A 114372-nucleotide genomic window follows, 5' to 3' on the forward strand; every position below is an offset into this window, starting at 1 on the left:
CTCCAGGCGATCAGACCGTTCCAGCCAAATCTGCCAACCATCAACTAAAGAGTGGCATGTTCAAAGGCGTATTCCGGCAGACTGGATACGAACACCAGTCAAGTTACAAGAATCCTCGAGCGATCGCCTCGACTTTGTACAGCATCGTTCGCATTACCCAAAAGGCAACATGGACCTGTGATAAAGGGTGATTGCAAATGTCAGTCATTCAACGCCTGTGCTTAGTTCCTCTCGCCGCAGTTTTAATACTTAACGCCTGCGACCGCAACCCGAAAGAATGGAAGACGCCAAACATGACCCCTCCCACGCCTCGCCTGCAAGCCACGTTCGAGAAAACCAAGACCGTATGCTTTGGCCGCTTCATGGTCGATGTGCCTGCATCAGCGACCGTGGCTTGGGGAGAGGTTGCAGTGCCTCTGGGTGTGAACGTCTACCCTAACGGTACAGCTGAAGTAAAAACGTTGGCACAAAAATTCATTGATGAACTAATGAGCGACAAAGCTATCAACCAAAACGATGTCCCCTTGCTAATTTCGGTCCACGATGTGGACCAACCTGAAGGAAAAATAGTCGTCGGTTACGAAGATTTTGAAGCTATTAATGGGCTAAAAATCAATGGGTACTTTAGATTGAACAATGACGGTGTTGTCATCGACTCACGCCCTTTAAGGCCCCGAAAAGATCAGGTAATCGCAGACATAACCAGCATCGCCCGGCGTTTGCAGCAACGCGCTGAAAACGAAATCCCCGCCGAGCCTGGCAACTGTATCGAATATGCTTTCCTCCCTGACAACCCTGCTCCAGGCGAGGAACCGCCCGTAGAACTCATTCGTATCGGCTTTCGGTTAAAGGAGTTCCCTGACACGCACCTCTCGGTTTTTGTCGGACCGTCGAATCCCCATTACGAAGAGAGCCACTCGCTGGAGTGGCGGCTCACTCAGCTCGAGAAGAACCAGAAAGCCCAGGATCCCAACAATCCGCTGATAAAAACCAAAGACTTGCGCAGAGGGGAGCGGCAGATCCACGGGTGGCTAAACGGCTTTGAGGCCCTGTCGCGTACCCCAGAACAGGCGGAAATACACTCGATCCATGATTTCGCCATGGATTTTAGAGGCGAGCCGTCGGACCCGCTGAAACCTTATGTAGAAATACAGATGCAGACTGGCGTTGCCGACAACGTCGCCGGCGCAACTAAAGCTAGCCTGACTGACGAAGAAGCCATCGCGGTTTGGGACAAGATCACCAGCACTATCCGCGTGCGTCCAACCGGCGCCGCGGCGGTTAAGACGGCCGAAACGGACTCTGGCCCCAAGCGTCCACTCGGCGAGCTTGCGGCAACTGGCCGCGCGTGCCCGCAAACGGGCTGGTGGGTGCCTGATGAGCCGAAAAATACTCAGGGTGACCGGCGACAGCACATCAAGGCGGGCGAGCGCATGCCGCATGTGATATCGCTCGGCGAACCGTCCATATGGCAAAAGCTGAAGGGAGAAAGGCCTACTTACCGCACGGCGACGATGTGGAAACTAGTCAGCTATGACGACGCACCAGTTCACGTCAACACAATCGAGGAGACGCAAACAATCGCACAAGGTTCTCCTGATAACGTTGCTGCCAAAAACGCTAGTGACAACACAACCGAAAGAAGTCGAAACGACCAAACCTCGCCGCAAACAAAAGGTTAATTCGTGCGAAATGTGATTCGTCTTGGCGACCCCACATCTCACGGCGGCAAGGTCGAGAGTGCCGGCGCAGATCATTTTACGGTTGATGGCATTCCAGTCGCTCGCGTTGGGGATATATGCAGTTGCCCCATCAAAGGACATGACAAATGCACCATTGCCGAAGGAGACCCAGACCACGTCATTGACGGGGTTGCCGTCGCCTACGATGGGCACAAGACCACTTGTGGCGCAACCTTGATCGCCACCGTAGGGAACTTTGGTGGGCAATAGTTCAAGCATATAATTCCGACTGATCTGCTCTGGCAGAACCTGCCGCGCCGAGACGACCGCCAAGGGTCGTAGCTTCCTTTAGTGCGTTCTTTAGTTCGCTCGCTGATTCGCTTGACTTCGTGCTCGGCGAACGCTGCCATGATGCGAATGGTCCGGCCATTTGCTTTTAGTATGTCGCAAGCGACGAACTTGACCGCGTTTCTACCTTTGCTCTTCGCGGCCTCCATCAAACCTGTAATGATTGAACGTCTGGCACAAATGCTGGCGCTGGCTACCGCATGCCCGAGAAATCCAGCCCTGCTGTCTACATACAACAAAGCCCAACCAAATCGGCTGGGCCAAGTCGTTGATTTTATTGGTAGGCCTCCCCGGAGTCGAACCGGGCACCAACGGATTATGAGTCCGCTGCTCTAACCAAGCATGAGCTAGAGGCCCAGAAATCGGGACAGTGGCTGAAAGAAGATTTCGCCACCCGCTCCAGCGGCGCGGAACCGTGGAGCAGAGTGGCGAGAGGATATTGCTTTTACACTAGAGCCGTCAAGCTTTAAAGGAGCCGGCAGCCAGAATCAGCTGCTCCCCTCCAGGAAGCTCTTCAGCTTGTCCGAGCGCGACGGATGCCGCAGCTTGCGCAGCGCCTTCGCTTCGATTTGGCGAATCCGCTCACGCGTCACGTCGAATTGCTTGCCGACCTCTTCCAGCGTGTGGTCGGTCGACATCTCGATACCGAAGCGCATGCGCAGCACCTTGGCTTCGCGCGGAGTCAGCGAGTCCAGCACGTCCTTCACCACACCGCGCATCGAGGCGTGCAAGGCCGCATCCGACGGCGCCAGCGTGTTGTTGTCCTCGATGAAGTCGCCCAGATGCGAATCGTCGTCGTCGCCGATCGGCGTTTCCATCGAAATCGGCTCTTTCGCGATCTTCATGATCTTCCGGATTTTGTCTTCCGGCATTTCCATCTTGATCGCGAGCGTTGCCGGGTCCGGCTCGGCGCCGGTTTCCTGCAGGATTTGGCGCGAGATGCGGTTCATCTTGTTGATGGTCTCGATCATGTGCACCGGAATACGAATGGTGCGTGCCTGGTCGGCGATCGAGCGGGTGATGGCCTGGCGGATCCACCACGTCGCATACGTCGAGAATTTATAGCCGCGGCGGTACTCGAACTTGTCCACCGCCTTCATCAGGCCGATGTTGCCTTCCTGGATCAGGTCGAGGAACTGCAGGCCGCGGTTCGTGTACTTCTTGGCGATCGAAATCACCAGGCGCAAGTTTGCCTCGGTCATTTCGCGCTTGGCCTTGCGGGCCTTCATTTCACCGGCCGCCATTTGGCGGTTGATGTTGCGCAGGTCCGGCAGCGGCAGCACGACGCGCGCTTGCAGGTCGATCAAGCGTTGCTGCAGTTCCTTGATCGTCGGGATGTTGCGGCCGAGGATGGCGCTGTAGGCGTGGCCGGCGTTCACTTCGCCGTCAACCCATTCCAGGTTCGTCTCGTTGCCAGGGAACACTTTAATAAAGTGGGCGCGCGGCATGCCGCAGCGGTTCACAGCGACGTCCAGGATCTGTTTCTCGATGTGGCGCACTTCGTCGACCTGGCCGCGCAGGGTGTCGCACAGCTTTTCGACGACTTTCGCCGTGAAGCGGATGCCCAGCAGTTCGTTCGAGATGGCTTCCTGCGCCTTGACGTAGGCTTTGGAGTTATAGCCATCCTTCTCAAAGGCCTTGCGCATCTTGTCGAACTGTTGCTCGATGGTGCCGAATTTCTCCAGGGCCGAGGCCTTCAGGGCTTCGAGCTGCTCGGCGGAATAGCCGGCCGCGCCGGTGCTGGCGGCAGCCTCTTCTTCCTCTTCCTCTTCTTCTTCCTCGGCCTCGTCCTCGTCGTCCTCGTCGCTGTCGCTCGCGGTCGGCGCCACGGCGGTCGGCGAGGTTTCTTCCGGGTCTTCCGGGTCGACCATGCCGTCGACGATTTCGTCGATCTTGATTTCGTCGGCTTCGATGCGGTTGGCGGCGGAGATGATTTCGGCGATCGTCACCGGGCAGGCGGAAATGGCCTGGATCATGTCGCGCAGGCCGTCTTCGATGCGCTTGGCGATTTCGATTTCGCCTTCGCGCGTCAGCAGCTCGACCGAACCCATTTCGCGCATGTACATGCGGACCGGGTCGGTGGTGCGGCCGAAGTCGGAGTCGACCGTCGACAGCGCCGCCTCGGCGGCAGCCTCGGCTTCGTCGTCGCTGGTGACGGTGGCGACGTTATCGGACAGCAGCAGCGTTTCGGCATCGGGCGCGTGTTCGTACACGGCAATGCCCATGTCGTTGAACGTGCCGATGATGCCTTCGATCGCTTCCGGGTCGACGATGTTGTCGGGCAGGTGGTCGTTGATTTCCGAGTAGGTCAGGAAGCCGCGTTCCTTGCCGGACTTGATCAGCGCCTTGAGCTTCTGGCGGCGGATCTCGAGCTCTTCTTCGCTCGCTTCGGTGTCGGAGGAGAACGCGTCTTTCAGCAAGGCTTTTTCTTTCGCCTTGCGGTCTTTGGCCTTGGCCTTGTCGACGGCTTTCAGCTCGGCACGTTCGACGGCGTTCAGCGCGGCGACCTCATCGTTCTCGGGCGTGAATTCCTTCGGCTTGCGTCCGCGCCGCCCGGGGACCTTGACGGTCGGCAGCACGTAGCCCGACGTGTCGATGGCGGCCAGGGTGGCGGCATCGGTGGTCTGGCTGACGACAGGCGCGGCACTCGTGCGAACTTCCGCCTTGTCTTGCGCGTTGTCCGCCTTGGCGGACGCTCTGGTGGTTTTGGCAGCCACTTGGGGTTCGGGTTTCTTGGTTGGCACAGGCGCTTTCGATGTCACAACGACGAACTTTACGATGGTTAAAGATAAAGTTTTATTACCTTACAACACCCTGCAAACAGCGTACAACACTGCTTCGCTAACGGAAACTCCACGCGCCTTTTGACACGAAAATCGTTTCAAAGGTTGCAATAGTTAGCGTTTTATTATAGCACGCACCCCTTATTTTTCCAGATACAAACCGTGCCATCAAGGCAACAGTCCAACGCAGGCCCGACGGGGTCAGCGCGACGACATCGCTGCTTCCGCCTCCTTGGCCAAGAGGTGCTGCTGGGCTGTGATTTCGCGATAGCGAGCACTTACCTGATCTGGGGTCAAGCCGGAAGAAAACAACTGGTTCAACTCCTGTTTCAGGGCATCCATCTTGATTTGCCTCACAGCACTTACCAGCCAGACACGGTCCGCTTCGCTGTCTGTTTCGGGTTCCGACGCGATTTCCGCGATGATACGGTCGTACTCGCTCGTCAATTCTTTCAGCTGCTGGGACAAGGCGGCAAAGGTGCCGTACTCGCCCAGCGCCTGGGCCATGCCTACCAGGTGGCGCAGGGCGTCGGCGCTTTCCGGGCCGAAATAGTCGAAGGCCTGCAAGGCGCTTTCGTCGAGGTGCAGCGACAGCGACGGGTGCGCGACCAGGATGCGCAGCATCTGCAATTCCAGGCCCACCGGCTCCGGACGCCCCTGGCGCGGCGGCGCCTTGCGCACCACCGACACCGGCTTTGACAATTCGAACAGCGCTTCGATCTCGGCCGGCGTCGATTCCGTGAGGCTGGCCAGCATGCGCACGATCTGCAGGCGCAGGCTCGAGGGCGTCATGGCCTGCAGCATCGGCTTCGCGTCGAACTGGGTCTTGGCGCGGCCTTCCGGCGTGCTCAGGTCGTGCTCGCCCGTCACTTCGCGGATCAGGAACTGCGACAGCGGCATCGCTTCGTTGATTTCCTGGGCAAAGGCGTCGGCGCCGAATTCGCGCACATAGCTGTCCGGGTCGTGTTCTTGCGGCAGGAACAGGAACTGGATGGTCTTGTTGTCGCTTACTTGCGGCAGGCAGGCTTCCAGCGCACGCCGGGCGGCGCGGCGGCCGGCCTTGTCGCCGTCGAAACTGAAGATGACGTTGTCGGTCTGGCGCAGCAGCTTTTGTACGTGGGTACTGGTGCAGGCCGTGCCGAGCGTGGCCACGGCTTGCGGGAAGCCAAGCTGGGCCAGGGCGACCACGTCCATATAGCCTTCCGTCACCAGCACGTAGCCAGCGTCGCGGATCGCTTGGCGAGCCTCGAACAGGCCGTACAGCTCCAGGCCTTTCTGGAACAGCGGGGTTTCCGGCGAGTTCAGGTATTTCGGTTCGCCGCCGTCGAGCACGCGGCCGCCGAAGCCGATCACCTGCCCCTTGGTGTTTCGGATCGGGAACATGATGCGCTCGCGGAAGCGGTCGTAGCGTTTCTTGTTACTGCCGTCTTCGTCGACTTTATCGATGACCAGTCCCGACTCGACCAGGGCCAGCGCGTCGTAATCCTGGAATACGCTGCGAAGGCTATCCCAGCCGGACGGGGCGTAGCCCATGCCGAAGCGGGCGGCAACCTCGCCGGTCAGGCCGCGGTTCTTCAGGTAATTGATGGCGTTCGGCGCGTTGCGCAACTGCGCGCGGTAATAATCGCAGGCCTGGCTCAGGGCGTCGGTCATCGCCAGCGATTGCGCCTGCTGGGCGGCGCGTTGCATCGGCGGGATCTTGTCGTCGGCTTCGGGCACAATCATGCCCACGTTCTGGGCCAGGTCTTTCACGGCATCGACGAAGCCCATGCCCGAGTATTCGATCAGGAAGCCGATGGCGGTGCCGTGGGCGCCGCAGCCGAAGCAGTGATAGAACTGCTTGGTCGGGCTGACGGTGAAGCTGGGGGATTTTTCGCTATGAAAAGGACACAGCCCCATGAAATTGGCGCCGCCCTTTTTCAGCTGGACATAGCGCCCAACCACATCGACGATGTCGACACGGTTGAGCAGATCGGTAATGAATGATTGCGGGATCACTTGGTGGTCACAGTGTTTGTCTCAGGTCAGACTATACCGCAGCGCTCGCTACAAATTGATTTGCAACAAGCAGGGGCCGCACAAGGCCCCTTTGTGGTACATCAGGCGCCGGACAGCGCTTTTTTGACGAGGTTCGATACAACAGTCATGTCGGCGCGGCCAGCCAGCTTCGGCTTGACGATGCCCATGACCTTGCCCATGTCCTGCGGACCGGCGGCGCCCGAGGCGGCCACGGCAGCGGCGACTTCGGCGGCGATTTCGTCGTCGGACAGGCCGGCAGGCATGTAGGCAACCAGCACTTCGAGCTCGGCCTTTTCGATGTCGGCCAGGTCGGGGCGGTTACCGGCTTCGAACTGGGTGATCGAATCCTTGCGCTGCTTGATCATCTTTTCGACGATGGCGACGGTTTGCTGCTCGTTCACTTCGATCTGCTCGTCGACTTCCTTGCGCTTGATTTCGGCCAGGATCAGGCGGATGGTCGCCAGCTTGCCGGCTTCCTTGGCGCGCATCGCGGCTTTCATGTCGTTCGTGATTTGTTCTTTCAGGCTCATGGCATCTCCGAGATAATGATTACAAACAACAAAACCCGCCGCGGTCACAACCAGGGCGGGTTCAAGAGACTTCTCGCGGCTACCGGGACGGGCATTGCCCACGTCGCCGGATCATGGCCAGCTGGAGAGTCTTAGTACAGCTTCTTAGGCAGTTGCTGGCTGCGGATGCGCTTGTAGTGACGCTTCACGGCAGCTGCCAGCTTGCGCTTGCGCTCTGCAGTTGGCTTTTCGTAGAACTCGCGTGCGCGCAGTTCCGTCAGCAGACCGGTTTTTTCGATAGTGCGCTTGAAGCGACGCATAGCGACTTCGAACGGCTCGTTTTCTTTAAGGCGGATAGTGGTCATGTAAAAATCAAACCGTTGGATTTAGGGAAGAACGAAAGTCTAGCAGGTTTTGACAAGTTGGGGAAGAGTTTACCTTCTTGTGCTGAATTTGCTACATCGGCATGGGTGGCATGCTGTATTGGGGCTGTTGCCTGTTCTGTTATTGGTTTGTTTGATCCGCGTGGGCACGGAGTGCCCACCCTACGGGAGGCGTTCCGAGCCGTTGTCGAATGAACCCGGAGACGTTCCGGTCCGGTGCCGCATGAGGCTGCGGACCTCTAAGCGAAACCCCAACTATTCAAACGCTCTGGCCGGTGACGAAGCCGGAGGCCCAGGCCCATTGGAAGTTGTAGCCGCCGAGCCAGCCGGTGACGTCGACGGATTCGCCGATGAAGTACAGGCCGGGCACTTTGTTCGCCATCATGGTTTGCTGGGACAATTCTCGGGTGTCGACGCCGCCCAGGGTGACTTCGGCCTTGCGGTAGCCTTCCGAGCCGGTCGGGACGATGGCCCAGCGGTTGATGGCGTCGCCGAGTTTACGCAGCTTGGCGTCGGCCATGTCGGCCAGGCGGGCATCGGGGGCGAAGCCGTTGGCCAGCAGCAGGCCTTCGGCCAGGCGCGCGGGCAGCCATTGCGACAAAACGTTGCCGAGCTGTTTTTTCACCGTGGTTTTCGAGCCGATCAGTTCTTCGGCGACGTCCATTTCCGGCAGCAGGTTCAGCACGATCGGCGTGCCGGGTTGCCAGTAGCTGGAAATCTGCAGGATTGCCGGGCCGGACAGGCCACGGTGGGTGAACAGCAGGTCTTCGCGGAAGTGGCCCTTCTTGGCCCCCTTCCCTTTGCCGGAACCGGTCGACACTTCCACTTCCAGCGCGATGCCGGCCAGCGGTGCGAATGGCGCCCAGCTCGGGCCGTCGAAGGTCAGCGGCACCAGGCCGGGACGCGGCTCGATTACCTTCAGGTCGAATTGGGTGGCGATGCGGTAGCCGAAATCGGTGGCGCCGATTTTCGGAATCGACAGGCCGCCGGTGGCAATCACCACGCTGGCCGCTTCGATATCGCCGTGGTCGGTGGCGATGAAGAAACCGTCTTCGAATTTCTCGATCGATTCGATCTTGCATGGCATGCGCCAGGCGACTTCGCCTTTCAGGCATTCCGATTTCAGCATGTCGATGATTTGCTCGGCCGATTCGGTGCAGAACAGCTGGCCGCGGTGCTTTTCGTGGTGGGCGATGCGGTATTTTTTGATCAGCGCGATGAAATCCTGGGCCGTATAACGCGACAGTGCGCTCTTGCAGAAGTGTGGATTCTCGGACAGGTAGTTCTGGTGCGAGGCATTCACGTTCGTGAAATTGCAGCGCCCGCCACCGGAAATACGGATCTTTTCCGCGAGTTTATCGGCGTGGTCGATCAGCACCACGCGCTTGCCACGCTGCCCCGCCACGGCCGCAGCCATCATCCCGGCCGCACCCGCGCCGATTACCGCTACATCGAATTGTTTTGCCATGCTGCTGCCGTGCCCTTCGAACCGAATCGCCAAACCGGCCATTTTACCGCTTCGCGCAAGCAATTCCGAGGGCAGGCCTCAAAAACGCCGCAGCGATGCGACGTTCTTGTCAAGGCATCATGACCAACTTAGCTTCGCAAAGCGCGGGCAGCACGCACGCATTCCGCCACCTGGTTCAGGATCGAACGCGGCACCGGCACCTCGCCGCGCAGGGCGGCCGCGATCCAGCTTGCGGTGGCGGCCGCATCGCGCGCTTCCGGCACTTGCGACAAATCGTCGGTCGGCGCATCGCGCTCGACCAGCACCGTGCGCGTGCCGGCATGGAACCAGTCGATCTGCTGGGCGCGGTGCGGGTTGGCGACGGTTTCGCCTTCGGTACCGCGCATCAGGAAGGCGTCGCCGCGTTCGTGTGGAGCGGCCGTGGTGAAGTATTCGCCCAGTGTTTCCAGGTATTCGGGATGGGTGTAGGAGACCAGGCGCAGCGCCGGGCCTTCGAAAGGCTGCAGGATCTTGACGATGGTGTGGGTCGAGTTGCGCACGCCCAGGATGCGGCGCAGCGACAATTGGTGGGCCAGCGCCGGCGCCAGGGTCTCGATCGGCATGAAGGCCGGGCGGCGGGCGGCAAAGGCGTCCTGCACGTCGGCGCTGGAGCCGGCTTCGGCCAGGCCCATCTCGCCGAGGATTTCGGCGGTGGTCACGCGGCCCGGGTCGGTGCGCACGCCGTGCACCAGCGTCGGCATGCCTTCGCGCGCCAGCAGCAATGCCAGCAGCGGCGTCAGGTTGGCCAGCTTGCGCGCGCCGTTGTAGCTGGGGATGAGCACCGGCGCGTATTCTCCGGCGGGGCTGGGCAGCGGCGCGAAGGAACGCTCGGCGGCATCCATGAAGCCGGCCAGCTCCTCGACGGATTCGCCCTTGATGCGCATGGCGAGCAAAATGCCGCCGAGTTCGAGGTCGGATACGCGGCCATCGAGCATGGCGCCATACAGAGAAGCTGCGTCTTCGCGCGACATGCTGCGCGCGCCTTTGACGCCGCGGCCGATCTCCTTGATGAAGCGGGCGGCAGGGAATTGGTCGTTGTGAGTTTGCATCGCGTTACTTTACACCGATGTGTGGACGGCCGGCTTTTGCGCTGTTTGGTGCACCAATGCATTTTTGGCGCTACACTGGCCGATCCGACTTTTGCCCCACGGACGCATCATGCAGATCACACCAGATATCGAAAATACCAACGTTACCTCGTTCGGGCGCATGCCTACCCCGACCGAGCTGCACGCCAAACTGCCGCTGACCGAGCGCGCTTTCTCCACCGTCATGGAAGGTCGCGCCGCCTTGCGCGACATTCTCGACCGCAAGGACAAGCGTCTGTTCGTGGTCGTCGGCCCCTGCTCGATCCACGATCCGGAAGCGGGCCTGGATTATGCGCGCCGCCTGAAAGCCCTACAGGAAGAAGTGGCCGATACGATGCTGCTGGTGATGCGGGTGTATTTCGAAAAACCGCGCACGACCACCGGCTGGAAAGGCTACATCAACGATCCCTTCATGGACGATTCTTTCCAGGTCGACGTCGGCATGGAGCGTGCGCGCCAATTCCTGCTGGACGTGTGCGAACTCGGTTTGCCGACCGCTACCGAGGCGCTCGATCCGATTTCTCCGCAATACCTGGGCGATTTGATCGCCTGGACCGCGATTGGCGCACGCACCACCGAATCGCAGACGCACCGCGAAATGTCGTCGGGTCTGTCGACGCCGGTCGGCTTCAAGAATGGCACCGATGGCGACGTGAGTATTGCGATCAATGCGGTGCTGTCGTCGGCCAATCCGCATGCGTTTTTGGGTATCAACGACAAGGGCACGGTATCGATCGTGCGCACCCGCGGCAACGCCTATGGGCACGTGGTGCTGCGCGGGGGCGGCGACCGGCCGAACTACGATTCGGTGTCGGTGACGATCGCCGAGCAGGCGCTGACCAAGGCCAAGCTGCCGGCCAACCTGGTGGTCGATTGCTCGCATGCGAACAGCTATAAAAAGCCGGAACTGCAGCCGCTGGTGATGTCGGATGTGATCCAGCAAATCAAGCACGGCAACCGCTCGCTGGTGGGCGTGATGATCGAGTCGAATATCGTGGCGGGGAACCAGCCGATTCCGTCGGATTTGTCGCAACTGAAGTATGGGTGTTCGGTGACGGATGGCTGCATCGGCTGGGACGATACGGTGGCGATGCTGCGTAGCGCGCATAAAGAACTCCTCCAGCGTCCTTGATCGGTAACGTGCCGGATTGCGGCGCTGGATAATGGCGCCGCATTGGTAGGGTGGACACCTGTGTCCACGCGGTTTCACCGTTCGCATATACGTGCCAGGGCCGCAGGGCCGAATGCCGTGAGACAGCGTGGACACAGGTGTCCACCCTACGCCAACGCGTCGGTCGCTGGCCATAACATCGGCGTCGTCAGGTATTTGCCCAACATCCCCCGCAGCGCCGGCAGTCCGGGTGCTTTACAATACCGGATTCCGCTTTCCCCTCCCCTCTGTTCCCATGATTGTTCTCGGCGTCGAATCCTCCTGCGATGAAACCGGCCTGGCTCTGTACGATACCGAGCGCGGCCTGCTGTCCCATGCCCTGCATTCGCAGGTGGCCATGCATGAAGAATACGGTGGCGTGGTGCCGGAACTGGCGTCGCGCGACCATATCCGCCGCGCCCTGCCCCTGCTCGAACAGACGTTGAATAAAGCCGGCATCGCCAAGAACGACATCGACGCCATTGCCTATACCCAGGGCCCGGGCCTGGCCGGCGCGCTGCTGGTCGGCTCCTCGGTGGCCTGCAGCCTGGGCCTGGCGCTGGACAAGCCTGTGCTCGGCGTGCACCACCTCGAAGGCCACCTGCTGTCGCCGCTGCTCGCCAGCGAGCGTCCCGACTTTCCCTTCATCGCCCTGCTGGTATCGGGCGGCCACACCCAGCTGATGCGCGTCGACGGCGTCGGCCGCTACACGCTGCTGGGCGAAACCCTGGACGATGCCGCCGGCGAAGCCTTTGACAAGTCCGCCAAGCTGCTCGGCCTCGGTTACCCGGGCGGGCCGGCGATTTCGCGCCTGGCCGAATTCGGCGATCCGGCTGCCTACACCCTGCCGCGCCCGATGCTGCACTCGAAGGATTTCAATTTCAGCTTCTCGGGCCTGAAGACGGCGGTGCTCACCGTGGTGAAGAACCACGAGGAAAAGGTGATCGCGAATATCTGTGAACAGGACAAGGCGAACATCGCGCGCGGTTTCGTGGATGCGATTGTCGACGTGCTGGTGGCCAAGTGCGTGAATGCGCTGCGCCATACCGGCCTGAAACGCCTGGTGATCGCCGGCGGCGTGGGCGCCAACAAGCAGTTGCGCGAAGCCTTGAACGCGGCCGCGGCCAAGCGCAAGTTCCGCGTGTTTTATCCGGAGCTGGAATTCTGCACCGACAATGGCGCAATGATCGCCTTTGCCGGCGCCATGCGCCTGGAAAAGAACCCGGCGCTGGCCATGCGCGACTACGCTTTCAACGTCCGTCCGCGCTGGCCGCTGGACGAGCTGGAAGCGGCCTGAGGCGAGGCTCTCAAGGCGCCCTGCCGGTAATGAACTTGCAACGCTGACACCGATCCTACCGTGTGACCGCCGTGCGCCAAAGAATGGCACACTCTGACGGTTCAGTTTTCGGAGGTCCTACATGCGCGTTGTGAGTTGGAACATCCATTGGGGCTGTGGAAGGGACGGGCGCATCCGTATCCACGCGATCATCGATGTGCTGCGCAAGCTTAATCCAGACGTCATCTGCCTGCAGGAAGTAGCCGCCAATCATCCTGAGCTCGAAGGAAGCGCGACCGCGAACCAGTTCAAGCAACTGGCCGGCGCGTTTGGCGGCTACCATGCCATCGATTATGCCCCGAGCGAAATCTACCGCAACAATGTTCCCCGCCTGTTCGGCAACCTGATTCTTTCCAAGTACCGCATCACCCAGGCCCACCGGCACTCGCTGCCGTGGCCGTTCGATCCTGTATCGCCGGGCATGCCGCGTGGGGCGATCGAAGTCGTGCTCGATACGCCGCGCGGCAAGCTGCGGGTGGTGACCACGCACCTTGAATATTATTCGCAGCTGCAGCGCCGGGCCCAGGTAGGGCGGCTGCGCGAACTGCATGCGCAGGCCTGTGCGCGGGCGCGCGCTTTCCAGCCGAATCCGGAGATGGATGCGCCGTTCCAGCTGGGCGAATTGCCGGCATCGGCGATTTATTGTGGGGATTTTAATTTGCAGCCGGGATCGGAGGAATACGAGGCGCTGCTGGCGCCGCCCTTGTCGGGCGAACTGGCGTTGGTGGATGCGTGGCGGGCGAGGCATCCGGACCATGCGCGGGCGCCGACGGCGGGGCTGCATGGGTTTGCGTGGCCGGAGAAGCCGGATTGCTACGATTATTTCTTTGTGACCGAGGATTTACGGCCGAGGATTGGGGAGGTGGAGGTGCAGTCGGAGACGGCGGTGTCGGATCATCAGCCGATCGTGCTCGATCTGGTGTGAGGCGGTTGTGGGTGATCTTCTGGATGCGGTGGCAAGATGCTGACGGTTCGATCACATCGGAGGCCAACACGATGCGGGCTTCCGCGTGGGCACGGGGTGCCCACCCTACGTGTGCAAACTGTGTTGGCTGGGACCATCGTAGGGTGGGCACCCCGTGCCCACGCGGAACGCGCCGCCGTGTTGGCCCTGTTTGAATCCCGCTGCCAATCGCCCCGCGGCGCATCCTGAAGATCAGCCGAGCGCCTCCTGCCCCTGCGCCGCAATCTCCCGCAAGGCCCGTTCGAACACCTCTGGTGGCTGCCCACCCGAAATCAAATGCCGCTGGTTGATGATAATCGCCGGCACCGAACGAATCCCCGCCTTCTGGAAGAAGTGTTCCGTCTCGCGCACCTCGTCGGCATACTCGCCCGACTCCAGCACGCGCTGCGCCTCGGCCGTGTCCAGCCCGACCTGCCCCGCCACGCGCACCAGCAATTCGCGCGAGCTCGGGTCTTCGCAGTGGGTGAAATAGGCTTCGAACAGCGCGAGCTTGAGCGCGTGCTGGCGGCCCTGCTCTTCGGCCCAGTGCAGCAGGCGGTGCGCGTCGAAGGTGTTATAGATGCGGCCGCGGCGCGCCATGTCGAACTGGAAGCCGACCGCTTCGCCGCGCTGGCGGATCTGTTCGCGCGACTGGATCTGCTGCTCCAGCGGGGCGCCATACTTCTCGGTGATGTGCTCGACGATGTCCTGGCCCTCGGGCCCCATGTCCGGGTTCAGCTCGAAGGGCTGGAAATGCAGGTCGACGGTGACATCCGGCGCCACGCGTTCGATGGCCTGCTCCAGCGACTTGAGGCCGATCGCGCACCACGGGCACGACACGTCCGATACGAAATCAATCCTCAATTGCTTGCTCACGCGACACCGCCTTCCTGAAATGAATACCGGCGCAGGATGCGCCGGCTGTCCACCCATATGGGCATGCTTGCGAGAGAATCAAGCTTTACTTCTTCTTGGCCCCCGCCGCCTTGCTACCGATGCGCGACTCCTTGCCGGCGATCAGGTTGCCGATGTTGGTGCTGTGGCGGTACAGCAGCAGCGAGCTCATGGCGACCACGGCGAACAGGATCGCATCGACGCCGAACAGCAAGCCGTAGTAGAACGGCGCAAACACCGAGGCGATCAGCGCCGCCAGCGAGGAATAGCGGAAGGCATAGGCCACCACCAGCCAGGTGACCAGGGTCGCCAGGCCCAGCCAGACGTTCAGGCCGAGCAGCACGCCGAGGGCAGTCGCCACGCCCTTGCCGCCGACGAAGCGGAAGAACACCGGCCACAGGTGACCGAGGAAGACCGCGATCGATACCAGCGCGATGCCGGTATCGTCGATGCCGAAGTCGGGGCCGAAATGCACCGCCAGGAACACGGCCAGCCAGCCCTTGGCGCCGTCGCCGATCAGGGTGGCAATTGCCGCTTTTTTACTGCCGCTGCGCAGCACATTCGTGGCGCCCGGGTTTTTCGAACCATAGGTGCGCGGGTCGGACAGGCCGAACACGCGGCTCATCACCACGGCAAAGGAAATCGAGCCGATCAGGTAGGCTGCAACGACGGCGATCAGTGTATTCATGTTGTCTCTCTGTTATTTCCTACAAGTAAAGCGAGCGTGAATATACACTAGCCGGCCGGGCGGCGATAGTCAGTCGGCCAGCGCACATTGCACCGGCTTCGCGCCGAGCACGTCGACCAGTACCTGCGGCGCGATGCCGACCAGATAGCCGCGCCGGCCGCCGTTGATGTAGATTTTTCCCAGCGCCAGGATGCTCTCTTCCACGTAGACCGGCATCGCCTTTTTCGTGCCGAAGGGCGAGGTGCCGCCCACCAGGAAGCCCGAGTGGCGCTGGGCTACTTCCGGCTTGCAGGGTTCGACCGCCTTGCAGCCGATCGCGCGCGCCAAATTTTTCGTCGACACCTTGCGGTCGCCGTGCATCAGCACGATCAGCGGACGCGCCGCCTCGTCCTGCATCACCAGGGTCTTGACCACGTCGTGTTCGGGCACGCCCAGCTCGCGCGACGATACCGCCGTGCCGCCGTGTTCCTCATAGGCGTAGGGATGCTCGGAAAACACCACGGCGTGCTTGCGCAGCCAGGCGGTGGCGGGCGTTTCTGAGACGTGCTCTTTCTTGGCCATGCGTGATACGCTAATCACTGGAATAAAGGGGTTTCTATTATGCAGCAACTGATACAGCAAGAGCTACGTTTTGCGACGTTCAACGTCTGCAACCTGGCGCCGCCGGGCGTGAAGCTCTACGACAATCTGCTGCCCACCACCGAGGAAGAATACGAAGCCAAGCTGGACTGGACGGCGCACCAGATCGACCTGCTCGATGCCGACGTCATCGGCTTCCAGGAAATCTTCTCGCAGGCCACCTTGCGCGAAGTGCTGGCGCGCACGCGGCGCTACCGCGAAGCCTTCCATGCCGGCTTCGACCCCGACCCGGCCGCCATGCGCCTGACCCCGAGCGTGGCCCTGGTCTCGCGCCTGCCGCTGGTGGTGCCGGCCCAGCCCCTGCGCGACTTCCCGCGCGGGATCGAACTGCCCCATGGCAGCCGCGACGCCGCCCGCTTTACCCGCGCGCCGCTGCACGCCATCGTGCAGGTCTCGCAGGATGTGTCGGTGGACGTGGTGGTGGTGCACCTGAAGTCGCGCCGCCCCGACTACCGCACCGGCGACACCGGCGAAGACCCGGCCCTGTACGCCCTCGCCTGCCTGCGCTCGCTCATCCGGCGCGGCACCGAGGCGGCGGCCCTGCGCGTGCTGCTCACGGAAATGGGCCGCGCCAACCGCCGCCCGCGCGTGGTGCTGGGTGACTTCAACGACGTCGCCGATTCGGTCACCACCGGCATCGTGCTCGGCGCCGGCGCGCCGATGGCCGACCGCCTGTACGATGCCAACGAGGTGCAGCGCCGCGTCGACCATGCGCGCCACATGGGCTTCTCGTGCGTGCACGAGGGCCATTACTCGACCATCGACCACATCCTGGTGTCGGAAGAATTCAATGCCGCCCTGCCGGATGCCATCGGCGAAGTGGTGGAGGTGCTCTACCTGAACGACCACCTCGACCTGGCCCTGCCCGAAGCCTCGGACCACGGCCAGGTGCTGGCGCGCATTCGCTTGTTCGACGAAAGCCACGGGCTGCGTGACGCCGGGATGTAAATGTTTCATCCGTGGTGAGCATTCATGCGGCGCTTCCCGTACGGTGGGCACTCCGTGCCCACGCGGAACGCATCGCAGTGTCAGCGCCGTTCCAGCCCCGAGATACGCATCCAGGCAACGTATCTGAGAGCACATCGTTACAGCGCCGTAGGGTGGGCACCCCGTGCCCACGCGGAACGCGCTGCAGTGTCAGCAGCGTTCCAGCCCCGAGAGACGCATTCAGACAACATATCTGAGAGCACATCGCTAAAGCCACGCTCGGGCAGGCTTTGAGCTGCCGATATGCTCCGGGATATCGCTCATCGGAGCGGACGGCGACAATGGAAACCAGCTAACACTGCCGCGCCTTCCGCGTGGGCACGGAGTGCCCACCCTACGGAAGCGCACGGGCCATGGTTCCAACTGGTGCCAGCCACACGCGTTCCGTCCCGCTTTTCTGCATTTCATCGTCCGTATTCGGCTGCTTGTCGCATTCCGATGGCGGTCAATGTTGCCAATTTCTATAGTCTCGACCATGCGCAAGTAGCTCCGTCTTCCAAGGGAAAGGTGGAGCACGGGCGCTACCGCTCATCCGCTTTCCAACAACACCAACAACGGCCGCCATGAAAATCGAGACCTTGCCGCTTACGCCCGCGATCCCCCTTTCCACCAAGCGCCGCTGGCGCAAACCGGCGATTGCGCTGGCTGTGGCGGTCGCGCTCGCCGGCGGCTGGTTCGCTTTCAAGGGCACATCCGCGCCGCCCGCCCCTGCGCCCAAAGCCGAGGCCAAGCCCACGGTCTTCGAGCTCTCGCACAGCGACGTGGTCACGGTCGAGGCGCGCGAACTGGCGCGCCGCCTGCCGCTGTCCGGTTCGCTGGCGCCGCTGTCCCAGGCCACGGTGAAATCGAAGGTCTCGGGCGTGGTGCTGGAAACCGGCCTGCGCGAAGGCATGAACGTCAGCGCCGGCCAGGTCATCGCGCGCCTGGACGACGCCGACGCGCGCGCCCGCGTGGCCCAGTACGCGGCGGCGCTGAAGGAGGCCAATGCGCGCCTGGCGCTGGCAACCAAGAACGAAGCCAACAGCCAGGCCCTCCTGAAGCAGAACTACATCTCGCAAAATTCCTTCGACACCACGCGCAACAGCGTCGAACTGGCCCAGGCATCGGTGGACGCCGCGCGCGCCCAGCTCGACCTGGCGCGCATCGCCCTGAACGACACCGTGATCCGCGCGCCGCTGTCGGGCGTGGTCAGCAAGCGCTTCGTGCAGGCCGGCGAAAAGCTGTCGCCCGACAGCCCGGTGATGGCCATCGTCGACTTGCAGCACCTGACGCTCGACGCCCAGGTGCCGGCCTCCGACATCCCGCGCATCCAGGTCGGCCAGGACGTGCACTTCCGCGTCGACGGTTTCGACGCGCGCGACTTCACCGGCAAGGTGGCGCGCATCAATCCGGCCACCGAGGCCGGTTCGCGCGCGATGCTGGTGTATATCAGCGTAGCCAACACCGACGGATTGCTGCGCGCCGGCATGTTCGCGAAAGGCCAGATCACCACCGATAAATCCGAAACGCGTCCGATCGTGCCGCTGGCCGCCCTGCGCAAGGACGGCGAGCGCGACGTGGTCTACCGCGTCGCCGACGGCAAGGTCGTGGCGCAGCCGGTGCAGCTCGGCATGCGCAACCAGGACGAAGGCATGGCCGAAGTCACCCACGGCATCGATGCCGGCGCCGTGCTGCTGAACGTGCCGCTCGATGGGGTAAAGCCGGGTGCCCAGGTGAAGCTGGCAGGCGCCGCGACGGCGAAACCGGATGCGAAGTCCGCCGACAAGCCTGTCGTCGTCGCGAAAAAGGACTGAGCCATGTGGATCACCAAAGTCAGTATTCGCCACCCGGTTTTCGCCACCATGGTCATGGTCGGCCTGATGGTGCTCGGCCTGTTCTCCTACCGCACCCTGGGCGTGGAGAGCATGCCGAACGTCGATCTGCCGTTCGCCTGGGTCGAGACCCAGTACCCGGGCGCCTCGCCGGAACAGGTGGAAAACGACGTCACGCGGCCGATCGAGGAAGTCATCAACACCGTCAGCGGCGTGAAGACCATCCGCAGTAATTCCTGGGAAGGCCGCAGCGGCGTCTCGGTCGAATTCCACATCGCCACCAACACCGACAAGGCGATGCAGGACTTGCGCGACAAGGTGGCGCGCGTGCGCCCGGGCTTCCCGAAAGAGGTGAAGGAACCCTTCATCATCCGCGCCGACGGCGAGAACCAGCAGCCGGTGGTGCGCCTGTCGGTGAGCTCGAACGAGCGCGACATGCGCGCCCTGTCGCTGCTGGCGGAACAGGTGATCGTCAAGCGCCTGCAAAGCGTGGCCGGCGTCGGCGAAGTGCGTACCGGCGGCGTGGCGACGCGCCAGATCCTGGTGCACGTGAAGCCGGAACAGCTGCGCAGCCAGAACATCGGCATTGACGAAGTACTGCGCGCGATCCAGGCCACGAATGCGAATCTCCCGGCCGGCAATCTGCAGTACGGAGCCGCCGAGCGCCTGGTGCGCGTGGAAGGCAAGATGCGCGAAGCGCGCGAGTTCAACAACATCATCGTGGCGCGCCGCGCCAGCGGGCCGGTCTACCTGTCGCAGGTGGCCGAGGTGATCGACGGCGAGCGTGAAGAAACCTCGATCTCGCGCGTGAACGGCCAGCGCGCCATTTCGGTCGACATCACCAAGGTGCAGGATGCGAACACCGTGCAGGTGGGCACCGGCATCATCAAGATGGTCGAGGAGATGCGCAAGACCCTGCCCGCCGACGTCCACTTCCGCGTCATGGACGACCAGTCGACCACGGTCCAGCAGCAGCTCGACAACGTGAAGCGCACCATCATCGAAGGCGCGATCCTGACGATGGTGATCGTGTTCCTGTTCCTGCACTCCTGGCGCAGTACGGTGATCACCGGCCTGACGCTGCCGATCTCGGTGCTGGCCTCGTTCATCGCGATGCGCTACTTCGGCTTCACGCTGAACTTCCTGACGCTGATGGCGCTGTCGCTGTGCATTGGCCTCTTGATCGACGATGCGATCGTCGTGCGCGAGAACATCGTGCGCCACCTGGGCATGGGCAAGTCGCACATGCGCGCCGCCGAAGACGGCACCAACGAGATCGGTCTCGCCGTGATGGCGACCACCTTTGCGATCGTTGCCGTGTTCGTGCCGATCGCCTTCATGGATGGCATCATCGGCCGCTTCTTCCTGCAGTTCGGCGTGACGGTGGCGGTGGCCGTGATGGTGTCGCTGTTCGTGAGCTTCACGCTCGACCCGATGCTGTCGTCGGTGTGGCCGGACCCGGTGAAGGACCGCTTCAAGTACCTGCCTTGGCTGGGCCGCATCATGGCGCGCATCGAGCACGGCATCGAGCACGTGCACACCTGGTACGGCAAGGTGCTGGCGCTGGCCCTGCGCTGGCGCAAGGCCACCCTGGCGCTGGCGCTGGCGGTGTTCGTCGGCAGCCTGGCCCTGGTGCCGATGATCGGCGGCGAGTTCGCACCAAAAACCGACAACGGCTTCATCGAAATGCGCTTCAAGACCCCGGTCGGCTCCAGCCTGGCCTATACGGATGCGAAGGTGAAGCAGATCGAGGACATCCTGCGCGAGTACAAGGAAATCGACGCCATCAGCAGCGCCATCGGCGTCTACGAAGGCCACAACAGCGCCCAGGTCGTGCTGAAGCTGACCGACGTGAAGAAGACCGGGCGCCGCTCGCAGGAAACCATGGAGTCGGTGATCCGCGAACGCCTGTCCTCGATTGCCGGCATCACCATGTCGGTCGGTAACAAGCCGATCTTCATTGCGATCCTGGGCCGCGACGAAGCCAAGCTCGATGCCGTAGCGCACAAGCTGATGGACAAGATGCGCACGATCAAGGGCGTGGCCGACATCGAATACAGCCAGGAAGGCGCGAACCCGGCCACCGTCATCCGCATCAACAACGAGCTGGCCAGCGACCTCGGCTTGTCGGTGCAGCAGGTCGGCGCGGCGCTGCGCCCGTTCGTGGCCGGCGACGAGATCAGCCAGTGGCTGGCGCCGGACGGCCAGAACTACCAGGTGAACGTGCAGCTGCCGCGCAACGGGCGCCAGAAGGTGGCGGATTTGGCGGACCTGTCGCTGGCTTCCTCGCGTCTCGATGCTACAGGCAATCCGATCATGGTGCCGCTGCGCCAGGTGGTCGAGTTCGTGCCCTCGTTCAGCCCGCAGGTGCTCAAGCGCCAGGCGCTGGAGCGGCGCGTGGCGATCTACGCCGGTGTCGAAGGCCGCCCATCGGGCGACGTGAACGGCGACATCGACAAGGCGATGAAGGAAATCGAACTGCCGGAAGGCGTGCGCTTCGACGTCGGCGGCGATGCCCAGCAAATGGCTGAAACGATGGGCAACTTCCTGTCGGCGATCGTGATTGCGATTATCTTCATCTATCTGGTGCTGGCGTCGCAGTTCGGCAGCTTCCTGCAGCCGATCGCCATCATGATGTCGCTGCCGATGTCGCTGATCGGGGTGCTGGTGGCCCTCTTGGTAACGGGCAGTACGCTGAATGTGTTCTCGGTGATCGGCGTGGTGATGCTGATGGGGCTGGTGACCAAGAATGCGATCCTGCTGGTGGACTTTGCGAATCACAGCCAGCGTGCGGGGCAGGCGCAGTTCGCGGCGATCCTGGAAGCGGGCCAGGTGCGTTTGCGTCCGATCCTGATGACGACGCTGGCGATGATCTTCGGCATGCTGCCAATGGCGATCGGCGCGGGGGATGGCGGCGAAACCCAGGCGCCGATGGGGCGCGCGGTGATCGGAGGTGTGATTACCTCGACCCTGCTGACGCTGGTGGTGGTGCCGGTGGCGTACAGCTACCTCGACAATATCGGCAAGCGTGCGAAGCGGTGGTTTGCCAAAGGGCATGAGGAAGTGGCGACCGATGACATGCCGGTGATCGCTAAAGAATCGGCGTAACAACCGAAGTCTGCGGCGCGAACCGTAGGGTGGGCACCCCGTGCCCACGCGGAACGCGCCGCAGTGTTATCGGCATTTGTGACGATAAATAAGCCTGACGTTAGCGGCTTCGGGGCGAGCCACTAACTTAATCGAAGCCACGGATGTGCTTTTGGATGCCGCCCATTTGATCGGGCGGCAACGAAATAATTCGGTCAACAATGGAGCGCGTTCCGCGTGGGCACGGGGTGCCCACCCTACGGGCGCCGCTACGATTGCTCGTGCGTCGCTGCTGCCTCCACTTCTACTGCTTCCCCCGCCTCTGCCGCCTCCCCTTCCGCCTTCGGACTGTTCTTCGCCTCCAGCTTGCGCTTGGCTTTTTCCTCCGCCTTGCGCTTCTTTTCCAGTTCCCGTTGCCGCTTTTCGTATTGGAAGTTGGTCCTTGCCATGATTTCCTCGTATGCAAGCTGACATGAAAGAATGGTGCCGAACCCGAACCATTATGCGCCAGTTAAGCGGCACGAACTTGACCAGTTTTGAACTAGCCCCGTGGGTGATGACGTGCATGCAGGTGCTTCAGACGCTCGCGCGCAACATGGGTATAAATCTGTGTGGTAGAAATATCCGAATGTCCCAGCAGGAGTTGCACCACGCGCAAGTCGGCGCCGTGGTTCAGCAGGTGTGTCGCAAAGGCGTGGCGCAGCGTGTGCGGCGACAGGGGCGCGCGGATGCCCGCCTTCAGCGCATGCTTCTTGATCAGTATCCAGAACATCTGCCGCGTCATCGGCCCGCCGCGCCCGGTCACGAACAGGGCGTCGTCCACCTGCCCATTCAGGATGATCCCGCGCGCATCCTTCAGGTAGCGCTCGACCCAGGCGCGGGCTTCCTCACCGAACGGCACCAGGCGCGTCTTGCTGCCCTTGCCGGTGATGCGCAGCACCCCATCGTTCAGGCTCAGTTCGACCAGTTTCAGCGCCACCAGTTCCGACACCCGCAGCCCGCTCGCATACATCAGCTCCAGCATGGTGCGTTCGCGCAGGCCCAGCGGCGTGCCCACGTCGGGCGCGTTCAGCAGCGCCTCGACCTGCTCTTCGGTGAGGGTGTGCACGAAGCGCAGCGGCTGGCGCGCCGTGGCCATCTTCAGGCAGGGGTCTTCCGCCACCTGGTTGCGCCGCAGCGCCAGCTGGTAGAAGCGTTTCAGGACCGATAGCCGCCGGTTAGCCGTGCTCGGCTTGGTGTCGGCATGGCGCTCGGCAAAATAGGCAGCGAGATGTTCAGCCCGCACGCCCAGTAGCCCGCACGCGGGATACCGGGCATGCAGCCACCCCGCAAACAGGCACAGGTCGCGCCGGTAGGCGTCGAGCGAGTTCTTCGCCAGGCCGTGTTCCAGCCACAGCGTGTCGCAGAACTCGTCGATCAGTCCCAGATCGACTGCTGCTGCCATGGCGATGCGGTGGCGCCTTCGTGGCGCAGGAGCCAGCGCTTGACGGACAAATGGAAGCCGTTCTCTTCGTCGTGGCTGGCAAAGCCGCCCAGGCCGCGCGCGGCCGTCACGCGGTGGCAGGGAATGACCAGCGGGAACCAGTTGGCGCCGCAGGCCTGGCCCACCGCGCGCGGCGCCGAGCCGAGTTCCTTGGCCAGGATGCCGTAGGTGCGCACGCTGCCGCGCGGAATGGCGCTGATCGCACCCCACACGCGGCGCTGGAAATCGCTGCCCGCTTCCATCAGCGGCAAATCGAAAACGAAATCGGGGTCGCGCAGGTACTGTTCGACCTGGCGCGCGGCTAGCTCGGCCGTGGCGTCCTGCGCCGCCTTGTCGCCGAAACGCGGCTCGAGGTAGACCAGTTCGCGCACGCGCTCGCCTTCGGTACGGATGCCGATGGCGCCGAACGGCGCCGGCACGATGGCGGAAAACAGCTCGCTGCCTAGTGGAGTATTCATGACGCGTAGTTTACTCCTCGCGTCCCCGGTCCACCAACTTTTTCGATCGAGCAATTTCTCGTATCTGGCGTCGGTTTATTGCAAAAACGACTATGCTAAAAACAAATACTGACACCGGACGAATATGCCGCGCGTACTCCGCTTACTGGTTTTCGTTTCACTGCTTGGCTGCCTGGGCCAGGCCGGCGCCCAGGTGTCTGCGCCGCTGCGGGTCGGCGTGTCGAATAATGCACCGAACCTGTTCATCAACCAGCAGGGCCAGGCCGACGGCATCCAGATCGACCTGCTGCGCGAGATGGCCAGCGCCGAACGCTGGACACTGGAATTCGTGCCCTGCGAATGGACCGCCTGCGTCGACCTGCTGGCCGAAGGGCGCATCGACCTGCTGCCCGACGTCGCCTGGTCCGAAGAGCGCGCGCGCGTGTTTGCCTTCCACCGCGTGCCCGCCGTGCACAGCTGGTCGCAGGTGTACGCCCGCTCCGGCAGCGGCATCCGCGCCCTGCCCGACCTGAAGGGCAGGCGCATCGCCGTGCTGTCCAGTTCGATCCAGGCCCAGACCCTGCCCGGCATCCTGGCCGGCTACGGCGCGCAGGCCGTGCTGCTGCCTTCGGCGTCGCTGGAACGCGCTTTTGACCTGGTGGCCGAAGGCGAAGCCGACGCCGTCGCCGCCAACCATTTCTTCGGCGACCACGAGGCCGCGCGCCAGAACCTGGTGGCGACCGGCGTCGTGTTCAACCCCAGCCGCGTGTACTACGCCGCCCTGCCCGGCCGCCAGCAGGCGGTGCTCGACGCCATCGACCGCAACCTGACGGCCTGGCGCGCCGATCCGAACTCGGTGTACTTCGCCACGCTGCGCCAGTGGCAGACCGATGGCGCCGTGCGCACCGTGCCCACCAACCTGTGGTGGGCGCTGGCGGCGGCGGTCGGGCTGCTGCTGTCGAGCCTGGCGGTGGCCAGCTGGCTGCGCACCGAAGTGGCGGTGCGCACCCGCGAGCTGCGCGAGAACGAGGAAAAGCTCACCACCATCCTCGACAGCGTGGAAAGCCTCATCTACATCAAGGATACGCAGTCGCGCTACCAGTACGTGAACGGCGCCATGTGCCGCATGCTGGAGCGTCCGGCGGCGGCCATCGTCGGCCAGGACGACGAAGCCCTGTTCGGCGTAGTGCAGGCGCGCATCGCGCGTGCCGGCGACCATGCCGTGCTCACCGAGCACCGGCGCTACGAAGCCGAGGAGCGCCTGTTCGGGAACATCTACCTGACCACTAAGATGCCGCTGGCGCGCGACGGCGAAGTGTATGGGCTGTGCGGGGTCACCACCGACATCACGCCCAACAAGCAGGCCGAGGAATCGCTGCGCATCGCCGCCATCGTGTTCCAGTCGGGCGAAGGCATGTGCGTGCTGAACCCCAACGCCGTGATGATCGAGGCCAACGAGGCCTGGGGCATCCTGGTCGGCACGCCCGCCGCCGAGCTGCCCGGCACGCCCTTCCCGCCGTTCTCGCTGGAGCACGACGGCGACGACTACCGCGAGCGCATGTGGAACACGGTGCGGCGCGAACAGACCTGGCAGGGCGAAGTCTGGACCCGGCGCCGCAACGGCCAGCCGTATCCGGCCTGGCTGACGGTGAGCGCGGTGCGCGACGAGGCCGGCGTGCTGACCAATTTCGTCTGCACCCAGTCCGACATCAGCGACCGCAAGCAGGCCGACGAGAAGATCGTCCAGCTGGCCTTCTACGATCCGCTCACCGGCCTGCCGAACCGGCGCCTGCTCTACGAGCGCCTCGACCATTGCGTGGGCCGGCACGGACGCAACCGCCGCGTCGGCGCCCTGCTGTTCCTCGACATGGACAATTTCAAGGACCTGAACGACAGCCGCGGCCATGTGGTGGGCGACCACCTGCTGCAGCAGGTGGCGGCGCGCCTGCTGCAGTGCGCGCGCGACAGCGACACCGTGGCGCGCCTGGGCGGCGACGAATTCGTGATCCTGCTGGAAGCGGTCGGCGCCAGCGAGGACGAAGCCATGCGGCATGCCGAGACGGTCGGCCACAAAATTTTGAGCGCGCTGCGCGACCCGTTCGAGGTCGGCGGCGCCGTGCACCACGCCAGCTGCAGCATCGGCGTCACCCTGTGCGGCGGCCACGAGCAGCAGCTCGACGACCTGATGCGGCGCGGCGACCTCGCCATGTACGAAGCCAAGCGCCAGGGCCGCAACACGCTGCGCTTCTTCCACACCTCGATGGAGCAGGAAGTCACCTACCGCACCGCCATCGAGACCGAGCTGCGCGAAGCGCTGCGCGAGCAGCAGTTCGTGCTGCACTACCAGGGCCAGGTCGACGGCGACGGCCTGCTGACCGGGGCCGAGGCCCTGGTGCGCTGGCAGCATCCGCACCGCGGCCTGATCGGGCCGGGCGGCTTCATCGCGATTGCCGAAACCTCGGGCCTGATCGTGCCGCTCGGGCGCTGGGTGCTGCGCAGCGCCTGCGAGCAGTTGGCCGCCTGGGCCGGCATGCCCGGCACCGCCCACCTGACGCTGGCGGTGAACGTCAGCGTGCGCCAGTTCCTGCAGGACGATTTCGTCGAGGAGACCCTGGCCATCCTGCTCGACACCGGGGCCGACCCGACGCGCCTGAAGCTGGAGCTGACCGAGACCCTGATGATCGAAGGGGTCGAGGAAACCATCGAGAAGATGCGCGCCCTGCGCGAGCACGGCATCTGCTTCTCGCTCGACGACTTCGGCACCGGGTATTCGTCGCTGAGCTACCTGAAGCGCCTGCCGCTGGACCAGCTGAAGATCGACCAGAGTTTCGTGCGCGACGTGCTCGACGACCCGAACGACGCCTCGATCGCGCGCAGCGTGGTGGCGCTGGGTAAATCGCTGGGGCTGGGGATCATTGCGGAAGGGGTCGAGACCGAGGCGCAGCGCTCGTTCCTGGCGGAGATCGGGTGCGAGAACTGGCAGGGCTTTTTGTTCAGCAGGCCGGTGGATGCGCGGACGCTGGAGGAGCTGGCAGCCTAGGTTCGTGGCCGTTTGCGGGTGGTTCGAGCGATCGTTCGCCGCCGCAGGCCAAAGGATGGGCACGTAACCGCGTGGGCACTTCGTCATTGATGCCCCCGGCATCAATGACCCCACCGTACGGTCGATATATCGTCCGAGGCATGTAATTCGACACGCACCGTTTCCCGTACGGTGGGCACCCCGTGCCCACGCGGTACGGACGCCTCCTTGCGGACACGTGCGGCGGCCAATCGCTCGCACCGCCCGCCAACGGCCACGAAAAAAACCAAAAAAAAAGCGCACCAGCGGTGCGCTCTGAATCATGGTCACGTCCCGGCCACTAGGCGTACCCGCAGCTTCTGTCGAACGTGTGTCTCCTCACATGATCTCCGGTATGGACTACCGGGTTTTTCTTCACTCCCCAAGACTTGTGTCCGGTGCATTCAGCACCACATTGGTGCCGGCAGCGCTCCATGATAACGCAACTGTGTCGGCAAAAGAATATTTTTTTATAACGATATGCACCGATCAGCCGTAGACGAGGTTGGGCAGCCACAGTGAAATCGCCGGCACGTAGGTCACCAGCAACAGGAAGCCCAGCATGGTCAGCAGCCAGGGCAGTACGGCCACCGTCAATTCCGAAATCCCCATCTTGGTAATCCCCGAGGCCACGTACAGGTTCAGCCCCACCGGCGGATGGCACATGCCCACTTCCATGTTCACCACGATCAGGATGCCGAAGTGGATCGGGTCGATCCCCAGCGCCACCGCCACCGGGAACAGGATCGGCGCCATGATCAGCACGATCGACGACGGTTCCATGACGTTCCCGGCCAGCAACAGCAAGATGTTCACCACCAGCAGGAAGCTGACCACGCCCAGGCCCTGTCCGGTAAGCCAGGCCGCCATCTGCTGCGGGATGTTTTCGCTGGTCATCAGGAACGAGAACAGCACCGCATTGGTGATGATGTACAGCAGCATGGCCGACAGCGAAGCCGAGTCCAGCAGCACCCGCCCTACCTGGTCCAGGCGCAGGTCCTTGTACACGAACACGGCGATGATGAAGGCGTACACGGCGGCGATCGCCGCGGCCTCGGTCGGCGTGAAGATGCCGCTATAGATCCCGCCCATCACGATCACGATCAGGAACAGGCCCCAGGCGCTCTTGCGGAAGGCCTGCCAGCGCTCGCCCCAGCTGGCTTTCGCCATGCGCGGGTAGCCGTGCTTTTTGGCCAGCACCCAGGTCGTCAGGCCCAGCAAAAACGCCAGCATCAGCCCCGGCACCACGCCGGCCATGAACAGCTTGCCGACCGAGGTGTTGGTGGTCACCGAATACATCACCATCACGATCGACGGCGGAATCAGGATGCCGAGCGCGCCCGAGGTCGTGATCACGCCGGCGCCGAAGCGCTTCGGATAGCCCTGCTTGACCATCGCCGGCAGGATGATCGAGCCGATCGCCACCACGGTGGCCGGGCTGGAACCCGACACCGCCGCGAACAGCGCGCAGGCCACCACCCCGGCCAGCGCCAGGCCGCCGTGCCAGTGGCCGACCATCGAGGTGGCGAAGCGGATCATGCGCCGCGCCACCCCGCCGTGGGTCAGGAAATTCCCGGCCAGGATGAAGAAGGGAATCGCCATGATCTCGAACTTTTCGATGCCGGTGAAGAGCTTCAGCGCCACCGATTCGATCGGCACCGTGGTCATGGTGAACAGGAAAGTGAGGACCGTCAGGCCGAGCGAGATCGAGATCGGCATCCCGGTCAGCATCAGGAGCAGCAGCAGGATGAAGATGATGGCTGCGTTCATGCGGCACCTTTCGAGATCGGCAGGTCTTCGTCGTCCAGGCCTTCGACCTGGGCCGGGTCATGGTGCGGTACTTCGCCGGTGCGGATGAAGGTCACCATCACCTGCAGGAAGCGGAAGCACATCAGGTAGGAACCGAGCGGCACGGCGAGATACACGATCCACATCGGCCATTCGAGGTCGGCCGAGGTCTGGTCGGTTTCCGACATGTGCCAGACGAAGTTGGCGCCGAGGGTGCCGACAATCCCGGTGAAGACGGCCCCGGCCAGCAGGCCGAAGACGATGAATTTCGAACGCCAGCGCGGGTTCAGGCGGTTGACGATCACGTCGACGCCGACGTGGATGCCGGTGCGCACGCCGTAGGCCGCGCCGAACTTGGCCATCCACACGAACATGTAGATGCACAGTTCCTGGGCCCAGCTGGTGTTGATCTGGATGAGGTAGTCCTGCAGCGCCGGAATCGGCAGCCCGGACAGGTAGCGATGCACCACCGCGATGAAGATGACGATGGTGGCCGCCGCCATCAGGGTCGCGATGATCCATTCTTCGAGTCGATCGAGGAATTTCATGGGTGTCTTTCAGGAGAACAGGCGTGCGCAGGCACGGCGCATGCCGTCCCTGCAAGCTTCACTACGCTCGATGCTGCCTTACTTCTTCGCGGTTTCGCGGGTGATCGACTGAATGAGGTCCTTGCCGATCCGGCTTTCCATCTGGCGCTGCACCGGCTGCAGGGCCGTGCGCCAGGCCGCCTGTTCCTGCGGCGTCAGGTTGTAGATGGTGGTCTTGCCGGCCTTGCGGATGGCTTCCAGCGCCAGGTCGTTGTCGCGCTGGGCGATGGCTTTTTCGAAGGTGGTGGCGTCGCGCATGGCCTGCTCGAGCTGGGCCCGGATGTCGGCCGGCAGCCCGTCCCAGAACTTCTTGTTGACGATGACGGCATAGCCCAGGTAGCCGTGGTTCGACACCGTCAGGTGCTTCTGCACCTCGTGCATCTTTTGCGTGTACATGTTCGACGGCGGGTTCTCGGTGCCGTCCACCACGCCGGTCTGCAAGGCTTGGTACACTTCCGAGAAGGCCAGCACCTGCGGGTTGGCGCCGAGCGCACGCATCTGCGCGTCCAGCACCTTCGAGGACTGGATGCGCATCTTCAGGCCGCGGAAATCGGCCGGGGCATGCAGCGGCTTGTTGGCCGACATGATCTTGAAGCCGTTGTCCCAGTAGGCGAGGCCCGTGATGCCTTTCGGTTCGAGTTTCTTCAGCAGGCCCCTGCCGATCGGGCCTTCGGTGACGGCGTACAGCGCCGCCTTCGAGGGGAAGATGTACGGCAGGTCGAAGGCTTCGAATTCCTTCACGCCGAGCGGGCCGAACTTGGCCAGCGAGGGCGCCAGCATCTGCACCGCGCCCAGCTGCAGGGCTTCGAGTTCTTCCTTGTCCTTGTACAGCTGGCTGTTCGGATACACTTCGACCTTGACCCGGCCTTTCGTCAGCTTTTCGGCCTGTTCCTTGAAGCGCTCGGCGGCCTGGCCCTTCGGCGTATCGGTCGCGACCACGTGGCTGAACTTGATGACGATGGGCGCCTGGGCCCAGGCGGAATTCATGGACAGGACGACGGCAAAGGCCGCGGCCAGGGCTTTGATCTGCATGGTGTCTCCTCGGTGTCTCGATTATTTTTGAACGACGCACAAACCATTCTGCTCTGCTGCATTTTGCATTGCATTTGTGGAATTCCACAATAACATCACTCGACGCAAACTTGTACGGTCCCGCATGAAAAATCCCATCCGCCTGCCGCGCCGCGCCAGCCTGTCCCGTCCCTGGCGCTGGCTGGTGCCGCTGCTGCTGGTGCTGCTGTTCCTGGCGGTGCTGATCTGGTTGCCCTGGCAGGCGCGCCAGATGGAGGCCAACGAGCGCCAGGAGCAGCTGATCGCCGACACGCTCTGGGTCGAGCAGACCCTGCGTTTCGAGCTGGCGCGCAGCGAGGAAGCCTTGTCCGTGCTCGGCGCAGACCTGCTGGTCAAGCCGCCCGCGCCCGAGCAGTTGCAGGCGCGCCTGGACCAGATGTTCAAGAACGGCCACGAACTGCGCCGCGTGCTCTGGCTCGGCCCCGATGGCGCGACCCTGGCCCATCACGGCCTGGAACTGCCGCCGGGCGGCCTGGCATCGGTCGGCGCCGAAGCCATGGAAATGGCACGCCTGACCCGCGCCGGCCGCTACACCGAGCCCTACGGCGCCAGCGCCCACGCGCCCGGCATGATCGACTACTACCTGCCGCTGTTCCGGCGCGGCCAGTACGCCGGCGCTTTGGTGGCCACCTACAGCCTGAAGGTCCTGCTCGACGAAACGGTGCCCTGGTGGTTCGCCCAGGACAACGCCCTGGCCCTGCTCGACCGCGACGACGACCCCGTGGCCGCGCGTGCCGACGGCGGACCGGGACGCGGCGTCTACACCCACCGCCGCGCGCTCGACCTGCCGGGCAGCTCGATCGTGCTGGCCACCGACAGCGTGAAGGGCTCGCCGCGCCTGCTGCCGAATTTGCTGGTCGGTTCGGTGATCGTGCTGGCGCTCGGTCTCCTGATCAGCCTGATGAGCCTGTGGCGCCACATCTCGCGTACCCTGGCCGCCGAAAGCGCGCTGCGCCAGCAGATGGCCTTCCGCACCGCGATGGAAAACTCGCTGCTCACCGGCCTGCGCGCGCGCGACCTGGAGGGGCGCGTCACCTACGTCAACAAGGCCTTTTGCCAGATCGTCGGCTTGCCGGCGGAAGAACTGCTCGGCAAGAAGCCGCCCATGCCCTACTGGGCGCCGGAAGCGACAACCGACTACGAAGAGCGCTTCGCCAAAATCCTGGCCGGCACCGCCACGCCGCAATTCGAAACCGTATTCCAGCGCACCGATGGCGTGCGCGTGCCGGTGCTGGTGTTCGAGGCGCCGCTGGTCGACAGCCGCGGCAAGCAGACCGGCTGGATGAGTTCCATCCTCGACATCACCGACCGCAAGAAGGCCGAGGAACTGAACCGTCAGCAGCAGGAAAAGCTCGAAGCGAGCGCGCGCCTGGCGACCATGGGCGAAATCTCGTCGATGCTGGCGCACGAGCTGAACCAGCCGCTGGCGGCGATTTCCAGTTACACAGCCGGCGCCCTGAACGTGCTGGAACGGGCCGACAAGGGCGTGCCGGTCGAGCCCAGCCTGCTGCGGCGCGCGCTGGAGCAGGCGCGCCAGCAGGCCCAGCGCGCCGGCCAGATCATCAAGAGCGTGCACGAGTTCGTGAAGAAGAGCGAGCCGCAGCGCGAGGAAGTGGCGATCAAGAGCGTGGTCGACGGCGTGCGCGCCCTGGTCGAGCTGCAGGCGCGCAAGGCTTACGTGGCGCTGCAGTTCGAGCTGCCGGCCCAGCTGCCCACGGTGCTGGCCGACCGCCTGATGCTGGAACAGGTGCTGCTGAACCTCACCCGCAACGGCATCGAGGCCATGGCCGAGGTGCCGCCCGAGCGGCGCGTGCTGCGCATTGCGGCCGATGCCGACGCGGCCCAGGTGTCGGTGTCGGTGATCGACAATGGCCACGGCATCCCGCCCGACGTGGCCGAGCGCCTGTTCTCGCCCTTCTTCTCGACCAAGGCCGAAGGCATGGGCATGGGCCTGTCGATCTGCCGCACGGCGATCGAATTCCACGGCGGTACGCTCACCCATGCGCCGAATCCGGGCGGCGGCACGGTGTTTACCTTCAGCCTGCCGCGCCGCGATGTGGCGGCGGCGGCATCTGCAACGGGTGCGCCTGAGCTAAAATAGTGCATTGAGGAGGTATCGCATGCTGCACATCGTCGACGACGAAGAAGTCATCCGTGACGCACTCGCCTGGCTGGCACAGTCGCGCGGGCTGGCGGCGCGCGGCTATGCCGGCGGCCAAGCCTTCCTCGACAGCGTGGGCGAGCCCGACCTCGACGGCGACTGCGTGCTGCTCGACGTGCGCATGCCCGACATGAACGGGGTGGCCGTGTTCGACCAGCTGATCGGCCGCGGGCTGCTGCCGCGCCTGCCGGTGATTTTCCTGACCGGGCACGGCGACGTGCCGATGGCGGTCGATTCGCTCAAGCGCGGGGCCTTCGATTTCTTCGAGAAGCCGTTCAACGACAACCAGCTGATGGACCGGGTCGACCAGGCCCTGGCCGCCTCGCGCGCGGCGGCCGCATCGGACCAGGTGCGCATGCGGCTGGCGACCCTGTCGGCGCGCGAACGCGAGGTGCTGGACCTGATTTTGGCGGGGAAGATGAACAAGGTCGTCGCGGACGAATTGGGCATCAGCATGCGCACGGTGGAGGTGCACCGGGCGCATATCTTCGACAAGATGCAGGTGAAGACGGCGGTCGAGTTGGCGGGGTTGTTGAAGTAAGCGGAGCCGTTTTCCACGTTCGTGGCGCTGTTGCGTGAGCCGTTAATGGTGTGTTGAATCCGCGTGGGCACGGGGTGCCCACCTTACGGGACACGCTGCGTATCCGGGGTTCGTATGATCTCGCCGATAACGGTGACCGTAGGGTGGGCACTCGTGCCCACGCGGATCAAACCTACCGATAACGCATCACGCAACAGCGCCACGTTCGCCAAAAAACCCACCCAAACCCAGCCACAACTCCCGGTCACACCCCGCGCGCACCGGACACCCACCCATCCTCGCCATTCCCCAATCGCTTGTAAAATCAATTTGAACGCGTCGCCCCTTCCCGCCACGCGACGCCAACTTCTTTTAGGAAAAGCAGATGAACGAAAAGACAGTTGCAGACAGGATGTTTTTGCGAAACGCGAAATCGATGCAGGTCATCAACGGCAACACCCACCCATCGGTCGTGGCGCAGTTTCCGCAAGAAATCATGCAAGAAGGCGACGGGCCCTTCGACGTGATCATGGCCTTTTGCCTGAACCGCAAGGAGCTGGAAGCGGCCGTGCCGCTGGCCAAGGAACGCCTGGGCGACAAGGGCTCGCTGTGGATCGCCTACCTGAAGCAGACCGCCTCGAAAGCCACCGACATCAACCGCGACACGATCAGCGCCTACCTCAAGGAACAGGGCATCACTTCGGTAGCCATGATCTCCATTGATGGCGACTGGTCGGCCCTGCGCGCGAAACGCATCGAGGCATGACGCCCTTCAGGCTCCATGCTGCCCCAGCGCCCAGCGCACGTGCTCGCGCACCAGCGCGGACGGGTGCTCGGCACGCGTACGCAAGGCCGCCACGATAGCCGGATCGCCGGCACGGCTTGATGCCGCATTGCCCAGCCCCACCGCCAGGTTGCGCAGCCAGCGCTCGTGGCCGATGCGCCGGATCGGACTGCCCTCGGTGCGGCGGTTGAATTCCTCTTCTTCCCAGGCAAACAGTTCCACCAGCGAAGCATCGCCCAGGCCATTGCGCTCGTCGAAATCCGGCAACACCGCGCGCTGGGCAAACTTGTTCCACGGGCAAGCCAGCTGGCAATCGTCGCAACCGTAGATGCGGTTGCCGATCAGCGGGCGCAGCTCCAGCGGAATGCTGCCTTTCAGCTCGATGGTGAGATACGAAATGCAGCGCCGCGCATCCAGCCGCCCCGGGCCGAGGATGGCCTGCGTGGGGCAGAGATCAATGCAGTTGCTGCACTGCCCGCAGTGGCCGCTGGTCGCCTCATCGATCGGCAGCGGCAGATCGACCAGGATCTCGCCGATGAAGAAGGTCGAACCGGCTTCGCGCGACAGCAGCAGCGTGTGCTTGCCGCGCCAGCCCAGGCCGGCCTTGGCGGCGAGCGGCAGTTCCATCACCGGCGCCGAATCCGTGAACGCACGGTAGCCGTACTCGCCGATCTCGCGCTTCACCCGTTCGGCCAGCTGGGCCAGGCGGTTGCGCAGCACCTTGTGGTAGTCGCGGCCGCGCGCATACACCGACACCACGGCCGCACCGGGGTCGGCTTGTCGCGCCGCCTCGCGGGCGCGCCAAGCCGACCCCGGCTCATTATTCTTCGGCAGATAATCCATGCGCGCGACGATGGCGCGCACCGTGCCCGGCACCAGTTCGGCCGGCCGGGCGCGCTTCATGCCGTGGCTTGCCATATAATCCATCTCGCCATGGTGCCCGGCTGCCAGCCAGGCCTGCAAGCCTTCCTCGGCATGCGCGAGGTCGACGTCGGCAATGCGCACGTCGGCAAAGCCGAGTTCCCTCCCCCACGCCTTGATGGCGCGCGCGAGTTCGTGCAGGTCGGGGGAAGTTGGAATCATGGCAAGAAGAATCACACTGGCGGCGCCGGCGCGCCGCGAAACCTACCATTTTAATTGATGCAGCACTTCACAGCCTACCTGCCGGACGAAGCGGCCACCGCCGCCCTGGGCGCCGCCCTGGCGCGCGCCATCTTGCCCGGCCTGGTCATCTACCTGCACGGCGACCTCGGCGCCGGCAAGACCGCGCTCACGCGTTCCCTGATCCAGGCGGCCGGCCACAAGGGCACCGTCAAGAGCCCGACCTATACCCTGTCGGAACCCTACCGCGTGCAGCTGGGCGGCCAGCCGGCGAACATCATCCACTACGATTTGTACCGCATGTCGAGCCCGGAAGAATTCCTCGATGCGGGCTTCCGCGAAGACTTCGACGGCAAGAATATCTGCATCGTCGAATGGCCGGAAAAGGGCGAACCGGTGTTGCCATTGCCCGACGTTAAAGTCTTGCTTAATGTTAGCGGCCTCGGGCGTACTGTAGAATTGCAGGCGTTGTCCGAATTAGGCCTGCTATGCCTCGACCGTCTCTCCTTCCCTCCCCCGTGACGTCCGGCGCTCGCCGTACCCTGCTGAAAGCCGGCGGCACCCTGCTGCTGTCTGTCGTCGCGCCCCTGCCGGCAAGCGCCGCCCAGATCCTGGCCGTGCGCGTCTGGCCGGCCGACGACTACACCCGCGTGACGCTGGAAAACGACAGCGACCTGAAGACCGAGCACTTCCTGGTGCCCGATCCGCCGCGCCTGGTGGTCGACATCGACGGCCTTGACCTGAACAACACGCTGAAAAGCCTGGTGGCCAAGGTCGAGCCGAACGACCCCTACATCAAGCAGGTGCGCGTCGGCCAGAACCGCCCCAGGGTGGTGCGCCTGGTGTTCGACCTGAAGGAAGAAATCAAGCCGCAGGTGTTCACGCTGGCCCCGGTCGGCACCTATAAGCACCGCCTGATCTTCGACTTGTATCCGGTGCGCGAGGCGGACCCGATTGCCGCCCTGATCGAAAAAGGCGAATGGTCGCCCGGCGACGGTACCCCGACCGCAGTGCCGGCCCAACCAGCGCCAGCCCAGCCGCCTGTGCCCGATCCGGTGGGCCGCATCGAGGCCGAGATCGCCGCCCTGGGCGGCACGCCTCAAGTGGCCCCGCCGCCGGCGCCGGGAAAATCCCTGATCAAGCCCAAGCCCCCGGTCAGCAACGTGGTGCGCATGGTGACGATTGCCCTCGACCCCGGCCATGGCGGCGAAGACCCGGGTGCGATCGGCGCCACCGGCACCCGCGAAAAGGACATCGTGCTGGCCGTGGCGAAGCGCCTGAAGACCAAGCTGGAAGCGCTGCCGAACACGCGCGTGATGCTGACCCGCGACGGCGACTATTTCGTCCCGCTCGGTACCCGCGTGGAAAAGGCGCGCAAGGTGCAGGCCGATTTGTTCGTGTCGATCCACGCCGACGCCTTTACGGTGCCGACCGCGCGCGGTTCCTCGGTGTTCGTGCTGTCGGAAAAAGGCGCGACCTCGACCGCCGCACGCTGGCTGGCGAACGACCAGAACAAGGCCGACATGATCGGCGGCGTGAACCTCGCCCGCCACGACAGGCAGCTCGCCAGCGTGCTGTTCGACCTCTCGACCACGGCCCAGATCAACGACAGCCTGAAACTCGGCAAGGCCGTGCTGGGCGAGATCGGCGGCATCAACCGCCTGCACAAGGCGGCCGTCGAGCAGGCCGGGTTTGCGGTGCTGAAGGCCCCGGACATTCCATCCATCCTGGTCGAGACCGCCTTCATCTCGAACCCGGAAGAAGAGGCCAAGCTGAAGGACGACGGCTACCAGGACCAGCTGGCGAATGCGATTGCGAAGGGCATCAAGCGCTACTTCTCGGCGAATCCGCCGATGGCGAAGAGCCGCACGACCTAAGCCTGGCAATGGGCGCTGGTCGGCTAGCGCTCATCCATCCATTCCATGAACTCGCCCACGGTTTCGGGTGAAGCCAGTTCCAGCAGCGCCTGCGCGAGCTGGTGCTGGCCTTTGGCTGCCGCTGTTGCCGACAGCGCACACGCGCTGAAGGCCGCATCCCACTCTTTTCCGGCCACCTCGGCCACCAGCGCGGGCAAGCGCGCCAGCGCCTGGAAATAGGCCGTTTCCAGGTCGGCTGGAACCGCGACCGTATTCCTGTGCCGGCAAATTTCAATCCATGCCGGAAAGTGAAAATAGACGGCACTGGCCGTCTTGGGCGATGCCGCCAGGGCCTCGACCACATGCGGTACCGCCGCGAACGAAGCCGGGTACACGTCGCCCTGGTGCGCCAGCGCACTCCACAGGTTGTACCATGGCTCGGCATCGCCATCGTCGTCCGGCTGCCGGGCCAATTGCGCCAGCAGTGCGGGAACCGCGCTTGCATTGCCATATGCATCGTTCAGTTCATTCCAGCGAGGATCGCTTAAGGCGAGCATGGGCATCCTTTGAAAGCATGGTTCTTGTGTCGACGCATCGGACCGATGGACATGGCATACTACCCGCCCAAGTAATGAAACGACAACCATCGAAATGGAAGCCGCGATCCAGACCACCTACGGCCAGCTGCCGGCCCTGCTCCTCACCGCGCCAGACGGCGCGCAAGCCTGCGTCACCCTGTACGGCGCCCACCTGATTTCCTGGCGCGGCGCCGACGGGCGCGAGCGCCTGTTCTGCAGCGCCCAGTCGGCGCTCGACGGCAGCCGCGCGATCCGTGGCGGCGTGCCGGTGATCTTTCCGCAGTTCGCGGAGCGCGGCGAGGGCATGCGCCACGGCTTTGCGCGCGTGAGCAATTGGCGTGTCGAGGACAGCGGCGTCGAGCATGGCTGGGCCTTTGCGGTGCTCGCGCTGGAGCCGAAGGACCTGGCGCCGGAACACGCGACGGCCTGGCCGCATGGCTTTGCGCTGGCGCTGCGGGTGGCCATCCACGCCAACGAACTGAGGATGCGCTTTGAAGTACGCAATGCCGGGCAGGATGCGTTTCCTTTCGCGGCAGCCCTGCACACCTATCACCTGGTGGGCGATATCGGCACCGTGCGCATCAACGGCGTCGAGCGCGAAGAGCTGGCCATCACGGGCAAGTTCGACCATGTGTATGAAGGCGTCACGCCGCCGCTGGCGCTGATCGATGGCGGCGTGATGCTGACCGTGCGCCAGGAAGGGTTCACCGATGCGGTGGTGTGGAATCCGGGCGCGGAAGATGCGGCGGCGCTGTCGGACATGGCGGACGAGGAGTACCGGCGCTTCGTGTGCGTCGAGCCGGCCTTGTTGAACGGGCCGGTGCTGCAGCCGGGCGAGCACTGGGTGGGTGAATATCACGTTTCGTAGGGCAATCGCACCTGCCAAACAAAAAAGCCGGCTCGCGCCGGCTTTCGTTTTAATTCGATTCCTTCACCATCCGCCCTTCGCTTTCCTGCACCGGACGGGCATTCAGTGGATACAGGCGCGAGAACAGGGCCATCTGTGCCGGCGACGCCGTCATCGGCTGCTTCATCACCAGCCAGAGCACGTTCTCGGTGCACGGCGGCGTGGTCTGCGAGCCCATGTAGGTGTAGTACTCGCGGCGTTCCGGCAGCAGTTCCAGCGGGTCGAGCGGCTCGCTGGACGCCACCTGCTGGTTCTTCTCCAGCGGGATGTTGTTCCACACGGTCTGGATGGCGTCGTTCGCCTTGCCGCGCTCGAGCAGCACGGCGACGATGGCCAGCTTGCCGCCCGGGCCGCGGTGCTCGAGGTGGATCACCATCTCGGTGCCCTTGCCGTTGATCTTTTCTTCCGACGGACGGTGGAAGTGGAACTGCACCAGTTCGTAGCTCTGGTTCCCGATCGTCATGAAGTTGCCGCGCGCGAGATTCACCTGCACGGTCTTGCCGTTGTCGACCTCGGTGTAGTCCGAATAACGGTAATTGAAATCGATCTCGTCCAGGCTGACCTTCATGCCGTCGCGGATGTCGATCGGCGACTGGCGCTTGCCGGCGCCGCACTGCGACCAGGCCGGGTTGATCTTGCCCCAGTTCTCGGGACCGAACTCGCCTTCGTAGTCCCAGTGGTTGCTGATCTTCGGCGCGGCGGCAGCCACGGCCACGGCGGCGGCTGCGGCGGCTTCCTTCTTGCGCTTGGCTTCGGCAGCCTTTTTCGCCTTGGCGGCGGCGGCCATGCGCGCGGCCTGCTTGGCGCGCATCTCGGCCAGGCGCTCGGCGATACGCACCGACAGATCGACTTCGGCATCTTCCTCGCTGGTGGCGGAAATGGCCGAGGCCGCCTTGTCGGCGGTGCTCGCGCTGGTCTTGCCCGGCTTGTCGACGGCCTTCTCGCCCTTTGGCTCTTTCTCGGCAGCGGCCTTGTCGGCCACCGACTTGTCGGCCGCCCGGGCAATCGCCAGGGCCGCGGCTTTGTCGGCGGCAGCCTTGTCGGCGGCAGGCGCGGCCTTATCGGCCTTGTCGGCCGCAGGCTTGGCGCTGGCAGGCTTGGCGATGTCGGCCGCGAGCTTCCTGGCCGCGTCCGCTTCCGGCTTGGCGGCGTGGGCAGGCGGTTCGTTGGCGCTTGCGTGGAGCATGACGAGGCTGCAAGCGAACAGGGCGATGAAGTGGCGCATGGGGTGGGTGGAAGTTATCTACCCTCCTTTAACGACGCTTCCGTACGGAAACTTGAGCGTTTTTGCCGATTTAAACGCGGTGCGCAACGAAAAAGCGTCGGAACAATCCGGCGCTTCAGGTTTGCGAACAAGGGTGTTGCCAGCCAGGCTTATCGGCTCAACATCCTGCGGCCGAACTTCCACAAGCCGCCCAGCATCAGCGGCACGATGGCCGCGCTCACGCCCACCAGCACGATCTCGGTCAGGTGGTCGCGGATGATAGGAATGTTGCCGAAGAAGTAGCCGGCAGTCACCAGACTGGCTACCCACAGCACGGCGCCGGTGATGTTGTACAGCTGGAAACGGGTATGGGTCATGTCCGACACGCCGGCCACGAACGGGGCGAAGGTGCGCACCACCGGCACGAAGCGCGCCAGGATGATGGTCTTGCCGCCGTGCTTTTCGAAGAAGTCGTGGGTACGGTGCAGCGCGTCCTTGTTGATCCAGCGGTAATCATGGGTGAACATGCGCTGGCCGACGGCTTCGCCGATGTAGTAATTCAGGGTGTTGCCTGTGACGGCGGCTATGATCAACAGCGCCATCAGCAGCGGGTAACTCATTTCGCCGGTAGCGCAGAAGGCGCCGGCGATGAAGAGCAAGGTGTCGCCCGGGAAGAAAAACAGGACCACGAGACCGGTCTCGCAGAACACGATGGCAAACAGGACGATGTAGACATACACGCCGTACTGGGCCAGCAGGACGCCCAACGTCTTATCGACATGAAGAATCATGTCGAAAAATTGCATCAGATCCATAATTTTCCTAAACGGTAACGCCGCATCATACCATTAGTGAGCCCGCCAAAACCTCTGGCCGGACAAGCAGACTTCCCGCCGCTTGCGATATTTAAGGGTGTGTTAAGTTTCCGAAACACGCAAATTCAGGTCTACAATTACCTTACATAAACAACAAAGGTGGTGGAGATGAATGCTGGAACGATGACCATCGGCGTGCTGGTGTTGGCAAGTGCGTTGGCAAGTACATTCGCGAGTGCGCCGGCCCGGGCGGCCGAGCCGAAACCCTTGCCGCCGAAGGCGAGCGTGGGCGAGATCGTCAAGGAATCAAAGGCAGCCGACTGGCGCCCGCTGGATCTCGAGAACACGCTCTACATGGACTTGCCGGGCGGCCGCGTGGTCATCGAACTGGCCCCACCCTTCGCGCTGAACCATGCCGCCAACATCAAGGCCCTGGCGCGCGAGCATTATTTCGACGGCCTGGTCGTCCTGCGTTCGCAAGACAACTTCGTGGTCCAGTGGGGCGACCCGGACGAAAAGAATCCGCGTCCCGTGAAAGACGCGAAGATGAAGCTGAAGGCCGAGTTCACCGCCCCCATCAAGAACGACCGCCACTTCACGCGCCTGAAGGACGTGGACGGCTACGCGCCGCAAGTCGGCCATTCGAACGGTTTCCCGGTCGGGCGCGACCCGAAGAAGGGCGAAACCTGGCTCGCCCACTGCTACGCCATGGTCGGCGTGGGCCGCGACAACGAGGCCGACAGCGGCGGCGGCACCGCGCTGTACGTGGTCACCGGCCAGGCGCCACGCCACCTGGACCGCAACATCACCGTGGTCGGGCGCGTCGTATCCGGCATGCCGCTCCTGTCCTCGATGCCGCGCGGCCCGGCGCCGATGGGTTTCTACGACAAGCCGGAGATGCAGGTGCCGATCAAGTCCCTGCGCGTGGCGGCGGATGTGCCGCAGGAAGAGCGCAGCAACTTCGAGGTGATGCGCACCGACAGCGCCACGTACCAGAAAGTGGTGGAAGCCCAGCGCAACCGCGGCGGCCCGTGGAACGTGGTGGCGGCAGGGCACGTCGATTTGTGCAATGCGCCGATTCCGGTGCGTGAAAAAAGCGGCGAGCAAAAATAAGACAACACGGGGACCGGCGATTTCGGCGCGCGATATAATCTGAGCGATGAACGCGCCCGTCCCTACCCACCGTCCCATCCAGCAACTTCCCGACCAGCTGATTTCGCAGATCGCCGCTGGCGAGGTCGTCGAGCGGCCCTCGGCCGTCGTCAAGGAGCTGCTGGAAAACGCGCTGGACGCCGGCGCCACCCAGATCACGGTCCGCCTGGAAGAAGGCGGCGTCAAGCGCATCGCCATCACCGACAACGGCCGCGGCATCGAGCCCGACCAGATGCCGCTGGCCCTGGCGCGCCATGCCACCTCGAAAATCGCCTCGCTGACCGACCTCGAGAACGTGGCGACGCTGGGCTTTCGCGGCGAGGCGCTGGCCTCGATTGCCTCGGTGGCGGCGGTGTCGATCACCTCGCGCACCAAGGACGCGCCGCACGCCTGGGAAATCGTCGGCTCGCACCTGGGCCAGGTCGTGCCCTCTTCCGGCCCGCTCGGCACCACCATCGACGTGCAGGATTTGTATTTCAATACGCCGGCGCGCCGCAAATTCCTGAAATCCGAGCAGACCGAGTACGGCCACTGCGCCGAGGTCGTGCGCCGCATCGCCCTCGCCCGCCCCGACGTCTCGTTCAGCCTCACGCATAACGGCCGCACGATCGACCACTGGGCCGTGGGCGAGATGGCCCGGCGCAGCAGCCAGATCCTGGGCAATGATTTCGCCGAGGCGCGCATCGCCATCGACGAAGTCGCCGGCCCCTTGCGCCTGTTCGGCTATGCCGGTTTGCCGACCGCCTCCAAGGCGCGCGCCGACGGCCAGTTCTTCTACGTGAACGGACGTTTTGTGCGCGACAAGGTGCTGGTGCACGCGGTGCGCGCCGCTTACCAGGACGTGCTGCACGGCGACCGCTTCCCTTCCTACGTGCTGGCGCTCGACCTCGATCCGTCCCTGGTCGACGTCAACGTGCACCCGTCGAAGACCGAAGTGCGCTTCCGCGACGGCCGCGCCGTGCACCAGTTCGTGTTCCACGCGGTGCAGCGCGCGCTGGCGCAAACGTCCGCCACGGCGCACGGCAGCGTGCCGGCGCCGCTCACCGCGGCCGAGATCACGCCATCGTCGTCGAACGCGAACGCCAACTGGCGCCGTCCGCACGAGCAGACCTCGTTCGGCGCGCAACTGGCGCCGACCTTTTCGCCTTCGCCCTACCCGCCGGGCAGCCGCTGGGATGCCCCGGCGACACAGGGCGTGGCGCAGACCACGGCCAACTATGGCGCGCTGTTTGCCGATAACGAACGCACTGGCGCAGCGGCGTCATCGTCACCATCGGCGCCGCTGCAGGTGGCGCCGATGCCGGCCGTATCAAGCGCGCCGAGCAACGACGATTTCCCGCTCGGCTTCGCCCTGGCCCAGCTGCACGGCATCTATATCCTGGCCCAGAACACGCGCGGCCTGGTATTGGTGGACATGCACGCGGCGCACGAGCGCATCCTGTACGAGCAACTGAAGAACGCGCTCGACGCCCAGGTCGAAGGCCAGGATATGGGGGTGCAGTCGCTGCTGATTCCGGTGACCTTCTTTGCCGATGCGATCGAGGTGGCCACCGCCAACGACCACCAGGACACCCTGAAGGCGCTGGGCTTCGATATCGCCGCCCTGTCGCCGACCACGCTGGCCGTGCGCGCGGTGCCGACGCTGCTGAAGAACGCCGACGCGCAGACGCTGGCGCGCGACGTGCTGCGCGACGTGCGCGAATTCGGCGGCTCGCGCGTGCTGATCGAACGCAGGAACGAGCTGCTCGGCACATTGGCCTGCCACACGGCGGTGCGCGCCAACCGCATCCTAACTATTCCCGAAATGAACGCGCTGCTGCGCCAGATGGAAAGCACCGAGCGCGCCGACCAGTGCAACCATGGCCGCCCGACCTGGGTCCAGCTCGACATCGCGGCCCTCGACAAACTGTTCCTGCGCGGTCAATAACATGTTGAATGAAGTAGCAAACGCCCGGCCGCTGGCCGTGGCGATCATGGGCCCGACCGCGTCGGGCAAGACCGCGGCCGCCCTCGCCATTGCGCGCGAGCGGCCGGTCGAAATCATTTCGGTCGACTCGGCCCTGGTGTACCGCGAGATGGACATCGGCACCGCCAAGCCGACGCTTGAAGAACTGGCGGCCGTGCCGCACCACCTGATCGACATCATCGACCCGCTCGACGCGTATTCGGTGATGCAGTTCAGGAACGATACCCTGCGCCTGGTGGCCGAGATCGCGGCGCGTGGCGCATTACCGCTGCTGGTGGGCGGCACGATGATGTATTTCAAGGGCCTGACCGAGGGTCTGGACGACTTGCCGACGGCGGACGCCGCCGTGCGTGCGCGCCTCGATGCCGAGGCCGCACAGATCGGCTGGCCCGGCATGCACGCCAGGCTGCGCGCGCTCGACCCGGTCACCGCCGAGCGCCTGGCGCCCGCCGACGCCCAGCGCATCAACCGCGCGCTGGAGATCATCGAACTGACGGGCAAGCCGATGTCGGAGCTGCTGGCGCGGCGTGAAAAGCCGGTACTGCCTTTCGAGCTGGTGTCGTTTGCGCTGGAGACGCCGGACCGCAGCATCCTGCACAAGCGCATCGCGCAGCGCTTCGAGCAGATGCTGGGCACGTCCGACGACACCGGCATCGTGGCCGAGGTGGCGCGCCTGCGTGCGCGTGGCGATTTGTCGCCGAATTTGCCGTCGATGCGCTGCGTCGGGTATCGCCAATCCTGGGATTACCTGGACGGAAAGATCGACCGTGCCGGCCTGCGCGAGACCGGCATCATCGCCACGCGCCAGTTGGCCAAGCGCCAGCTGACCTGGCTGCGCGCCATGCCGGAGCGGATCGTGGTCGACTTCATGGGACCCGACCCGGCGGGCGCGATGTTGCGCCACCTAGATGGCTTGTCGGATTAGCACTGCCGCGAAAAACGCGCGCTGTTTCGCTGAAGCAGCCTTGACAGAGCGCGTTCCGCCTTGGATAATATCGTTCTCTTTGGTGATATAGCTCAGTTGGTTAGAGCACAGCACTCATAATGCTGGGGTCGGTGGTTCAAGTCCACCTATCACCACCAGGATTCCAAGCGATGGCTTGGCTCATGCGAGTCAAGCCATTTGCTTATCAGGTTTCAGTAAGCAGCTTTCGGTGATATAGCTCAGTTGGTTAGAGCACAGCACTCATAATGCTGGGGTCGGTGGTTCAAGTCCACCTATCACCACCAGATACGACAAGCCGCCGGTTCGCAAGAATCGGCGGCTTTTTGGTTTATGGAGCGGGCTTTTGCTCATGCGGCAGCGTTTTGTTCACGCGACACCGTAGGGTGGGCACCCTGTGCCCACGCGGAAGTCTGCACCGAGTTATCCCCCATTTCAATCGTGCAGATGCCATTCGTTGGCGTTTCCAAATGATCATTCCGATACGTTTCGATGGGATTGGGGCGTCGGATGAAACCCTGCTACCTATGCTCATCGTTCCGCGTGGGCACAGAGTGCCCACCCTACGGGAAACGTCGGCGCAAAAATCTGGCGCCAGCTTGTCGCCATCAGACCTCGGCGTCTTCATCCAACGAGAATTCACCGCGGCCATAGGCTTCGATCACCGCTTGCGCCTGCTGCAAATAACTTGCCGGCACCAGAATGCGCACACCGCCCAGGGCCGGGGCCAATAAAAGATCGGTCTGCATCAGGTGGGCATCGGCCAATACCGCCGGAATGCCCGAGGCTTCCAGGCAGCCCTGCATCATGGCCGCTTCCATCGGCACCAGGTAACGCGCAATGATGAACAAATCGCGTCCGGGGACAGCTTCGATTTCCGGATGCGCGGCCAGCCATGCGTCGAGTGCTTGATCCATGGGCTCTCCCTGCGTTGATGGATGAGCCAATACTACCTTGTCCGGTTTCGGCATGACGCCGGGTTGCGCGCTCAGTTCAGCAAACCAGGCAGCGACGACAGCAGGTACAGCGTCACGCCGATCAGGCCGCCGACGATCGTGCCATTTATGCGAATAAATTGTAAATCCTTGCCGATATTCAGTTCGATTTGTTCTGACATCTCGGCGCTGTCCCAGTTCTTCACGGTGTCGGCGATATGGCGGGTGAGGAAGACGGCGAATTCCGGCGCCGCCGCACGCGAGGCCAGTTCCAGGTTCTCGTTCAGGGAGTGGCGCAGTTGCGGGTCGTCGGCCAGGGTCTGGCCGAGCCAGGCGCCAACGGATTCGATGCGCCCGCGCAGCATCGAGGTCTCGCCCTGCAAATCGCGCTTCAGCCACTCGCGCAATTCGTTCCAGAGCGAAGCCAGGTAATTGTTCAGCGCCTCGTCGTTCAGCAGGTAGTTCTTGATTTCCTCGCTGCGCGCGGCAAAGGCCGGGTCGGCTTTCAGGCGCTCGATGAATTCGGCCGTGAACGCGTCGAAACGCTGGCGCAGCGGGTGGTGCGGGTCTTCGCTCACCTTGTTCAGGATGCCCGAGGCCAGGCGCACGGCGATATCCGCGCCCTTCCTGCCGATCAGTTCCGAGGGCAGCATCCTTTCGATAAAGGCATACTCTTCCTTCAGCCAGTCGACGATGCCCTGCGAAATATAGGATTGGGTTTCCTCGTTATCCAGCAGTGTCGCCAATTGGTGAATGCCTTCGTTCAGGAGTTCCTGGTGCCGCCCTCCCCGCGTCAGGCTTTCCAGGATGGTGCCGGCGGATTTGGATAAATCGACGCTTTTCACCATCGAGTGCACGGCCTTGCGCAGGAAGTTTTGTACCGCCGTGTCTTCGGTGAAGTCGAGCATCCAGGATGCGACTTTTACCAGGTATTGGCCCATGCGCTCGGTATTCGCCGGCTTGACCAGCCAGTCGGCGACCTTTTGCGCCGGGTCGTGCTTGCGGATCAGGCCGACGATGGATTCGGTATCGAGGAATTTTTCGCGTACGAACAGCGCCAGGTTATCGGCAATCTTGGCCTTGTTGTTCGGGATGATGTTCGTGTGGCGCGACACCACCGGAATCGGCACGCGCTTGAACAGCGCCACCACGGCGAACCAGTCGGCCAGGGCGCCGACCATCGCTGCTTCGGAAAACGCTTTCAGCAAGCCCGTCCACCAGGTCTGCGGCAGGAAAAAGCTCAGCACGAACAGCGCGGCCGCGCCGATGAAAAAGGCCAGTGCCAGCCGTTTCGATTGGTCGAGTTCGCGTTCTTTCGTCATGGTTACGGTAAGTGTTTATTCCGTAGCAATCCTATATGACTTGAAAGGTTTTCAGCTTTTCGATTGCATCTGGCGCCCAGCCCCAGTCGGCCAGCACCTCGGCGCTGTGCTGGCCGGGCGTGGCCGGTGCGGCGCCGGCTTCGGGCACGGTGCGGCTGAAGCGCGGGGCCGGGGCGGGCTGGGTGACGCCGTCGATGTTCACGAACGTGCCGCGTGCGCGGTTGTGCGGGTGCTGCGGTGCTTCGGCCATGTCGAGCACTGGGGCGACGCAGGCGTCGCTGCCTTCGAGCAGGGTGCACCACTCGTCGCGGGTGCGGGTGGCGAACAGGGCGGCAAATTTTGCCTTCAGCTCGGGCCAGCGGCCTTGGCTCCATTGCTTGCCAAACTCGGGATCGGTGGCGCCGGTGAGCATTAACAGCTGCGCATAGAACTGCGGTTCGATGGCGCCGACGGAGAGGAATTTGCCGTCGCGGCAGGCGTAAGTGTCGTAGAACGGGGCGCCGCCATCGAGCATGTTGGCGGCGCGTTCGTCGCGCCAGGAGCCGTGCGCGCGCAGGCCGTACATCATCGCACCGAGCAGGGCCGAGCCATCGGTCATGGCGGCGTCGACGACCTGGCCCTTGCCGGAACCCCTTGCCTCCAGCGCAGCGCAGACCACGCCGAAGGCGAGCATCATGGCGCCGCCGCCGAAGTCGCCGACCAGGTTCAGCGGCGGGCTTGGCGGCGTGTCGGCACGGCCCATGGCGTGCAGCATGCCGGACAGGGCGATGTAGTTCAGGTCGTGGCCGGCGGCTTGCGCCAGCGGGCCGGTCTGGCCCCAGCCGGTGATGCGGCCGTAGACCAGCTTCGGGTTGCGTGCGAGGCAGGCGTCGGGGCCGAGACCGAGGCGTTCCATGACGCCGGGGCGGAAGCCTTCGAGCAGGATGTCGGCTTGTTCCAGCAGTGTCAGGACGACCTCTTTCGCTTCGGGGTGCTTCAGGTCGAGGGCGATGGAGCGGCGGCCGCGGGCCATGACGTCGTATCTGGTGCCGAGCGATGGGAAGGGGCTGGCGGCGCTGGGCGACTGCTTGCGGTCGATGCGGATGACCTCGGCGCCCATGTCGGCCAGCATCATGGCGGCGAAGGGACAGGGGCCGATGCCGACCAGTTCGATGATTTTGATACCGTGGAGGGGTCCGGGCATTTTCAGTTGTCGAATAAGCGAGCGGTGTTGTGGTGGGTTCGAGAACCCACCCTACGTATTGGCGGTTTGCGGTGGGTACCAAAGCCGCCGAATGGCGCACGGTTCACAAGGAGCGGGCGATGATCTCTTTCATGATCTCGTTGGCGCCGCCGTAGATGCGCTGGACGCGGGCGTCGACGTACATCTGGGCGATCGGGTATTCGAGCATGTAGCCATAGCCGCCGAAGAGCTGCACGCACCCGTCGACCACCTTGCATTGCAAATCCGAGATCCAGTACTTGGCCATCGAGGCGCGTACCGTGTCCATGCGGCCTGCGAGCATGTCTTCGACGCAGCGGTCGATGAAGATGCGCGCCACCGTGGCTTCGGTCTTCATTTCCGCGAGCACGAAGCGGGTGTTCTGCATCTCGATCAGAAGCTGGCCGAAGGCGCGGCGTTCCTTTGCATGCTCCACCGTCAGGTGCAGGGCGCGCTCGATGGCGGCCACGCCGGCCACCCCGATGATGGTGCGCTCGTAGGGCAGCTCGGTCATCAGCTGGGCGAAGCCCCTGCCCTCTTCGCCACCGAGCACGTTCGCCAGCGGCACGTGCACGTCGTCGAAGAACAGTTCGCAGGTGTCCTGGCCCTTCTGGCCGACCTTTTCCAGGATGCGGCCGACGCGAAAACCAGGATTGTCGCGCGTCTCGAGCAGCATCAGCGAGATGCCTTTCGCGCCGCCGGCCGGGTCGGTCCTGGCCACCACCAGGATCAGGTCGGCCAGGTAGCCGTTCGAGATGAAGGTCTTCGAGCCGTTCAGGCGGTAGCCATCCGCGCCGCGCACGGCGCCCGTGCGGATGCCTTTCAGGTCCGAGCCGGCGCCCGGTTCCGACATGGCGATCGCGGCCACCATTTCGCCGCTGGCCAGCTTGGGCAGGTAACGGCGCTTCTGTTCCTCGGTGCCTTGATTGAGCAGGTAGTGGGCGACGATGGCGTGCACGTGCAGGCCGAAGGCCATGTCGCCGGCGTAGCCCAGTTCCTCGAACACCACGGCCATGTGGGCGAAGTTGCCGCCCGCACCGCCGTATTCCTCGGGGATGTCGGCGGCCAGCAGGCCCATCTCGCCCGCCTTGTGCCACAGGTCGCGGTCGACGTGCTGCTGTTCGCGCCAGCGCTGCCCGTGCGGCGCGATTTCGCTGGCAACGAAACGGCGCACGGCGTCGCGGAAGCCATCGAGCTCCGGGTTGGTCCAGGAAGGTACGATCTCCATCATCAGCCCGCGCGGTACATGGTCACGACGCAGGCGCCGCCCAGCCCCAGGTTGTGCTGCAGGGCCGTGCGCGCGCCGTCGACCTGGCGCGCACCGGCGCTGCCGCGCAGCTGGTGGGTCAGCTCGAAGCATTGCGCCAGGCCCGTGGCGCCGAGCGGGTGGCCTTTCGACAGCAGCCCGCCGGACGGATTGGTGACGACCTTGCCGCCGTAGGTGTTGTCGCCCTCGCGAATGAATTTGTCCGCGCCGCCTTCCGGGCACAGGCCCAGGGCTTCGTAGGTGATCAGTTCGTTGTGGGCGAAGCAGTCGTGCAGCTCGATCACGTCGACGTCGTCGGGGCCGATGCCGGCCTGCTCGTACACTTTGGCGGCGGCCTCGCGGCTCATGTCGTAGCCGACCAGGCGCATCATGTCGTTTGCGTCGAAGGTGCTGGCGCGGTCGGTGGTCATGGCCTGGGCCGCGATGTGCACGTCGGCGCGCAGGCCGCGCTTCTTCGCGAAGTCTTCGGAGACCAGCACGGCGGCGGCCGCGCCGCAGGTCGGCGGGCAGGCCATCAGGCGCGTCATCACGCCGGGCCAGATGGCGGGGGCGTCGAGCACGTCCTGGGCCGTGACTTCCTTGCGAAACAGCGCCAGCGGATTGTTGACGGCGTGGCGGCTGGCCTTGGCGCGGATGCGCGCGAATGCTTCCAGCGGCGTGCCGTACTTTTCCATGTGCGCGAGGCCCGCGCCGCCGAAGTAGCGCAGCGCCAGCGGAATCTCGGGTTTGCCGACCAGGCGGTCGGTAACGGCGTCGAAGTCGTCGAAGGGCGCCGGGCGGTCGGTAAACACCGAACCGAGGGCGCCGGGACTCATCTGCTCGAAGCCCAGCACCAGGACGCAATCGGCGGCGCCGCTGGCAATCGCCTGGCGCGCCAGGAACAGGGCCGTGGAGCCGGTCGAGCAGTTGTTGTTGACGTTGACGATGGGGATGCCGGTCATGCCGACGCCGTACAAGGCCTTCTGGCCGCAGGTCGAATCGCCGTACACGTAGCCGGCGTAGGCCTGCTCGATGTCGTTGTAGTCGATGCCGGCGTCCTGCAACGCGGCGCGGGCGGCCTGCGCGCCCATCTCGTGATACGGCGCGCTGGCGCCGGGCTTGGCGAACGGGATCATCCCGACGCCGGTCACATAAACCTTGCTCATGTTCGTCTCCTGATTGTGTAGGGACCTGTGGTCCTTTTCTATCGTTCGATTATAGACAGATAGCACTGCCGCAGAAGACGTGAATGTCCGAGGCTCCTCTCTATTTTTTTGGCAAGGAAATTGCTACGTCGCTTATACTGCTCCGATTCCACCTTGATAAGGAGCTGTACTGCATGCATCACGAACTCAGTCTGATCACCACCATTGCCGCCGCGCTGGGCTTCGGCCTTCTCTTCGGGATGATCGCCGTCCGCCTGAAGTTACCCGCGCTGGTTGGCTACTTGGCCGCCGGTATCGTCATCGGTCCAGCCACACCGGGCTTCGTTGCCGATGTGTCGCTGGCCTCGCAACTGGCCGAGATCGGGGTGATGCTGCTGATGTTCGGCGTGGGCCTGCACTTCTCCCTGCGCGACCTGCTCGACGTGCGCCGGATCGCCCTGCCGGGCGCGATCCTGCAGATCGCGGTGGCCACCGCGATGGGCATCGGCATGGCCCACTTGTGGGGCTGGAGCCTGGGCGCGGGCCTGGTGTTCGGCCTGGCGCTGTCGGTGGCCAGTACCGTGGTGCTGCTGCGCGCGCTGGAAAGCCGCGGCATCCTCGATTCCATGAACGGCCGCATCGCGGTCGGCTGGCTGGTGGTCGAAGACCTGGTGACCGTGCTGGTGCTGGTGCTGCTGCCGGCGATCGCCGGTCCGCTCGGCGGCAAGGGCGCCGACGCCGATGTCTCGATCTGGTACGCGCTCGGCAAGACCCTGCTGCAAGTGGGCGCCTTTATCGCCTTCATGCTGCTGGTCGGGCGCAAGCTCTTCCCCTGGTTCCTGTGGCGCGTGGCCAAGACCAATTCGCGCGAGCTGTTCACGCTGTCGGTGATCGCCGCCGCCGTCGGCATCGCCTACGGTTCGTCGGAGCTGTTCGGTGTGTCGTTCGCACTCGGCGCCTTCTTTGCCGGCATGGTGCTGCGCGAGTCCGATCTGTCGCACCGCGCGGCCGAAGAATCGCTGCCGCTGCGCGACGCATTCTCGGTGCTGTTCTTCGTGTCGGTCGGCATGCTGTTCGATCCGATGGTGCTGGTCGACAGCCCGCTGAAGGTGCTGGGCGTGGTCGCCGTCATCATCTTCGGCAAGTCGATCGCGGCGATGCTGCTGGTGCTGGCGCTGCGCTATCCGCTCAATACCGCAATCACCGTCTCGGCCAGCCTGGCGCAGATCGGCGAGTTCTCCTTCATCCTGGCCGCGCTCGGCATTTCGCTGGGCCTGATGCCGCAGGAAGGGCAAAGCCTGATCCTGGCCGGCGCCATCATCTCGATTGCGGTGAATCCCTTGCTGTTCACGGCCATCGAGCCGCTGCAGCGCTGGCTGCGCGCCAATTCTAGCGCGGTGCGCAAGCTCGAATCCTCGCCCGACCCGCTGGCCGAACTGCCGATGACGGTGCCGCACGAGCGCCTCAGCGGCCAGGTGGTGCTGGTCGGTTACGGCCGCGTGGGCCGGCGCATTGCCGACGCCCTCAGCGCGCAAGGCATCCATTACGTGGTGGCCGAGCAGAACCGCGAGATCGTCGACGCCCTGCGCAAGCGCGACCAGCCGGCGGTGGTGGGCAATGCGGCGGAACCGGCGGTGCTGATCCAGGCCCACATCGCCCGCGCGGCGGTGCTGGTGATCGCCACGCCCGATACCTTCCACGTGCGCACCATGATCGAGACGGCCAAGGCGCTCAATCCCACGGTGCGCGTGGTGGTGCGCACGCATAACGAGCAGGAAGCGGAACTGCTGCGCGAGGATACCGGCGGTAAGGTGTTCCTGGGCGAGCACGAGCTGGCGGGCAGTATGACGCGGTATGTGCTCGATACCTTGAAGGATGTGCAGCACGCGCATTGAGATGCAGGAGAATCGGCCGGGTAGCCTCCCGTAGGGTGGGCACTCCGTGCCCACGCGGTTACGTGCCTGGCCTTGCACCTGCGGCGGGGATGATTCGCCCGCCGGCGTTTGCGATGATGTTGGAAGACGCCAGTCGAGAGGTTTGCGGCCGTCGCCCATATCACGAGCAGCACCTCACTGCTGCAGTCCGCCGGATACGTGCGTACCGCGTGGGCACGGAGTGCCCACCCTACGTTGGCGTACGCGATTCGTTCACAGTTAACAGGTATTGCACGCCCAGACATCGAACAAAAAGCCCGCTGGCGCATGACGCTCAGCGGGCTTTTTTCATTGAAGCTGTAGCTTACGCGGCAACCATCTCGCCGGTCTCCGAGCACAGCTTCAGGTTCGCATGCTTCGGCGCGAACTGCAGCAGTTCCTTGCGCTCTTCCAGCAATTCGAACACGGCGTCCTTCGACAGCACGTACTGGTCGAGCAGCGTGTCCTTGATCGACTCGATCATGGCGCGGTAGTCGCGCATCGCGCCCAGGGTGTAGCTGTACAGTTCGTCGGCCTTTTCTTCCATCTGGCGCAGGGTGTGCTCGCCGCTGGCGTCGTTCTTCAGCTGGCTGTAGTCGATCTTCGAGCGCGAGTACATCGACAGGCGGTTGACCATCAGGTTCAGCATCTTGGTCACTTTCTCGATGTCGTTCTGGGCGCCGACCGAGATGCCCCGGGCGCCGTAGAACAGCTCTTCGGCCGCCATGCCGCCGTACAGGCCGATCACGTCGCGTTCGAGTTCTTCCAGGGTGCGCAGCGACATGTCGTCACCCGACTGCAGCACGTAGCCGAGGGCGCCGATCTTCGAGACGGCTTCGGTCGAAATCTTCAGCAGGTGCGACTTTTCCTTCACTTCGTCGAGCGACAGGCCGGCGCGCAGGTGCGGGTCGATCTGCATGAAGAAGTGGCCCAGTTCGTGCAGGGCGATGCGCTCGCGCTGCTTGTGCTTCTCGGCGGTGGTGGCGCGGTCGGTCAGGCCGATGGTGGCGCGCTCGTAGGCACGGAACAGCAGATCGGTGTTGATGATCGTCTTTTCCTGGATCGACAGCATCGAGGCGCGCTCGACCACGGTTTCCAGCAGCGCCGGGCTCAGGTTCTGGGTGATTTCCGCCACCTGGTCCAGGTCGAGGTCGTCGTAGTCGACCAGGCCGGCTTTCTTGCGCGCCAGGAAGCTCTTCAGCAGTTCGCGGCGCTCCATCTTGTTCGGCAGGCGGAAATTGATCTTCACCGAGAAGCGGCGCAGCATCGCTTCGTCCATCTCGGTCGAGGCATCGTCGAAGTTCGAGGCGATGATCCAGATCACGTTCTGGCCCTTGTCGCTCTTCACGCCGTCCAGCAGGCCGAGCAGGGTGTTGGCGGTATCGTCTTCCCATTTCTTTTCGCTGCGGCCGCGCGGCATGAACAGGCTCTGGCCTTCGTCGAGGAAGATGATGCACTTGCCCTTGGCGCAGGCCTTGCGGTACAGGGCGTTCAGGGCTTTCGAGCCGCCGCCGACGTAGCCCGATTCCAGCGCCGAACCCGAGGCCGAGATCAGCGGCATGTCCAGGCGCTTGGCCAGGTAGCCGACCAGCTTGGTCTTACCGGTACCGGCAGGACCGGTCAGCATCACGTTGAACGGCTTGTCGATGTTGTGCGAAGCGTACTCGTCGCGGTTGCGGATCATGTCTTCCAGGTGCAGCACTTCCTGCTTGATGTCGTCCATGCCGATCAGGTCGTCCATGCTGCCCTTCAGCTTGTCCGGGGTGATCATGGTCGAGCTGGCGCCCATGCCCGGGATGCCGAACTTCAGGCAATACACGATCAGGAGCAGCAGCACGATCTCGAAGGCGTGGCGCTTCAGGAAATCGACGGCGTGGGCGCCGGCCGAGCCTTCTTCTTCGAGCACGGCCTTGTGCGAGGCCAAGTAGTCGTCCTTGGCGATCGAATAGGGAATGGCGTTCTTCAGCAGGACTTCGCGCTCCAGGCTCAGGTGCGAGGTGCTCGGCACCTTGACCACGTGCAGCTCGGGCGCACCCTTGAACTTGAACACGTAGCGCGGCGACTCCGACAGCGGCTTGGCCACCATCAGGTAATCGAGCTTGTCCTTTTGCGTGGCCAGGCGCGTGATCTCGGAAATGTCCTGCGAGTGGACGACCGGGCTAGGGTCTTGCGGCTTGTCCGCCGACCAGATCGCCACGCCAGTGATCACCCCCAGCATCACGGCGGCGGCAATGCGCACGTACACGTTCTTGAAAGCGATCTGGAGTCGGGCAAAGTTGGGCATATTCGGTACTCTACAAATGTATGGTGCGCGTGATGCAACAGTGCGTGAAGCGGAGGCGGCCTTCCGGGGTGCGCTTGTCGGAATGGCGGCGGCGTACTCAGGAGCCGCATGGGGTCGAACTGATAAGCATTCGACATCTTTTTGATGCCGATAGGCAACAGGGATAGGGAAACTATACCCGCAAAGAAAACCGAGATGTATACGCCTGGCTTAAATTTTTTTGATCAAGGGCATAGCTGGAAACGCTGACAAGCCATTTCGTTATGAGCCTGTCAAAAGTATCGTCAAAGCGTCTATCCATTGCTGCAAGAGCTTGCATCGGTTTTAACCGTTTATACGCAAAGTCTTGGTTTCTTGATATGCGCTGTCCTGACGGGTGTCGCATTTCTTTAACATGACGAAGCAGCATGCCGACGCCACGGCGCGCCCTTTTCCATTTGCCGTCAGCCCTGATGCGCCGTGTATCGAACGCCAATCAAACGTGAACGGGTCAGCGGTTTTTGTTATGCTTTTTGAGGAGCTTCACGGTCAGCCCTGCTCCCCGTAAGGCGTTTGTACCCAGCAATATCTGCAAGGAAGGGAACAATCGTGAACAGATTCTTATTTGCCTTAATGCTGGGCCTGGTGGCCGGAAGTGCGGCGCAAGCCGCCGTCATCGACCTGACGCCCGCGCCACATGCCGGCGCCACGTTGCACCCACCCCGGGTGTCGAACCTGGCGCCTGCGCCGCGTCTCGAGCCTGTCGTCCCGCCCGCCCAAATGTCGGAACTGCCGGAACCGGAAGTGTTCGCGATGATGCTGGTCGGCCTGGTGCTGCTCGGCTATCGGGCACGGCGCCGCGACAGCAACGAGAAGTTCAAATAACGCCGCAAGTAGATCCCTTACAAGGCGGATCTCAGGCGCCGCTGGCCGGCGCCGCTTCCGCGCAGAGCGCATACAGCTTGCACAGCGTGTTCCAGTTGCGCGAGGTGGTCGTGTCGCCCAGCTGCTTGCCGAGCGCCGCGGCGCAAGGACTGTCGAGCACGCCATCCGGGCACCAGACATAGGCGGCGCGCTGGCCGATGGCCAGGGCGCCCTCGCCCCAGTCGCGCTCGCACAAGTGTGCAATCGCCGCGCGTGCGGCGGCATCCGGCAGCACGAAGACCAGCAGGCGCGCATGGTCGGCGGCCAGCGGCAGCAAGGTATTTTCCGCCAGTACGGCGGCCAGGTCTTCGCCAGACAGTACCATCACGCGCGCCGCCACGCCGAGCTTGATGACCATCGCTTCCTCGATGGCGGCCGCGGCGGCGAGCGGGTCGATGTCGCCGGCGCCGAACACGATGTTCCCGCTGTTGAGCAGGCTGCGCACGTCGGTATAGCCGAGGTCGGCCACCAGGGTGCGCAGGTCGGCCATGGCCACGCGCTTGGCGCGGCCTACGTTAATGCCGCGTAACAGGGCAATGTAGCGTTGACTGGTCATGCCGCCATGTTACCGCCCAAGGAACTGGGCGGCATCATTTTATTTTGGCAACCAGTTCGGCAACTTAGTTCAACAGGCCTTCGGCGCGCAGGGCGGCCTGTACGGCCGGGCGTGCGCCGATATGCGCGCGGAAGGCTTGCAGCTGCGGCCAGTCGGCCAGGCTGAACTTGATGACGTCGGCCCAGCCCAGCACGGTGAACAGGTAGGCATCGGCCACGCTGAACTGGTTGCCCACCAGGAAGTCGCGGCCTTCGAGGTGGCGGGCCACGTGCGAGAAGCGCAGCGCCAGCATCTTGCGCGCGTTGGCGCGCATGTCCTCGGTCGCGTCCGGCTTGAACAGCGGGCTGTAGTTCTTGTGCAGTTCGGTAGAAATGTAGTTCAGCCAAGCCAGGGCCTGGTAGCGCTCGACCTGGCCGACGGCCGGCAGCAGGCCGGCTTGCGGCGCGAGATCGGCCAGGTACTGGACGATGGCCGGGCCTTCGGTCAGCACCGCGCCATTGTCGAGCTCGAGCGCCGGCACGTATCCGTTCGGATTGATGCTGCGGAAGTCCGCGCCGCCGGCCGTGAGTTTCTTGCCGAGGTCGACGCGCTCGGTGCTGAAGGCCAGGCCCGTTTCGAGCAGGACGATGTGCGGGGACAGCGAGCAGGCGCCGGGGCTGAAATACAGTTTCATGAAGAGTCCTTTGTCTGGGTGAAGGGCACGGCGGAGGGCCGGCCAGCCCGGGCTGGCTATGAACGCCACGCCGGGGCAGCGCGAGAATACCGTATCCAGGACCTGCCTGCTTGGGACCGCTCAATCGCCGGATTCATGCGCGGGACGCAAAAAAACACCGGCCTGCCCTGAGGGGCGCCGGAAAATGTAGAACGGGGAAACGATGCGTCCGGAAAGGACGAAGAGGAAAAACCGGCAGCGTGCGCGGCGCTTAGCGCGCCGGGCAGCTGCCGCGCATCACCGGTGGCACGGCAGTAGAATCTGCCATGCCGCCGGTATCAGTGCGCATAATTACCGGTCGACGGCGACGCTTCGTTGCCTTGCGATTGCTGCTGTTGCTGTTGCTGCTGGGCTGCCGCTGCGGCCTGCGCTGCCTTTTCTTCTGGCTTCGGACGGCCCTGGGCGTCGGACAGGCGGTATTTGGTACGGCGGTCGCCCATCAGGTCGCGCAGGTCGCGGATGCTCATGCCGGTGACTTCGTGCATGCGGATCAGCAGCGAAGCGCCAACTGGCAGGCGGTGGTGACGGATCTTGCTGATGACCGGCGGGGCCACTTCCAGCATGCGCGACAGCGCAGCGTCGTTTTTCAGTTGCATCTTGCCCAGCAGGATGTCGAGCAGATGATTAGGGTTGTAGCTTTCCTGTGAAGACAAAGCATGATGTGCCATGATTTTTACCTCGTGAGTGTAGTTTAAAATAGTTCTTTACGAACTTTGTAAAGACTGTGCTTCCGTCAACATAAGTTCCCGAACACGCTCTTGAGCCAACATTCAGAACCAGTCTGCAGACCCAATCTGAATCTTCACTTAAGAAACATGCCGGCGCGCATGCGCTCTGCTTAACACTCCCCCAAACGCACTTGTCTTTCAAACAAATTATCAGACCCGTACCGTATTTGAACATCCGTCCTGAGCACATGAGTCATTGTTGGAAATCAAGCTATCGTGCGGAAAGCTTGTCACATAAGCATTTCAACACATGGGGATAATTTGTGGCGCACGCAAGAGATTTCTTCCGTTAATTTGTGTGAAAGAATTCGAGCCGAACGTATTGATTTACAACAGGAAATATCCTGAGCAAACCCTGACTCTGCCTTGCCTTTCGCGTTTTGATTCCTCAGCGCAATTTAACAATCTAGTTATATTGGCAACGCGATTTATTCAGGCAACAAGTGATTCTTAGTAGCATTCATTCCGCCCTCCCCGCACGCCGCTTTTCGACTGCAAACAGGGTTTTACGGTAAACTCGCTTGACGCTTTGTCAAAGCGCGAGCATTTCTTTTAACGAAGCATTCCATGCAGAAAAAAGTATTTATCAAGACCTTCGGTTGCCAGATGAACGAGTACGACTCGGACAAAATGGCGGACGTGCTCGGCGCGTCCGATGGTCTCGTGCGCACCGATAAACCGGACGACGCCGACGTCATCCTGTTCAATACCTGCTCGGTGCGCGAAAAGGCGCAGGAAAAAGTGTTTTCCGACCTGGGCCGCCTGCGCGAACTGAAGCGCCAGCGTCCCGACCTGATCATCGGCGTCGGCGGCTGCGTGGCATCGCAGGAAGGCCAGGCCATCGTCAAGCGCGCCCCGCACGTCGACATGGTGTTCGGCCCGCAAACCCTGCACCGCCTGCCGCAGATGATCCGCGAGCGCCGCAGCTCGGGTACGGCCCAGGTCGACATCAGCTTCCCGGAAATCGAAAAATTCGACCACCTGCCTCCAGCCAAGGTCGAAGGCCCGGTCGCCTACGTGTCGATCATGGAAGGCTGCAGCAAGTACTGCAGCTATTGCGTCGTGCCCTACACCCGCGGCGAGGAAGTCTCGCGCCGCTTCGAGGACGTGCTGACCGAAGTCGCCGGCCTGGCCGCCCAGGGCGTGAAGGAAATCATGCTGCTCGGCCAGAACGTGAATGCCTACCGCGGCGCCATGGAGGGCGGCGACACGGCCGACTTTGCCTTGCTGCTCGAATACATTGCCGATATTCCCGGCATCGAGCGCCTGCGCTTCGTCACCAGCCACCCGAAGGAATTCACCCAGCGCCTGATCGACGCCTTTGCCAAGATCCCGCAGCTGGTGAACCATTTATATCTGCCGGTGCAGCACGGTTCCGACCGCATTTTGCAGGCCATGAAGCGCGGCTATACCGGGCTGGAATATAAGAGCATCATCCGCCGCATCCGCGCGGTGCGTCCGGACATCACCATCTCGTCGGACTTCATCGTCGGCTTCCCCGGCGAAACCGATGCCGATTTCGAGGCCATGATGAAGCTGGTGCAGGACGTCGGCTTCGATAACAGTTTCAGTTTCATCTTCAGCAAGCGCCCCGGCACCCCGGCCGCCAACCTTGAAGACGACACCCCGCACGAGGTCAAGCTGGCGCGCCTGCAGCGCCTGCAGGCCCAGATCGACGCGAATACCCGCAAGCTCAGCGCCGCCATGGTCGGCACCGTCCAGCGCGTGCTGGTCGAAGGACCGTCCAAGCGCGACCCGAACGAACTGCAGGGCCGCGCCGAAAACAACCGCGTCATTTATTTCGCCCCGGGCGCTTCCGGCGACGCACTGATCGGCCAGCTGGTCGACCTGCGCGTGACCGAAACCCTGGATTATTCCCTGCGCGGCGAACTCGTCGCCAATCTCGATACGATTGCCAAAGCCAGTTGAAAACCTCTCCTACCCAGCCTTCGTACTTCATTCCCGAGCCGCTCGATAACACGCGGCTTGCCCACCTGTGCGGTCCGCTCGACGAAAACCTGCGCCAGATCGGCGCAGCGCTGGACGTGACCATCTTCCGCCGCGGCGAGAAGTTCATCGTCACCGGCACGAACGCCGAACGCGCGGTCGAACTGCTCGAACGCTTCTATGCGGTGGCGAACAAGGTCGTGCCGATCGAGGAAGTGCAGCTGGCCCTGGTGGAACAGCGCGCCGGCCTGCGTCCGACGATCGAAGGCGCCAAGCCGGCGGAAGCACCCGCGGATGCCGAACCGGAACACGATGAAGAAAACCTGGAACTGGTCAGCCCGACCCTGAAGACCCGCCGCAGCGACTTGCGCGGCCGCACGCCGCACCAGATCCAGTACCTGCGCGCCGTGCTCGAGCACGACATCAGCTTCGGCATCGGCCCGGCCGGCACCGGCAAGACCTATCTGGCCGTGGCCTGCGCGGTCGATGCGCTGGAGCGCGATGCGGTGAAACGCATCATCCTGACGCGCCCGGCGGTGGAAGCCGGCGAGCGCCTCGGCTTTTTGCCGGGCGACATGAGCCAGAAGGTCGACCCTTACCTGCGCCCGCTGTACGACGCTTTATATGACCTGCTCGGTTTCGATCGCACGCAAAAGCTGTTCGAAAAGCAGGTGATCGAGATCGCGCCGCTGGCCTACATGCGCGGCCGCACGCTGAACCACGCCTTCGTGATCCTGGACGAAGCCCAGAACACGACGGTCGAGCAGATGAAGATGTTCCTCACGCGTATCGGCTTCGGCAGCAAGGCCGTGGTCACCGGCGACGTGACCCAGGTCGATTTGCACAAGACCCAGCGCTCGGGCCTGGTCGACGCCATGCACGTGCTGCGCGACGTGCGCGGCATCGCCTTCTCCCAGTTCTCCAGCGCCGACGTGGTGCGCCACCCGCTGGTGGGCCGCATCGTCGACGCCTACGACAAAGCCAGCGAAGTCCAGGAACTGGGCGCGCTCCCTAAAACCACGACTGCCCGCAATGCAAGAAAAAAACCATAATCTCGAACTCGACGTCCAGTACCCGGACGCGCGCCTGGAAGCCACCATCACCCCGGAGATGGTGGAACGCTGGGTGCGCCCTGCCCTGCTGGGCCCGGCCGAACTGGCAATCCGCTTCGTCGACGCTGCCGAAGGCCAGACCCTGAACCGCGACTACCGCGGCAAGGACTACGCCACCAACGTGCTGACCTTTGCCTACAACGAAGGCGAGGAACTGGCCGAGGACGAACCGGTGCAGGCCGACATCGTGCTGTGCACCGACGTCTTGCAGCGCGAGGCCGACGAGCAGAAGAAAACGCTAGAGGAACACGCAGCGCACCTGGTGGTGCACGGCGTGCTGCATGCCCAGGGTTACGACCACGAGCATGATGAAGAAGCCGAGGAGATGGAACAGTTCGAGCGCGATGTGATGGAAGCGCTGGGGTATCCGGATCCGTACGCGGAGAAGTAAGCGCCAAAATCGGCGTGGTTCGTAGGGTGGACACCTGTGTCCACGCTGTACCCCGGTCGCATGTCGAAATGTGATTTGCGAAGCGTCGTAAATTGTGCACTTCGCGTGTTGTAGGGTGGGTTCTTTGAACCCACACGGATTTATCAGTAGCAATCCATTGTCATACCCATCACCAGGCAAGCAATGAGACCGCGTGGACACAGGTGTCCACCCTACAACGGCGGTTCACAACACGCATGCACCGCCATTCCCACCTTACGCCTTCAGCTGCTCCCCCACCGGCAACTTCCGAATCCGCTTCCCGGTCGCCGCAAACACCGCATTCGTCAACGCCGGCGCAATCCCCGCCGTCCCCGGCTCGCCGATCCCGCCCGGTTCGTCACGGCTGTTCACGATGTGCACCTCGACCACCGGCGCCTCGTTGATACGCATCATGCGGTAATCGCCAAAGTTGGTCTGCTGCACCCGCCCCTTGTCCAGCGTGATCTCGTTCCACAACGCCGCCGACGCCCCGAACACGATCCCGCCTTCCATCTGCGCGATGATCCCGTCCGAATTGATCGCCTGTCCGCAATCGACCGCGCACACGACCCGGTGCACGCGCACATCGCCGTCCGGCCCCACCGACACCTCGGCCACCTGCGCCATATAGCTGCCGAAGGCAAACTGCGTCGACACTCCGCGCCCGACCTTGCGCCCGGCAACCGGTTTCAAAGGCTTGCCCCAACCCGCCTTCTCCGCCGCCAGGTTCAGCACACCCAGGGTGCGCGGCGATTTCTCCAGCAAGGCGCGCCGGAACGCCACCGGGTCCTGCTTCGCCGCCCCCGCCAGTTCATCGATGAAACTCTCGACCACGAACACGTTATGGGTCGGCCCCACGCCGCGCCAGAAAGCGGTCGGCACGCCAGGCGGTTCATGCCGCACATATTCCACGCGCATGGCCGGAATCGCATACTGCAAGTCGGCCGCGCCTTCCACCGCATCCGGATCGACGCCGTTCTTCACCGCCGGCGGCGCAAAGCGCGCCATGATCGAGGAACCGGTCACGCGGTGGAACCAGGCCGCTGGCTTGCCCTTGTCGTCGAGGCGCGCCGCCAGCCGGTCCACATAATAAGGACGGTACATGTCGTGCTGGATATCTTCCTCGCGGGTCCAGATGAACTTCACCGGCCCCTTGGCCAGCTTGGCGAACGACACCGCCTGGATCACGTAATCGACTTCCAGCCGGCGCCCGAAGCCGCCGCCGATGTAATAGTTATGCACCTTCACCTTCTCGACCGGCAGCCCGGATACCTTGGCCGCCGCACCCTGGGCCAGGGCCGGCACCTGGGTCCCGACCCAAAGGTCGCAGCCATCGGCGCGCAAGTCGACGGTGCAATTGATCGGCTCCATGGTCGCGTGCGCCAGGAAAGGCAGCTCATACACGGCTTCGATCTTGCGTCCGCCGCCTTCTTCGTTCAGCACCTTCAGGGCATTGCCTTCGTCGCGCGCCACCGCGCCTTCGCCCTGCGATACCTTCAGCATGTCGGCGACGATGCCCTGCGAGGCCACCGCGGCATGCGCGCCATCCTCGAAACGCGGCGCAGCCGCCGCCAGGCCCTGCTTCGCGGCCCAGAAATGGTCCGCCACCACGGCCACCGCGCCCTCCAGGCGCAGCACCTGGCGCACGCCCTTCACGGCGAGCGCCTTTTGCTCGTCCACCGCCACCAGCTTGCCGCCCGTAACCGGCGAGGCGGCAACGGCGGCAATCCCCATGTTCGGCAGGCGCGCATCGATACCGAACTGGGCCGTGCCATTCACCTTGGCCGGCGAATCCAGGCGGCGCATGGCCTTGCCGATCAACACGAACTGCTCGGGGTCCTTCAATTTGACGTTCTTCGGCAGCGTCAGCGTCGAGGCCGCATCGACCAGTTCGCCGAAGTGGGCCGAGCGGCCCGAGGCCTGGTGACGCACCGTGCCGGCCACCACCTGCAAGTCGGCGGTGTCGACATCCCATTGCTTGGCCGCCGCCTGCACCAGCACCGCGCGCACCATGGCGCCGGCTTCGCGCAGCGGCCGCCAGGCGCCGCGCACCGAGGTCGAGCCGCCGGTTACCTGGCCGCCCAGCAGCGGATCGGCATACAGTTCGTTATTAGCCGGCGCCTGCTCCAGCTTCACTTTCGAGAGGTCGGCGCCGAGTTCCTCGGCCAGCAGCATCGGCATCGAAGTAAAGGTGCCCTGCCCCATTTCCACCTTGTGGATGACGAGCGTCACGATGCCGTCGCGGTCGATGCGGATAAAGGCGTCGCGCGCCAGTCCGGCGGGGGTATCGGAGTGTTTGGTGGAAGCCTGGCCCACGGCTTTTTCCGGCGGCGCTTCCTTGCGGTCGTCGTCCTTGTTGCAGCCGAACAGCGAAAAGCCGAACAGCAACCCACCGCCGGCGGTGGCGCCGAGCTGCATGAAACGGCGGCGCGAAGCCAGGATGCGTTGTTCTTTTTTGACTTGGCTCATGTGCGCTCCTTATTTGGCGGCCGCGATCTTGATCGCGTGGCGGATGCGTCCATAGGTGCCACAGCGGCAGATGTTCCCGCTCATGGCATTGTCGATGTCGCCGTCGCTCGGCTTCGGCGTGGCTTTCAGCAAGGCGGTGGCCGACATGATCTGGCCCGACTGGCAGTAGCCGCACTGCACCACGTCGATCTGGCGCCAGGCGTCCTGCACCTTGGCGCCTACCGGGTCGTTGCCGACCGCCTCGATGGTGACGATCTGCTTGCCCACCGCGGCGGAGACCGGCGTGATGCAGGAACGGATGGCCTGGCCGTCGAGGTGGACGGTGCAGGCGCCGCACAGGGCGACGCCGCAGCCGAACTTGGTGCCGGTGAGGCCGGCGACGTCGCGCAGGACCCACAGCAGGGGCATGTCGTCGGGCACGTCGAGGGTGGTGGTGTTGCCGTTGATGGTCAGGGCTGGCATGGGCGCTCCTTTTATAATTTGAACAAGCACTATATGCCATGTGCAGCAGTCTTGCTGGGGAAGGCCGGGGAACGGCGGGGCAAGCGCACGGCTGCGCAAAATTCAGGCAAGCCCGCTTTTGGTGTATGCTTATGCCCATCGCAACAACGGCTTCACGCCAACTATGCCCGAGTATCCCAGTGACGTCCGATCGGACGCCAAACCCCACCGGTCGCTCTTCGAACGACTGACCGCACTCATCTCCCCTGAGCCAGAAAATCGCACCGAGCTGCTCGAAGTGCTGCACGAAGCACACGAGCGCAAGCTGATCGACGCCGACGCCCTGTCGATGATCGAAGGCGTGTTCCAGGTCTCGGACCTGTCGGCACGCGACATCATGGTGCCACGCTCCCAAATGGACGTGATCGACATCACCGACCCGATCGAGGAATGGCTGCCGATTGTGCTGGAAACCCAGCACTCGCGCTTTCCCGCCATCGAAGGCGAGCGCGACAAGGTCGTCGGCATCCTGCTGGCCAAGGATTTGCTGCGTTATTACACCGAAAAGACCTTCGACGTGCGCGCCATGCTGCGCCCGGCGATCTTCATTCCCGAGTCGAAACGCCTGAACGTGCTGCTGCGCGACTTCCGCGCGAACCACAACCACATGGCCATCGTCGTCGACGAGTACAGCGGCGTGGCCGGCCTCATCACCATCGAGGACGTGCTGGAGCAAATCGTCGGCGACATCGAGGACGAATACGATTTCGACGAGGAAGAAGACAATGTCCTGTCGATCAAGGAAGGCCAGCAAGGGCCGCGCTGGCGCGTGAAAGCGCTGACCGAGATCGAACAGTTCAACGACGAAATCGGCGCCGACCTGCCGGCCGACGACGCCGACACCATCGGCGGCTTCGTGGCGAGCCACCTCGGCCGCATGCCGCACAAGGGTGAAGAGTTCACCCTGGGCAACCTGCAATTCGAGGTGCTGCGCGCCGACGCCCGCCAGATCCACGTGCTGCTGGTCGAAAAACTGCCGCCGTCCCTGCACAAAGACGACGACGACTGATGCTGCTGCGTCGCCGTTCAACGCCCGCTCCGGCCGCGGATCCTGCCTCGCGTGGGTCGCGGCCATCCGCCGCATCCCTGGTCGTGGCCGCCCTTGCCGGCGGCGCTTCCCTGTTCTCCTTCGAACCCTTCGGCTGGTGGCCGATCCAGTTCGTCCTGCTAGCCTGGCTGTTCTACCAGGTCGGCCTGGGCAGCTCGGTCAAGCGCGCCACCCTGCTCGGCTGGGCCTTCGGCTTCGGCTGGTCGGTCGGCGCCATGTTCTGGCTGTACACCTTCATGACCCGCTTCGCCCATTTGCCGGGCATTCTCGGTGTGATCGGCGTGGTCCTGCTTGGCCTTTACATGGGCCTGTTCGGCGCATTTGCCACGGGTGTCTCGGCCTGGCTGCGCCAGCGCTGGTCGCTGCCGATCTCCGCCTTCGTGCTGCTGGTGCTGCCGGTGGCCTGGGGCGTGTCGGAGTGGATGCGCGGCTGGGTGTTCACTGGCTTCCCCTGGTCGGTGTCGGGCTATGCGCACGACGCTTCGCCGCTGGCCGGCTTCGCGCCGCTGATCGGCGTGTACGGCATCGGCGTGGTCGTCGCCCTGTGCGCCGGTTGCCTGGTGATGCTGACCCAGCGCGCGCGGGTTCCAGCCATCGCCCTGCTGGCGGTGGTGATGGCGGCCGGCGCCGGTTTGCGCACCGTGGAATGGACCCAGGTGACCGGTAACCCGCTCACAGTGCGTCTGCTGCAAGGGAATATCCCGCAAGACCAGAAGTTCGACTACGCCTTCCTTACCAGTATCCTGCAGCGTTACCACGGCATGATCACGGCCGCGCCAGCCGACCTGATCGCCACGCCGGAAACCGCGGTGCCCGTGTTCCGCCACCAGCTCGACCCGAGCTACCTGAACAGCCTGCAAGGCTTTGCCACCTCCAGCGGCAGCACCCTGGCCATCGGCATGCCGCTGCTCGACGGGCCGCAGCAATATGCGAACAGCGTGGTCACGGTCGGCCCGTCGCCATCGGCACAGTCCTATCGCTACGACAAGGCCCACCTGGTCCCCTTCGGCGAATTCATCCCGCCCGGCTTCCGCTGGTTCACCGACATGCTGAACCTGCCGCTGAACGACGCCACCCGCGGCAAGGCGCTGCAGGCGCCGTTCGCGGTGAAGGACCAGCTGGTGCTGCCGAACATCTGCTACGAAGACGTATTCGGCGAAGAGATCGCGTATCAACTGCGCGCGGCGCCCCGTCCGGCAACGATGCTGCTGAACATGTCGAATTTGTCCTGGTACGGCCAGTCAAGCGCGGTGCCCCAGCACTTGCAGATCTCGCGCATGCGCACCCTGGAAACCGGCCGTCCGATGCTGCGCGCGACCAACGACGGCGCCACCGCCGTGATCGACCACCGCGGCCAAATGACCCACCTGCTGCCCTTCTATACCGAGGGCACGCTCACGGCCACCGTGCGCGGCACGACCGGCATGACGCCCTTCATCCGCTTCGGCAACCTGGGCTTCCTGTTCCTCGGCGCCCTGGCGCTGGCCGGCGCCTGGTTCGCCGGACGCAGTTACCGCCAACATCAGCACAAGAAAGAGGCCAATCTCGTATAGATGAGTTGAATCCGGCCCCAGAAGGCCGGTAAAACCCGCTAGAATTGGTCATTTGGCAAACTTACCGTGACCGCGGCTTGACGCCTGCGGCGCCCCATCGAGATGCTTACATTCCAACAAATCATCCTGACCTTGCAAACCTACTGGGACAAGCAAGGTTGCGCCCTGCTCCAGCCGTATGACATGGAAGTCGGCGCCGGCACCTTCCACACCGGCACCTTCCTGCGCGCGATCGGCCCCGAGCCTTGGCGCGCCGCCTACGTGCAGCCCTCGCGCCGCCCGAAAGACGGCCGCTACGGCGAAAACCCGAACCGCCTGCAGCACTATTACCAGTACCAGGTGGTACTGAAGCCGGCGCCGGAAAACATCCTCGATCTCTACCTCGGCTCGCTCGAAGCCCTGGGCCTGGACCTCAAGAAGAACGACGTGCGCTTCGTCGAGGACGACTGGGAAAGCCCGACCCTGGGCGCCTGGGGCCTGGGCTGGGAAGTCTGGCTGAACGGCATGGAAGTCACCCAGTTCACCTACTTCCAGCAAGTCGGCGGCCTCGATTGCAAGCCGGTGCTGGGCGAAATCACCTACGGTATCGAGCGCCTGGCGATGTACCTGCAAGGCGTGGAAAACGTCTACGACCTGGTCTGGACCGAATGGGAAGAAAACGGCGTCAAGAAGACGCTGAGCTACGGCGACGTCTTCCACCAGAACGAAGTCGAGCAGTCGACCTACAACTTCGAGCACGCGAACACCGAGCTGCTGTTCCAGGCTTTCGCCAACCACGAATCCGAAGCCAAGCGCCTGATCGAACTGGAACTGACGCTGCCGGCCTACGAGCAGATCATGAAGGCCTCGCACAGCTTCAACATGCTGGACGCGCGCGGCGCCATCTCGGTGACCGAACGCGCCGCCTACATCGGCCGCGTGCGCACCCTGTCGCGCCTGGTGGCCCAGGCCTACTACGATTCGCGCGAGAAGCTCGGCTTCCCGATGGCTCCCGGTGCAGCCAAGGCTGCTGCCTGATCGTCGACCAGATAAGAACATGAATATGAACCAGACTCTCCTCGTCGAAATCCAGACCGAAGAACTGCCGCCGAAGGCGCTCGTCAAACTCGGCGCCGCCTTTGCCAACGGCATCGCGAACGGCCTGAAGGCGCGCGACTTCCTGGAAGGCGACTCCGTCGTCACCGCCCACGCCACCCCGCGCCGCCTGGCCGTCAGCATCACCAACGTGCGTGACACCTCGCCCGATAAATCGATCCGCGAAAAGGTGCTGCCGGTCTCGGTGGCCCTGGACAAGGAAGGCAATCCGAGCGCCCCGCTGGCCAAGAAGCTGGCCGCCCTCGGCTTCCCCGACCTGCAGATCAGCGACCTCGAACGCGCCCAGGACGGCAAGGCCGAATCCTTCTTCTACACCTACACCGCGAGCGGCAGCGCATTGGCTGGCGCCCTGCAGGACGTGCTGCAGGAAACCGTCGCCAAGCTGCCGATCCCGAAGGTCATGAGCTACCAGCGCCCGGACGGCGCCACCGTGCAGTTCGTGCGCCCTGTGCACCTGCTGCTGGCCCTGCACGGCGAGCAGGTACTGCCCCTGAACCTGCTCGGCCTCGAAGCCGGCCGCGTCACCATGGGCCACCGCTTCCTGTCGCACGGCGGCGAGATCACGGTCCCGCACGCCGACCAGTACGCTGCCGTGCTGGAAAGCGAAGGCAAGGTCCTCTCCAGCGCCGAAGCGCGCAAGGAAAGCATCCGCAGCCAGCTGCTGGAAAAAGCGGGCGGCGACCAGGTCCTGATGCCGGAATCGCTGCTCGATGAAGTGGCGGCCCTGGTCGAATGGCCGGTGGTCTATGAGTGCAAGTTCGAGGACGAATTCCTGGCCGTGCCGCAGGAATGCCTGATCCTGACCATGCAGACCAACCAGAAATACTTCGCCCTGACCGATGCGAATGGCAAGCTGCGCTCGCGCTTCCTGATCGTCTCGAACATCGCGACCGATGACCCGTCGGCCATCGTCGGCGGCAACGAGCGCGTGGTGCGCCCGCGCCTGTCGGACGCCAAGTTCTTCTTCGAGCAGGACAAGAAGAAGACCCTGGAATCGCGCCTGCCGCTGCTGGCCAACGTGGTCTACCACAACAAGCTGGGCACCCAGGCCGAGCGTACGCAGCGCGTCACGCGCCTGGCCGGCGCGATTGCCAATCGCCTCGGCTACGACGTGCAGCTGGCCGAACGCGGCGCCCAGTTGGCAAAAGCCGACCTGCTGACCGACATGGTCGGCGAGTTCCCCGAGCTGCAAGGCATCATGGGCACCTACTACGCGCGCCACGACAAGGAGCACGAGGAAGTCGCCCTGGCCGCGTCCGAACACTACCAGCCGCGCTTTGCCGGCGATGCCCTGCCGACCACGAACACCGGTCTGGCAGTCGCCCTGGCCGACAAGCTGGAAACCCTGGTCGGCATCTGGGCCATCGGTTTGCAGCCGACCGGCGAAAAGGACCCGTTCGCACTGCGCCGCCACGCCCTGGGCGTGATGCGCATGCTGGTGGAAAAACGCCTGCCGCTGTCGCTGTCGGAACTGCTGGCTGATGCCGCCGCCGTCTTCGAAGGCCAGGCCGCATTCAAGGACCCAACGACCGAGGTGAAAGCCTTCATGCTGGACCGCCTGCGCGGCATGCTGCGCGAGCGCGGCTTCACGCCGAACGAAGTCGAGGCGGTGCTGGCCCAGAACCCGGACCGCGTCGACGACGTGGTGCAGCGCCTGGAAGCGGTGCAGGCTTTTGCCGCCCTGCCGGAAAGCGCCTCGCTGGCCGCCGCCAACAAGCGCATCACCAACATCCTCAAGAAGAACGAGGAAGCGATGCCGCAGGACGCCGCCATCAAGCGCGAACTGCTGGTGGAACCGGCCGAAAGCGCGCTGGCCGCCAAGATGGGCAGCCTGGAGTCGCGCGTGGACAGCGCATTCGCCGCGAGCGATTTCGCCGGCGCCCTGAAGACGCTGGCGCAGATGCGCGACGAGGTCGACGCCTTCTTCAACGATGTGATGGTGATGGCCGAGGACCTGGCGCTGCGCAACAACCGCCTGGCCCTGCTGGCCGAACTGCACGGCATGATGAACCGCGTGGCCGACATCTCGAAGCTGGCCGCCTAAGACAATCGCACCATGAAGCTGATCATCCTCGACCGCGACGGGGTCATCAACCACGATTCGCCGGACTTCATCAAGAGTCCGGCCGAATGGGTGCCGATTCCCGGCTCGCTCGAGGCGATCGCGCGCCTGAACCAGGCCGGTTACCGGGTCATCATCGCCTCCAACCAGTCCGGCATCGCGCGCGAGCTGTTCGACATGCCGACCCTGAACGCGATCCACCAGAAGATGCACAACGCCGCCCAGCTGGTCGGCGCCGACATCGACGCGGTGTTCTTCTGCCCGCACGCGGCCATCGACAACTGCGACTGCAGGAAGCCGAAGGCCGGCATGTTCGAGGAGATCAGCAAGCGCTTCAAGGTCAGCCTGAAAGGCGTGCCGACCGTCGGCGATTCGCTGCGCGACCTGCAGGCCGGCTTCATCAGCGGCTGCATTCCCTATCTCGTTTTGACCGGCAAGGGCGAAAAGACCCACCAGACCGGCGGCCTGCCTCCAGGCACCCAGGTGTTCCCGGACCTGGCCGCGATGGTCACTGCCTTCCTGAAATCACCGTCCACCACCAGCCCCACCTGACTCCGAAAGAGAGCACGTTCTTGCGTACCGTCGTCCCGTTCCTGCGTTCCCTGCTGTTTACCATCGTGATGGTGCTCGCCACCGTGGTCTGGGCCTGCGTCTGCTTCCTGGCCGCGCCCCTGCCCTACAACAAGCGCTTCTGGGTGACCTCGCGCTGGAACGTCTTCATCATCTGGTGCGCGAAGGTCATTTGCGGCATCCGCTACGAATTCAAGGGCTACGAGAACCTGCCGGACGCGCCGGCGGTGGTCCTCTCGAAGCACCAGTCGGCCTGGGAAACCATCGCCCTGCTGCCGAATCTCACGCGCCCGCTGGTCTTCGTCTTCAAGAAGGAGATCCTGTACATTCCCTTCTTCGGCTGGGCCATGGCCCTGCTGCGCATGATCCCGATCGACCGCAAGGAAGGCAAGAACGCCTTTGCCCACGTGGTCCGCCACGGCAAGCGCCGCCTCGCCGACGGCCAGTGGATCATCATGTTCCCCGAAGGGACGCGCATCCCTGTTGGAAAAAAGGGAAAGTACAAGAGCGGCGGCACCCGGCTTGCCATCGAAACCGGTGCCGTTGTCGTGCCGATCGCGCATAATTCAGGTGAGTGCTGGCCGAAGAATTCGTTCATCAAGCGTCCCGGTTTGGTGACCGTCTCGATCGGCAAGCCGATATCGCCGCTGAATCACACTCCCGACAGCCTGATGCAAGAGGTCGAAAATTGGATAGAATCAGAAATGCGCGTCATTTCGCCCCACGTCTACACCGGTGGCTGAACGAAGTCGGGAACCTGATCACCGCCTCTTCTTCGCAGCAAAGCATGAACGCACCCAAGCCGGACGGGTCCCAGCTGGACCTATTCGCACGCGACCCGCGCCTCGACCCATGGCGGGCGCCCGCGCCGCCGGCAGCCAAGCCGGCGCCGCCCCGCATCACGCTTCCCTCCCCGCCGCGCACGCCCGACGATCCGCCCCTGAAGCGCATCGTGCTGGGCCAGTATGCGGTCGACTATGAACTGAAACGCTCCACGCGCCGCTCGATCGGCTTCATGATTGACGACGACGGCCTGCACGTGACGGCGCCGCGCCGCGCCACGCAGCCATCGATCGAGGAAGCGATCCGCGCCAAGCAGCGCTGGATCCTGACCAAGCTGCACGAACGCGGCGAACGGCGCGCGCGCCACGCCCAGCGCGAGCCCTTGCGCTGGGAAGACGGCGCGCGCCTGCCTTACCTGGGCGGCGAGATCGTCCTGCGCCTGGAGCCGGCGGCGCGCAGCCACTGCGTGTTCGATGCGCAGACGCGCGAGCTGAAGATCGGCGTCACGCAGGGGCTGACGGAGTGGCAATTGAAGGAACGTGTGAAACTGTGGTTCCATGCCGAGGCCAAGCGCCTGTTCACCGAAAGGCTGGATTTCTATGCGCCGCAGCTGGATGTGCATTACCGCTCGATGACCCTGTCGTCGGCCGGCACGCGCTGGGGTTCGTGCACGGTGGCGGGGAATATCCGCCTGAGCTGGCGCCTGATCCATTACCCGCTGGCGCTGATCGACTACGTGGTGGTGCACGAACTGGCCCACCTGCGCGAGATGAACCACAGCCCGGCGTTCTGGGCGGTGGTGGGGTTGGTGTACAAGGACTACGACGGCGCGCGGCTGGAGCTAAGGCGGCGCTCGCATGAGATGCCGGTGTTGTTTGCGGAATGAGGCGGGGGCGTTCGCGTCGTGGTTCGAATGATCGAAAGTTGTACCGCGTGGGGTCATTGAAGCCGGGGGCTTCAATGACGAGCCCACCCTACGGATCTCGATCATGCATATCGAATGATCGGATGGTGTACCGCATGGGCACAAGTGCCCACCCTACAAAACCGGTTTTCGTAGGGTGGACTCCCGAGTCCACGCTGTATAGAACATTAAAATACCGCGACGCTGTTCATGCCGCCAGCGTGCGCTTAGCGCAGCGCATTCTCCCGCCGCGCATCCGCCAGCAACTGCATCCCGCGCTGCTGCGCCTCGTTCAGGCAGCGGAACGGAATCGGCAGCGTCCCGCGCTTCAGGACCATCATGAACCCGCGCGAATAGGTGCGCACGGCCGTCACGTCGGCCCAGTCGATCAGGGTCACGCCGCCGCTGGTGCGCACGATGCCGTGGCGGTCGATGGTGAATTCATAGGTGCGCTTGCCGCGCCGGAGCAGCACGAAGTGCATGGCCGCGCTGGCGGTGCTCTTGATGCGCAGGTAGAGGCTGGCAGGCCAGCGGATGCGGCGGCGCCGGATCAGGAAGCCGCCGTGCTGCCACATGAAGCCGATGTATTCGCGCAGCGTGTAGCGGACAAAGAAATGCAGGTCGCATAAGACTGCCGCGGCGGGGCTGGATGGTGCACCAGTGGTGGCACCAGCGCCGTTACCCATACCAGATGCGGCACTGTAGAAACCTTCGTCGCTGCCATCGGCAGGTTGATGGGCCATGATCGCCATCGGTTGTCCATTGCGTGCCGGTCCCGGGTGATTTGACGACAACATGCGCATCCCCTTTTCTACCGAACTCAAAAAGCAATGGTATCAAAAGCTAGGCGATAATCCGTTGCAAGAGTTCAACAGTGCGCAGGGTGGCGCCGCGGTGGCGCCCGGCCCAGGCCGCGGCCTGGGAACCCATCGCCGCGCGCGCGCCGGTGTCCCGCAGCAGGTGCGCCGCCTGCGCCACCAGCGCATCGGCATCGGCCACGCGCACCGCCCCACCGGCCGCCACCGCCTCGTTCGTCGCATCCAGGAAGTTGAAGGTGTGCTCGCCCACCAGCACGGGCTTGCCCAGCGCGCAGGCCTCGATCAGGTTCTGCCCGCCCAGCGGCAGCAGACTGCCGCCGATGAAGGCGCAGTCGCAGGCGGCGTAATAGGCGAACATCTCGCCCATCGAGTCGCCCAGCAGCACGTCGGCGTCGACGCCGGCCGTGTCCTCTGTTGTGTCTATCAGCTGCGACCGCCGCTGCAGCGACAGGCCGCGCGCCGCCACCAGCTGCGCCACCTCGTCGAAGCGCTGCGGATGGCGCGGCACGATCGCCAGTAGCGCATGCGCCGGCTTGCCAGCCAGGCGTCCCCAGGCATCCAGGATCAATTCTTCTTCGCCGTCGCGCGTGCTGGCGCACAGGAATGTCGGCCGTGCGCCGATCCGTGCGCGCAGCCAGGCGCCCTTCGTTAAAGCCGCCTCGGGCGGCAGCACGTCGAACTTGATGCTGCCGGTGACCGCCACCTGCGATGCGCCCAGCGAGCGGATGCGCTGCGCATCGTCATCGGTCTGGGCGGCGACGGTCGTGATTGCGCGCGCCGCATCCATCATGATGCCGCCGAAGCGCTGGCCGCGGCGCAGCGAGCGCTCGGACAGGCGCGCATTCACCAGCGCCACCGGCACCTTCTCGCACGCGCAGCCGGCGATCAGATTCGGCCAGACCTCGGTCTCCATCAGGATGCAGACCCGGGGCCGGAAGTGGCGCAGGAAGCGTCGCACCATGAAGCCGGTATCGTAGGGCAGGAATGATTGCACGACGCGCTCGCCGTGCTTGCCGAACAGCGCGGCGCCGGTGGCGCGGCCGGTCGGCGTCATGTGGGTCAGCAGGATGCGGCAATCGGGCCAGCGCGCCAGCAGCGCTTCGACCAGCGGCTCGGCGGCGCGCGTTTCGCCCACCGACACGGCGTGCACCATGAAGGTCCGGCGTGCGGGCAGGCGTGCGCCGTAGAAGCCCAGGCGCTCGCCGATGTGGCGGCGGTAACCCGGCTCCTTGCGTCCGCGCCACCACAGGCGCCCCAATACCAGCGGCAGCGCCAGCCACCAGAGCAGCGAATACAGGGAACGGTTCATACGGTTTGCAGCAGGCCACGGGCCGCGGCGATGACGTCGTCGGCAGACGGCGGCGCGCCCATCTCGCCCAGGTTGACGATGCGCGGCGACCAGTTGCCTTCGGTCTTCCACTTCGGCGAGTCGGCATAGATTTCCACCGTCGGCCGGTAGAAAGCGGCGGCGATGTGGGTCAGGCCGGTATCGACGCCGATTGCCAGCGCGGCCTGCTGGGCCACGATGACGGCATCCATCATCGACAGTTTCGGCAGCACGCGCGCGTTCGGGATGCCGGCGGCCAGCGCCTCGGCTTCCTGTCTTTCCTTCTCCGATCCCCAGGGCAGCAGCACCGGCATCGGCGCCAGCGCATTCCCGAGCGCGATCCAGTTCTGCGGCGCCCACTTCTTGGCGTCGCGCGCGGTTCCGTGGAAGAACACGGCATAGCCTTCCTGCGGCAGCCCGTCCGGCCTCGGCACGGTGTCCGGCGCCGGCAGGCCGAAGTCCGGCGGCGTGTCGACCGCGTAGCCGAGCGCGGCGCCCGCCACCAGGCGCCCGCGCGCCACCGCGTGGGTGCGCGGGTCGAGCGGAATGCTCTCGGTGTGGAAGAAGCGCGAGATGCCCTCGTAGCCCGAGCCTTCGCTGCCGTTGGCCAGGCCGACCTTGCGTCCGCCCGGCTTGATGCGCGCGGCGCCCATGATCACGCCGGTCTTCAGCAGGCCCTGGGTGTCGAACACGAGGTCGTATTCTTCCTCGCGCAGGCTGCGCCAGAAGGCTTTCATCTCGGCGCGGGTCTCGGGTTTGCCGAGGCCCTTGCGCCAGCGCCGCAGCGCGAACGGGATGATCTTGCGTACGTGCGGGTTCAGGCGCACCAGGCTGACGTAGCCTTCCTCGACCACCCAGTCGATCGTCGCATGCGGATGGTGGCGCAGCAGGTCGGCCACCATCGGCAGGTTATGCAGGACGTCGCCCAGCGACGATACCCGCACCAGCAGAATCTTCATGCAGGCTCGCTTCAGAACGGCAGTTCGGCTTCCGGTTTGGCGGCCAGGATCACGCTACGGAATTCATCCTGGATGCGCGCCAGCGCTTCCGGATTCTCGCCCTCGAAGCGCAGCACGATCACCGGCGTGGTGTTCGAGGAACGCGCCAGGCCGAAGCCGTCGGCATACTCGACGCGCAGGCCGTCGATGTCGTTGATCTTCTCGGAGCTCGGGAACTTCGCATCCGCACGCAGCTTGTCCATCAGCGCGAAGTTCTCGCCTTCCTGCAGGTGCAGGTGCAGTTCCGGGGTGCTGGTGGCGATCGGCAGCGCGTTCAGCACGCTCGACGGGTCGGCGTGGCGAGTCAGCAGTTCCAGCATGCGCGCGCCCGAATACAGGCCGTCGTCGAAGCCGTACCAGCGGTCCTTGAAGAAGATGTGGCCGCTCATTTCGCCGCCCAACGGGGAACCGGTTTCCTTCAGCTTGGCCTTCACCAGCGAGTGGCCGGTCTTGTACATCAGGGGACGGCCGCCGTGCTGCTCGATCCACGGGCCCAGGTGGCGCGTGCACTTCACGTCGTACAGGATCTCGGCGCCCGGGTTGCGCTCCAGGACGTCGGCCGCGAACAGCATCATCTGGCGGTCCGGATAAATGATGTGGCCATCCTTGGTGACGATGCCCAGGCGGTCGCCGTCGCCGTCAAACGCCAGGCCGATCTCGGCGTCGCTGCTCTGCAGCGCGCGGATCAGGTCCTGCAGGTTTTCCGGGTGTGCCGGGTCCGGGTGGTGGTTCGGGAAGTGGCCATCGACTTCGCAGAACAGTTCGACGACTTCGCAGCCCATGCCGCGGTACAGGTCGCCCGCAAAGGCACCGGCCACGCCGTTGCCGCAGTCGACCGCGATCTTGATCGGGCGCGCCACTTTCACGTCGCCGACGATGCGCTCGATGTAGGCGGCGCGGATGTCGTGGGTCGAATAGGCGCCCTTCTGCTCCGCGTCCTTGCCGTCGTGCGCCTGGATGCTGTCGTACAGGCCGGTGATGGCGTCGCCGTAGATCGCTTCGCCGGCCAGCACCATCTTGAAGCCGTTGTAGTCGGGCGGGTTGTGGCTGCCGGTGACCATGATGCCCGAGCGCGTGCCTTCGAGGACGTTGGTGGCGAAATAGACCATCGGGGTGGCGACCATGCCGAGGTCGACGACGTCGACGCCGGCGGCCTGCAGGCCTTCGGCCAGGGCGGCGGCCAGGGCCGGGCCCGACAGGCGGCCGTCGCGGCCGATCACGACCTTGCGTTCGCCCTTGGCCAGCGCGGCCTTGCCAAAGGCTTGGCCGATGCTGCGCGCCACGCCGGCGTCGAGCGTGCTGTCGATCACGCCGCGGATGTCATATGCCTTGAAAATCGTCTTGGAGAGAGCAACCATGTTTTACCTTGATGAGTCCGGCGTCGAGCATGCACAGGCCACCGCTTGTGCGGAAAGCGCGCAGCTTCGCCAAATGTTAGAGGGATGACAAAACAGGGAGTATTGTAGCGGCAAGCGCGGCCAATGGGGAAACCCATTGGCCGCATTGCGCGGTGCATTCGCCGGCGAGCGCCGGCGAACGGAGGCATTACATGCGAATCAAATGCGAATCAAATACGCGCCGCGCGTGCGTCGAATGAATATCAGACGAGCATCGAGCGGGCGATTCGAATGCGCATTACCGCATCAAACGCGCAGCTTGTCGAGCGACTTGCCGCCTTCGACCCATTCCTTGACCCATTTCGGTTGACGGCCGCGGCCGGTCCATTGCTGGGATTGGTTATCCGGGTGACGGTAACGCACGGCGACCGAGCCGGTTTTCGCACCGCGGGCATTGGTGGCGATCAGATCTTTCAGCGGTACGCCCACGCTCTGGGCAATTGCCAGGATTTGTTCGCGCGCCTTCTGCACTTCCTGTACTTCGCGCTTTTTCATTTCCTGTTTGATTTGCTCCTGCAGGTTGCGCAAATCACCTACCGACATATTTGACAGATCCATCTTCGTTCCTCGAGAGTTGGGTTAATCCAATTCAGGTGAATTCTCACCAAATGTCGCAATATACTACATTGGCGATTTATTGCCAGTCCTTCTTGCGCCAAATCAGCCAGCGTGGGGACCTGAATCGAACAATACGCGCATACAGCCAGAGGTAGCTGATAACGAACAATAAACAGAAAATTATCAGTACGCTTGTATTCTGCCAGAATAAAGTCGCCGGTATCACCGCCATGAGCGAAAAAAGCCACAAATACGGCGAGGTCCGCGCATTGCGCTTCAGCAGTGCGCGCGCTTCTTTTCTGCCCACCGTCCACCTCACCACGCGCCGGAAAATCAGGCTGTGCAGGTGGATCCCATCGGGGACGGCAGGCGATTTGCCGCGCACAAACATGCGCCGATAAGCGGAAAATACCGTTTCGAATGCAGGATAAATCAGCAGCAATGCCGCATACCAGGTCGATACTTCGGGATTACGCATCACCAGCAGCAATGCCAGTTCGCCGAGCATGAATCCAATAAAGTAGGCGCCGCCATCGCCAAGGAATATCAGGCCCACCGGGTAATTCCAGACCAGGAAGCCGGCGGTGGCGCCGGCCACCGTCAATGCCGCCACCAGCACGAATACGTCGCCCACCTGCAAGGCCACGTAGGCGAGCGAGAGCAGCATGCAGATGGTCACCATGCTGGCCAGGCCATTGAAGCCGTCGATGATATTCACCGCGTTCGCAATGCCGGCCACGGCCAATACCGTCAGCGGCAGGACGATCCAGGCCGACAGCGAATAAACGCCGAATGGCAGATCGAGGCGCGCGATTTTCGCATCCAGCAGCATGTAAGCCAGCCAGGCGCCCGCCATGGTCAGCAGCAGCCGGCGCGAGGCGCGCACGGTGCCGGTGTAATCCTCGACGATTCCGCCGCTGAAGGCGACAAGGGCGCAGAACAGCAGCGCCGGCATGGTGTGTACCAGCGGCGGCTCGCGCCAGATCGAAATCGACGCACTAACGACGACCGCGAAATAAATCGGCAAGCCGCCGATACGCGCCACCAGGTGCGTATGGGCGCGCTGCACACCCTGGAAATCGCTGTCGAGCGCAGGCTCGTACAATTTTGCCTGCTTGATGACAAGCAGGGTCAGCAGGGTGGAACAGATAAAGCTTACCAGGAAAGAGAACATGGTTATCCAGCGGTTCCGACTCGGCAGGCAGCGGCCTGCGGCGCAATATGGCCGGGCTGTACGACAATACGAAACACACGCGGGCACCTGCCGCAATGCCGGACACCCTGGGGCGGCATTGCGCCATTCCTGCAGAAAGCGTATTTACATTGTAACCGGATAAGCTTCCCAGCCCGAACACATCAGTTTATCGTGCCGCCTCGAGGCACGATTGAGCGAAATCGGGTGTGGCGGAAATGCCGACGGAGCTAACTTTACAGAAACAAACCTGGAGAAACGGCTTGCGGAAGCGATATTGAGCCGAAGGAGCAAACCTCAGGAAAAATCATAAGCCTCGGCGTCCTGCAAAAGCTGGCCCTTGCGGTCTTTTTCCGAGATGACCGGCGCGCCCGCCAGCGGCCAGTCGATTCCCAATGCCGGGTCATTCCATAAAAGAATGCGCTCATGCGCAGGCGACCAGTATTCGGTAATCTTGTAGGCGCATTCGGCGCCTTCGCCCAGCGCCAGGAATCCATGGGCAAAACCGGGCGGTATCCATAATTGGCGCCGGTTTTCTTCGCTGAGCACGGTCGACATCGCGCGCCCGAAATGCGGCGAACCACGGCGCATGTCGACCACCACGTCGAATACCGCGCCTTTTACCACGCGCACCAGTTTGCCCTGGGCCAGCCCAACCTGGTAATGCAGGCCGCGCACGGTATTCGGCCGCGATACCGACTGGTTATCCTGGACGAATTCCACCTGCAAGCCGGTGGCCTGCGCAAAGGCGCGCGCATTGAAGGTTTCGAAAAATACGCCGCGGTCGTCCGCATGCACGGCCGGTTCGATCAGCAGGACCCCGGGAAAGGCAGTGGCCAGCACCTTCATGTCAGCACCCATCCATTCGGCGGCTGCGGCGGGAATTCGATGGAGTGTCTGGCATTGGAAACAGGTCTTTCGGGTTTGGGCAGGGCCGCCATTGTCGGGGCGATCGGCGGGCGCCGCAAGCCGCCTGCGAACCGGCCACCGCTGAAATCATTTAGTATGCAGGCACGGCACCTGCCGGCATTATCGAACAAGAACAGGCGCGGTGGCGCGCAGCCGCCGCGCGCAACAAACACACACGATGAAAACATATGTCATAGGCGACCTCCAGGGTTGCGCCCACGAGGCCCAGGCCCTGCTCGACAAGATCGCCGACGATGCGGGGGGCGAGGCCCGCATCCTGTTTGTCGGCGACCTGATCAACCGCGGCCCGGAATCGCTGATGGCGCTGCGGCGCATGAAGGCGCTGTCGGAAGCGAGCGCGGGCCGGGTCGAGGCCCTGCTCGGCAACCACGACCTGCACCTGCTGGCGGTGGCCGTCGGCGCCCAGAAGGCGAGCAAGTCCGACACCCTGGACGAGATTTTGGCCGCCCCCGACCGCGATGAGCTGATCGCCTGGCTGCGCCAACGCCCGCTGGCGATGTTCGTCGACGCCCACCTGATGGTGCACGCCGGCGTGGCGCCGCAATGGGACGCGGCCCAGACCATGGCCCTGGCCGGCGAAGTCGAGGCCATGCTGCGCAGCGGGCACTGGATCGATTTCCTGTCCCAGATGTACGGCAACCAGCCGGACCGCTGGGACGACGAACTGGAGGGCATTCCGCGCCTGCGCTGCATCGTCAACGCCCTCACCCGCATGCGCCTCTGCCTGCCGGATGGGACCATGGACTTCGCGCACAAGGAAAGCGAGAACGGGCCGGAAGGCTCGGGGCTGGTGCCCTGGTTCGATCTGCCGGGACGGCGCACGAATGAGGTGACGGTGGTGTTCGGGCACTGGTCGGCGCTGGGGCTGGTACTCAGGCCGAACCTGGTGGGACTGGACAGCGGTTGCGTGTGGGGCGGGAAGCTGACCGCGGTGTGCCTGGACGACCGGACGCTGTTGCAGGTGGATTGTCCGGAGTATCGGCCGCACGCCGGCAAGGCGTGACCGGGTTTTACGTGGGGCGGACCGTCGTACCGCCGAGCGCCGTGGCCACCGCATCATGCGCCGCCTGCGCCAGCTCGCGCCGGTGCGCCCCCACCGCATCGATCGGCGCCAGCGGCTGCAGCCGCGCCCGGATCGGCCCGCCGCGCAGGATCGTGAAAATGCTGTCGACAAAGGTGATCTCGCCGACATAGTCGACGTTCGGATGCCACGCCCCCGTCTCGTCGAGGTAGCTCAGCGCGCAAGGCTGCACCGCCACCCCGGCATCGATCGCCGCCTCGAACAGATTCGCATGGAAAGGCAGCACCTGCCCCTGGTGCGCCACCGTCCCTTCCGGGAAGAAGGCCACCCGCTCGCCCAGCGCCAGCACGCCGACGATGCCCTTGAAGATGTGGCGCAGCTCGCGCCGGTTGCCACGCGCGATGAACACGGTGCCGGCCGCCGCGACCAGCCAGCCCAGCACCGGCCAGGCGCGGATCTCGGCCTTGGCGACAAAGCGGCAGGGGTACAGCGAATTGATGACGAAGATGTCGAGCCAGGAGATGTGGTTCGAGACGAACAGCGCGTGCTCCAGCACCGCGCTGCCCGGCGCCGTTTCCACGCGCACGCCGCAGATGCCCAGCAGCCGGCGCGACCAGCGCCGCGTGACGGCGTCGCGCAGGCCGCGCCGCGCCCACGGGAAGACGAGCGCGCAGGCGCCCAGCCCCACCAGCAGGTGCAGGAAAACACGCGCAAGGCGCCAGGCTAGCCGCAAACGGATCATGGAGGAGGAAAGATGAACGCGGCGCCGTGGAGCGCCGCGCCGTGCCTGTTAGCGCCGTTATGAACGCAGATAAGCGATGCGCCCGCCCACCACCGTGGCGCGTACCTGCCCGGTGACCTCGAAGCCGAGGAAAGGCGTGTGCTTGCCCTGGCTGGCCAAGGCCGCGCCGTCGACCGTCCAGCGTGCATCCGGGTCGAACACGACCACGTCGGCCGCCGCGCCCGGGGACAGCCGGCCGGCCGCCAGGCCCGCGGTGCGCGCCGGCTGCGAGGTGATCTTCGCCAGCGCGCGCAGCAGGGCCTCGTTGCCGTGCAGCTCCTCGGCCCACTTCAGGGTCAGCGACAGCAGCAGTTCCAGGCCGGTGGCGCCGGGCGAGGCCTCGGCAAACGGCAGCAGCTTTTCGTCGTCGTCGACCGGGGTGTGGTCCGAGCAGATGGCGTCGATCGTGCCGTCGACCAGGGCGGCGCGGATGGCGTCGCGGTCGCGCTGGCTGCGCAGCGGCGGCGTCAGGCGCGCGTTGGAGTCGAAGAAGCCAATGTCGGCGTCGGTCATGTGCAGGTGGTGCACGCCGACGTCGCAGGTGACCGGCAGGCCCTCGGCTTTCGCCGCGCGCACCAGCTCGATGCCGGCGGCCGACGAGATGCGGCACAGGTGGACCCGTGCGCCGGTCGAGCGCACCAGCTCGAAGATGGTGTGCAGGGCGATGGTCTCGGCCATGACCGGCACGCCGGACAGGCCCAGGCGCGAGGCCAGCGGGCCGCTATGGGCCACGCCGCCGCGGCCGATGTGGGCATCCTGCGGACGCAGCCAGACCGTGTAGCCGAAGGTTTTCGCATACTGCAGCGCGCGTAGCAGCACGTTGGTATCTAAAATCGGCACTTCGGCCTGGGCGAAGCCGATGCAGCCGGCCTCGGTCAGTTCCGCCATCTCGGTCAGCGCCTGGCCCTTCAGGCCCATGGTGAGGGCGCCGAGCGGGTGGACGTTGGCCAGGTCGAGGTTGCGCGCGCGGTGTTTCAGCATCTCCACCAGGCCCGGCTCGTCGAGCACGGGGTCGGTGTCGGGCGGGCAGACCAGGGTGGTCACGCCGCCCTGCACCGCCGCCTGCATCTCGGACTCCAGCGTGGCCTTGTATTCGTAGCCCGGCTCGCGCAGGCGCGCCGACAAGTCGACCAGGCCGGGGGCGACCACCATGCCGCTGGCGTCGATGGTGTTGTCGGGCGCGAAGCCGTCGGGCGCCTCGCCCACCGCCGCCACCTTGCCGTCGGCGATGAACAGGTCCGCGACGCGGTCGATGCCGTTTGCCGGGTCGATCAGGCGCCCGTTCTTGATATGAAGTTTCATGCGTGCGAAGTTCAAGCCCTGCCTCCCGCCAAAATACTCATCACTGCCATGCGCACCGCGATGCCGAAGGTCACCTGCGGCAGGATCACGGCCTGCTTGCCGTCGGCCACCGCCGAATCGATTTCCACGCCGCGGTTCATCGGACCCGGGTGCATCACGATGGCATCGGATTTCGCCAGCGCCAGGCGCTCCGACGTCAGGCCATAGCTCTTGAAGTATTCCTGGGCCGAGGGCAGCAGCGCGCCCGACATGCGTTCGTTCTGCAGGCGCAGCGTGATGATCACGTCGACGTCCTTCAGGCCTTCCTCGATGTTGTTAAACACGCGCACGCCCATGTGTTCCAGGCCGCCCGGCAGCAGGGTTTGCGGGCCGATGGCGCGCACTTCCGGCACGCCCAGCGTGGTCAGCGCGTGGATGTCCGAACGCGCCACGCGGCTATGCAAAATGTCGCCGACGATCGCCACGCGCAGCTTGGTGAAGTCCTGCTTGTAGTGGCGGATCGTGTACATGTCGAGCAGGCCCTGGGTCGGGTGCGCATGGCGTCCGTCGCCGGCGTTCACGACGTGGATGTCCTTCTGGCCCATGCGGTTCAGGTGCTCGGCGATCAGGTAGGGCGCGCCCGACTGCGCGTGGCGCACCACGAACATGTCGGCGTGCATGGCCGCCAGGTTGTCGATGGTGTCGAGCAGCGACTCGCCCTTGGACGTCGACGAGGCCTGGATGTTCAGGTTGATGACGTCGGCCGACAGGCGCTTGGAGGCGATCTCGAAGGTGGTGCGGGTGCGCGTGCTGTTCTCGAAGAACAAATTGAACACGCTTTTCCCGCGCATCAGCGGCACCTTTTTCACTTCGCGGTCAGAGATGCCGACGAAACTCTGGGCGGTGTCGAGGATGTGGTGGATGATCGCCTTCGGCAGGCCCTCGATGGTCAGCAGGTGTTGCAGCTCGCCGTTCTTGTTGAGTTGCGGATGATTATGCAGTTTCGGCATTGTCGTCTTCGATGGTCAGCGAGAGTTGGCCGGCCGCATCGCGCGCCAGCGACAGCGATTGGCCCGGTTCGAGCGTGGTGCGCACGCCGACGAAGTCGGGCGCCACTGGCAGTTCGCGCCCGCCGCGGTCGGCCAGTGCCGCCAGCCGGATGCACTGCGGGCGGCCGTAGTCGAACAGCACGTTGATCGCGGCGCGCGTGGTGCGGCCGGTGAACAGCACGTCGTCGACCAGCACGATGGTGGCGCCGTCGACGTTGAAGCCGATGTGGGTCGGCTTCACGTCCGGGTGCAGGCCCTTTTTCGCGTAGTCGTCGCGGTAGAACGAGACGTCGATGAAGCCGAGGCGGTTCTTCAGGTCGAGGTCGCCGGCCAGGCGCTCGGCCAGCCAGGCGCCGCCCGAATGGATGCCGACGATGGCGGCATCCGGCACGCCGGCAAGGCCCGTGCGTACCTGTTCGAGCAAGGTGCGGTACAGCGCCTCGGCATCGAAGTCGATGTTAGTTGTTGGCATGGTCGTCAAAGTACTGTTGCAAAATGATGGCGGCCGCTTTCGCGTCGATGCGCTCGCCGCGCTTGGCGGGGATGACGGCGGAGGAATAGCGTTCGTCGACCAGTTCGACGGGGAGGTTGAAGCGGCCGTGCAATTGGTTGGCGAAGCGGCGCGCACGCAGGGTCATGTCGTGCTCGGCGCCGTCGGGATGGCGCGGCTCGCCGACGACCAGGCGCGCCGGGCGCCATTCGTCGATCAGCGCGCCGATCAGCTTGAAGCGGGTGGCATTGTCGACGGCATCGACAATGGAAAGCGGCTGGGCTTGCCCGGTGAGGGTGTTGCCCATCGCGATGCCGATGCGTTTGACGCCGAAGTCGAATCCAAAAACGATGTCAGGCATTGTCACGCATGGCCGGCCTCGGTGGCGAGCATCATCGGGTCGATGCCCAGCAGTTTGATGGCGGCATTGTAGCGCTCCTCGATCGGCAGGTCGAACAGCACGTGGGCGTCGGCCCCTACCGTCAGCCAGCCGTTACGCGCGAGTTCTTCTTCCAGCTGCCCCGGGCTCCAGCCGGCGTAGCCGATCGAGACCAGCATGCGTTCCGGACCGGTGCCGCCGGCGACCGCTTCCAGCACGTCGATCGAGGTGGTAAAGGCGACTTCCTCGGTGACGTTCAGCGAGGACGAATAGCGCCCGCCCGGGCTGTGCAGCACGAAGCCGCGGTCGTCCTGGACCGGGCCGCCGAACATGATCGGCTCGTCCACCACGCCGGAACGCAGGCCGTCGGCCACCTTCAGGTCGATGCGGTCGAACAGCACGTCCATGGTCATGTCGGTCGGCTTGTTGATGACGACCCCGAGCACGCCTTTTTCGTTGTGCTCGCAGATGTACACCACCGCGCCGCCGAAGATCGGATCTTCCATGGACGGCATGGCGATGAGGAAATGGTTAGCTAAATTCAACCCAGACGCGGCCGGACCGATGTTTCCCAGGGTTTCGCTTCCCTGTGACAGGCCGGCCATGGGCAGAGTGGTGACGACTTTACTCTTCTTCATACGCTGACTCTCTCTTGGCTGACGCGCTGATTGTCCACTAGTATCCAGACTACAACATTGGGTTTTTCATTAGTTTACACTGAAACGCCGGGCGGCCACCCGGCAGCGTGGTTTGCGCGCGGCAGGCATGCCGACACAGCGGCCGTAACGAAGGATACAAGCGGAAGGATACAAGCCAGTAAAATAGCGCGTCGCCTTCTATGACGCGTTGACTGAACACACAATGATTCCAATAAGCAAGTCCCTGGTCTGGTTCCGGCGCGACCTGCGCGCTTTCGACCATGCAGCATTGCACCATGCATTGCGCGCTTCCAGCGCCGTCTACTGCGTATTCGTCTTCGATACCGACATCCTGGCCAGCCTGCCGCGCGACGATCGCCGCGTGCGTTTCATCCACGCCAGCCTGCTCGAGCTGGACGCCGAGCTGCGCCGCCTTGGCGGTGGACTCATCGTGAAGCAGGGCCCGGCACGCGCGGTCATTCCCGCGCTGGCGGCCGAACTCGGGGCGGAAGCGGTGTATGCGAATGCCGACTACGAACCAGGCGCGGTCGAACGCGATGCCGTCGTCGCCGAGGCGCTGGCCGCTGACGGGCGCCAACTGCTGGGTTTCAAGGACCAAGTGGTATTCGAGCGTAGCGAAGTCTTGACGCAAACCGGCAAGGTATATGGCGTGTTCACGCCGTACAAGAATGCCTGGCTCAAGCGACTGGCGGCCGAGCCGGCAGCGGTGGCGCCGTGGATGATCGAACCGCATGCGGCCGCCTTGGCGCCGCCTGGGGAATCGCACATCCCGAGCCTGGCCGAACTCGGCTTCGACGACGGCCCCCTGCCCGCCCCGGCCGGCATGTCGGGCGCCACAGCACTGTTCGAAGGCTTCCTGCCGCGCCTGGCCGCCTACGGCACGGCGCGCGACTTCCCGGCGCAGGCCGGAACCTCGCAGCTGTCGATCCACCTGCGCTTCGGCACCACCTCGGTGCGCCACCTGGTGCGCACCCTGCAGCAAATGATGGCGATGGGGGCCGGCGGCGGCGGCGCACCGGTGTGGCTGTCGGAACTGGTGTGGCGCGATTTCTACGCGATGATCCTGTCGCACCATCCGCACCTGCCCGAGCGTTCGTTCAAGCCGGCCTTCGATGCGGTGGCGTGGGAAGCGGGGCCGGAGGCGGACGCGCTGTTCGCGGCCTGGTGCGAGGGACGCACCGGGTATCCGCTGGTCGATGCGGCCATGCTGCAGCTGAACCGCACCGGCTTCATGCACAACCGCCTGCGCATGGTGACGGCCAGCTTCCTGGTCAAGGACCTGGGGATCGACTGGCGCTGGGGCGAGCGCTACTTTGCGCTGAAGCTCAACGACTACGACATGGCGTCGAACGTCGGCGGCTGGCAGTGGGCGGCATCCACGGGGTGCGACGCGCAGCCGTGGTTCAGGATCTTCAATCCGGTGCGGCAATCGGAGAAGTTCGATGCGCGCGGGGAGTTCATCCGGCAGTATCTGCCGCAGCTGGCGAAACTCGATGCGCGCGACGTGCATGCGCCGTGGCTGGTGCCGGCGGATGAACTGGCGGCGTGCGGGGTGGTGCTCGGGAGGGATTATCCCGAGCGGGTGGTGAAGCATGATGAGGCGCGGGAGCGGACGCTCGAACGATTTGCTGTGGTGAAGGCAGCCGCGCAGCTTATCGATTGATCGGCGGTTGAACCGCGTGGGCTCGAGAGCCCACCCTACGAAACCCCGCCGTCGTAGGGTGGGCCGGGCCGCGTAGGCACTTGTGCGCACGCGGTTACAACACATGCATGTCGAACCGCCGCATCAATCCGCAGGCGGCATCTCCCCACCCAACAAGCCCGCAATCGCCCCCAATAAAACCGGCTCCTGGAACGGCTTGCCGAAGTAGGCATTCACCCCCAATCCCATCGCGTAGTTGCGGTGCTTGTCCGCCGTGCGCGAGGTGATCATGATGACCGGGATGGCCTGGGTGGCCGCATCGCCGCGCACGTGGCGCACCAGGTCGAAGCCGTCCATGCGCGGCATCTCGATATCGACCAGCATCAGGTCGGGCCGCACCCCGGGCAACTGCTCGAGCGCGTCGACGCCGTCCTTGGCCAGGGCCACGCGGTAGCCTTCGCGTTCCAGCAGGCGCTGGGTCACGCGGCGCACGGTCAGCGAATCGTCGACCACCATCACCGTCGGCTTGTGCACCGCCGGTACCGGGTGCAGCGGCACGTCGACCATCGGCGCGGCGGTGCCGGCGTTGCGGCCCAGGGCCAGCGGGTTCAGGATCAGCACGATGTCGCCCGAGCCCAGCACCGTGGCGCCGGCGATGCCCGGCACGCGCGCCAGTTGCGGCCCCAAATTCTTGATCACCACCTCGCGGTTGCCCAGTACCTCGTCGACCTGCAGCGCGATGCGCTCGCCGCCGCTGTGCAACAGCATCACCGGGCGCGAACGCATGCCGGGCTCAAAAGTCTCGCCTTCGCCCAGCAGCGCCGGCAGGTAATGGAAAGGCAGCACCAGGCCCTGCACCTCCAGCACGCCGGCCGCCGCGGCGGCCTGCAGGTCGGGTTCGCGTACCGGCAGCACCTGCTCGACCAGGGTCGAGGGCAGCGCATAGGTCTTGCCGGCGCTGGCCACCAGCACCACCTGGGTGACGGCCAGGGTCAGCGGCAGGTGGATGGTGAAGCGCGTGCCCTGCCCCGCATCCGAGGCAATCACCACGCGCCCGCCCAGGGCCTGGGCTTCCGAGCGCACCACATCCATGCCGACGCCGCGTCCTGCCAGCTCGGTCAGGGTGTCGGCGGTCGAGAAGCCCGGCGCGAAGATCAGCTCCGCGGCGTCCTTGTCCGACAGTTCGGCGTCCGGCTCGGCCAGCCCTTGCGCGCGCGCCTTGGCGCGGATGCGTTCCAGGTCGAGGCCGGCGCCATCGTCGGAGAACTGCAGCACGACTTCGTTGCCCTGCTGGCTGACCTGCACCAGCACCTCGCCGGTCTCGTTCTTGCCGGCCTGCGTGCGCGCGGCGCGCGGCTCGATGCCGTGCACGATGGCGTTGCGCAGCAGGTGTTCGAAAGGCGCGGCCATCTGTTCCAGCACGCTGCGGTCGATTTCCACGCCGCCGCCGCGGATGTCCAGGTTCACGCGCTTGTCGGTTTCCTTGGCGGTCTGGCGCGCTACGCGGAACAGGCGCTCCGACAGGCTGGCAAACGGCACCATGCGCACCCGCATCAGGTCGCGCTGCAAATCGCGCGTCATGCGCGACTGCGCGGCCAGTTCCTCGTTGGCGCCGTCGACGCTGCGCGCCAGCGATTCCTGGAACGAAGCGACGTCGTTCACGCTCTCGGCCATCATGCGCGTGAGTTCCTGCAGGCGGGTGAAACGGTCGAACTCGAGCGGGTCGAATTCGCGCTCGCCGGCGATCGACATGCGCGAGGCGATCTGCGATTCGGCCTGCATCTCGACTTCGCGCAGCTGGCGGCGCAGGCGCCCCAGGTTGTCGGAGAAATCGTTCAGCGCGGTCTTCAGCACGCCCATCTGGTTTTCCAGGCGCGAGCGCGTGATCGAGACTTCGCCGGCCTGGGTCACCAGGCGGTCGAGGATGTCGGCGCGCACGCGCACCAGCGGCGTACGCGCCTCGCCCTGGGTGTCGGCCGCGGCGGCCGGCAAGGATGGCAGGATCGGAGCGTCGGCCACGGCGGCAGGCTGGGACGCGCCGGCCTCGCTGCCCTCGGCCTCGAGCGCGGCCGGCTTGACCAGCTGCTCGAACAGCACCAGCGCCTGGTCGTAGCTGGCCATCAGTTCATCGAAGGCGCCGGGCGCCGTGGTCCCGGCGTGGACCATGTTCTCGATCTGGGTTTCCAGTTCGTGGGTGTGCTGGCCGATGCGCATCGCGCCGGCCATGCGCGCGCTGCCCTTGACCGTGTGCAGGGTGCGCAGCAGGCCTTGCGCCGGCGCCGTGTCGCTTGGGTCCTGCTGCCACTGGCGCAGGCCGTTGCCGATCTGCGGCAGCAGGTCGGCCGCTTCTTCCAGGAAGACCGGCAGCAGGTCGGGGTCGAGTTCGTCGTGCAGGACGGGCTCGCCGGCCAGGGGGGCGGCGATGGAGGCGTCCAGGGTGACCGGCAGCGCCACGGCTTCGAGTTCCGGCACGGCCAGGTTATCGGCGGCGTCCGGTGTTTCGGCAGTTTCGGCTACCGGTTCCGGCTCGGGCTCAGCATGCACGTCCTCCGGCGCGGCGATGTCGAGATCGATCGGCAGTTCGATCGGCTCGGGTTCAGCCAGCTCGATGCTGTCGGCGAAATCGGCTTCGGCCGCGGCCAGCGCTTCGGTGTCGCTGAGCGATTCGGCGGCCGGCTCAGTGGCCGGTTCGGTGGCCGGTTCGGTGGCCGCTTCGGTGGCCGCTTCGTCCACCGGGGCGGCCGGCGCCGGGCTGTCGAACAGATCGTCGATATCGAAACCGAAGAGCGCGTCGATGTCGTCGGTCGCGGCGGCGCCAGCGGGGCTGGCGGCCGGCGCGGGCGCCGCGCTCGATACCATCTCCGGCGGCGGGTCGGCCATCAGGCTGTCGTAGGTGGCGGCGAACAGGGCGTCGAGTCGCTGGTCCAGGTCCTGCTGCGGGTCGTGCGGCGGGTCTTGTGCCAGGTCCTGCGCCAGGTCTTGCGGCACGTCGCCGTACAGGTCGTCGGCCTGCTGCGCCGTGAAGCGGGCGCGCAGCGCCGCCAGTGCTTCCAGCAGTTCCGGCTGGCCAGGGGCAAGCTCGCCGCGCGCAAAGGCCTGCAGCATCGCGCGCACGCGCGCCAGGACGGCGTCGAGCACGTCGTGCTGCGCGGCCTCCAGCAGCGGCGCCGGTTCGCCCAGGTGTTCGAGCGTGGCTTCCAGGGCCTGGGCCAGGTCGTGCAGGGCGCCGAAGCCGACCGTGGCCGAGGTGCCGGCCAGCGTGTGCACGGCTTTCAGGGCATCGGGCGTGACCCCGCGGCCCGGCTCGTGGCGCCATTCGCCGAAGTCGCGCTCGAGCGTGCGCAGCAGCTCGTCGGTTTCGGCGACATAGATGTTGTACAGCGCCAGCGGGATTTCCAGCGCGCCCACGCAGCGTACGCTGTCGTCCTGCGCCGGCAACGGCCGGGTGGCGGCCGGCAGTGCGAACACGTTCGTCGGGGCCGGCTGGGGCTCGGGCTGCTCCGCTTCCTGCTCGGCTTCGGAGTCGGTTTCCGGCGCGGGTTCGGCTTCGGTTTCCGGTTCAGGTTCAGCTTCAGTTTCCGGTTCGGCTTCCAACGCGGCTTGCAGCTCCTCATCTGGCTCGACTGGCGGCTCCGGTTCGGCTGCAGCATCGGCCGGCTCGGGCTCGACGGCGGGCGCCTCCTGTTCCGGCGCGGGCACTTGCTGCATTTCCGCCGGCTCTTCCAGGGCCGGCGCCTGCGCGCCCGCTTCTTCCTGTGCCGCCGGAACGGCTTCGGCCGCCGTCGCCTCGTCCTGCACCTCGTCCGCCACGAAGGCGCCGCCGGCCTGCACCCGCTCGGCCGCCGCAACCAGGCCGGCGCCGCTGCGCGCCGACTGGCCGCCGCGGGCCAGCTCGGCCACCCAGGGCAGCAGCTGCGCGTGCGCATGCGCGGCCAGCGCCAGCAGGTCCGGCGTGGCGGCGCGGCCGTCGGCCAGCCAGACGTTCATTACGCGTTCGAGCGCGGCGGCGGTGGCGGCGAATTCGTCCAGGCCGACCATGCGCGCGCTGCCCTTGAGCGTATGGAAGGCGCGGCGCACGATGGTCAGCGCATCCTGGGCCGCCGGATTGGCGTGCAGCTGGGGCAGCGTGCCGTCCACCGTGTCCAGCACCTCGCCGGCTTCGGTGACGAAGATCTCGAGCAGCTCGGCGTCGATGGCGTCCGGCTGCGCGGCCTGCGCTGCTGGCGCTGGCGCCGGTTCGGCTGCCGGTGCCGCGGACAGCTCCGCGGCCGGTGCGGCATGTTGCCCATTCTCCTGCGCATGCGCCTGCGCCTGCTCGATGGTCAGTTCGCGCAGCAGTCCCGCGTCGGCATCGAAGGCAAAGCGGCTCCTGGCGCTGGCGCTGTTCTGGGCCAGCATGTCGGTGAAGAAGCCGAGCGCGCCGATATTCCGGGCGATGTTGTGCAGCGGCGCGGCCTGGGCGGCAACGTCGCCATCGCCCTGCCCCAGGTCGCGCACGGCGTCGCGCACGTGGACCGCGGCGCGCGCGGCCTCGTCCTGGTCGAGGATGCGCAGGGCGCCCTCGATCTGATGCAGCAGCGGCGCGGCCTGTTCCAGCGCGCCGCGCTTGAGCTGCGGCTGGTCGTAGTATTCGTCGAGCAGCTTCTCGACCTGGCGCAGCCCGCTCTTGATCTCGCCGGCCAGCACGGCCACGGTCTGGCCCTGCTGGATGCGGCCGGCCAGTTCGCTTTGCCATTGCGGCGCGTCCGGCGGCGTGGCGCCGGCAGCCAGGGCCAGCAGGCGCTGGCCGACCACTTCGGCGTGCTGCCCGAAGTCCTCGGGCAGCTGGCGCACCTGGTCCAGGCCATGCTCGACGAACAGCATGGCCGCCGCCATCTCCAGCCCGAACTGGTCGCTGCGGCCGGAGGCGATCGAATCGCTGGCGGCCTGGCCGAGTTCGCGCAGCAGCTGGGCCAGCGCCGGGGCGCCGAGCTTGTCGCTGGCGCCGGCCAGGGTGGCCAGGGCGGCGTTGAAGTCGGCCTCGCGCGTGCCGTCGGCGTGCACCGCCAGCTGGTCCCAGTCGGACTTCGAACGCGCCAGCGCTTCCTTGGCTTCCTTCAGCGCGGCCGGGTCGACCTTGCCGTAGCGGCGCTCGGCATAGTTGGCGGGCACGGCGCCGTCCAGGCCGAAGGCGCGGCGCAATGCGGCCACCTCGCCCACCTCGTCCTCATCCCCGGGAACGGCGGCAATGAAGAACAGTGCATCGCGCAGCAGCGCATCCGGCAGGCTGGCCTGCCCTTGCGACAGGCGGCGCAGCTGCAGATTGACCTGGCCGAACAGCTGCTTCACGTACAGGTCGGCGGGCAAGGCGCCGCTGCCGGCCAGTGCGGCAAAGGCGTGCAGCGCCGTCCAGAAGGTGCGCGCACGATCGTCGCCGCTGGCGGCCAGCGGCGCGATGGCATCGGCCAGGGCCTGCGCATGCCGGGGATCGGTACTCTTCAAATAAGGCAGCAGCGACTTTTCGAAGCGCGCGCGGCAGCCTGCGTAGTCTGGAGCGCCAACGTCATTCGATGGCGGCAGGTCCAGCGTGACTGACATGTCCACCACCAGCAGGTCCGACGGATGCACCCGCTCCGCGCCCAGCAATTCCTGCAGCGCGCGGTAATACGGGAACAGGCGTACAGGCTGCGGCGCGGCGCCGGCCACCAGCTCTTCCAGGTATTCGCCGATCGCGCCATAAGCGTCGCGCACGGTCTTCGTGTTCTCCGGCGTGCAGTCGAGCGAGCGGTCCTTGAAGCCGTCGATGGCGCGCTCGGCGGCGGCGGTCAGCAGCTCCACGCCTTCCACGTCGACCATCTGCAGCGCGCCGTGGGCCTGGTGCAGGTGGGTCTTCGCATGCAGCAGCAGGGTCGGCCGCGCCTCGGGCGAACGCGCCGCGGCGTCGTTCAGCGCGCTGCCCGAGCGCTCGAGGGCGTCCCGGATTTCGCCGATCACCCAGGACAACGGGCCGGTATCGAAGGTGCTCGCTGGCAGGGATGAAGTCATGTTCGTTGGCTACATTATTGGGCCACGCGGAAGCGCGACACCGAGTTTTTCAGTTCCTGCGCCAGCGCTGCCAGCTGGCGGATCGATTGTGCGGTCTGGCGCGTGCCGGCCTGGGTGTGCTCGGTCACCGACAGGATGTGCTGCATATTGTGCGCCACGCCGTTCGCGGACGTCGCCTGCAAGCCGGTGGCGAACGAGATACCCTGGATCAGTTCGGCCAGGCGGTTCGAGACGCGCGAGATGTCGGCCAGTGCGGCGCCGGCCGCATCCGACAGGCGCGCCCCCTCGACCACGCCCTGGGTCGATTTTTCCATTGCCGCCACGGCGTCGTGGGTATCGGTCTGGATGGTGCGCACCAGGGCGCCGATCTGCTTGGCCGCTTCGCCCGAGCGTTCCGCCAGGCGCTGCACCTCTTCCGCCACCACCGAGAAGCCGCGTCCCGCTTCGCCGGCCGACGCCGCCTGGATCGCCGCGTTCAGCGCCAGCACGTTGGTCTGCTCGGTAATGTCGGAAATCAGCTCGGTGATCTCGCCGATCTCCTGCGAGGATTCGCCCAGGCGCTTGATGCGCTTCGAGGTTTCCTGGATCTGCTCGCGGATCTCGTTCATGCCGATGATCGCATTCTGCACCGCCGCCGAGCCCTGCTCCGCCGCCGCCACCGACTGGCGCGCCACGTCGGCCGATTCGTTGGCCGACTTCGACACGTCGGTGATCTCGTTCGCCATGCGCAGGACGGTCGAGGATGCGTCCTCGATCTCGCGCGACTGCGCCTCGGTGGCGCCCAGCAGTTCGGTGGACACGTCCTGGGCTTCGTTCGAGGCCTGGGTCACCTGCTCGGCGGTGCCGGTCACGCGCTGCACCAGGCCGCGCAGTTCCTCGACCGTGAAGTTGACCGAGTCGGCGATCGCGCCGGTGATGTCTTCCGAGACGGTGGCGTGCACGGTCAGGTCGCCGTTCGCCACGTCCTGCAGTTCGTTCATCAGGCGCAGGATCGCGGCCTGGTTCTGGTCGTTGGTGGCCTTGGCTTCTTCTTCCTTGGCCTGGGCCAGCTGGCGGCTGGCCTCGGCTTCGCGGCGGCGGTTTTCGGCGCCGCGGGTGCGGTTGCGCGAGTCCTGCAGCATGACGCGGCTGATCGAGAACGCCGTGGCCAGGGTGAACACCGAGGCCGCCACCAGCAGCCAGAACCACGGATTCGACGAGGACTGCTGCGAGCGGTAGTTCGCTTCCAGCGCGGCGACCTGCTTCTTCATTTCCTCGTTGTCGCGGTGGATGGTGCGGGCCGCGGCGCGCGCCTTCGAGTACGCCACCGGGTTGTCGAGGAAGGGCGTGAAGTCCTTGCGGAAGGCTTCGAAACGCACCTGGATCTGGCGCAGCTTGTCGCGCAGGTCGTCGTTGCGCTGGGCCGCCGCGCCGCTCAGCAGGGTTTGCAGGGCGTGCTCGAAGGCGGCGCTGTCGGCGCCGATGCGCACCGCCGCGTCGTCGCGCGGCACGCCGATGGCGAAGAAGCTGCTGGCGCCGCGCGCCAGGCGCTGGGTCAGCATCATCATGCGGCCGATGGCGGCCAGCTCGCGCGCGCTGGCGCCGCGCTCCACGTTCTGGGCCATCAGGTCTTCGGTCAGCACCAGCATCTCGGTGGCCAGCGCGTCGAGCTGTTTCACGCTTTTATCGAAGCCGATCAGCGCGCCCTTCATCTGCAGGATGTTGGCGGCGCCGAGCTCGGAGGCGGTCCAGGTGGCGCGCACCCGGCCCAGCAGCGCGCCCTGGCGTCCGCCGGCGCCCGGCACGGTGACGTTGCCGACGCTGCCGCCCCCGCTCAGCAGGCGCAGGTCGCGGTTCACTTCGTTGCGGCTTTCGGCCAATTGGCTGAACGAGTCGGCGTTGCCGGACAGCGCATTCGGCGCGGCCTTGCCGACGCGCTGCGAGTGCAGCTGGATTTCGCTGGCGACCTGGATCTGGGCGGCGACGCGGGCATTCACGTTGGCGTTCTGCCACATCCCGAGGATGGTCAGCAGGATGCCGCCGCCAAAGGCGACCAGCAGGATGCGCAGCTGGCGCGGCAGCGACAGGTGGCCGATCAGGGGCAGGCTCAGGTTGCTTTCTTCCTCGTCGTCGGCGCTGGCGGCGCCGGGGCGTACCAGGTGGCCGAGGCGGCGCATGGCATCGCCGGCCGAGCCGGAAGCCGTTTCGGCGGCCGGGGCCGCAGCAGCAGCAGCAGCACCGGATGCGCCCAGGATGCCGGCGCCGGCCAGCGCCAGCGCGCCGCCGGAACCTTCACCAAACTCGGTATCCGGCGACGACAGCACGGTCTCGTCTCCGGTCTTGCCCTTCGACAGAAAATTCAACGACATGATTCCCATTGCGGCTCCCTGGTCCAGCGGGTGGATTGTTGTTGTGATTAAGGTGATGCTTGCGGTGTTCCTGCCCGGCGCCGGCCGGCGCCTACAGCCCGACCTGCAGGAAGCGTTCTTCCTGCACCAGGGCGGCCAGCGACAGCGGGGTCCAGGCCTGGCCGTCGGCGTCGAGCAGGCGCATCGCGCTGCCTCCCGTGTCGGGCGTCATGGTGTCGGCGCGGCGCAGGCCGTGCACCTGGGTCACCAGCAGCGCGCACTTCAGCCCCAGGCGCGGCGACAGCGACAGGAAACGCGCGTCCGGGCCGGCGGCGCCGTGGCTCGGGTCGAGGTAGCGCGCCAGGTCGATCACGCCGAGCAGGCTGCCGCGGATATTCGCCAGGCCCAGGTACCAGGGCTGGGTGCGCGGCACGCGCGCCAGCGCCACCGGCGGCACGATTTCGCCGGCCTCGGTCAGTTCCAGCAGATAGCGCTGGCCGCCGATCGACACGCCCAGCTGGTGCACGGCCTGGGCGGCGCCGCTCTGGGCCGCCTGCACGCGCGCCAGCAGCTGCGTCTGGTAATCGCGCAGGCGGGTGCGGCGCAGGGCGTTGGCCGACGCGTTGGCGGAGGCGAACGGGGCGGCCGGCGCCGCATCCAGGCCGATGGCGGCGTCCATCAGGCGCCGAGGGCGGCGATGCGCGCCAGCAGCTGTTCCGGATCGACCGGCTTCACCAGGTAATCCTGCGCACCCTGGCGCATGCCCCAGATGCGGTCGGTTTCCTGGTTCTTGCTGCTGCAAATGATGACCGGCACGGCGGACAGTTCCGGGTCGCGCGCGATCGAACGGGTGACCTGGAAGCCGTTCGCGCCCGGCATGACCACGTCCATCAGGATCAGCTCGGGACGGTCGGCGCGGATCTTCAGCAGCGCGTCTTCGCCGTTTTCGGCGGTGGACACGGAAAAGCCGTTCTTTACCAGGATATCGGTCAGGTAATAGCGTTCGGTCGGGGAATCGTCGACGATCAGGATCTTGTGAATGGCCACGGTGGGCTCCGTACTCGGTTAATCAGGCCGCTGGGGCCGTATGCTCGCGGACTGCCGCGAGCAGGGATTCTTTGGAAAATGGCTTGGTGAGATAGGCGCTGGAACCGACCATCGCGCCGCGCGCACGGTCGAACAGGCCATCCTTCGACGACAGCATGACCACCGGCGTGGCATGGAAGCGCGCACTCTTCTTGATCAGGGCGCAGGTCTGGTAGCCGTCCAGGCGCGGCATGAGGATGTCGCAGAACACCAGCGCCGGGTGATGGTCGTTGATCTTGGCCAGCGCATCGAAGCCATCCTCGGCCAGCACGACCTCGTACCCGGCCTGGGTCAGGAAGATCTCGGCGGAACGGCGAATCGTGTTGCTATCGTCGATCACCATGATGGTGGGGCGCTTGGTGTGCTGCGATGTCGTCATGTTCGTTTCACTTCAGCATGGAACGCAACGATAGCATAGGGCTGTAGGCTTGTGCGCAAAGTGTTGCACAGAGTCAACTACGGGCAAAACGGGGAAGGGAAAGCTTGCCGGAAGGGCTAGAAAATCAGTTATCGGTGTGGGTGGTTTTGATAACTGAGTTATAGAATTTACTACGGATTGAGGCGTGGACGGCGCAGCCGCCCACCCTACGGCACAGGCCGTTATCAGATAGCCGTCATCTCGAAGTCGTCTTTCCTTGCACCGCATTCCGGGCAAGTCCAGTTCATCGGCACATCGGCCCAGCGTGTCCCAGGCGCAATGCCATCTTCCGGCGCGCCCGCTTCTTCGTCGTAGACCCAGCCGCAAATCAGGCACATCCAGGTCTGGTACGCGGTCGCCGTCGTTTCGTTACTCACGGTGTCGTTCCTTCTATCTAGTAAAATGGGGAATCAGGTATCTTAATCTACCCGTCGTGCAAAACCAATCGTCTCCGCTGATTCTCACTTTTGGCGTGCTGGATCCCGTCGGCGCGCTTGGCGTGCAGGCTGACCTTGCCACCTTCGCAGCCCACGGCTGCCACGCCCTCTCCGTTCCCACCGCCCTGCTGGTGGCCGACAGCGCGCGCGTCGAAGAAATGCACGAGCTCGACACCGGCTGGATGGCCGACCAGGCGCGCGTGGTGCTCGAAGACATGCCGGTGGCCGCCGTCAAGATCGGGGCGATCGCCAGCATCGAGCAGGCCGCCGCCATCGCCGAGATCGTCTCCGACTACGCCGACGTGCCGCTGATCGTCGATCCCTTCCTGTCCTCGCTGCCGGACGCCGGCATGTCCGACGAAGACACGGTCGCCGCGATCCGCCAGATCCTGGCGCCCCAGGCCACGGTGCTGATGCTGTCGCAATCCGAACTCGGCCGCATGGCCGAATCCTGGCGCGAGCCGGGGATTGAGAGCACGCTGGAAGCCGACGTCGCCGAACTCACCGGACGCGGCTGCCAGTACGTGCTGGTCACCTGCACCCAGGGCAGCGGCCACAACCGCGCAAACACCCTGTTCGACCGCGACGGCATGGTCACCACCATCGACTGGCAGCATTTGCCGGGGCCCTTCGTCGGCGCCGGCACCACGCTGTCGGGCGCGCTGGCGGCGCTGATGGCGCAGGGGCTGGATGCCCCCGAGGCCCTGGCCGCCGCCCAGGAGTACACCTACGGCGCCCTGCGCCATGCCCGCCGCTTCGGCATGGGCAAGTTCGTTCCCAATCGTTTCCACCGCACCCAGTTCGTGCTGGGCCGGCAATAAGAAGACAAGGTTCCCAAGATGACTACTGAACACACCTCCCGCAACGACACCCTGTTCGAACGCGCCCAGCAAAGCACCCCGGGCGGCGTAAATTCGCCGGTACGCGCCTTCCGCTCGGTCGGCGGCACCCCGCGCTTCATCACCCGCGCCGAAGGCCCCTACTTCTGGGACGCCGACGGCAAGCGCTACATCGACTACATCGGTTCCTGGGGCCCGGCCATTGTCGGCCACGCCCACCCGCAAGTGATCAAGGCGGTGCAGGACGCCGCCGCCAACGGCCTGTCGTTCGGCGCGCCGACCGAAGGCGAGATCGAGATCGCCGAAGAGATCATCAAGCTGGTGCCGTCGATCGAGCAGGTGCGCCTGGTATCGAGCGGCACGGAAGCGACCATGAGCGCGCTGCGCCTGGCCCGTGGCGCCACCGGGCGCGACAAGATCGTCAAGTTCGAGGGCTGCTACCACGGCCACGCGGATTCGCTGCTGGTGAAAGCCGGCTCGGGCCTGCTCACCTTCGGCAACCCGACCTCGGCCGGCGTGCCGGAAGATTTCGTCAAGCACACTCTGGTGCTCGACTACAACAACGTCACCCAGCTGGAAGAAGCCTTTGCCTCGATGGGCGACACGATCGCCTGCGTGATCGTCGAGCCGGTGGCCGGCAACATGAACCTGATCCGCGCCACGCCGGAATTCCTGGGCCGCATGCGCGAGCTGTGCACGGAACACGGCGCGGTGCTGATCTTCGATGAGGTGATGTGCGGCTTCCGCGTCGGCCTGGGCGGGGCGCAGGAGATGTACGGCATCGTGCCGGACCTGACCGCGCTGGGCAAGGTCATCGGCGGCGGCCTGCCGGTGGCGGCCTTTGGCGGCAAGGCCGAACTGATGCAGAAGATGGCGCCGATCGGTCCGGTGTACCAGGCCGGCACGCTGTCGGGCAATCCGGTGGCGGTGGCGGCGGGCATGACCACGCTGAAGCTGATCCAGGAACCGGGCTTTTATGAACAGTTGACCGCGACCGGCGAGAAGCTGGTGGCCGGCTTGACGGCGGCGGCGAAGGAAGCGGGCATCGCTTTCTGCGGCGACTCGGTGGGCGGCATGTTCGGCATGTACTTCAGCGAGACCGTGCCAAGCTCGTATGGCCAGATGATGGCCGGCGACAAGGCGCGCTTCAATGCCTTCTTCCACGGCATGCTGGAGGAAGGCGTGTACTTCGCGCCGGCGATGTTCGAGGCGGGGTTTGTCTCGGCGGCGCATGATGATGCGGTGATTGCCGAGACGGTGGAAGCGGCACGCCGCGTGTTTGCGAAGCTGGCATAAGCTTTCGGTCCGGCGCTTGCCAGGCCAGCGGCGCATCGCCAAGTCGATGCGCCAAACCGTACGGTGGGGTCATTGATGCCGGGGGCATCAATGACGTGCCCACGCGGAAGTGCGCATCACGTTGGCGCGCTTAGCACCACATCACACGTCCATTCGAAACGTATGCGGATGATCCGCGCTAACGTGTCGGGTTTGATGTTTTCATCGCCGCGTTCGACAGCCAGCGCGGCGCACGCATCCGCGTGGGCACGGAGTGCCCACCGTACGGGATACCGCAACGCCAGGATTTACGCCCGCGCCATCACTTCTTTACGCTGCGCCACCACCACCCTGCGCGACGCGCGCTTGCGCCACCAGATGATCACCCCGGTCACGCTCAGCATGGCCACGACCACGCCCATGAAGGAAATCAGGATCCGCCCCGGCAGCCCGAGGATGCGGCCCGAGTGCAGCGGGAACTGGGCCTGCACGAAAATGTCCGCCGCCGTGCCCTTCCACGGCTGGCGCTCGCCCAGCAGCGCCCCGTTCACGCCGTCGTAGTACAGCAGCGCCGGCCCCACGCCGCCGGTGCCGTGGTCGCCGCCCGGCTGGAAGAAGCTGACCATGTAGATGCCGTACTCCTGCGAATAATAAATGCCGCCGACCGGGTCTTCCCAGCCGCGCCGCGCACCTTCTACATTCGCCCCTTTCACCGCCTCGGCCATCGGCACCTTCGGTTCGATCAGGTGCTGCTTGTCGGCCATGCTGCGGGTGTCGAAAGGCGTCGGCGTCACCTGCGACACCTTGCTCATCACCGGATAGAAAATCTCCTGGTAGAGGTTCAGCGAAAAGGCGGTGAAGGCCAGGATGAACAGCAGCACCCAGGTCCAGAGGCTGAATGCGCGGTGCAGGTCGAAGTTCAGTTTCGACGAACCGCCCTTCCAGCGCACCTTCCAGGCCGGCTGCCAGCGCTGCCACCAGGATTTACCGCTCGGCTCCAGCTTGTTGTGCAAGGCCGCCGTCGCCACCGCCGCCTGGCGCTTGCGTACCGGCAGGGTGAGGTAGAAGCCGACAAAACTGTCCACCATCCAGACGATGGCGATCGCGCCCATCAGCCAGATGCCCCAGCGGTCGATGCCCCACATCTCGGGAATGTGCAGCGTGTAGTGCAGGCGGTAGAGAAAGGAAACGAAGGTCTCCTTGGTGATCGGCCACACCGCGCCCCACTCGCGCTTGCCCAGCTCCGCGCCCGTCACCGGGTCGACGAAGACCTGGTTGAAGCCCGGCCGGGTCAGTTCGCCGGTCTTCGCGTCGTAGCGCGGCGACACGCCCAGCGCCAGCGACTCCCCTGCTTCCACGTGCAGCGGAATGTAGGAGACGCGGATGTCCGGGTAGCGCGCCTCGACCTGTTGCGCCAGCAGCAGCGCGTCCTGGGGCTTGCCCGGGGTGTGCGCCTCCATCAGGTGCGGGTTGAGCAGGTCGTCGAGCTCGTGGTCCCAGGAGATGATGGCGCCGGTGACGCCGCTCAGGAACAGGAAGGCGGCCGTGAGCAGGCCGAGATAACGGTGGACCAGGGTCCAGGATGCGCGCATGTCGGCCTCTCTCTGTCGAACCGGTTAGAAGCGGTAGCGCACGGTCAGCGAAGCGCTGCGCGGTGCGCGGTAGTTGACGCCGCCGTAGGCCGCGAACATGCCGAAGTAGGTCTTGTCGGTCACGTTGTCGAGGTTCAGCTGGGCCGACAGCTGCGGGCTGAATTCGTAGCGCGCCATCAAATTGACCAGGGCGAAGTCCTTCTGCTCGATGATGCCGTTCGTGGTCGGCGGCGCCAGCGGGTCGACGGTCCAGGTGCGGCCTTCCCAGTTCACGCCGCCGCCGATCGTCAGCTTGTCCCAGGCGCCCGGCAGGCGGTAGGTGGTGAACACGCGCAGCAGGCGGCGCGGGTAGATGCTGTTGAAGTCGTTGCCGTCGGCATCCTTGGCGCGGAACTGGGTATAGCCGGCGGTGGCGTTCCAGCCCGGCGCCAGGCGGCCGCTCAAATCGAACTCGAAGCCGCGGCTCTTGGCGCCGGCCACGGCGCGGTAATAGGTTTCCGGCGCGTTCGGGCCGGCGCCGTCGCGGTCGACCAGGCCCGCTTCCTGACCCAGGCCATCCTGCTTGATCTGGAACACGGCCAGCGAGGCGTTCAGGCGCTTCTCGAAGAACTCGCCCTTGATGCCGGCCTCGATGTTCTTGCCGACCACCGGGTCGAGCAGGTTGCCGGCCAGGTCGCGCCGGTTCTGCGGCTGGAAGATGTCGGTGTAGCTGGCGTAGGCCGAGTAGTTGGAGTTGATGTCGAAGACCAGGCCGGCGTACGGCGTGACTTCGTGGTCGTGCTTGACCGTGTAGGCGGCCGTCCACAAGCCGACGCCGTTCTTTTCGTAGTCGGTGACGCGCGCGCCGATGATCAGCTTGAGCGGGTCGGCCAGGTTCAGGCGGGTGACGCCGTACAGCGCCTGCTGCTCGGTCTTGCTGCGCTCGTAGAAGGTCAGCTCGCCCCAGGTCGGCTCCGGATACGCGGTCGGGTTCCAGTTGTTGAAGTCGGTGACCGTCGAGCTCACGCCGCCGAAGTCGGCCGCGCGGTTGTCCGAGGTGAATTCCTGCTTCATGCGCATGTAGCCGAACGAGGCTTCGTGGGTGCGCCCGGCGACGTCGAAGCTGCCGCTCAGGTGCAGGCCGATGTCGTTCTGCTTCGTGCGGGTGTGGTACGAACCCGAGAAGTCGCTCATGCCGGCGCCGGTAACGCGGTCCGGCATGCCCGACAGGTAGAGCAGGTAGGAGTCGCCGCGGCGCTCGCCGTGGTTGTAGTTGGCGCGCACCTTCCAGCCATTCTCGAACGTGTGGGTCAGGTCGAGGAAGCCGTTGTCGTAGGTCGACGGCAGCGCGGTCCAGTCGGCGGCGGTGGTCTTGCTGCGGTCCCAGTTGGTCAGGGTGCCGTCGGTGTACCAGTACGGCAGGCTGCCCCACATCGGGCCGCGCGCGTTCAGGTCCTGGTGGCTGTAGCCGGCCTGCAGCAGGGTTTTCGGCGACAAATCGGCCGAGATGGTGGCGTAGAGCGTGTGGTTACGGTTCTTCAGGGAGTCGATCCAGCTGTCGCCGTCGGTGTATTCGCCGACGAAGCGCGCACGCACGCTGCCGCTTTCGTTGAGCGGGGTCGAGACGTCGCCCAGCACGCGTTTTTCGTGCCAGCGGCCGATGCCGCCTTCCACCCAGCCCGTGACTTCCTTGCTGTCGGCGTGCTTGCGCACCAGGTTGATCGCTGCCGACGGGTTGCCGGCGCCGGTCATCAGGCCGGTGGCGCCGCGCACCACGTCCACGCGCTCGTAGGTCGCCAGGCTGCTCGAGACTTCGCCGGCGCTCCAGGCCTGCTCGTAGGTGGTCGGGATGCCGTCGATCTGCAGGTTGTCGATGTCGAAGCCGCGCGAGGTGAAGCCGGCGCGGTTGGTTTCGTAGGCGTTGACCGAGACGCCGGTGACGTTGTCGACGATGTCGGTGACCGAAGTCATCAGCTGGTCTTCGATGCGCTGCAGCGTCACCACCGAGATCGACTGCGGCGTTTCGCGCAGCGACAAGTCGAGCGGCGTGGCCGAGGTCTGCGACGGGGTGCTGTAGGAGCCAGCCGTCGGGACCTTTTGCGAACGGATCTGCACTTGCTGGATGGGTTGGCCGGCCTGGTCGGGTGAAGGCTCGTCGGCTTCGGCATGCGCGAGCAGCGGCAGGGCCAGGGCGACCGACAGCGCGATCCGGTTCAGTTTATAAAGCCCACGTGCGTGCACATGCATTTCCATCAGAGACCTCGGGTTAGTAGCAGAAAAAAGAACGATAGGCGGTCATGCGCAGGACCATTCACATGGAAACGCAGCGATTGCACACCGTAATGAGAACGTGAATGATAACGATTCTCATTGCAAAGTCAATGCGCGCGCCTGAGAAAAATGCAATATGGGTCGATTGATCAATGTAAATTTTGGTGAACGTGGTCTTTACGCTAGCGCAAACATCCGGTCGGCGCCGATGTGACGGCGGGCGCGCACTGTGCCACCATGGCCTCAACTTCGGCTGGAAACCGACCATGGCGCGACTTCGACGCTCTTCCCGCGGGGCTTCCCGCTCCCGCCTGCCCCGCTCGGGGCAAACCTTGCCGCAGCCCGAAGGCGCACCGTTTGCCGTCGGCGTGGCGCTGCTGCGGGTAGCCGAGCCGACCAATTCCGCAGACTATTACGCCGCCATCGTCGACGGCCTGAACGACAGCGCGCGCCGCTACCGGGTCGACACGCCGCTCCGCATCGCCCACTTCCTGGCCCAGATCGGGCACGAAAGCAGCTTCCGCGCGACCGAGGAAAACGGCCGCTATGCGGCGGTGCGCATGCGCCAGGTGTTCGGCTGCAAGGGCGGGCAGGCGCAGTACGACCGTGCACTCGACGAATGCCGCCTTGGGCCGGACGGCCAGCCGGCGCGCCTGCGCCCCAAGCTGTGGACCGAGGCCGATTTCTATGCAGGCAATGCCGAGCATCTGCTCAGCTACGTGTATGCCGACCGCCTCGGCAACGGCAGCGAAGCCTCGGGCGACGGCTACCGCTACCGCGGGCGCGGCCTGATCCAGCTGACCGGGCGCGACAACTACGCCGCCTTCACGGCCGCCCACAATGCGCGCGATGCGAACGACCCACAGGATTTTGTCGCGGAACCCGACCTGCTCGTGACCGAACTCAAATACGCCATCGAATCGGCTTTCCACTACTGGGAGGCGCGTAAAGTCAATGCGGTGGCCGACACCGACGACCTGGAAGCGGTCACCCGCGCCGTCAACGGCGGCCTGAACGGATTGAGCGACCGGGGAGCGCGCCTTGCGAATATCAAGAAAGCATTGGGGATCTGAATGGCTGGCGGCGCTGGGCTGCTGGCTGGTGTTGCCGGCCTGGGGGCAAGCGCAGGTGCAGGTGCAGGCGCAGGCGCCGGCGTCGCTGTGCAGTGCCGGCGAGCATGTGGTGTTCGCCTGCGCCATGGAGGGAAAGACGGTGTCGCTGTGCCGCTCTCCCCTTCCCGGGAACGGCTTGCAGTACCGTTTCGGCTTGCCGAATCGTCTTGAGCTGGAATACCCGGCGCCCGGGCAGCGCGCGCAGCCGGTGTTCAAGGTGCGCAATGAGCCGCTGATCGGCGGCGGGCTTACCTCGGTCGCCTTCCAGCGCAGCGGCTACACCTATACCGTCTACAGCCGGGTCGGGCGTGCGCCGGATGGGGTAACGCCGGCGTTCGATGATGGGCTTACCGTCGAGCGGCGTGGGAAGACACTCAGGCATGCGCGCTGCGAGGATGGAGGTGCGGGCTTTCTGGAACCACCCACATCGCTGGTGAAATAAAATTTCACTAATCCAGATTTCGTGAAATTTTATTTCATGCCCGCTTCGTTCGGGGGATGCGCCGGGGAACCGTGCGCTGGACGCGTGGGCGGCGCATACGGCGCGCGTGCGCTGCCCGACGGGTGGAGCCGGCCACCCTACATTCCCGGCCCCCCACCGCCGGGGCCGCCGCCGAAGCCGCCTGGGGGCATGCCGCCCGGTGGCGGGCGCCAGCCTTCGCCCGGGGGGCCGTCCTGCCGGCGGTTTGCCTGTACGCCGCCGAAGCGGTAGGACAGGCCGACGAATACCACCGGGCCGTCGAAGCGGCGCACCGAATATTCCTTCAGCGTGGCCGAATCGGTCACGGTTTCCGTCTTCTGCGAGCTGAAGATGTCGTTGGCGTTCACCACCAGCGTCAGGCTCTGGCTCAGGTTGCGGCGGTAGCTGAGGTTGGCGGTGGCGCTCGGTTCGCGGTAGCCATAGCCGGTCAGGGTCTTGCCCTGGGCGTTGAACATCAGTTGCAGCTGGTCGAGCGGGGTCAGCTGGTAGTTCAGGCGGCCGCGCACGTTCACCGAGGTGGCGCTGCGCTTGGACTCGTTGCCGAGCAAATCGATCTGCTGCTGCTCGGCCAGGAAGACGTTGCCGCTGGTGTTCACCGACAATTTCGGCGTGAGCTTGCCGCTGAGCGTGAATTCCAGGCCGCCGGAGCGGTTGCTGCCGCCGTTTTCCAGCGTCGTCAGGATCACCGTGTCGCTCACCGCCACCTGGCGGCTGCGGATGGTGTCGCGCTCGTTGCGGTAATAGGCGCGCACGTTGGCATCCAGCACGCCGGCCTTGGTTTCGTAGCCGATCTCGAATGAATCGGTCTGCACCGGCTTCAGGTAGGGGTTGCCGCTGGACTCGTTGAATTCGTCGCGGTAGACCACGAAGGGGTTCAGCTCGCCCGCGCCCGGACGGCGGATGCGGTGCGCGTACGAGAAGCGCAAATTCGTCTTCTCGCCCAGTTTATAGGTGGCAAAGGCGCTCGGCATCCAGTTCAGGTAACTGTTGCTGGCGTCGATGCGGCTGGTCACCTGCTTCAGGTCCATGTCGGTGTGCTCGGCGCGCAGGCCCAGCTGGGCGCCCCAGCGCTCGTTCACCTTCCACTGGTAGGAACCGTACAGCGCCGTGTTCCGTTCGTCGATCTCGAAGGCGTTCGTGCGGCGGTCGTTGATGCTTTGCGCGTTGCTGCCCAGGTCGAAATCGTAGTAGCGGGTATCGAACTCGCTCTGGTTGTCGGCGATCTTGTAGCCGACCTTCACGATAGCGCCGCTCTCGAGCGGCAGCTCGTAGTCGCCGGTGTAGTCGATGATGCGCGTGGAATTGTCGACGTCCTGCAAATTGCGGCTGTCGGCCGCGCGCGGCGGCGTGACGGTATAGGTGTTGGCGTAGTCGGTTTCGCTGTCGTTGTCGGTGGTCGACACGCGCAGGTCCATCTTGAACAGCTCGCCCAGCTTCTCGCCCTTGTGGTCCCAGCGCAGGCTGCCCATGTTGTTGCGGCTGTCGCCGTTGCGGCGCGTGCTGCGCGCGTAGTCGCTGGTCGTGTTGCCGGCCGCGTCGAACACGCTGTAGTGGTCCAGGCCCTGCTGGTCGTTGTTGCGCTTCATGAGGCCGAGGCCGGCTTCCAGCGTATCGTCCTGGCTCAGGTTATAGGTCACCTGGCCGCGCAGGCCGACGCTGTCGTTCAGGCCGTTGCTGGTCGACTCCTGCGTGTTGCGCTGGCTGGCTCCCGTGACCGGGTCGATGCGCTCGCGCTCGCTTTCATAGGTCGAATCGCGGCCGTCCTTGCGCATGTTGATGCCGCCCTGGAAGCCCCACAGGCCGGAATTGTAGGCGCCGTTCAGCGAAGCATTGTGGCGCCCGGCCGTGCCCGCGTTGGCATTTGCCGCGCCGAAGCCGCCCGGACGGCGGTTGCGCTTCATGACCAGGTTCAGGATCGGCCCGCCGCCGCCTTCGTTGCCGAATTCCGCGCCGGGGTTGTTGATCACCTCGACCGAGTCGATGTCCTCGGCCGGCATGGCCTGCAGCGCCGAGCCGCGGTTCTCGCCCTGCAGCATGGCCGAAGGCTTGCCGTCGACCAGGATCTGGACGTTGGTGCTGCCGCGCAGCGACACGGTGCCGTCCGGATCGACCGCCACCGAAGGCACGTTGCCGAGCGCATCGGCAGCGCTGCCGTTCGAGGCATTCACGTCGGATTTGACGTCGTAGACCTGGCGGTCGATGCGGTTGTTCTGGCGCTCGCCGACCACGTTGACGGACTGGATAGTCTGGGGTGCGGCATCCGCTGCGGCAGCGGGCGCGGCGATAGTGCTGACAGCGGCTTGCGGCGCGGCGCTTGCGGTCGCCGGCGCGGTAGCGGACGTGGGAGCCGGCGCGGCCGTCGCCGGCGCAGCCTGGGCGCCGGCGGTGCTTTGCGCCAGCGCCGGCTGCATCGCGCCGAATTCGCACACGGCCAGGACAACTGCGAGGTACAGGGCCTGCCTGCGTGGCGTGGCGCCGGCGGCGCCTGGCTGGATGCGGGCCTGCTTGGAACGGTTTCGTTGGACCATCGGTGAATGCTTTATTGACGTTGAAGTGGCATCGCTCGCCACGCGCTCGATTAAGCGAGCTCGGCAGGCTGAAAGCCTCCATTGTAAAACCTCGCATCGCGCCTGCACCGTCGTGAGGCGTAAAGAAGCGTAAATGGATGTAACAGCCTGCTGCCGGGCGCGGCGCTGCCGCGTCAGCGCTTGTCCGCTGCCGCGCCGCGGCGGCCCCGGCGTACCCGGCGCCAAATCAGGTAGAGGACGGCGCCGGCCAGGACGAAAGGAATCGTCGAGGCAACGAAGGTGATCAGGGCGGCGACGCCCTGCAGCAGGTCGCCACCGAAGTCGTCCAGCGCCTGGCCGACCTTGCTGGCCTGGCCAGCCCGGGCATGTTCGTGCATGGCCACCGTCAGCAGCTCGGTGTCCACCTGCCTGCGCAGTTGTGCCTGGGAAGTGGCCGCGTTGTCGATCTCGCTCTGCACCTCGGCCAGCTCGCGGTGCAGCTTGATCAGGGCTTCGGGATCGAGCGCGCGCTGGCGGGCCAGGGTCTGCAGCTGGTCGCGGTAGGCGGTCAGCATGCCCATCTTGCGCTCGGCGTCCTGGATCGGCTCGGCCAGGTCCTTGCCGATGCTCGACTGCGTAATCACCTTGCCGCGCCCGTTCAGCGACTTCAATACCCGATTGACGCCCTCGGGAACGATGCGCATGCGCACGGTCGCGCCCGGTTCGGCGCCGGCGCGGATGCTCGCTTCCAGCAGTGTGCAGCCCTGTTCCGGCAAGGCCGCGCACGACTGCTGCACGGCCTCGTAGACCTGCCGCGTGTGGCCCACCGGCACCTCGAACTCGACCGCATGCTCATAGGCGACGCGCGGCGCGCGCTTGTGATCGACGCTGACTTCCGCCATTGCCGGCGCAGCGTTTCCTGCACTGCCGGGCTGGCCCTTGCAGCCGGCAAACAAGGCCGCAAGGGCCAGCAAGACCATCCATCGCCGCATCATCGTTCCTTCACCATGGTTCACGCCCTGTCGCTGCAGAGCCTGTCCAGTGTACGGGTACCTTGCTTTTCCAGCAAGCAAGTACCCCGCCGGTGCTTCATTGCTGCTGAAGAGAACGCCATCCCTCGGGCACCAGGCCGCAAAAAGCGGCGATCCTGTCGACCGTTTCCCCGACCATGTAGCCACTCAGTCCCGCGCCGAAGCGGAAGGCGCCGCTGTCGGTATCGATTTCGATCGGTCCCGGATACATGCCGAGTGCATCCCATTTGCCTTCGGCCGACCAGGCCTGCGGCGTGGGCAGCGCGCGCACCGAGCGGATGCTATTGGCCGCCACCACGAGCATGCCATCGGGAACGTCGCCTCCTTTGTAGATGCAGAGCGCATCGCGGAACACGAAGCTGCGGTACAGCATGGCCAGCACCAGCAAACACATCACGGCCAGCACTACCAGCGGCAGCCAGGACACGTCGTCCGGCGCCCGGCGCAGGTTCCTGAACGTGGCAGGCAGCAGGAACAGCAGCAGGAAAGCGCCCACCAGCACTGGCAACATCCGCTTCTGGGTCGGACAGACGATGCGCAGCACCGCGTCGCCGGCCGGCGGGTGTTCATTGACTGTTGCTGAAGGCAGGTCCGGCATCGCGACTCCTGGTGTGGAAACGGATGAGTATATCGCCAACTCTGCCGGCAATTGCCGGGCATTACCGGCCGCAGCTGGCGCATAATGGCCTTTTGCAAGCGGAGGACACATGCCTGCCCAGCTCGACACCAGCGTCATCGACTCCTGGCACCGGAATACCGATCCCTGGGTCGCGGCGATACGCAATGGCGAAATCGAAAGCCGCACCCTGGTCACGAATGCGGCTATCGTCGACACGGTGCGTGCCCATGCACCGCAAACCGCCGTCGATCTCGGCTGCGGCGAAGGCTGGCTGGTGCGGGCGCTGCCGGAAGTGAGGATGATCGGCGTGGATGCGATCGCCGGCCTGGTGGAGGCGGCGCAGGCGGCCGGCGGCGGGGAATTCCGCTGCCTGTCCTACGAGCAGATCGCACAGGGCGAACTGCAGCTGGCCGCCGATCTCGCGGTCTGCAATTTTTCGCTGATCGGAAAAGAAGCGGTCGAAGGCCTGTTCGTCGCGGCGCCCTCCTTCCTGCGCCGCGGCGGGCACCTGGTGGTGCAGACCGTGCATCCGCTGCTGGCCTGCGGCGAGCAGGCGTATGCCGATGGCTGGCGCGAGGGCAGCTGGGCCGGTTTCAACAGCGGTTTCCAGGATGCGCCGCCCTGGTATTTCCGCACCCTCTCAAACTGGATCGCGCTCTTTGAAAACAATGGCCTGCGTATCCGGGAAATGCGCGAACCGCTGCATCCGCAAAGCGGCAAGCCGGCGTCGCTGATCCTCGTCGGCCAGCTGCCGGAATAATCAGGCGAACTTCAGACGACGAATTTCAGGCTAACTTCAGGCCAGTTTCAGCCAGCCGCGCCGGCGGAAGTACCACAGCGGCGCAATCGCGCTGGCGATCATCATGCCGATGGCGAAGGGATAGCCATAGGTCCAGTCCAGCTCCGGGAACCATTTATGAAAGTTCATCCCGTAGATGCTGGCGATCAGGGTCGGCGGCAGGAAAGCCACCGAGGCCACCGAGAAGATCTTGATGATCTTGTTCTGGTTAATGTTAATGAAGCCGACGGTGGCATCCATCAGGAAGTTCACCTTGTCGAACAGGAAGGACGTGTGGCCATCCAGCGATTCGATGTCGCGCAAGATCTGGCGCGCATCGTCGAATTGTTCGGCATTCAGCAAACGCCCGCGCATCAGGAAACTCACCGCGCGGCGCGTATCCATCATGTTGCGGCGGATGCGGCCATTCAAGTCTTCCTCGTGGGCGATGGCATTCAGCGCGGCAGCCGCGTCCTGGTCGGTGAATTCCTTTTGCAGCACGCGCTGGCTGACTTCTTCCAGGCTTTCGTAGATGCCCTCGAGCGCATCGGCCGAGTATTCGGCATCGGTCGCGTACAAGTCGAGCAGCACGTCCATGTAGTCGCCGATTGAACCAGGGCGCGAACGCGCGCGCATGCGCACCAGGCGAAATACCGGCAAATCGTCCGAGTGCATCGAGAACAGCATCTTGCCCGACAGGATAAAGGCGACGGTGACCACGCGCGAGGGGCCGTCTTCTTCCTCGAGCAGGAAGTCGGTGCGCAGGTGCAGGTCGCCGTTTTCGGCTTCGTAATAACGGGCCGAGGCCTCGATGTCCGACACTTCGTCTTCGCCCGGCAGCGAGACGCCGTAGATGGCCTTGACCCAGGCACGCTCGTCGTCGTCCGGATCGGTGAGATCGACCCAGACAGGCGTGGCATTCTCCAGGTCCGCGCGCGACGCGATCGGGACCTGGTTCAGACGGCCATTTTGTAGGACAAATACGTTGATCATGCGCGCTTTCTCGGCCGGAATCAAAACTGACGCAAGTGTACTCGTTCACCCCGTGCGCGGCCACCCCGAAACAACGGTTTTGCCCCGTCTTCGGCGTTTTTTCAACGAATTAAATGTTGGATTCAGGGCAACTCTGCCGCACCCATCCGGCGCTGGATCAGGCTGGTCCTCTTGACCAGGTAATTGGTGCTGCGGTGGCGGTCGTAATAGCGGGGATTCGGTAACATTACTGCCAGGCGCGCGGCCTGGGCCGGGGCGAGATTGGCCGCCGGGGTGCGGAAGTAATAGCGCGCCGCCGCTTCCGCGCCGAACACGCCGCGGCCGAATTCGACCACGTTCAAATACACTTCCAGGATACGGCGCTTGCTCATCACCGACTCCAGCATGAAGGCGATGATCATTTCCTGGCCCTTGCGCAGATAGCTGCGCGAACCCGACAGGAACAGGTTTTTCGCCAGCTGCTGGGTAATCGTCGAACCGCCGCCGACCACCTTGTGCTTGCGGTTGTTGCGGTTATAGGCGCGCTCCAGCGCCTCGAAATCCACGCCCGGGTGATCGGCGAAATTCGCGTCTTCGGACGCCACCACCGCGCGTTTCAGGTTATTCGAAATGCGGTCGTAGGGCACCCATTGGTGTTTCAGTTCCGCATTCGGATTCTTTTCGCGCAATTCCGAGAGTTGCTGGCGCATGAAACTGGTCGAGCCTGGATTAAACCAGACGAACCAGCACACTTGCACGAAGAAATACAGTTGCAGCAGGATGAAAGCCAGGATCGGGCCGAGGAAAATCCATTTGATCCAGCGGCGTGGTTTCGACGCGCCCGACGCGCCGCCCGCATTGCCTTTTTTCGCCATCGTTTGAATTATGTTCTGAGTGTGGTCAGGAGTTCGCGCGTGTCCGGACGTACGCCGCGCCAGATCGTGAATGCTTCGGCGGCCTGTTCGACCAGCATGCCGAAGCCGTCGCGCGTGGCGGCGCCCTGTTTTGCGGCGAATACCATGAAAGGCGTCGGCGCATCGCCGTACATCATGTCCAGCGCCAGCGTCTCCTTCGTAAAAGCCGATGCCGGGACCGGCGGCATTTCCTGCGCCAGGCTGGCCGAGGTGGCGTTCACCACGATGTCGAAGCTGCCTTCGATTGCACCGAAGCCGACGGCCTTGACCTGCGTGACCTGGTCCTGGAAGTCGGCCACCAGGGCGTCGGCGGTTTTCCGGGTACGGTTGGCCACCACGATGGCGGCCGGTCCCTGCTGCAGGAAAGGCAGCATCACGCCGCGCGCCGCGCCGCCCGCACCCAGCAGCAGGATGCGCTTGCCGGCCAGCGCCACGCCGGCATTGCGCACGATGTCGGCCACCAGGCCGGGGCCGTCGGTGTTGTCGCCGACGATCTCGCCGTCGATGAAGCTCAGGGTATTCACGGCGCCGGCGGCGCGCGCCCGCTCTTCCAGGCGCGTGGCCAGGGCGGCTGCTTCCAGCTTGAAGGGCACGGTGACGTTCGCACCCTTGTAGCCCTTCCCGATCAGGTCGCGCACGACGTCGGCAAAGGCGTCGAGCGGCGCCAGGCGGCGGCCGTAGTCGATGTGCTGCCCGGTCTGCGCGGCAAAGGCGGCGTGGATCTGCGGCGACTTGCTGTGCGCGACCGGGTTGCCGATCACGCAATATTTATCGGGAGGGGTGTCCATCATGACTGCTCCTGCAATTCGGCCTTCATTTTTTCCTCGCGGGTGAAGGTAAAGCGGGTGATCACGATCCACAAGTCATCCTTGCCGACCGAGCGCATATTCTGGGGGAAGCTGCCGAAGGGCGCGGCGCGGCGCACGATTTCGAGCGCCGCCTTGTCCAGCGCCGGGTTGCCGGAACTGCGCTCGACGCGCGGGCCGCCCTCCTTCTGGTACAGGCTGCCGTCCTGGTAGACGGGAATCGACACCACCAGCTCGCCGTACAGCTTGCGCCCGTTCTGCTGGGGGAAGTTCAGCGTGCCGATCTCCTCCACGCGCTTCTGCATTGCCTTGTAGTACAGCGCGTAGCCTACCTGGCGCGTGCTCGGCGAAATGTGGGTGCGCTTCGGGCGGCGGTTCTGGTCTTCGATGGTCTGCGTGATCTCGGCCGTCATGCGCGCGATCTGGCGCGTGGTGTCGATTTCGTCCTGGCCGGTGCGGGTGGGGTCGGGCTTGTCCTTGTCGCGCACCGGGGCGGCGTTGAAGTCCGACGTTTTCACGCGCGTGAGCACGTTTTGCTGGAGCTGTTCGAGCTCGGCGATACGGCGCTGCAGGGCCTTGATGCTGTCGCCGTTGTCGATGCGGCGCAGGTCGGGCAGCGGCGACCTGGCGCGGCCGCTGTCGGCCGTGCCGCCGCCTTCCAGGTTGGCCTGGGCCAGGGCATCGGCTTTCGCCGGGGCGTTGGCGTGCCGGGCGTTGACGAGGATGACTTCCAGGCCGGGATCGGCCGGCTGCATGCGGAACACTTCGGGCGCGGCAAAACGGATCGCCAGCAAGAGCGCATGCGCGGCCACCGAAGCGGCCAGGGCGATCATCAAGGGATGGTTTTCTCGGGAATACTTCACGCGTGCGCGCCGGACGGCAGTTGAATCTGGGAATCCAAGCATTCTACAGCGGAGGAAGTCGCTGCGGGCGGTTGGTGGCCGCGGGGCAACAGTTGAGTGCTCGGAACCTCAAGCGTACGGTGGGCACGCCGTGCCCACGCGGTTACGGGCGCCTCCAGTTGGCTACGTGCTGCGGCTATCCAACACGTGGCCTGGGCAGAATGGCACTGCTACTTCGGGTTTCGACGTGCTCGAATAATCTGTTCTTGCGGTCTCGATTTTTTATATGGCGCAAGATGATGTGGGGCCGCGTGGTTGCCGCTTCATCACCGCGTGGGCACGAGTGCCCACCCTACCAAAGCGACGCCAATAAAGCCGTTACGGTTTCTTTGGGCAATCCAGCTTCAGTGCGGCGCCATCTTTCTCGGCGAAATATTCGACGCATTCCGCTCCGTCCCGGTAGATCGTGCGCATGCCGAACGAGGACGCGTAATCGGCCTCGTTGAAGCTCACCGAGCCATCGTGATCGAGGTCGATGGCGTCATACGCCAGCGGCGAGCGGTACACCATCCAGGCGAACACGGCCCAATAGGCCAGCACGATCACGGGTGTCACGATGACGATGGTGCGTATCGACCTGCTGCTCATGATGGAATGGTGTCCGCCCCTGAAGGATTATTGCGCGCCGGCAGCCGGCGCGGCGTCGTCGGTGCTGACGGCGGCCACGGCGCCTTCGGCTTCGACCACTTCTTCCACCGCAGCCTCGCCGGTATCGCCAACCTCACCAACCGCGCCATCGCCCTCTTCCTCATCGAAGGCCAGCTCCTCGCTCGGCGCGGCCTGCGCCACTTCGAGCAGGCGCGCTTCCAGCGACAAATCGACTTCATCCCAGCGCACGATGTCGAGTTTCACTTGCGCGCCGCGCGCCACCGGCGGCATGCCCGGCAGGCGGATCACCAGCGGCACCTCGGTCAGGCGCAGCACGTCTTCCTTCAGCACGACAGCCTCGGTCTGCTTCACCTGCTCCTGGCCCAGCCAGCGCAGGCACCAGTAGCGTTCCATGGTCTGCTGGAAATCGTTGTAGGCCGAATAAGCCGCATCGAAGGCCGAGACGATCGAGAACAGGGTCGCGTCGCGCGGCTTGAACGGGGCGACCAGAGGCGCGGTCACGCCGTGCTCGGCGCAGGCGATGATTTGCCACTGGTTGACCAGGTCGGTGTAGCGGCGCAGGGGCGAGGTGCTCCAGGCATATTGATCCACGCCCAGGCCCTGGTGCGGCGCGGCATGCGTGACCATGCGCACCTGCATCTTGGCGGCCCAACCGGCGCCGCTGCCGGCGCCCTGCGAACGGTAGATGCCCGGCACGCCCGAGTCGTGCAGCAGCTTGCCCCAGGTGCTGTTGGCAAAGATCATCAGCTCGGCGACGATCTTGTCGAGCGGCGCGCCACGCTTGCGGCGCACGATCGAGACCACGTCGTCTTCCACATAGAAATTGAAGTCGACGCGGTTCGCCTGCTCCGGCTTCAGGCCGAATGCTTCGCGTTTTAGCATGCGGCCCGCTTCCAGTTTCAATGCCCACTTCCACAGCAGCGCCAGTTCCGCCTTGTGCGGATACTCGCCGGCGCCGCTTTCCAGCGTTTCTTCGTTGACCAGCTCGTCCAGATCATTGTGGCGCAGGTTGTTTTTAATAGGCACCAGTTCGGCACGGGTCGTGGTCGACACCGTCGACCAGTCGGCCGGGTTCAGCGTCGCGTACAGCGACAGTGCCGGGCAGGTATTGCCCTCGGCCAGGGTAAAGGCGTTCACCACTTCGTCCGGCAGCATGGTGATCTTGTCGCCCGGCATGTACACGGTGGACATGCGGCTGCGTGCGA

Annotated in this window: 98 protein-coding genes and 3 tRNA genes (2 of these 101 running past the window's edge); 40 read left to right on the forward strand and 61 right to left on the reverse strand. The window is 64.7% G+C overall.

The features are described from left to right. The 3 genes in view from LK540_RS10400 to LK540_RS10410 are tightly spaced (at most 6 nt apart) and all read left to right on the forward strand, a layout consistent with a single transcriptional unit that may run on beyond the window. A protein-coding gene (locus LK540_RS10400; protein WP_229437230.1) for a contractile injection system protein, VgrG/Pvc8 family crosses the window boundary here: on the forward strand, positions 1-191 show its 3' portion. The gene continues 367 nt to the left of window position 1, outside the view; 191 of the gene's 558 nt are visible here — the last part of the coding sequence; the start codon falls outside the window, past its left edge; the stop codon is at positions 189-191. Positions 192-197: 6 nt separating this feature from the next. Continuing rightward, entirely contained in the window at positions 198-1682 is a 1485-nt protein-coding gene (locus LK540_RS10405) for a T6SS immunity protein Tli4 family protein (protein WP_229437231.1), read from the forward strand. A 3-nt stretch (positions 1683-1685) separates the two neighbouring features. After that, the gene (locus LK540_RS10410) at positions 1686-1952 is read left to right on the forward strand and encodes a PAAR domain-containing protein (protein ID WP_229437232.1); all 267 of its coding nucleotides are present in this window, start codon (positions 1686-1688) and stop codon (positions 1950-1952) included. A 356-nt stretch (positions 1953-2308) separates the two neighbouring features. Here the strand turns inward: LK540_RS10410 and LK540_RS10415 are convergent. From LK540_RS10415 to ybiB, 7 genes are all read right to left on the reverse strand, one after another. Then, positions 2309-2387 (reverse strand) — tRNA-Ile (locus LK540_RS10415). Positions 2388-2518: 131 nt separating this feature from the next. Continuing rightward, positions 2519-4747: an RNA polymerase sigma factor RpoD gene (rpoD, locus tag LK540_RS10420; RefSeq protein ID WP_229437233.1), complete on the reverse strand. Its 2229-nt coding sequence runs from the start codon at positions 4745-4747 to the stop codon at positions 2519-2521. A 267-nt stretch (positions 4748-5014) separates the two neighbouring features. Then, entirely contained in the window at positions 5015-6811 is a 1797-nt protein-coding gene (dnaG, locus tag LK540_RS10425; protein ID WP_229437234.1) for a DNA primase, read from the reverse strand. Between the two features lie 101 nt (positions 6812-6912). Then, complete coding sequence (locus LK540_RS10430) at positions 6913-7362, reverse strand: GatB/YqeY domain-containing protein (protein ID WP_229437235.1); 450 nt, start codon at positions 7360-7362, stop codon at positions 6913-6915. A gap of 131 nt (positions 7363-7493) precedes the next feature. Continuing rightward, positions 7494-7706 carry a 30S ribosomal protein S21 gene (rpsU, locus tag LK540_RS10435; RefSeq protein ID WP_005665410.1) on the reverse strand — a complete coding sequence of 71 codons (213 nt, stop codon included), beginning with the start codon at positions 7704-7706 and terminating at the stop codon, positions 7494-7496. A 277-nt stretch (positions 7707-7983) separates the two neighbouring features. Then, positions 7984-9192: an NAD(P)/FAD-dependent oxidoreductase gene (locus LK540_RS10440; protein ID WP_229437236.1), complete on the reverse strand. Its 1209-nt coding sequence runs from the start codon at positions 9190-9192 to the stop codon at positions 7984-7986. 128 nt (positions 9193-9320) lie between these two features. Further along, a complete protein-coding gene (gene ybiB / locus LK540_RS10445; RefSeq protein WP_229437237.1) occupies positions 9321-10280 on the reverse strand; it encodes a DNA-binding protein YbiB in 960 nt (319 codons plus the stop codon). Between the two features lie 109 nt (positions 10281-10389). On the opposite strand from ybiB, the gene LK540_RS10450 reads away from it, so the two are divergent. From LK540_RS10450 to LK540_RS10460, 3 genes are all read left to right on the forward strand, one after another. After that, on the forward strand, positions 10390-11451 hold the full coding sequence (locus LK540_RS10450; protein ID WP_229437238.1) for a 3-deoxy-7-phosphoheptulonate synthase: 1062 nt from the start codon (positions 10390-10392) through the stop codon (positions 11449-11451). A gap of 274 nt (positions 11452-11725) precedes the next feature. Continuing rightward, on the forward strand, positions 11726-12766 hold the full coding sequence (tsaD, locus tag LK540_RS10455) for a tRNA (adenosine(37)-N6)-threonylcarbamoyltransferase complex transferase subunit TsaD (RefSeq protein ID WP_229437239.1): 1041 nt from the start codon (positions 11726-11728) through the stop codon (positions 12764-12766). A 121-nt stretch (positions 12767-12887) separates the two neighbouring features. Then, positions 12888-13730 (forward strand): endonuclease/exonuclease/phosphatase family protein, encoded by an 843-nt coding sequence (locus tag LK540_RS10460; protein ID WP_229437240.1) that lies wholly within the window; start codon positions 12888-12890, stop codon positions 13728-13730. 231 nt (positions 13731-13961) lie between these two features. On the opposite strand, the gene LK540_RS10465 is transcribed toward LK540_RS10460, so the two are convergent. The 3 genes from LK540_RS10465 to LK540_RS10475 all read right to left on the reverse strand — a co-directional run bounded on the left by LK540_RS10465 (position 13962) and on the right by LK540_RS10475 (position 15891). Continuing rightward, positions 13962-14624, reverse strand: a complete 663-nt coding sequence (locus LK540_RS10465) for a DsbA family oxidoreductase (RefSeq protein ID WP_229437241.1) — start codon at positions 14622-14624, stop codon at positions 13962-13964. A gap of 85 nt (positions 14625-14709) precedes the next feature. Next, positions 14710-15330 (reverse strand): glycerol-3-phosphate 1-O-acyltransferase PlsY, encoded by a 621-nt coding sequence (gene plsY, locus LK540_RS10470; protein WP_229437242.1) that lies wholly within the window; start codon positions 15328-15330, stop codon positions 14710-14712. A gap of 69 nt (positions 15331-15399) precedes the next feature. Then, entirely contained in the window at positions 15400-15891 is a 492-nt protein-coding gene (locus tag LK540_RS10475; protein ID WP_229437243.1) for an aminoacyl-tRNA deacylase, read from the reverse strand. Between the two features lie 51 nt (positions 15892-15942). On the opposite strand from LK540_RS10475, the gene LK540_RS10480 reads away from it, so the two are divergent. The 3 genes from LK540_RS10480 (at position 15943) to LK540_RS10490 (ending at position 21875) form a co-directional block, all read left to right on the forward strand. Then, on the forward strand, positions 15943-16917 hold the full coding sequence (locus LK540_RS10480; RefSeq protein WP_229437479.1) for an endonuclease/exonuclease/phosphatase family protein: 975 nt from the start codon (positions 15943-15945) through the stop codon (positions 16915-16917). Positions 16918-17519: 602 nt separating this feature from the next. Beyond that, positions 17520-18749, forward strand: a complete 1230-nt coding sequence (locus LK540_RS10485; protein ID WP_229437244.1) for an efflux RND transporter periplasmic adaptor subunit — start codon at positions 17520-17522, stop codon at positions 18747-18749. Positions 18750-18752: 3 nt separating this feature from the next. Then, positions 18753-21875, forward strand: a complete 3123-nt coding sequence (locus LK540_RS10490; protein WP_229437245.1) for an efflux RND transporter permease subunit — start codon at positions 18753-18755, stop codon at positions 21873-21875. Between the two features lie 248 nt (positions 21876-22123). Here the strand turns inward: LK540_RS10490 and LK540_RS10495 are convergent, their stop codons facing one another. The 3 genes from LK540_RS10495 to LK540_RS10505 all read right to left on the reverse strand — a co-directional run bounded on the left by LK540_RS10495 (position 22124) and on the right by LK540_RS10505 (position 23795). Next, on the reverse strand, positions 22124-22303 hold the full coding sequence (locus LK540_RS10495) for a hypothetical protein (RefSeq protein WP_229437246.1): 180 nt from the start codon (positions 22301-22303) through the stop codon (positions 22124-22126). Positions 22304-22395: 92 nt separating this feature from the next. Next, positions 22396-23298, reverse strand: coding sequence for a site-specific tyrosine recombinase XerD (xerD, locus tag LK540_RS10500; RefSeq protein WP_229437247.1), 903 nt, complete (start codon positions 23296-23298; stop codon positions 22396-22398). Continuing rightward, positions 23271-23795, reverse strand: coding sequence for a methylated-DNA--[protein]-cysteine S-methyltransferase (locus LK540_RS10505; RefSeq protein WP_229437248.1), 525 nt, complete (start codon positions 23793-23795; stop codon positions 23271-23273). Before LK540_RS10505 ends, xerD begins: the two co-directional genes overlap by 28 nt. 124 nt (positions 23796-23919) lie before the next feature. Here LK540_RS10505 and LK540_RS10510 point away from each other — a divergent pair, with 124 nt between their 5' ends. Continuing rightward, the gene (locus LK540_RS10510; RefSeq protein WP_229437249.1) at positions 23920-26814 is read left to right on the forward strand and encodes an EAL domain-containing protein; all 2895 of its coding nucleotides are present in this window, start codon (positions 23920-23922) and stop codon (positions 26812-26814) included. A 507-nt stretch (positions 26815-27321) separates the two neighbouring features. Here LK540_RS10510 and LK540_RS10515 read toward each other — a convergent pair. The 3 genes from LK540_RS10515 to LK540_RS10525 form a co-directional block, all read right to left on the reverse strand. Continuing rightward, complete coding sequence (locus tag LK540_RS10515; RefSeq protein WP_229437250.1) at positions 27322-28602, reverse strand: TRAP transporter large permease; 1281 nt, start codon at positions 28600-28602, stop codon at positions 27322-27324. Further along, positions 28599-29168 carry a TRAP transporter small permease gene (locus tag LK540_RS10520; RefSeq protein WP_229437251.1) on the reverse strand — a complete coding sequence of 190 codons (570 nt, stop codon included), beginning with the start codon at positions 29166-29168 and terminating at the stop codon, positions 28599-28601. Before LK540_RS10520 ends, LK540_RS10515 begins: the two co-directional genes overlap by 4 nt. A 78-nt stretch (positions 29169-29246) precedes the next feature. Next, the gene (locus LK540_RS10525) at positions 29247-30239 is read right to left on the reverse strand and encodes a TRAP transporter substrate-binding protein (protein WP_229437252.1); all 993 of its coding nucleotides are present in this window, start codon (positions 30237-30239) and stop codon (positions 29247-29249) included. A gap of 124 nt (positions 30240-30363) precedes the next feature. Between LK540_RS10525 and LK540_RS10530 the strand changes: the two genes are divergently transcribed. The 3 genes from LK540_RS10530 (at position 30364) to LK540_RS10540 (ending at position 33725) form a co-directional block, all read left to right on the forward strand. After that, complete coding sequence (locus LK540_RS10530) at positions 30364-32379, forward strand: PAS domain-containing sensor histidine kinase (RefSeq protein WP_229437253.1); 2016 nt, start codon at positions 30364-30366, stop codon at positions 32377-32379. Between the two features lie 19 nt (positions 32380-32398). Then, a complete protein-coding gene (locus tag LK540_RS10535; protein ID WP_229437254.1) occupies positions 32399-32980 on the forward strand; it encodes a response regulator transcription factor in 582 nt (193 codons plus the stop codon). Positions 32981-33371: 391 nt separating this feature from the next. After that, on the forward strand, positions 33372-33725 hold the full coding sequence (locus LK540_RS10540; RefSeq protein WP_229437255.1) for a DUF3052 domain-containing protein: 354 nt from the start codon (positions 33372-33374) through the stop codon (positions 33723-33725). Positions 33726-33731: 6 nt separating this feature from the next. Here the strand turns inward: LK540_RS10540 and queG are convergent, their stop codons facing one another. Beyond that, complete coding sequence (gene queG / locus LK540_RS10545) at positions 33732-34826, reverse strand: tRNA epoxyqueuosine(34) reductase QueG (RefSeq protein ID WP_229437256.1); 1095 nt, start codon at positions 34824-34826, stop codon at positions 33732-33734. Between the two features lie 57 nt (positions 34827-34883). Between queG and tsaE the strand changes: the two genes are divergently transcribed. Next, positions 34884-35366 carry a tRNA (adenosine(37)-N6)-threonylcarbamoyltransferase complex ATPase subunit type 1 TsaE gene (tsaE, locus tag LK540_RS10550; protein WP_229437257.1) on the forward strand — a complete coding sequence of 161 codons (483 nt, stop codon included), beginning with the start codon at positions 34884-34886 and terminating at the stop codon, positions 35364-35366. Continuing rightward, on the forward strand, positions 35333-36721 hold the full coding sequence (locus LK540_RS10555; protein WP_229437258.1) for an N-acetylmuramoyl-L-alanine amidase: 1389 nt from the start codon (positions 35333-35335) through the stop codon (positions 36719-36721). Before tsaE ends, LK540_RS10555 begins: the two co-directional genes overlap by 34 nt. A 23-nt stretch (positions 36722-36744) precedes the next feature. Here LK540_RS10555 and LK540_RS10560 read toward each other — a convergent pair whose 3' ends face one another. After that, entirely contained in the window at positions 36745-37257 is a 513-nt protein-coding gene (locus LK540_RS10560; RefSeq protein WP_229437259.1) for a hypothetical protein, read from the reverse strand. A 94-nt stretch (positions 37258-37351) separates the two neighbouring features. On the opposite strand from LK540_RS10560, the gene LK540_RS10565 reads away from it, so the two are divergent. After that, the gene (locus LK540_RS10565; protein WP_229437260.1) at positions 37352-38146 is read left to right on the forward strand and encodes a D-hexose-6-phosphate mutarotase; all 795 of its coding nucleotides are present in this window, start codon (positions 37352-37354) and stop codon (positions 38144-38146) included. 49 nt (positions 38147-38195) lie between these two features. On the opposite strand, the gene LK540_RS10570 is transcribed toward LK540_RS10565, so the two are convergent. Beyond that, positions 38196-39371, reverse strand: coding sequence for a carbonic anhydrase (locus LK540_RS10570; RefSeq protein ID WP_229437261.1), 1176 nt, complete (start codon positions 39369-39371; stop codon positions 38196-38198). Positions 39372-39559: 188 nt separating this feature from the next. Then, positions 39560-40204 carry a VTT domain-containing protein gene (locus tag LK540_RS10575; RefSeq protein WP_229437262.1) on the reverse strand — a complete coding sequence of 215 codons (645 nt, stop codon included), beginning with the start codon at positions 40202-40204 and terminating at the stop codon, positions 39560-39562. A gap of 168 nt (positions 40205-40372) precedes the next feature. On the opposite strand from LK540_RS10575, the gene LK540_RS10580 reads away from it, so the two are divergent. The 5 genes from LK540_RS10580 to LK540_RS10600 all read left to right on the forward strand — a co-directional run bounded on the left by LK540_RS10580 (position 40373) and on the right by LK540_RS10600 (position 44552). Then, positions 40373-41317, forward strand: a complete 945-nt coding sequence (locus LK540_RS10580) for a peptidylprolyl isomerase (protein ID WP_229437263.1) — start codon at positions 40373-40375, stop codon at positions 41315-41317. 46 nt (positions 41318-41363) lie between these two features. Then, positions 41364-43283, forward strand: coding sequence for a DNA mismatch repair endonuclease MutL (gene mutL / locus LK540_RS10585; RefSeq protein ID WP_229437264.1), 1920 nt, complete (start codon positions 41364-41366; stop codon positions 43281-43283). A 1-nt stretch (position 43284) separates the two neighbouring features. Then, on the forward strand, positions 43285-44247 hold the full coding sequence (gene miaA / locus LK540_RS10590; protein WP_229437265.1) for a tRNA (adenosine(37)-N6)-dimethylallyltransferase MiaA: 963 nt from the start codon (positions 43285-43287) through the stop codon (positions 44245-44247). An 81-nt stretch (positions 44248-44328) separates the two neighbouring features. After that, a tRNA-Met gene (locus LK540_RS10595) sits at positions 44329-44405 on the forward strand. 70 nt (positions 44406-44475) lie between these two features. Next, positions 44476-44552 (forward strand) — tRNA-Met (locus LK540_RS10600). Positions 44553-44873: 321 nt separating this feature from the next. Here the strand turns inward: LK540_RS10600 and LK540_RS10605 are convergent. From LK540_RS10605 to LK540_RS10625, 5 genes are all read right to left on the reverse strand, one after another. Beyond that, positions 44874-45182, reverse strand: coding sequence for a putative signal transducing protein (locus LK540_RS10605; protein ID WP_229437266.1), 309 nt, complete (start codon positions 45180-45182; stop codon positions 44874-44876). A gap of 71 nt (positions 45183-45253) precedes the next feature. Beyond that, the gene (locus LK540_RS10610) at positions 45254-46522 is read right to left on the reverse strand and encodes a DUF445 domain-containing protein (protein WP_229437267.1); all 1269 of its coding nucleotides are present in this window, start codon (positions 46520-46522) and stop codon (positions 45254-45256) included. A 31-nt stretch (positions 46523-46553) separates the two neighbouring features. Continuing rightward, positions 46554-47705, reverse strand: a complete 1152-nt coding sequence (locus tag LK540_RS10615; RefSeq protein ID WP_229437268.1) for a CaiB/BaiF CoA-transferase family protein — start codon at positions 47703-47705, stop codon at positions 46554-46556. Positions 47706-47808: 103 nt separating this feature from the next. Next, positions 47809-48954, reverse strand: a complete 1146-nt coding sequence (locus LK540_RS10620) for an acyl-CoA dehydrogenase family protein (RefSeq protein ID WP_229437269.1) — start codon at positions 48952-48954, stop codon at positions 47809-47811. Further along, positions 48954-50135 (reverse strand): lipid-transfer protein, encoded by a 1182-nt coding sequence (locus tag LK540_RS10625; protein ID WP_229437270.1) that lies wholly within the window; start codon positions 50133-50135, stop codon positions 48954-48956. Before LK540_RS10625 ends, LK540_RS10620 begins: the two co-directional genes overlap by 1 nt. A gap of 173 nt (positions 50136-50308) precedes the next feature. On the opposite strand from LK540_RS10625, the gene ybaL reads away from it, so the two are divergent. After that, positions 50309-52009, forward strand: a complete 1701-nt coding sequence (gene ybaL / locus LK540_RS10630) for a YbaL family putative K(+) efflux transporter (RefSeq protein ID WP_229437271.1) — start codon at positions 50309-50311, stop codon at positions 52007-52009. Positions 52010-52352: 343 nt separating this feature from the next. Here the strand turns inward: ybaL and LK540_RS10635 are convergent, their stop codons facing one another. Continuing rightward, entirely contained in the window at positions 52353-54311 is a 1959-nt protein-coding gene (locus tag LK540_RS10635) for an AAA family ATPase (protein ID WP_229437272.1), read from the reverse strand. 588 nt (positions 54312-54899) lie between these two features. Here LK540_RS10635 and LK540_RS10640 point away from each other — a divergent pair. Beyond that, complete coding sequence (locus LK540_RS10640) at positions 54900-55175, forward strand: PEP-CTERM sorting domain-containing protein (protein ID WP_229437273.1); 276 nt, start codon at positions 54900-54902, stop codon at positions 55173-55175. A 31-nt stretch (positions 55176-55206) separates the two neighbouring features. Here LK540_RS10640 and LK540_RS10645 read toward each other — a convergent pair whose 3' ends face one another. The 3 genes from LK540_RS10645 to LK540_RS10655 all read right to left on the reverse strand — a co-directional run bounded on the left by LK540_RS10645 (position 55207) and on the right by LK540_RS10655 (position 57150). Continuing rightward, positions 55207-55770, reverse strand: a complete 564-nt coding sequence (locus LK540_RS10645) for a DUF1697 domain-containing protein (protein WP_229437274.1) — start codon at positions 55768-55770, stop codon at positions 55207-55209. A gap of 64 nt (positions 55771-55834) precedes the next feature. Beyond that, on the reverse strand, positions 55835-56443 hold the full coding sequence (gstA, locus tag LK540_RS10650; protein ID WP_229437275.1) for a glutathione transferase GstA: 609 nt from the start codon (positions 56441-56443) through the stop codon (positions 55835-55837). 317 nt (positions 56444-56760) lie between these two features. Next, positions 56761-57150 (reverse strand): hypothetical protein, encoded by a 390-nt coding sequence (locus LK540_RS10655; protein WP_229437276.1) that lies wholly within the window; start codon positions 57148-57150, stop codon positions 56761-56763. Positions 57151-57777: 627 nt separating this feature from the next. Between LK540_RS10655 and miaB the strand changes: the two genes are divergently transcribed. From miaB to ybeY, 3 genes are read left to right on the forward strand one after another with little or no spacing between them, the layout of a single operon-like run. Beyond that, on the forward strand, positions 57778-59139 hold the full coding sequence (miaB, locus tag LK540_RS10660; protein ID WP_229437277.1) for a tRNA (N6-isopentenyl adenosine(37)-C2)-methylthiotransferase MiaB: 1362 nt from the start codon (positions 57778-57780) through the stop codon (positions 59137-59139). Then, positions 59136-60209 (forward strand): PhoH family protein, encoded by a 1074-nt coding sequence (locus tag LK540_RS10665; protein WP_229437278.1) that lies wholly within the window; start codon positions 59136-59138, stop codon positions 60207-60209. The genes miaB and LK540_RS10665 overlap by 4 nt, the downstream gene beginning before the upstream one ends. Then, complete coding sequence (gene ybeY / locus LK540_RS10670; RefSeq protein ID WP_229437279.1) at positions 60190-60660, forward strand: rRNA maturation RNase YbeY; 471 nt, start codon at positions 60190-60192, stop codon at positions 60658-60660. The genes LK540_RS10665 and ybeY overlap by 20 nt, the downstream gene beginning before the upstream one ends. A 255-nt stretch (positions 60661-60915) precedes the next feature. Here the strand turns inward: ybeY and LK540_RS10675 are convergent, their stop codons facing one another. Further along, positions 60916-63150, reverse strand: a complete 2235-nt coding sequence (locus LK540_RS10675) for a xanthine dehydrogenase family protein molybdopterin-binding subunit (protein ID WP_229437280.1) — start codon at positions 63148-63150, stop codon at positions 60916-60918. A gap of 9 nt (positions 63151-63159) precedes the next feature. Beyond that, entirely contained in the window at positions 63160-63612 is a 453-nt protein-coding gene (locus LK540_RS10680) for a (2Fe-2S)-binding protein (RefSeq protein ID WP_229437281.1), read from the reverse strand. Positions 63613-63775: 163 nt separating this feature from the next. On the opposite strand from LK540_RS10680, the gene LK540_RS10685 reads away from it, so the two are divergent. From LK540_RS10685 to LK540_RS10715, 7 genes are all read left to right on the forward strand, one after another. Next, complete coding sequence (locus LK540_RS10685; protein WP_229437282.1) at positions 63776-64660, forward strand: HlyC/CorC family transporter; 885 nt, start codon at positions 63776-63778, stop codon at positions 64658-64660. 83 nt (positions 64661-64743) lie between these two features. After that, positions 64744-66252 (forward strand): apolipoprotein N-acyltransferase, encoded by a 1509-nt coding sequence (gene lnt / locus LK540_RS10690; protein ID WP_229437283.1) that lies wholly within the window; start codon positions 64744-64746, stop codon positions 66250-66252. A gap of 102 nt (positions 66253-66354) precedes the next feature. Further along, the gene (gene glyQ / locus LK540_RS10695) at positions 66355-67269 is read left to right on the forward strand and encodes a glycine--tRNA ligase subunit alpha (RefSeq protein ID WP_229437284.1); all 915 of its coding nucleotides are present in this window, start codon (positions 66355-66357) and stop codon (positions 67267-67269) included. Between the two features lie 25 nt (positions 67270-67294). Beyond that, a complete protein-coding gene (gene glyS / locus LK540_RS10700; RefSeq protein ID WP_229437285.1) occupies positions 67295-69391 on the forward strand; it encodes a glycine--tRNA ligase subunit beta in 2097 nt (698 codons plus the stop codon). Between the two features lie 12 nt (positions 69392-69403). Beyond that, positions 69404-69961, forward strand: coding sequence for a D-glycero-beta-D-manno-heptose 1,7-bisphosphate 7-phosphatase (gene gmhB, locus LK540_RS10705; RefSeq protein WP_229437286.1), 558 nt, complete (start codon positions 69404-69406; stop codon positions 69959-69961). A 68-nt stretch (positions 69962-70029) separates the two neighbouring features. Next, positions 70030-70722 carry a 1-acyl-sn-glycerol-3-phosphate acyltransferase gene (locus tag LK540_RS10710; protein ID WP_229437480.1) on the forward strand — a complete coding sequence of 231 codons (693 nt, stop codon included), beginning with the start codon at positions 70030-70032 and terminating at the stop codon, positions 70720-70722. 44 nt (positions 70723-70766) lie between these two features. After that, complete coding sequence (locus LK540_RS10715; protein ID WP_229437287.1) at positions 70767-71648, forward strand: M48 family metallopeptidase; 882 nt, start codon at positions 70767-70769, stop codon at positions 71646-71648. Positions 71649-71893: 245 nt separating this feature from the next. Here LK540_RS10715 and LK540_RS10720 read toward each other — a convergent pair whose 3' ends face one another. The 7 genes from LK540_RS10720 to rfbC all read right to left on the reverse strand — a co-directional run bounded on the left by LK540_RS10720 (position 71894) and on the right by rfbC (position 78805). After that, entirely contained in the window at positions 71894-72409 is a 516-nt protein-coding gene (locus tag LK540_RS10720) for a YcxB family protein (RefSeq protein WP_229437288.1), read from the reverse strand. A 100-nt stretch (positions 72410-72509) separates the two neighbouring features. After that, a complete protein-coding gene (gene waaA, locus LK540_RS10725; RefSeq protein WP_229437289.1) occupies positions 72510-73793 on the reverse strand; it encodes a lipid IV(A) 3-deoxy-D-manno-octulosonic acid transferase in 1284 nt (427 codons plus the stop codon). Further along, complete coding sequence (gene waaC, locus LK540_RS10730) at positions 73790-74770, reverse strand: lipopolysaccharide heptosyltransferase I (RefSeq protein ID WP_229437290.1); 981 nt, start codon at positions 74768-74770, stop codon at positions 73790-73792. The genes waaA and waaC overlap by 4 nt, the downstream gene beginning before the upstream one ends. A gap of 11 nt (positions 74771-74781) precedes the next feature. Next, positions 74782-76167, reverse strand: a complete 1386-nt coding sequence (locus LK540_RS10735; RefSeq protein WP_229437291.1) for a phosphomannomutase/phosphoglucomutase — start codon at positions 76165-76167, stop codon at positions 74782-74784. Positions 76168-76452: 285 nt separating this feature from the next. Then, entirely contained in the window at positions 76453-76764 is a 312-nt protein-coding gene (locus LK540_RS10740; RefSeq protein ID WP_229437292.1) for an H-NS family nucleoid-associated regulatory protein, read from the reverse strand. Between the two features lie 76 nt (positions 76765-76840). Beyond that, positions 76841-77938 (reverse strand): glycosyltransferase family 4 protein, encoded by a 1098-nt coding sequence (locus LK540_RS10745; RefSeq protein ID WP_229437293.1) that lies wholly within the window; start codon positions 77936-77938, stop codon positions 76841-76843. 315 nt (positions 77939-78253) lie between these two features. Beyond that, positions 78254-78805 carry a dTDP-4-dehydrorhamnose 3,5-epimerase gene (gene rfbC / locus LK540_RS10750; protein WP_229437481.1) on the reverse strand — a complete coding sequence of 184 codons (552 nt, stop codon included), beginning with the start codon at positions 78803-78805 and terminating at the stop codon, positions 78254-78256. A 238-nt stretch (positions 78806-79043) separates the two neighbouring features. Between rfbC and LK540_RS10755 the strand changes: the two genes are divergently transcribed. Then, positions 79044-79889 (forward strand): symmetrical bis(5'-nucleosyl)-tetraphosphatase, encoded by an 846-nt coding sequence (locus LK540_RS10755; protein ID WP_229437294.1) that lies wholly within the window; start codon positions 79044-79046, stop codon positions 79887-79889. Positions 79890-79896: 7 nt separating this feature from the next. Here LK540_RS10755 and LK540_RS10760 read toward each other — a convergent pair whose 3' ends face one another. Genes LK540_RS10760 through LK540_RS10785 form a run of 6 tightly spaced genes read right to left on the reverse strand, consistent with a single transcriptional unit; the run spans position 79897 to position 84525 of the window. After that, complete coding sequence (locus LK540_RS10760) at positions 79897-80646, reverse strand: lysophospholipid acyltransferase family protein (RefSeq protein ID WP_374041353.1); 750 nt, start codon at positions 80644-80646, stop codon at positions 79897-79899. 60 nt (positions 80647-80706) lie between these two features. Further along, positions 80707-81990, reverse strand: a complete 1284-nt coding sequence (locus LK540_RS10765) for a dihydroorotase (protein ID WP_229437296.1) — start codon at positions 81988-81990, stop codon at positions 80707-80709. An 11-nt stretch (positions 81991-82001) separates the two neighbouring features. Then, entirely contained in the window at positions 82002-82979 is a 978-nt protein-coding gene (locus tag LK540_RS10770; RefSeq protein ID WP_229437297.1) for an aspartate carbamoyltransferase catalytic subunit, read from the reverse strand. Beyond that, positions 82963-83490 (reverse strand): bifunctional pyr operon transcriptional regulator/uracil phosphoribosyltransferase PyrR, encoded by a 528-nt coding sequence (pyrR, locus tag LK540_RS10775; protein ID WP_229437298.1) that lies wholly within the window; start codon positions 83488-83490, stop codon positions 82963-82965. Before pyrR ends, LK540_RS10770 begins: the two co-directional genes overlap by 17 nt. Further along, the gene (gene ruvX / locus LK540_RS10780) at positions 83477-83869 is read right to left on the reverse strand and encodes a Holliday junction resolvase RuvX (protein WP_229437299.1); all 393 of its coding nucleotides are present in this window, start codon (positions 83867-83869) and stop codon (positions 83477-83479) included. The genes pyrR and ruvX overlap by 14 nt, the downstream gene beginning before the upstream one ends. A 2-nt stretch (positions 83870-83871) precedes the next feature. Then, on the reverse strand, positions 83872-84525 hold the full coding sequence (locus tag LK540_RS10785) for a YqgE/AlgH family protein (protein WP_374041349.1): 654 nt from the start codon (positions 84523-84525) through the stop codon (positions 83872-83874). A gap of 223 nt (positions 84526-84748) precedes the next feature. On the opposite strand from LK540_RS10785, the gene LK540_RS10790 reads away from it, so the two are divergent. Continuing rightward, the gene (locus tag LK540_RS10790; protein ID WP_229437300.1) at positions 84749-86209 is read left to right on the forward strand and encodes a deoxyribodipyrimidine photo-lyase; all 1461 of its coding nucleotides are present in this window, start codon (positions 84749-84751) and stop codon (positions 86207-86209) included. A gap of 123 nt (positions 86210-86332) precedes the next feature. Here the strand turns inward: LK540_RS10790 and LK540_RS10795 are convergent, their stop codons facing one another. The 6 genes from LK540_RS10795 to LK540_RS10820 form a co-directional block, all read right to left on the reverse strand. Then, positions 86333-92212, reverse strand: coding sequence for an Hpt domain-containing protein (locus tag LK540_RS10795; RefSeq protein WP_229437301.1), 5880 nt, complete (start codon positions 92210-92212; stop codon positions 86333-86335). Between the two features lie 14 nt (positions 92213-92226). Further along, positions 92227-94560, reverse strand: a complete 2334-nt coding sequence (locus LK540_RS10800; RefSeq protein ID WP_374041350.1) for a methyl-accepting chemotaxis protein — start codon at positions 94558-94560, stop codon at positions 92227-92229. A 91-nt stretch (positions 94561-94651) separates the two neighbouring features. Next, positions 94652-95218, reverse strand: coding sequence for a chemotaxis protein CheW (locus LK540_RS10805; protein WP_229437303.1), 567 nt, complete (start codon positions 95216-95218; stop codon positions 94652-94654). Then, the gene (locus LK540_RS10810; protein ID WP_374041351.1) at positions 95218-95586 is read right to left on the reverse strand and encodes a response regulator transcription factor; all 369 of its coding nucleotides are present in this window, start codon (positions 95584-95586) and stop codon (positions 95218-95220) included. The genes LK540_RS10805 and LK540_RS10810 overlap by 1 nt, the downstream gene beginning before the upstream one ends. 22 nt (positions 95587-95608) lie before the next feature. After that, a complete protein-coding gene (locus LK540_RS10815; RefSeq protein ID WP_229437304.1) occupies positions 95609-96004 on the reverse strand; it encodes a PleD family two-component system response regulator in 396 nt (131 codons plus the stop codon). Positions 96005-96228: 224 nt separating this feature from the next. Beyond that, positions 96229-96381: a rubredoxin gene (locus LK540_RS10820; RefSeq protein ID WP_091876441.1), complete on the reverse strand. Its 153-nt coding sequence runs from the start codon at positions 96379-96381 to the stop codon at positions 96229-96231. A 95-nt stretch (positions 96382-96476) separates the two neighbouring features. Between LK540_RS10820 and LK540_RS10825 the strand changes: the two genes are divergently transcribed. Further along, positions 96477-97301, forward strand: a complete 825-nt coding sequence (locus LK540_RS10825) for a hydroxymethylpyrimidine/phosphomethylpyrimidine kinase (protein WP_229437305.1) — start codon at positions 96477-96479, stop codon at positions 97299-97301. A gap of 18 nt (positions 97302-97319) precedes the next feature. Next, positions 97320-98615, forward strand: a complete 1296-nt coding sequence (hemL, locus tag LK540_RS10830) for a glutamate-1-semialdehyde 2,1-aminomutase (RefSeq protein ID WP_229437306.1) — start codon at positions 97320-97322, stop codon at positions 98613-98615. Between the two features lie 287 nt (positions 98616-98902). Here the strand turns inward: hemL and LK540_RS10835 are convergent, their stop codons facing one another. Together LK540_RS10835 and LK540_RS10840 are read right to left on the reverse strand one after the other, a co-directional pair. Then, a complete protein-coding gene (locus LK540_RS10835; protein ID WP_229437307.1) occupies positions 98903-100186 on the reverse strand; it encodes a PepSY domain-containing protein in 1284 nt (427 codons plus the stop codon). 24 nt (positions 100187-100210) lie between these two features. Then, positions 100211-102412, reverse strand: coding sequence for a TonB-dependent siderophore receptor (locus LK540_RS10840; protein ID WP_229437484.1), 2202 nt, complete (start codon positions 102410-102412; stop codon positions 100211-100213). Positions 102413-102768: 356 nt separating this feature from the next. Between LK540_RS10840 and LK540_RS10845 the strand changes: the two genes are divergently transcribed. Continuing rightward, on the forward strand, positions 102769-103509 hold the full coding sequence (locus LK540_RS10845) for a hypothetical protein (RefSeq protein ID WP_229437308.1): 741 nt from the start codon (positions 102769-102771) through the stop codon (positions 103507-103509). Then, positions 103478-103990, forward strand: a complete 513-nt coding sequence (locus tag LK540_RS10850; RefSeq protein ID WP_229437309.1) for a hypothetical protein — start codon at positions 103478-103480, stop codon at positions 103988-103990. Before LK540_RS10845 ends, LK540_RS10850 begins: the two co-directional genes overlap by 32 nt. A gap of 137 nt (positions 103991-104127) precedes the next feature. Here the strand turns inward: LK540_RS10850 and LK540_RS10855 are convergent, their stop codons facing one another. The 3 genes from LK540_RS10855 to LK540_RS10865 form a co-directional block, all read right to left on the reverse strand. Next, the gene (locus LK540_RS10855) at positions 104128-106557 is read right to left on the reverse strand and encodes an outer membrane beta-barrel family protein (RefSeq protein ID WP_229437310.1); all 2430 of its coding nucleotides are present in this window, start codon (positions 106555-106557) and stop codon (positions 104128-104130) included. A gap of 173 nt (positions 106558-106730) precedes the next feature. Then, on the reverse strand, positions 106731-107531 hold the full coding sequence (locus LK540_RS10860; RefSeq protein WP_229437311.1) for a DUF4349 domain-containing protein: 801 nt from the start codon (positions 107529-107531) through the stop codon (positions 106731-106733). A gap of 94 nt (positions 107532-107625) precedes the next feature. Next, positions 107626-108165, reverse strand: a complete 540-nt coding sequence (locus LK540_RS10865) for a hypothetical protein (protein WP_229437312.1) — start codon at positions 108163-108165, stop codon at positions 107626-107628. Between the two features lie 109 nt (positions 108166-108274). Between LK540_RS10865 and LK540_RS10870 the strand changes: the two genes are divergently transcribed. Beyond that, entirely contained in the window at positions 108275-108946 is a 672-nt protein-coding gene (locus tag LK540_RS10870; protein WP_229437313.1) for a class I SAM-dependent methyltransferase, read from the forward strand. 36 nt (positions 108947-108982) lie between these two features. Here the strand turns inward: LK540_RS10870 and corA are convergent, their stop codons facing one another. The 6 genes from corA to LK540_RS10900 all read right to left on the reverse strand — a co-directional run. Next, positions 108983-109957: a magnesium/cobalt transporter CorA gene (corA, locus tag LK540_RS10875; RefSeq protein WP_229437314.1), complete on the reverse strand. Its 975-nt coding sequence runs from the start codon at positions 109955-109957 to the stop codon at positions 108983-108985. A gap of 122 nt (positions 109958-110079) precedes the next feature. Further along, on the reverse strand, positions 110080-110811 hold the full coding sequence (gene mtgA, locus LK540_RS10880) for a monofunctional biosynthetic peptidoglycan transglycosylase (RefSeq protein ID WP_229437315.1): 732 nt from the start codon (positions 110809-110811) through the stop codon (positions 110080-110082). Positions 110812-110819: 8 nt separating this feature from the next. Beyond that, positions 110820-111638, reverse strand: a complete 819-nt coding sequence (gene aroE, locus LK540_RS10885) for a shikimate dehydrogenase (RefSeq protein ID WP_229437485.1) — start codon at positions 111636-111638, stop codon at positions 110820-110822. Then, complete coding sequence (locus LK540_RS10890; RefSeq protein WP_229437486.1) at positions 111638-112489, reverse strand: TonB family protein; 852 nt, start codon at positions 112487-112489, stop codon at positions 111638-111640. Before LK540_RS10890 ends, aroE begins: the two co-directional genes overlap by 1 nt. Before the next feature lie 387 nt (positions 112490-112876). Then, the gene (locus LK540_RS10895) at positions 112877-113146 is read right to left on the reverse strand and encodes a hypothetical protein (protein WP_229437316.1); all 270 of its coding nucleotides are present in this window, start codon (positions 113144-113146) and stop codon (positions 112877-112879) included. A 27-nt stretch (positions 113147-113173) separates the two neighbouring features. Next, a protein-coding gene (locus tag LK540_RS10900; protein ID WP_229437317.1) for a ribonuclease catalytic domain-containing protein crosses the window boundary here: on the reverse strand, positions 113174-114372 show its 3' portion. 868 nt of this gene lie beyond the right edge of the window; 1199 of the gene's 2067 nt are visible here — the last part of the coding sequence; its start codon lies off the right edge, out of view; it ends in the stop codon at positions 113174-113176.

The organism is Massilia sp. IC2-278 (genome assembly GCF_020708045.1).
In the GTDB taxonomy this organism is placed as follows: domain Bacteria; phylum Pseudomonadota; class Gammaproteobacteria; order Burkholderiales; family Burkholderiaceae_D; genus Telluria.

What these genes read in the sequence shown, in the direction of transcription:
- gstA (WP_229437275.1), bottom strand. Translation starts at nt 56,443, where the DNA reads ATGAAACTGTATTTCAGCCCCGGCGCCTGCTCGCTGTCCCCGCACATC.
- LK540_RS10765 (WP_229437296.1), bottom strand. Translation starts at nt 81,990, where the DNA reads ATGAAACTTCATATCAAGAACGGGCGCCTGATCGACCCGGCAAACGGC.
- LK540_RS10615 (WP_229437268.1), bottom strand. Translation starts at nt 47,705, where the DNA reads ATGCCCGGACCCCTCCACGGTATCAAAATCATCGAACTGGTCGGCATC.
- ruvX (WP_229437299.1), bottom strand. Translation starts at nt 83,869, where the DNA reads ATGCCTGACATCGTTTTTGGATTCGACTTCGGCGTCAAACGCATCGGC.
- LK540_RS10770 (WP_229437297.1), bottom strand. Translation starts at nt 82,979, where the DNA reads ATGCCGAAACTGCATAATCATCCGCAACTCAACAAGAACGGCGAGCTG.
- queG (WP_229437256.1), bottom strand. Translation starts at nt 34,826, where the DNA reads ATGATTCCAACTTCCCCCGACCTGCACGAACTCGCGCGCGCCATCAAG.
- LK540_RS10580 (WP_229437263.1), top strand. Translation starts at nt 40,373, where the DNA reads ATGAATGCTGGAACGATGACCATCGGCGTGCTGGTGTTGGCAAGTGCG.
- LK540_RS10785 (WP_374041349.1), bottom strand. Translation starts at nt 84,525, where the DNA reads ATGAAGAAGAGTAAAGTCGTCACCACTCTGCCCATGGCCGGCCTGTCA.
- LK540_RS10655 (WP_229437276.1), bottom strand. Translation starts at nt 57,150, where the DNA reads ATGGCACATCATGCTTTGTCTTCACAGGAAAGCTACAACCCTAATCAT.
- LK540_RS10675 (WP_229437280.1), bottom strand. Translation starts at nt 63,150, where the DNA reads ATGAGCCAAGTCAAAAAAGAACAACGCATCCTGGCTTCGCGCCGCCGT.
- ybiB (WP_229437237.1), bottom strand. Translation starts at nt 10,280, where the DNA reads ATGCAAACTCACAACGACCAATTCCCTGCCGCCCGCTTCATCAAGGAG.
- LK540_RS10790 (WP_229437300.1), top strand. Translation starts at nt 84,749, where the DNA reads ATGATTCCAATAAGCAAGTCCCTGGTCTGGTTCCGGCGCGACCTGCGC.
- LK540_RS10485 (WP_229437244.1), top strand. Translation starts at nt 17,520, where the DNA reads ATGAAAATCGAGACCTTGCCGCTTACGCCCGCGATCCCCCTTTCCACC.
- tsaD (WP_229437239.1), top strand. Translation starts at nt 11,726, where the DNA reads ATGATTGTTCTCGGCGTCGAATCCTCCTGCGATGAAACCGGCCTGGCT.
- LK540_RS10820 (WP_091876441.1), bottom strand. Translation starts at nt 96,381, where the DNA reads ATGTGCCTGATTTGCGGCTGGGTCTACGACGAAGAAGCGGGCGCGCCG.
- waaC (WP_229437290.1), bottom strand. Translation starts at nt 74,770, where the DNA reads ATGAAGATTCTGCTGGTGCGGGTATCGTCGCTGGGCGACGTCCTGCAT.
- LK540_RS10855 (WP_229437310.1), bottom strand. Translation starts at nt 106,557, where the DNA reads ATGGTCCAACGAAACCGTTCCAAGCAGGCCCGCATCCAGCCAGGCGCC.
- LK540_RS10865 (WP_229437312.1), bottom strand. Translation starts at nt 108,165, where the DNA reads ATGCCGGACCTGCCTTCAGCAACAGTCAATGAACACCCGCCGGCCGGC.
- LK540_RS10535 (WP_229437254.1), top strand. Translation starts at nt 32,399, where the DNA reads ATGCTGCACATCGTCGACGACGAAGAAGTCATCCGTGACGCACTCGCC.
- LK540_RS10840 (WP_229437484.1), bottom strand. Translation starts at nt 102,412, where the DNA reads ATGCATGTGCACGCACGTGGGCTTTATAAACTGAACCGGATCGCGCTG.
- LK540_RS10440 (WP_229437236.1), bottom strand. Translation starts at nt 9,192, where the DNA reads ATGGCAAAACAATTCGATGTAGCGGTAATCGGCGCGGGTGCGGCCGGG.
- LK540_RS10605 (WP_229437266.1), bottom strand. Translation starts at nt 45,182, where the DNA reads ATGGATCAAGCACTCGACGCATGGCTGGCCGCGCATCCGGAAATCGAA.
- LK540_RS10460 (WP_229437240.1), top strand. Translation starts at nt 12,888, where the DNA reads ATGCGCGTTGTGAGTTGGAACATCCATTGGGGCTGTGGAAGGGACGGG.
- LK540_RS10475 (WP_229437243.1), bottom strand. Translation starts at nt 15,891, where the DNA reads ATGGCCAAGAAAGAGCACGTCTCAGAAACGCCCGCCACCGCCTGGCTG.
- LK540_RS10720 (WP_229437288.1), bottom strand. Translation starts at nt 72,409, where the DNA reads ATGGCCCATCAACCTGCCGATGGCAGCGACGAAGGTTTCTACAGTGCC.
- aroE (WP_229437485.1), bottom strand. Translation starts at nt 111,638, where the DNA reads ATGGACACCCCTCCCGATAAATATTGCGTGATCGGCAACCCGGTCGCG.
- xerD (WP_229437247.1), bottom strand. Translation starts at nt 23,298, where the DNA reads ATGGCAGCAGCAGTCGATCTGGGACTGATCGACGAGTTCTGCGACACG.
- LK540_RS10835 (WP_229437307.1), bottom strand. Translation starts at nt 100,186, where the DNA reads ATGCGCGCATCCTGGACCCTGGTCCACCGTTATCTCGGCCTGCTCACG.
- LK540_RS10645 (WP_229437274.1), bottom strand. Translation starts at nt 55,770, where the DNA reads ATGACCAGTCAACGCTACATTGCCCTGTTACGCGGCATTAACGTAGGC.
- glyQ (WP_229437284.1), top strand. Translation starts at nt 66,355, where the DNA reads ATGCTTACATTCCAACAAATCATCCTGACCTTGCAAACCTACTGGGAC.
- LK540_RS10570 (WP_229437261.1), bottom strand. Translation starts at nt 39,371, where the DNA reads ATGCTCCACGCAAGCGCCAACGAACCGCCTGCCCACGCCGCCAAGCCG.
- LK540_RS10745 (WP_229437293.1), bottom strand. Translation starts at nt 77,938, where the DNA reads ATGTTCTCTTTCCTGGTAAGCTTTATCTGTTCCACCCTGCTGACCCTG.
- LK540_RS10610 (WP_229437267.1), bottom strand. Translation starts at nt 46,522, where the DNA reads ATGACGAAAGAACGCGAACTCGACCAATCGAAACGGCTGGCACTGGCC.
- LK540_RS10800 (WP_374041350.1), bottom strand. Translation starts at nt 94,560, where the DNA reads ATGTCGTTGAATTTTCTGTCGAAGGGCAAGACCGGAGACGAGACCGTG.
- LK540_RS10450 (WP_229437238.1), top strand. Translation starts at nt 10,390, where the DNA reads ATGCAGATCACACCAGATATCGAAAATACCAACGTTACCTCGTTCGGG.
- LK540_RS10575 (WP_229437262.1), bottom strand. Translation starts at nt 40,204, where the DNA reads ATGGATCTGATGCAATTTTTCGACATGATTCTTCATGTCGATAAGACG.
- LK540_RS10525 (WP_229437252.1), bottom strand. Translation starts at nt 30,239, where the DNA reads ATGCAGATCAAAGCCCTGGCCGCGGCCTTTGCCGTCGTCCTGTCCATG.
- LK540_RS10815 (WP_229437304.1), bottom strand. Translation starts at nt 96,004, where the DNA reads ATGACGACATCGCAGCACACCAAGCGCCCCACCATCATGGTGATCGAC.
- LK540_RS10565 (WP_229437260.1), top strand. Translation starts at nt 37,352, where the DNA reads ATGGAAGCCGCGATCCAGACCACCTACGGCCAGCTGCCGGCCCTGCTC.
- LK540_RS10515 (WP_229437250.1), bottom strand. Translation starts at nt 28,602, where the DNA reads ATGAACGCAGCCATCATCTTCATCCTGCTGCTGCTCCTGATGCTGACC.
- corA (WP_229437314.1), bottom strand. Translation starts at nt 109,957, where the DNA reads ATGATCAACGTATTTGTCCTACAAAATGGCCGTCTGAACCAGGTCCCG.
- plsY (WP_229437242.1), bottom strand. Translation starts at nt 15,330, where the DNA reads ATGAATACACTGATCGCCGTCGTTGCAGCCTACCTGATCGGCTCGATT.
- LK540_RS10495 (WP_229437246.1), bottom strand. Translation starts at nt 22,303, where the DNA reads ATGGCAAGGACCAACTTCCAATACGAAAAGCGGCAACGGGAACTGGAA.
- LK540_RS10735 (WP_229437291.1), bottom strand. Translation starts at nt 76,167, where the DNA reads ATGGTTGCTCTCTCCAAGACGATTTTCAAGGCATATGACATCCGCGGC.
- LK540_RS10405 (WP_229437231.1), top strand. Translation starts at nt 198, where the DNA reads ATGTCAGTCATTCAACGCCTGTGCTTAGTTCCTCTCGCCGCAGTTTTA.
- LK540_RS10715 (WP_229437287.1), top strand. Translation starts at nt 70,767, where the DNA reads ATGAACGCACCCAAGCCGGACGGGTCCCAGCTGGACCTATTCGCACGC.
- LK540_RS10740 (WP_229437292.1), bottom strand. Translation starts at nt 76,764, where the DNA reads ATGGATCTGTCAAATATGTCGGTAGGTGATTTGCGCAACCTGCAGGAG.
- gmhB (WP_229437286.1), top strand. Translation starts at nt 69,404, where the DNA reads ATGAAGCTGATCATCCTCGACCGCGACGGGGTCATCAACCACGATTCG.
- LK540_RS10755 (WP_229437294.1), top strand. Translation starts at nt 79,044, where the DNA reads ATGAAAACATATGTCATAGGCGACCTCCAGGGTTGCGCCCACGAGGCC.
- mutL (WP_229437264.1), top strand. Translation starts at nt 41,364, where the DNA reads ATGAACGCGCCCGTCCCTACCCACCGTCCCATCCAGCAACTTCCCGAC.
- LK540_RS10870 (WP_229437313.1), top strand. Translation starts at nt 108,275, where the DNA reads ATGCCTGCCCAGCTCGACACCAGCGTCATCGACTCCTGGCACCGGAAT.
- LK540_RS10685 (WP_229437282.1), top strand. Translation starts at nt 63,776, where the DNA reads ATGCCCGAGTATCCCAGTGACGTCCGATCGGACGCCAAACCCCACCGG.
- waaA (WP_229437289.1), bottom strand. Translation starts at nt 73,793, where the DNA reads ATGAACCGTTCCCTGTATTCGCTGCTCTGGTGGCTGGCGCTGCCGCTG.
- rpsU (WP_005665410.1), bottom strand. Translation starts at nt 7,706, where the DNA reads ATGACCACTATCCGCCTTAAAGAAAACGAGCCGTTCGAAGTCGCTATG.
- LK540_RS10490 (WP_229437245.1), top strand. Translation starts at nt 18,753, where the DNA reads ATGTGGATCACCAAAGTCAGTATTCGCCACCCGGTTTTCGCCACCATG.
- LK540_RS10625 (WP_229437270.1), bottom strand. Translation starts at nt 50,135, where the DNA reads ATGAGCAAGGTTTATGTGACCGGCGTCGGGATGATCCCGTTCGCCAAG.
- tsaE (WP_229437257.1), top strand. Translation starts at nt 34,884, where the DNA reads ATGCAGCACTTCACAGCCTACCTGCCGGACGAAGCGGCCACCGCCGCC.
- ybeY (WP_229437279.1), top strand. Translation starts at nt 60,190, where the DNA reads ATGCAAGAAAAAAACCATAATCTCGAACTCGACGTCCAGTACCCGGAC.
- miaB (WP_229437277.1), top strand. Translation starts at nt 57,778, where the DNA reads ATGCAGAAAAAAGTATTTATCAAGACCTTCGGTTGCCAGATGAACGAG.
- LK540_RS10805 (WP_229437303.1), bottom strand. Translation starts at nt 95,218, where the DNA reads ATGGACGCCGCCATCGGCCTGGATGCGGCGCCGGCCGCCCCGTTCGCC.
- LK540_RS10620 (WP_229437269.1), bottom strand. Translation starts at nt 48,954, where the DNA reads ATGATGGAGATCGTACCTTCCTGGACCAACCCGGAGCTCGATGGCTTC.
- rfbC (WP_229437481.1), bottom strand. Translation starts at nt 78,805, where the DNA reads ATGAAGGTGCTGGCCACTGCCTTTCCCGGGGTCCTGCTGATCGAACCG.
- miaA (WP_229437265.1), top strand. Translation starts at nt 43,285, where the DNA reads ATGTTGAATGAAGTAGCAAACGCCCGGCCGCTGGCCGTGGCGATCATG.
- LK540_RS10510 (WP_229437249.1), top strand. Translation starts at nt 23,920, where the DNA reads ATGCCGCGCGTACTCCGCTTACTGGTTTTCGTTTCACTGCTTGGCTGC.
- LK540_RS10860 (WP_229437311.1), bottom strand. Translation starts at nt 107,531, where the DNA reads ATGATGCGGCGATGGATGGTCTTGCTGGCCCTTGCGGCCTTGTTTGCC.
- LK540_RS10560 (WP_229437259.1), bottom strand. Translation starts at nt 37,257, where the DNA reads ATGCTCGCCTTAAGCGATCCTCGCTGGAATGAACTGAACGATGCATAT.
- LK540_RS10890 (WP_229437486.1), bottom strand. Translation starts at nt 112,489, where the DNA reads ATGATCGCCCTGGCCGCTTCGGTGGCCGCGCATGCGCTCTTGCTGGCG.
- LK540_RS10555 (WP_229437258.1), top strand. Translation starts at nt 35,333, where the DNA reads ATGCCTCGACCGTCTCTCCTTCCCTCCCCCGTGACGTCCGGCGCTCGC.
- mtgA (WP_229437315.1), bottom strand. Translation starts at nt 110,811, where the DNA reads ATGGCGAAAAAAGGCAATGCGGGCGGCGCGTCGGGCGCGTCGAAACCA.
- LK540_RS10505 (WP_229437248.1), bottom strand. Translation starts at nt 23,795, where the DNA reads ATGAATACTCCACTAGGCAGCGAGCTGTTTTCCGCCATCGTGCCGGCG.
- LK540_RS10635 (WP_229437272.1), bottom strand. Translation starts at nt 54,311, where the DNA reads ATGCCCAACTTTGCCCGACTCCAGATCGCTTTCAAGAACGTGTACGTG.
- ybaL (WP_229437271.1), top strand. Translation starts at nt 50,309, where the DNA reads ATGCATCACGAACTCAGTCTGATCACCACCATTGCCGCCGCGCTGGGC.
- LK540_RS10895 (WP_229437316.1), bottom strand. Translation starts at nt 113,146, where the DNA reads ATGAGCAGCAGGTCGATACGCACCATCGTCATCGTGACACCCGTGATC.
- LK540_RS10540 (WP_229437255.1), top strand. Translation starts at nt 33,372, where the DNA reads ATGTTTTTGCGAAACGCGAAATCGATGCAGGTCATCAACGGCAACACC.
- hemL (WP_229437306.1), top strand. Translation starts at nt 97,320, where the DNA reads ATGACTACTGAACACACCTCCCGCAACGACACCCTGTTCGAACGCGCC.
- LK540_RS10795 (WP_229437301.1), bottom strand. Translation starts at nt 92,212, where the DNA reads ATGACTTCATCCCTGCCAGCGAGCACCTTCGATACCGGCCCGTTGTCC.
- glyS (WP_229437285.1), top strand. Translation starts at nt 67,295, where the DNA reads ATGAACCAGACTCTCCTCGTCGAAATCCAGACCGAAGAACTGCCGCCG.
- LK540_RS10430 (WP_229437235.1), bottom strand. Translation starts at nt 7,362, where the DNA reads ATGAGCCTGAAAGAACAAATCACGAACGACATGAAAGCCGCGATGCGC.
- LK540_RS10520 (WP_229437251.1), bottom strand. Translation starts at nt 29,168, where the DNA reads ATGAAATTCCTCGATCGACTCGAAGAATGGATCATCGCGACCCTGATG.
- LK540_RS10530 (WP_229437253.1), top strand. Translation starts at nt 30,364, where the DNA reads ATGAAAAATCCCATCCGCCTGCCGCGCCGCGCCAGCCTGTCCCGTCCC.
- LK540_RS10710 (WP_229437480.1), top strand. Translation starts at nt 70,030, where the DNA reads ATGGTGCTCGCCACCGTGGTCTGGGCCTGCGTCTGCTTCCTGGCCGCG.
- LK540_RS10680 (WP_229437281.1), bottom strand. Translation starts at nt 63,612, where the DNA reads ATGCCAGCCCTGACCATCAACGGCAACACCACCACCCTCGACGTGCCC.
- pyrR (WP_229437298.1), bottom strand. Translation starts at nt 83,490, where the DNA reads ATGCCAACAACTAACATCGACTTCGATGCCGAGGCGCTGTACCGCACC.